The 115,343-nt window shown below is 49.0% G+C and carries 118 protein-coding genes, 3 rRNA genes, 1 pseudogene and 2 riboswitches (2 of these 124 running past the window's edge); of the genes and pseudogenes, 75 read left to right on the forward strand and 47 right to left on the reverse strand.

What is annotated here, in order from left to right; genetic code table 11:
• From IJ22_RS24665 to IJ22_RS24695, 7 genes are all read right to left on the reverse strand, one after another.
• A protein-coding gene (locus IJ22_RS24665; RefSeq protein ID WP_062410677.1) for an HAD family hydrolase crosses the window boundary here: on the reverse strand, window positions 1-608 show its 5' portion. 145 nt of this gene lie to the left of the window's left edge; the window shows 608 of its 753 coding nt (coding positions 1-608); it begins with the start codon at window positions 606-608; its stop codon lies beyond the left edge, outside the window.
• 36 nt (window positions 609-644) lie between these two features.
• On the reverse strand, window positions 645-1,049 hold the full coding sequence (locus IJ22_RS24670; protein WP_062410678.1) for a bactofilin family protein: 405 nt from the start codon (window positions 1,047-1,049) through the stop codon (window positions 645-647).
• Window positions 1,050-1,067: 18 nt separating this feature from the next.
• Entirely contained in the window at window positions 1,068-2,060 is a 993-nt protein-coding gene (locus tag IJ22_RS24675) for a M23 family metallopeptidase (RefSeq protein WP_062410679.1), read from the reverse strand.
• Window positions 2,061-2,165: 105 nt separating this feature from the next.
• A complete protein-coding gene (locus IJ22_RS24680; RefSeq protein WP_062410680.1) occupies window positions 2,166-3,581 on the reverse strand; it encodes a GerAB/ArcD/ProY family transporter in 1,416 nt (471 codons plus the stop codon).
• A 24-nt stretch (window positions 3,582-3,605) separates the two neighbouring features.
• A complete protein-coding gene (locus IJ22_RS24685) occupies window positions 3,606-3,839 on the reverse strand; it encodes a hypothetical protein (RefSeq protein WP_054819618.1) in 234 nt (77 codons plus the stop codon).
• A complete protein-coding gene (locus IJ22_RS24690; RefSeq protein ID WP_062410681.1) occupies window positions 3,836-5,008 on the reverse strand; it encodes a Ger(x)C family spore germination protein in 1,173 nt (390 codons plus the stop codon). The genes IJ22_RS24685 and IJ22_RS24690 overlap by 4 nt, the downstream gene beginning before the upstream one ends.
• The gene (locus IJ22_RS24695; RefSeq protein WP_062410682.1) at window positions 5,005-6,621 is read right to left on the reverse strand and encodes a spore germination protein; all 1,617 of its coding nucleotides are present in this window, start codon (window positions 6,619-6,621) and stop codon (window positions 5,005-5,007) included. The genes IJ22_RS24690 and IJ22_RS24695 overlap by 4 nt, the downstream gene beginning before the upstream one ends.
• 180 nt (window positions 6,622-6,801) lie before the next feature.
• Between IJ22_RS24695 and cls the strand changes: the two genes are divergently transcribed.
• Window positions 6,802-8,232: a cardiolipin synthase gene (cls, locus tag IJ22_RS24700; protein WP_054819619.1), complete on the forward strand. Its 1,431-nt coding sequence runs from the start codon at window positions 6,802-6,804 to the stop codon at window positions 8,230-8,232.
• Between the two features lie 117 nt (window positions 8,233-8,349).
• Here cls and ligD read toward each other — a convergent pair whose 3' ends face one another.
• Complete coding sequence (ligD, locus tag IJ22_RS24705; protein ID WP_062410683.1) at window positions 8,350-9,258, reverse strand: non-homologous end-joining DNA ligase; 909 nt, start codon at window positions 9,256-9,258, stop codon at window positions 8,350-8,352.
• A 101-nt stretch (window positions 9,259-9,359) separates the two neighbouring features.
• Here ligD and IJ22_RS24710 point away from each other — a divergent pair, with 101 nt between their 5' ends.
• Entirely contained in the window at window positions 9,360-10,310 is a 951-nt protein-coding gene (locus tag IJ22_RS24710; RefSeq protein WP_062411139.1) for an ATP-dependent DNA ligase, read from the forward strand.
• Window positions 10,311-10,422: 112 nt separating this feature from the next.
• Here IJ22_RS24710 and ku read toward each other — a convergent pair whose 3' ends face one another.
• Window positions 10,423-11,289, reverse strand: coding sequence for a non-homologous end joining protein Ku (gene ku, locus IJ22_RS24715; protein WP_062410684.1), 867 nt, complete (start codon window positions 11,287-11,289; stop codon window positions 10,423-10,425).
• A 187-nt stretch (window positions 11,290-11,476) separates the two neighbouring features.
• On the opposite strand from ku, the gene IJ22_RS26895 reads away from it, so the two are divergent.
• The 11 genes from IJ22_RS26895 (at window position 11,477) to IJ22_RS24770 (ending at window position 22,013) form a co-directional block, all read left to right on the forward strand.
• On the forward strand, window positions 11,477-11,683 hold the full coding sequence (locus IJ22_RS26895) for a hypothetical protein (protein ID WP_054819625.1): 207 nt from the start codon (window positions 11,477-11,479) through the stop codon (window positions 11,681-11,683).
• Entirely contained in the window at window positions 11,680-11,862 is a 183-nt protein-coding gene (locus IJ22_RS24725; RefSeq protein ID WP_062410685.1) for an H-type small acid-soluble spore protein, read from the forward strand. The genes IJ22_RS26895 and IJ22_RS24725 overlap by 4 nt, the downstream gene beginning before the upstream one ends.
• 133 nt (window positions 11,863-11,995) lie before the next feature.
• On the forward strand, window positions 11,996-13,033 hold the full coding sequence (gene thiL, locus IJ22_RS24730; protein WP_062410686.1) for a thiamine-phosphate kinase: 1,038 nt from the start codon (window positions 11,996-11,998) through the stop codon (window positions 13,031-13,033).
• Window positions 13,034-13,053: 20 nt separating this feature from the next.
• Window positions 13,054-13,527, forward strand: coding sequence for a tRNA (adenosine(37)-N6)-threonylcarbamoyltransferase complex ATPase subunit type 1 TsaE (tsaE, locus tag IJ22_RS24735; protein ID WP_054819623.1), 474 nt, complete (start codon window positions 13,054-13,056; stop codon window positions 13,525-13,527).
• Window positions 13,524-14,387, forward strand: a complete 864-nt coding sequence (gene tsaB, locus IJ22_RS24740) for a tRNA (adenosine(37)-N6)-threonylcarbamoyltransferase complex dimerization subunit type 1 TsaB (RefSeq protein WP_062410687.1) — start codon at window positions 13,524-13,526, stop codon at window positions 14,385-14,387. The genes tsaE and tsaB overlap by 4 nt, the downstream gene beginning before the upstream one ends.
• A gap of 16 nt (window positions 14,388-14,403) precedes the next feature.
• The gene (gene rimI, locus IJ22_RS24745) at window positions 14,404-14,898 is read left to right on the forward strand and encodes a ribosomal protein S18-alanine N-acetyltransferase (RefSeq protein WP_062410688.1); all 495 of its coding nucleotides are present in this window, start codon (window positions 14,404-14,406) and stop codon (window positions 14,896-14,898) included.
• Window positions 14,899-15,090: 192 nt separating this feature from the next.
• A complete protein-coding gene (gene tsaD / locus IJ22_RS24750) occupies window positions 15,091-16,152 on the forward strand; it encodes a tRNA (adenosine(37)-N6)-threonylcarbamoyltransferase complex transferase subunit TsaD (protein ID WP_082660948.1) in 1,062 nt (353 codons plus the stop codon).
• Between the two features lie 358 nt (window positions 16,153-16,510).
• A 16S ribosomal RNA gene (locus tag IJ22_RS24755) occupies window positions 16,511-18,060 on the forward strand.
• 303 nt (window positions 18,061-18,363) lie between these two features.
• Window positions 18,364-21,282 (forward strand): 23S ribosomal RNA (locus IJ22_RS24760).
• 73 nt (window positions 21,283-21,355) lie between these two features.
• Window positions 21,356-21,472: ribosomal RNA gene (gene rrf / locus IJ22_RS24765) — 5S ribosomal RNA — on the forward strand.
• The 16S, 23S and 5S rRNA genes sit together here, the layout of an rRNA operon.
• A 343-nt stretch (window positions 21,473-21,815) precedes the next feature.
• Window positions 21,816-22,013, forward strand: coding sequence for a hypothetical protein (locus tag IJ22_RS24770; protein WP_062410689.1), 198 nt, complete (start codon window positions 21,816-21,818; stop codon window positions 22,011-22,013).
• Window positions 22,014-22,101: 88 nt separating this feature from the next.
• Here the strand turns inward: IJ22_RS24770 and IJ22_RS24775 are convergent, their stop codons facing one another.
• The 4 genes from IJ22_RS24775 to IJ22_RS24790 all read right to left on the reverse strand — a co-directional run bounded on the left by IJ22_RS24775 (window position 22,102) and on the right by IJ22_RS24790 (window position 25,249).
• Window positions 22,102-22,866, reverse strand: coding sequence for an AAA family ATPase (locus tag IJ22_RS24775; RefSeq protein WP_062410690.1), 765 nt, complete (start codon window positions 22,864-22,866; stop codon window positions 22,102-22,104).
• 135 nt (window positions 22,867-23,001) lie between these two features.
• The gene (locus IJ22_RS24780; RefSeq protein ID WP_062410691.1) at window positions 23,002-23,472 is read right to left on the reverse strand and encodes a hypothetical protein; all 471 of its coding nucleotides are present in this window, start codon (window positions 23,470-23,472) and stop codon (window positions 23,002-23,004) included.
• Between the two features lie 94 nt (window positions 23,473-23,566).
• Window positions 23,567-24,256 carry a polysaccharide deacetylase family protein gene (locus IJ22_RS24785; RefSeq protein WP_062410692.1) on the reverse strand — a complete coding sequence of 230 codons (690 nt, stop codon included), beginning with the start codon at window positions 24,254-24,256 and terminating at the stop codon, window positions 23,567-23,569.
• Between the two features lie 144 nt (window positions 24,257-24,400).
• Complete coding sequence (locus IJ22_RS24790; RefSeq protein ID WP_054819439.1) at window positions 24,401-25,249, reverse strand: stalk domain-containing protein; 849 nt, start codon at window positions 25,247-25,249, stop codon at window positions 24,401-24,403.
• Window positions 25,250-25,254: 5 nt separating this feature from the next.
• Window positions 25,255-25,406, reverse strand: a riboswitch (cyclic di-AMP (ydaO/yuaA leader).
• Between the two features lie 146 nt (window positions 25,407-25,552).
• On the opposite strand from IJ22_RS24790, the gene IJ22_RS24795 reads away from it, so the two are divergent.
• The 15 genes from IJ22_RS24795 (at window position 25,553) to IJ22_RS26435 (ending at window position 41,073) form a co-directional block, all read left to right on the forward strand.
• Window positions 25,553-26,269: a DUF6483 family protein gene (locus tag IJ22_RS24795; RefSeq protein WP_062410693.1), complete on the forward strand. Its 717-nt coding sequence runs from the start codon at window positions 25,553-25,555 to the stop codon at window positions 26,267-26,269.
• A gap of 116 nt (window positions 26,270-26,385) precedes the next feature.
• Window positions 26,386-26,487, forward strand: a riboswitch (purine riboswitch).
• A gap of 152 nt (window positions 26,488-26,639) precedes the next feature.
• Window positions 26,640-27,125 (forward strand): 5-(carboxyamino)imidazole ribonucleotide mutase, encoded by a 486-nt coding sequence (gene purE, locus IJ22_RS24800; protein ID WP_054819442.1) that lies wholly within the window; start codon window positions 26,640-26,642, stop codon window positions 27,123-27,125.
• Window positions 27,122-28,324, forward strand: coding sequence for a 5-(carboxyamino)imidazole ribonucleotide synthase (gene purK / locus IJ22_RS24805; protein ID WP_062410694.1), 1,203 nt, complete (start codon window positions 27,122-27,124; stop codon window positions 28,322-28,324). Before purE ends, purK begins: the two co-directional genes overlap by 4 nt.
• An 18-nt stretch (window positions 28,325-28,342) precedes the next feature.
• A complete protein-coding gene (purB, locus tag IJ22_RS24810) occupies window positions 28,343-29,638 on the forward strand; it encodes an adenylosuccinate lyase (RefSeq protein ID WP_062410695.1) in 1,296 nt (431 codons plus the stop codon).
• A 22-nt stretch (window positions 29,639-29,660) separates the two neighbouring features.
• A complete protein-coding gene (locus IJ22_RS24815) occupies window positions 29,661-30,551 on the forward strand; it encodes a phosphoribosylaminoimidazolesuccinocarboxamide synthase (RefSeq protein ID WP_062410696.1) in 891 nt (296 codons plus the stop codon).
• Between the two features lie 55 nt (window positions 30,552-30,606).
• Complete coding sequence (purS, locus tag IJ22_RS24820; protein ID WP_054819443.1) at window positions 30,607-30,855, forward strand: phosphoribosylformylglycinamidine synthase subunit PurS; 249 nt, start codon at window positions 30,607-30,609, stop codon at window positions 30,853-30,855.
• Between the two features lie 20 nt (window positions 30,856-30,875).
• Window positions 30,876-31,571, forward strand: coding sequence for a phosphoribosylformylglycinamidine synthase subunit PurQ (gene purQ / locus IJ22_RS24825; protein ID WP_062410697.1), 696 nt, complete (start codon window positions 30,876-30,878; stop codon window positions 31,569-31,571).
• Entirely contained in the window at window positions 31,549-33,792 is a 2,244-nt protein-coding gene (gene purL / locus IJ22_RS24830) for a phosphoribosylformylglycinamidine synthase subunit PurL (RefSeq protein WP_062410698.1), read from the forward strand. Before purQ ends, purL begins: the two co-directional genes overlap by 23 nt.
• On the forward strand, window positions 33,777-35,318 hold the full coding sequence (gene purF, locus IJ22_RS24835) for an amidophosphoribosyltransferase (protein ID WP_082660949.1): 1,542 nt from the start codon (window positions 33,777-33,779) through the stop codon (window positions 35,316-35,318). The genes purL and purF overlap by 16 nt, the downstream gene beginning before the upstream one ends.
• Window positions 35,319-35,553: 235 nt before the next feature.
• Window positions 35,554-36,594, forward strand: a complete 1,041-nt coding sequence (purM, locus tag IJ22_RS24840; RefSeq protein ID WP_062410699.1) for a phosphoribosylformylglycinamidine cyclo-ligase — start codon at window positions 35,554-35,556, stop codon at window positions 36,592-36,594.
• Window positions 36,591-37,223 carry a phosphoribosylglycinamide formyltransferase gene (gene purN, locus IJ22_RS24845; RefSeq protein WP_054819445.1) on the forward strand — a complete coding sequence of 211 codons (633 nt, stop codon included), beginning with the start codon at window positions 36,591-36,593 and terminating at the stop codon, window positions 37,221-37,223. The genes purM and purN overlap by 4 nt, the downstream gene beginning before the upstream one ends.
• On the forward strand, window positions 37,220-38,407 hold the full coding sequence (locus IJ22_RS24850; protein WP_062410700.1) for a phosphoribosylaminoimidazolecarboxamide formyltransferase: 1,188 nt from the start codon (window positions 37,220-37,222) through the stop codon (window positions 38,405-38,407). The genes purN and IJ22_RS24850 overlap by 4 nt, the downstream gene beginning before the upstream one ends.
• Before the next feature lie 30 nt (window positions 38,408-38,437).
• Entirely contained in the window at window positions 38,438-39,169 is a 732-nt protein-coding gene (locus tag IJ22_RS24855; protein ID WP_054819446.1) for an IMP cyclohydrolase, read from the forward strand.
• A 13-nt stretch (window positions 39,170-39,182) separates the two neighbouring features.
• The gene (purD, locus tag IJ22_RS24860) at window positions 39,183-40,442 is read left to right on the forward strand and encodes a phosphoribosylamine--glycine ligase (protein ID WP_062410701.1); all 1,260 of its coding nucleotides are present in this window, start codon (window positions 39,183-39,185) and stop codon (window positions 40,440-40,442) included.
• Between the two features lie 463 nt (window positions 40,443-40,905).
• A complete protein-coding gene (locus IJ22_RS26435; protein ID WP_160327410.1) occupies window positions 40,906-41,073 on the forward strand; it encodes a hypothetical protein in 168 nt (55 codons plus the stop codon).
• A gap of 43 nt (window positions 41,074-41,116) precedes the next feature.
• Here the strand turns inward: IJ22_RS26435 and IJ22_RS26440 are convergent, their stop codons facing one another.
• The 4 genes from IJ22_RS26440 to IJ22_RS24880 form a co-directional block, all read right to left on the reverse strand.
• Window positions 41,117-41,260 carry a hypothetical protein gene (locus IJ22_RS26440; protein WP_160327411.1) on the reverse strand — a complete coding sequence of 48 codons (144 nt, stop codon included), beginning with the start codon at window positions 41,258-41,260 and terminating at the stop codon, window positions 41,117-41,119.
• A gap of 107 nt (window positions 41,261-41,367) precedes the next feature.
• Window positions 41,368-42,210, reverse strand: a complete 843-nt coding sequence (locus tag IJ22_RS24870) for an ABC transporter ATP-binding protein (protein WP_054819448.1) — start codon at window positions 42,208-42,210, stop codon at window positions 41,368-41,370.
• A 52-nt stretch (window positions 42,211-42,262) separates the two neighbouring features.
• On the reverse strand, window positions 42,263-43,318 hold the full coding sequence (locus IJ22_RS24875) for a FecCD family ABC transporter permease (RefSeq protein WP_062410703.1): 1,056 nt from the start codon (window positions 43,316-43,318) through the stop codon (window positions 42,263-42,265).
• The gene (locus IJ22_RS24880) at window positions 43,315-44,328 is read right to left on the reverse strand and encodes a FecCD family ABC transporter permease (RefSeq protein ID WP_062410704.1); all 1,014 of its coding nucleotides are present in this window, start codon (window positions 44,326-44,328) and stop codon (window positions 43,315-43,317) included. Before IJ22_RS24880 ends, IJ22_RS24875 begins: the two co-directional genes overlap by 4 nt.
• A gap of 223 nt (window positions 44,329-44,551) precedes the next feature.
• On the opposite strand from IJ22_RS24880, the gene IJ22_RS24885 reads away from it, so the two are divergent.
• The 6 genes from IJ22_RS24885 (at window position 44,552) to IJ22_RS24910 (ending at window position 48,802) form a co-directional block, all read left to right on the forward strand.
• Window positions 44,552-45,553 (forward strand): ABC transporter substrate-binding protein, encoded by a 1,002-nt coding sequence (locus tag IJ22_RS24885; RefSeq protein WP_062410705.1) that lies wholly within the window; start codon window positions 44,552-44,554, stop codon window positions 45,551-45,553.
• Window positions 45,554-45,695: 142 nt separating this feature from the next.
• Window positions 45,696-46,019: a hypothetical protein gene (locus tag IJ22_RS24890; RefSeq protein ID WP_062410706.1), complete on the forward strand. Its 324-nt coding sequence runs from the start codon at window positions 45,696-45,698 to the stop codon at window positions 46,017-46,019.
• Window positions 46,020-46,158: 139 nt separating this feature from the next.
• Window positions 46,159-46,590, forward strand: coding sequence for an RrF2 family transcriptional regulator (locus tag IJ22_RS24895; RefSeq protein WP_062410707.1), 432 nt, complete (start codon window positions 46,159-46,161; stop codon window positions 46,588-46,590).
• A 65-nt stretch (window positions 46,591-46,655) separates the two neighbouring features.
• Window positions 46,656-47,045, forward strand: a complete 390-nt coding sequence (locus tag IJ22_RS24900; protein ID WP_062410708.1) for a hypothetical protein — start codon at window positions 46,656-46,658, stop codon at window positions 47,043-47,045.
• Between the two features lie 73 nt (window positions 47,046-47,118).
• Entirely contained in the window at window positions 47,119-47,433 is a 315-nt protein-coding gene (gene trxA, locus IJ22_RS24905) for a thioredoxin (RefSeq protein WP_062410709.1), read from the forward strand.
• A gap of 256 nt (window positions 47,434-47,689) precedes the next feature.
• A complete protein-coding gene (locus IJ22_RS24910; RefSeq protein WP_235594217.1) occupies window positions 47,690-48,802 on the forward strand; it encodes a DUF3048 domain-containing protein in 1,113 nt (370 codons plus the stop codon).
• Window positions 48,803-48,822: 20 nt separating this feature from the next.
• Here the strand turns inward: IJ22_RS24910 and IJ22_RS24915 are convergent, their stop codons facing one another.
• Together IJ22_RS24915 and IJ22_RS24920 are read right to left on the reverse strand one after the other, a co-directional pair.
• Window positions 48,823-50,109, reverse strand: a complete 1,287-nt coding sequence (locus IJ22_RS24915) for a hypothetical protein (RefSeq protein WP_062410710.1) — start codon at window positions 50,107-50,109, stop codon at window positions 48,823-48,825.
• Window positions 50,090-50,665, reverse strand: coding sequence for an RNA polymerase sigma factor (locus tag IJ22_RS24920; RefSeq protein ID WP_054819461.1), 576 nt, complete (start codon window positions 50,663-50,665; stop codon window positions 50,090-50,092). The genes IJ22_RS24915 and IJ22_RS24920 overlap by 20 nt, the downstream gene beginning before the upstream one ends.
• A 228-nt stretch (window positions 50,666-50,893) precedes the next feature.
• On the opposite strand from IJ22_RS24920, the gene IJ22_RS24925 reads away from it, so the two are divergent.
• Window positions 50,894-51,574, forward strand: a complete 681-nt coding sequence (locus tag IJ22_RS24925; RefSeq protein ID WP_062410711.1) for a FadR/GntR family transcriptional regulator — start codon at window positions 50,894-50,896, stop codon at window positions 51,572-51,574.
• Between the two features lie 42 nt (window positions 51,575-51,616).
• On the forward strand, window positions 51,617-52,765 hold the full coding sequence (gene dgoD, locus IJ22_RS24930) for a galactonate dehydratase (RefSeq protein WP_062410712.1): 1,149 nt from the start codon (window positions 51,617-51,619) through the stop codon (window positions 52,763-52,765).
• Window positions 52,766-53,010: 245 nt separating this feature from the next.
• Here the strand turns inward: dgoD and IJ22_RS24935 are convergent, their stop codons facing one another.
• Complete coding sequence (locus tag IJ22_RS24935) at window positions 53,011-54,114, reverse strand: ParM/StbA family protein (RefSeq protein ID WP_235594218.1); 1,104 nt, start codon at window positions 54,112-54,114, stop codon at window positions 53,011-53,013.
• Between the two features lie 208 nt (window positions 54,115-54,322).
• On the opposite strand from IJ22_RS24935, the gene IJ22_RS24940 reads away from it, so the two are divergent.
• Genes IJ22_RS24940 through IJ22_RS26445 form a run of 3 tightly spaced genes read left to right on the forward strand, consistent with a single transcriptional unit; the run spans window position 54,323 to window position 55,969 of the window.
• Window positions 54,323-55,321: a M23 family metallopeptidase gene (locus tag IJ22_RS24940; protein WP_062410713.1), complete on the forward strand. Its 999-nt coding sequence runs from the start codon at window positions 54,323-54,325 to the stop codon at window positions 55,319-55,321.
• Between the two features lie 31 nt (window positions 55,322-55,352).
• Window positions 55,353-55,814, forward strand: coding sequence for a bactofilin family protein (locus IJ22_RS24945; RefSeq protein ID WP_054819458.1), 462 nt, complete (start codon window positions 55,353-55,355; stop codon window positions 55,812-55,814).
• 8 nt (window positions 55,815-55,822) lie between these two features.
• A complete protein-coding gene (locus IJ22_RS26445; RefSeq protein WP_160327412.1) occupies window positions 55,823-55,969 on the forward strand; it encodes a hypothetical protein in 147 nt (48 codons plus the stop codon).
• A 400-nt stretch (window positions 55,970-56,369) separates the two neighbouring features.
• Here the strand turns inward: IJ22_RS26445 and IJ22_RS24950 are convergent, their stop codons facing one another.
• Window positions 56,370-57,338 (reverse strand): helix-turn-helix domain-containing protein, encoded by a 969-nt coding sequence (locus tag IJ22_RS24950; protein ID WP_062410714.1) that lies wholly within the window; start codon window positions 57,336-57,338, stop codon window positions 56,370-56,372.
• 219 nt (window positions 57,339-57,557) lie between these two features.
• On the opposite strand from IJ22_RS24950, the gene IJ22_RS24955 reads away from it, so the two are divergent.
• The 3 genes from IJ22_RS24955 to IJ22_RS26170 all read left to right on the forward strand — a co-directional run bounded on the left by IJ22_RS24955 (window position 57,558) and on the right by IJ22_RS26170 (window position 59,986).
• Window positions 57,558-58,295, forward strand: a complete 738-nt coding sequence (locus IJ22_RS24955; protein WP_062410715.1) for a ThuA domain-containing protein — start codon at window positions 57,558-57,560, stop codon at window positions 58,293-58,295.
• A 465-nt stretch (window positions 58,296-58,760) separates the two neighbouring features.
• Entirely contained in the window at window positions 58,761-59,807 is a 1,047-nt protein-coding gene (gap, locus tag IJ22_RS24960) for a type I glyceraldehyde-3-phosphate dehydrogenase (RefSeq protein WP_062410716.1), read from the forward strand.
• The gene (locus IJ22_RS26170) at window positions 59,786-59,986 is read left to right on the forward strand and encodes a GapA-binding peptide SR1P (protein WP_074729797.1); all 201 of its coding nucleotides are present in this window, start codon (window positions 59,786-59,788) and stop codon (window positions 59,984-59,986) included. The genes gap and IJ22_RS26170 overlap by 22 nt, the downstream gene beginning before the upstream one ends.
• 182 nt (window positions 59,987-60,168) lie before the next feature.
• Here the strand turns inward: IJ22_RS26170 and IJ22_RS24965 are convergent, their stop codons facing one another.
• On the reverse strand, window positions 60,169-60,690 hold the full coding sequence (locus IJ22_RS24965) for a hypothetical protein (protein WP_062410717.1): 522 nt from the start codon (window positions 60,688-60,690) through the stop codon (window positions 60,169-60,171).
• 280 nt (window positions 60,691-60,970) lie between these two features.
• On the opposite strand from IJ22_RS24965, the gene IJ22_RS24970 reads away from it, so the two are divergent.
• From IJ22_RS24970 to rlmD, 4 genes are all read left to right on the forward strand, one after another.
• Window positions 60,971-61,261: a YerC/YecD family TrpR-related protein gene (locus IJ22_RS24970; RefSeq protein WP_062410718.1), complete on the forward strand. Its 291-nt coding sequence runs from the start codon at window positions 60,971-60,973 to the stop codon at window positions 61,259-61,261.
• A 255-nt stretch (window positions 61,262-61,516) separates the two neighbouring features.
• Complete coding sequence (locus IJ22_RS24975) at window positions 61,517-62,326, forward strand: sirohydrochlorin chelatase (protein WP_054820254.1); 810 nt, start codon at window positions 61,517-61,519, stop codon at window positions 62,324-62,326.
• Window positions 62,327-62,333: 7 nt separating this feature from the next.
• Complete coding sequence (locus IJ22_RS24980) at window positions 62,334-63,329, forward strand: diacylglycerol kinase (protein WP_054820255.1); 996 nt, start codon at window positions 62,334-62,336, stop codon at window positions 63,327-63,329.
• Window positions 63,330-63,442: 113 nt separating this feature from the next.
• Window positions 63,443-64,897 carry a 23S rRNA (uracil(1939)-C(5))-methyltransferase RlmD gene (gene rlmD, locus IJ22_RS24985; protein WP_082660950.1) on the forward strand — a complete coding sequence of 485 codons (1,455 nt, stop codon included), beginning with the start codon at window positions 63,443-63,445 and terminating at the stop codon, window positions 64,895-64,897.
• Between the two features lie 35 nt (window positions 64,898-64,932).
• On the opposite strand, the gene IJ22_RS24990 is transcribed toward rlmD, so the two are convergent.
• Window positions 64,933-66,135: a site-specific integrase gene (locus IJ22_RS24990; protein ID WP_062410719.1), complete on the reverse strand. Its 1,203-nt coding sequence runs from the start codon at window positions 66,133-66,135 to the stop codon at window positions 64,933-64,935.
• Window positions 66,136-66,552, reverse strand: coding sequence for a helix-turn-helix domain-containing protein (locus tag IJ22_RS24995; protein WP_062410720.1), 417 nt, complete (start codon window positions 66,550-66,552; stop codon window positions 66,136-66,138).
• Between the two features lie 119 nt (window positions 66,553-66,671).
• Between IJ22_RS24995 and IJ22_RS25000 the strand changes: the two genes are divergently transcribed.
• Genes IJ22_RS25000 through IJ22_RS25015 form a run of 4 tightly spaced genes read left to right on the forward strand, consistent with a single transcriptional unit; the run spans window position 66,672 to window position 70,673 of the window.
• Complete coding sequence (locus IJ22_RS25000) at window positions 66,672-66,860, forward strand: helix-turn-helix domain-containing protein (protein WP_062410721.1); 189 nt, start codon at window positions 66,672-66,674, stop codon at window positions 66,858-66,860.
• Window positions 66,861-66,911: 51 nt separating this feature from the next.
• Entirely contained in the window at window positions 66,912-68,093 is a 1,182-nt protein-coding gene (locus IJ22_RS25005) for a hypothetical protein (protein WP_062410722.1), read from the forward strand.
• Window positions 68,090-70,210 carry a DUF927 domain-containing protein gene (locus tag IJ22_RS25010; protein ID WP_062410723.1) on the forward strand — a complete coding sequence of 707 codons (2,121 nt, stop codon included), beginning with the start codon at window positions 68,090-68,092 and terminating at the stop codon, window positions 70,208-70,210. Before IJ22_RS25005 ends, IJ22_RS25010 begins: the two co-directional genes overlap by 4 nt.
• Window positions 70,211-70,250: 40 nt before the next feature.
• Window positions 70,251-70,673: a hypothetical protein gene (locus IJ22_RS25015; protein WP_062410724.1), complete on the forward strand. Its 423-nt coding sequence runs from the start codon at window positions 70,251-70,253 to the stop codon at window positions 70,671-70,673.
• A gap of 29 nt (window positions 70,674-70,702) precedes the next feature.
• Here the strand turns inward: IJ22_RS25015 and IJ22_RS25020 are convergent, their stop codons facing one another.
• From IJ22_RS25020 to IJ22_RS26900, 6 genes are all read right to left on the reverse strand, one after another.
• Window positions 70,703-71,542, reverse strand: a complete 840-nt coding sequence (locus IJ22_RS25020; protein WP_062410725.1) for a tyrosine-type recombinase/integrase — start codon at window positions 71,540-71,542, stop codon at window positions 70,703-70,705.
• 81 nt (window positions 71,543-71,623) lie between these two features.
• Window positions 71,624-72,037, reverse strand: coding sequence for a hypothetical protein (locus IJ22_RS25025; protein ID WP_062410726.1), 414 nt, complete (start codon window positions 72,035-72,037; stop codon window positions 71,624-71,626).
• A 15-nt stretch (window positions 72,038-72,052) separates the two neighbouring features.
• Window positions 72,053-73,939 carry an FtsK/SpoIIIE domain-containing protein gene (locus IJ22_RS25030; protein ID WP_062410727.1) on the reverse strand — a complete coding sequence of 629 codons (1,887 nt, stop codon included), beginning with the start codon at window positions 73,937-73,939 and terminating at the stop codon, window positions 72,053-72,055.
• Window positions 73,914-74,078 carry a hypothetical protein gene (locus IJ22_RS26450; protein WP_160327413.1) on the reverse strand — a complete coding sequence of 55 codons (165 nt, stop codon included), beginning with the start codon at window positions 74,076-74,078 and terminating at the stop codon, window positions 73,914-73,916. Before IJ22_RS26450 ends, IJ22_RS25030 begins: the two co-directional genes overlap by 26 nt.
• Window positions 74,079-74,142: 64 nt before the next feature.
• Window positions 74,143-74,574 carry a hypothetical protein gene (locus IJ22_RS25035; RefSeq protein WP_062410728.1) on the reverse strand — a complete coding sequence of 144 codons (432 nt, stop codon included), beginning with the start codon at window positions 74,572-74,574 and terminating at the stop codon, window positions 74,143-74,145.
• Between the two features lie 661 nt (window positions 74,575-75,235).
• Entirely contained in the window at window positions 75,236-75,742 is a 507-nt protein-coding gene (locus tag IJ22_RS26900) for a hypothetical protein (protein ID WP_235594219.1), read from the reverse strand.
• Window positions 75,743-75,970: 228 nt separating this feature from the next.
• On the opposite strand from IJ22_RS26900, the gene IJ22_RS25045 reads away from it, so the two are divergent.
• Window positions 75,971-77,329, forward strand: coding sequence for an IS4 family transposase (locus IJ22_RS25045; protein WP_062410730.1), 1,359 nt, complete (start codon window positions 75,971-75,973; stop codon window positions 77,327-77,329).
• A gap of 87 nt (window positions 77,330-77,416) precedes the next feature.
• On the opposite strand, the gene IJ22_RS25050 is transcribed toward IJ22_RS25045, so the two are convergent.
• Both IJ22_RS25050 and IJ22_RS25055 read right to left on the reverse strand, forming a co-directional pair.
• Complete coding sequence (locus tag IJ22_RS25050) at window positions 77,417-78,646, reverse strand: S-layer homology domain-containing protein (RefSeq protein WP_062410731.1); 1,230 nt, start codon at window positions 78,644-78,646, stop codon at window positions 77,417-77,419.
• A 182-nt stretch (window positions 78,647-78,828) separates the two neighbouring features.
• Complete coding sequence (locus IJ22_RS25055; RefSeq protein ID WP_062410732.1) at window positions 78,829-79,749, reverse strand: stalk domain-containing protein; 921 nt, start codon at window positions 79,747-79,749, stop codon at window positions 78,829-78,831.
• 130 nt (window positions 79,750-79,879) lie between these two features.
• On the opposite strand from IJ22_RS25055, the gene IJ22_RS25060 reads away from it, so the two are divergent.
• Together IJ22_RS25060 and IJ22_RS25065 are read left to right on the forward strand one after the other, a co-directional pair.
• Window positions 79,880-80,071, forward strand: a complete 192-nt coding sequence (locus tag IJ22_RS25060) for a helix-turn-helix transcriptional regulator (protein WP_062410733.1) — start codon at window positions 79,880-79,882, stop codon at window positions 80,069-80,071.
• A gap of 57 nt (window positions 80,072-80,128) precedes the next feature.
• Window positions 80,129-80,947: a helix-turn-helix domain-containing protein gene (locus IJ22_RS25065; RefSeq protein ID WP_082660953.1), complete on the forward strand. Its 819-nt coding sequence runs from the start codon at window positions 80,129-80,131 to the stop codon at window positions 80,945-80,947.
• 67 nt (window positions 80,948-81,014) lie between these two features.
• Here the strand turns inward: IJ22_RS25065 and IJ22_RS25070 are convergent, their stop codons facing one another.
• The 3 genes from IJ22_RS25070 to IJ22_RS26455 all read right to left on the reverse strand — a co-directional run bounded on the left by IJ22_RS25070 (window position 81,015) and on the right by IJ22_RS26455 (window position 82,455).
• A complete protein-coding gene (locus IJ22_RS25070; RefSeq protein ID WP_062410735.1) occupies window positions 81,015-81,338 on the reverse strand; it encodes a hypothetical protein in 324 nt (107 codons plus the stop codon).
• A 402-nt stretch (window positions 81,339-81,740) separates the two neighbouring features.
• Window positions 81,741-82,346, reverse strand: coding sequence for a hypothetical protein (locus tag IJ22_RS25075; RefSeq protein ID WP_062410736.1), 606 nt, complete (start codon window positions 82,344-82,346; stop codon window positions 81,741-81,743).
• Window positions 82,318-82,455: a hypothetical protein gene (locus IJ22_RS26455; RefSeq protein WP_160327414.1), complete on the reverse strand. Its 138-nt coding sequence runs from the start codon at window positions 82,453-82,455 to the stop codon at window positions 82,318-82,320. Before IJ22_RS26455 ends, IJ22_RS25075 begins: the two co-directional genes overlap by 29 nt.
• Before the next feature lie 557 nt (window positions 82,456-83,012).
• Here IJ22_RS26455 and IJ22_RS25080 point away from each other — a divergent pair.
• From IJ22_RS25080 to IJ22_RS25090, 3 genes are all read left to right on the forward strand, one after another.
• On the forward strand, window positions 83,013-86,954 hold the full coding sequence (locus IJ22_RS25080; protein ID WP_062410737.1) for a DEAD/DEAH box helicase family protein: 3,942 nt from the start codon (window positions 83,013-83,015) through the stop codon (window positions 86,952-86,954).
• A 267-nt stretch (window positions 86,955-87,221) separates the two neighbouring features.
• Entirely contained in the window at window positions 87,222-87,776 is a 555-nt protein-coding gene (locus IJ22_RS25085; RefSeq protein WP_062410738.1) for a TIR domain-containing protein, read from the forward strand.
• A gap of 75 nt (window positions 87,777-87,851) precedes the next feature.
• On the forward strand, window positions 87,852-88,682 hold the full coding sequence (locus IJ22_RS25090) for a macro domain-containing protein (RefSeq protein WP_062410739.1): 831 nt from the start codon (window positions 87,852-87,854) through the stop codon (window positions 88,680-88,682).
• A gap of 205 nt (window positions 88,683-88,887) precedes the next feature.
• Here IJ22_RS25090 and IJ22_RS26950 read toward each other — a convergent pair whose 3' ends face one another.
• The 8 genes from IJ22_RS26950 to istA form a co-directional block, all read right to left on the reverse strand.
• The gene (locus tag IJ22_RS26950; protein ID WP_335338495.1) at window positions 88,888-89,112 is read right to left on the reverse strand and encodes a tyrosine-type recombinase/integrase; all 225 of its coding nucleotides are present in this window, start codon (window positions 89,110-89,112) and stop codon (window positions 88,888-88,890) included.
• Window positions 89,046-89,690 (reverse strand): site-specific integrase, encoded by a 645-nt coding sequence (locus tag IJ22_RS26955; RefSeq protein ID WP_250635741.1) that lies wholly within the window; start codon window positions 89,688-89,690, stop codon window positions 89,046-89,048. Before IJ22_RS26955 ends, IJ22_RS26950 begins: the two co-directional genes overlap by 67 nt.
• Entirely contained in the window at window positions 89,608-90,063 is a 456-nt protein-coding gene (locus IJ22_RS26910; protein ID WP_235594221.1) for a tyrosine-type recombinase/integrase, read from the reverse strand. The genes IJ22_RS26955 and IJ22_RS26910 overlap by 83 nt, the downstream gene beginning before the upstream one ends.
• Before the next feature lie 327 nt (window positions 90,064-90,390).
• On the reverse strand, window positions 90,391-91,011 hold the full coding sequence (locus IJ22_RS25100; RefSeq protein ID WP_062410740.1) for a tyrosine-type recombinase/integrase: 621 nt from the start codon (window positions 91,009-91,011) through the stop codon (window positions 90,391-90,393).
• Between the two features lies 1 nt (window position 91,012).
• Entirely contained in the window at window positions 91,013-91,327 is a 315-nt protein-coding gene (locus IJ22_RS25105; protein WP_062410741.1) for a hypothetical protein, read from the reverse strand.
• A complete protein-coding gene (locus tag IJ22_RS25110; RefSeq protein WP_335338496.1) occupies window positions 91,320-92,111 on the reverse strand; it encodes a tyrosine-type recombinase/integrase in 792 nt (263 codons plus the stop codon). The genes IJ22_RS25105 and IJ22_RS25110 overlap by 8 nt, the downstream gene beginning before the upstream one ends.
• Window positions 92,112-92,120: 9 nt before the next feature.
• On the reverse strand, window positions 92,121-92,870 hold the full coding sequence (gene istB, locus IJ22_RS25115) for an IS21-like element helper ATPase IstB (protein WP_062410743.1): 750 nt from the start codon (window positions 92,868-92,870) through the stop codon (window positions 92,121-92,123).
• Entirely contained in the window at window positions 92,867-94,429 is a 1,563-nt protein-coding gene (gene istA, locus IJ22_RS25120; RefSeq protein ID WP_145862571.1) for an IS21 family transposase, read from the reverse strand. Before istA ends, istB begins: the two co-directional genes overlap by 4 nt.
• A gap of 1,267 nt (window positions 94,430-95,696) precedes the next feature.
• Here istA and IJ22_RS27250 point away from each other — a divergent pair.
• The 8 genes and pseudogenes from IJ22_RS27250 to IJ22_RS25150 form a co-directional block, all read left to right on the forward strand.
• A pseudogene (locus IJ22_RS27250) lies at window positions 95,697-95,774 on the forward strand (hypothetical protein); the annotation flags it as partial.
• Between the two features lie 93 nt (window positions 95,775-95,867).
• A complete protein-coding gene (locus IJ22_RS25125) occupies window positions 95,868-96,398 on the forward strand; it encodes an effector binding domain-containing protein (RefSeq protein WP_062410745.1) in 531 nt (176 codons plus the stop codon).
• Window positions 96,395-96,643, forward strand: coding sequence for a DUF6508 domain-containing protein (locus IJ22_RS27255; RefSeq protein WP_418007068.1), 249 nt, complete (start codon window positions 96,395-96,397; stop codon window positions 96,641-96,643). Before IJ22_RS25125 ends, IJ22_RS27255 begins: the two co-directional genes overlap by 4 nt.
• Window positions 96,644-97,243: 600 nt before the next feature.
• Window positions 97,244-98,329, forward strand: coding sequence for a sugar ABC transporter substrate-binding protein (locus IJ22_RS25130; RefSeq protein ID WP_054820077.1), 1,086 nt, complete (start codon window positions 97,244-97,246; stop codon window positions 98,327-98,329).
• A gap of 11 nt (window positions 98,330-98,340) precedes the next feature.
• Window positions 98,341-99,447 carry a sugar ABC transporter substrate-binding protein gene (locus IJ22_RS25135; RefSeq protein WP_062410746.1) on the forward strand — a complete coding sequence of 369 codons (1,107 nt, stop codon included), beginning with the start codon at window positions 98,341-98,343 and terminating at the stop codon, window positions 99,445-99,447.
• 78 nt (window positions 99,448-99,525) lie between these two features.
• A complete protein-coding gene (locus IJ22_RS25140; RefSeq protein ID WP_062410747.1) occupies window positions 99,526-101,028 on the forward strand; it encodes a sugar ABC transporter ATP-binding protein in 1,503 nt (500 codons plus the stop codon).
• A complete protein-coding gene (locus IJ22_RS25145; protein WP_062410748.1) occupies window positions 101,029-102,036 on the forward strand; it encodes an ABC transporter permease in 1,008 nt (335 codons plus the stop codon).
• Window positions 102,029-103,033 (forward strand): ABC transporter permease, encoded by a 1,005-nt coding sequence (locus IJ22_RS25150; RefSeq protein ID WP_062410749.1) that lies wholly within the window; start codon window positions 102,029-102,031, stop codon window positions 103,031-103,033. Before IJ22_RS25145 ends, IJ22_RS25150 begins: the two co-directional genes overlap by 8 nt.
• 201 nt (window positions 103,034-103,234) lie before the next feature.
• Here IJ22_RS25150 and IJ22_RS26460 read toward each other — a convergent pair whose 3' ends face one another.
• Window positions 103,235-103,390, reverse strand: a complete 156-nt coding sequence (locus IJ22_RS26460) for a hypothetical protein (protein ID WP_160327415.1) — start codon at window positions 103,388-103,390, stop codon at window positions 103,235-103,237.
• Window positions 103,391-103,689: 299 nt separating this feature from the next.
• Between IJ22_RS26460 and IJ22_RS26465 the strand changes: the two genes are divergently transcribed.
• Both IJ22_RS26465 and IJ22_RS25160 read left to right on the forward strand, forming a co-directional pair.
• Window positions 103,690-103,941, forward strand: coding sequence for a hypothetical protein (locus IJ22_RS26465; protein ID WP_160327416.1), 252 nt, complete (start codon window positions 103,690-103,692; stop codon window positions 103,939-103,941).
• The gene (locus IJ22_RS25160; protein ID WP_062410751.1) at window positions 103,938-104,378 is read left to right on the forward strand and encodes an NAD-binding protein; all 441 of its coding nucleotides are present in this window, start codon (window positions 103,938-103,940) and stop codon (window positions 104,376-104,378) included. Before IJ22_RS26465 ends, IJ22_RS25160 begins: the two co-directional genes overlap by 4 nt.
• Window positions 104,379-104,419: 41 nt before the next feature.
• Here the strand turns inward: IJ22_RS25160 and IJ22_RS25165 are convergent, their stop codons facing one another.
• Window positions 104,420-105,100 (reverse strand): LrgB family protein, encoded by a 681-nt coding sequence (locus IJ22_RS25165; RefSeq protein WP_062410752.1) that lies wholly within the window; start codon window positions 105,098-105,100, stop codon window positions 104,420-104,422.
• Window positions 105,097-105,468, reverse strand: a complete 372-nt coding sequence (locus IJ22_RS25170) for a CidA/LrgA family protein (protein WP_062410753.1) — start codon at window positions 105,466-105,468, stop codon at window positions 105,097-105,099. The genes IJ22_RS25165 and IJ22_RS25170 overlap by 4 nt, the downstream gene beginning before the upstream one ends.
• A 120-nt stretch (window positions 105,469-105,588) precedes the next feature.
• On the opposite strand from IJ22_RS25170, the gene IJ22_RS25175 reads away from it, so the two are divergent.
• The 9 genes from IJ22_RS25175 (at window position 105,589) to IJ22_RS25215 (ending at window position 114,691) form a co-directional block, all read left to right on the forward strand.
• Window positions 105,589-106,476: a LysR family transcriptional regulator gene (locus IJ22_RS25175; protein ID WP_062410754.1), complete on the forward strand. Its 888-nt coding sequence runs from the start codon at window positions 105,589-105,591 to the stop codon at window positions 106,474-106,476.
• A 48-nt stretch (window positions 106,477-106,524) separates the two neighbouring features.
• Window positions 106,525-107,529, forward strand: a complete 1,005-nt coding sequence (locus tag IJ22_RS25180; RefSeq protein WP_062410755.1) for a zinc-binding dehydrogenase — start codon at window positions 106,525-106,527, stop codon at window positions 107,527-107,529.
• 185 nt (window positions 107,530-107,714) lie between these two features.
• Window positions 107,715-107,906: a hypothetical protein gene (locus IJ22_RS26915; protein WP_054818421.1), complete on the forward strand. Its 192-nt coding sequence runs from the start codon at window positions 107,715-107,717 to the stop codon at window positions 107,904-107,906.
• A gap of 64 nt (window positions 107,907-107,970) precedes the next feature.
• Window positions 107,971-108,687 carry an iron-sulfur cluster assembly protein gene (locus tag IJ22_RS25190; protein ID WP_235594222.1) on the forward strand — a complete coding sequence of 239 codons (717 nt, stop codon included), beginning with the start codon at window positions 107,971-107,973 and terminating at the stop codon, window positions 108,685-108,687.
• An 85-nt stretch (window positions 108,688-108,772) separates the two neighbouring features.
• Entirely contained in the window at window positions 108,773-109,345 is a 573-nt protein-coding gene (locus IJ22_RS25195; protein WP_062411149.1) for a DJ-1/PfpI family protein, read from the forward strand.
• 109 nt (window positions 109,346-109,454) lie between these two features.
• Window positions 109,455-110,609 (forward strand): CdaR family transcriptional regulator, encoded by a 1,155-nt coding sequence (locus IJ22_RS25200; RefSeq protein ID WP_235594223.1) that lies wholly within the window; start codon window positions 109,455-109,457, stop codon window positions 110,607-110,609.
• A gap of 54 nt (window positions 110,610-110,663) precedes the next feature.
• Window positions 110,664-112,103 (forward strand): glycolate oxidase subunit GlcD, encoded by a 1,440-nt coding sequence (glcD, locus tag IJ22_RS25205; protein WP_306274613.1) that lies wholly within the window; start codon window positions 110,664-110,666, stop codon window positions 112,101-112,103.
• A complete protein-coding gene (locus IJ22_RS25210; protein WP_062410757.1) occupies window positions 112,100-113,431 on the forward strand; it encodes a (Fe-S)-binding protein in 1,332 nt (443 codons plus the stop codon). Before glcD ends, IJ22_RS25210 begins: the two co-directional genes overlap by 4 nt.
• Window positions 113,432-113,650: 219 nt before the next feature.
• Complete coding sequence (locus tag IJ22_RS25215) at window positions 113,651-114,691, forward strand: amidohydrolase family protein (protein ID WP_062410758.1); 1,041 nt, start codon at window positions 113,651-113,653, stop codon at window positions 114,689-114,691.
• Window positions 114,692-114,911: 220 nt separating this feature from the next.
• Here IJ22_RS25215 and IJ22_RS25220 read toward each other — a convergent pair whose 3' ends face one another.
• Window positions 114,912-115,343, reverse strand: the 3' portion of a protein-coding gene (locus tag IJ22_RS25220) for an IclR family transcriptional regulator (protein ID WP_062410759.1). 348 nt of this gene lie beyond the right edge of the window; the window shows 432 of its 780 coding nt (coding positions 349-780); its start codon lies off the right edge, out of view; it ends in the stop codon at window positions 114,912-114,914.

The raw sequence follows: 115,343 nt of genomic DNA on the forward strand, positions 1-115,343 counted from the left end.
AATATGGCGTGAATCCCATTCTTCAGTGCAGGCAGAATATCGGTGCGCAAGGAATTGCCGATCATCCAAGTGTTCCTGCGGTCCAATCCGTATCCCCGGATCAATCCGTTCAGAAATTCGGCATTCTTGTGCCGGGTAATATGAATCCGGTCGCCAAAATAACGGTCAAGACCGGCCTCCGTCACTTTGCGCATCTGAATCGCCGGATCGCCCCCCGTGTACAGGTGGAGAGTGTGCCCGTTTTCCTGGAGCTCATTCAGCGTTTCTTCCATATGGGCGTAGGGCTCAATGCTGTGACTGTAAACGGAAGAGCCAAGTGCAAGTAAACGCCCGATTTCCTCCTGGCTCTTGGGGCGTCCCGTCAACTCCGAGTAATATTCGTAAGTATCCACGAACGACTGGGGAAAATGGTCCGGCGAAAATCCGTTTAACATTACCCGCTCCAGATCGATTTGAGCCTGTTTCCTCTTCAATTCCTCCACGGATAACGGATATCCTTGAAACCAGGTCTTCATCTGATCAGCAAACCGGTCGATCACCGAATCGAAAAATTTATTGCAATAAATGAGCGTATCGTCCATATCAAACAGTATCGTCTGTTTACTCATAAGCTACTCCTACTCTCTCTATTAGCTTTCTAATCATTATAGCATGGCGATAGCGATCGTCACATCCTCCTGCATGGACTCGCACATTTCGCTGTGGCCTTGGAAAACAGCGCCCTGTTCGATAATCAGCGAGGCCGCCTGCACCGTGCCGAGGAGGCGGCCGGTAGAGGTGATGCGAACAATGCCGGCCGCCTGCACCTGACCCTCCAAATGCCCGGCGACAACTACATCGCGGGCCCGAAGCGCGGTGGAGCGGACTTTGCCCTTCTCTCCGACGGCGACTTCTCCTGTCGTTTGAAGCACTCCTTTGAATTCCCCTTCAATACGAATATCCGCCTCTGAGTACCAAACGCCTTCGAATACGCTTTCCTCTCCGATTAACGAAACTTCACCGCCCGATTTGCGGGAAGAGCCGCCTTTACTGAATAAACGAATCCGCATAAACGCTTCTCCTTTCTATCATGAAGAGGGCAGGTAAGGCAGCGGGTCGGCGCTCTTATCCCCCATCAGCACCTCATAGTGCAAATGGGGGCCTGTACTGCGTCCTGTCGTCCCCAGCTTGCCAATGGTTTGGCCTTTATCGACAGCCACCCCCTTGCGCACATCGGCGCTGTTTAAATGCATATACCAGGTACGAAGCCCTTGGGTATGCTCTACGATAATATTGTGGCCGTGCAGCTTGTCGTAACCCACGGAATCCACGATACCTTCGGCCGCGGCATATACGGGATCGCCCAGTTGGCCGGCGATATCGATTCCGCGGTGAAAGCTGAGCTTCTTCGTGAACGGGTCTTTCCTGTACCCGTATGGCGAGGTCACAATTCTCGAAAGCGTAGGCCATATGTCGGGCGTGCGCCTCTGGTATTCCAGCTTTGCCTGCAGCAGCTGCTTCGAATGGGAAAAACGGGTATGCAGCTTATCCATCTCCGTTTGCAGCGCTGAATAGGCAGCTCCGGTGGCGCTTGCAAGCTTCCTGATTTCAGCGGTAGATACGGGCCATTCCGGCCCCCCTAGTCCATGGTAGGCGGCAGAGGAATCCGCCCCCGGCTCTGCTGAGGTAACGACCGCTCCGCCGTTTCCGGCCGCATCGGCCGCGAGCTTTTGCAAATCCTGCTCAAGGCGCTTCATTTCTTCCATTTTGTGATGGATTTCCGCGGCCTGCTTGGAGAGGGCGAAAATGTCATTGTGCAGCTGCTCGATGGCTGCGTTTTTATTCTGCAAATCCTGCTCAAGTGCTATTGTTTTGCCGTGCAGCGCAGCTTTTTGCATATACATGGAAGCGGCGGTGTGCAAATGGTGCAAGTAGATCCAACTGGCCGTGACAACCAGGAGCACTACAGCTGCGGTAGTACCCCATAGAGTACCGCGGGACAGCTTGACCCGAATTACGCTTTCATTCGCTTCGGGTATCATAACGAACGTCAGCTTGTTTTGAAACCACTTGAAATTCATAAAGACTCCTTTCAGTTTTTGCTCTTGTCATTGTTTCATACCGTCCGGAGGAATGTAACGGAACGGGCGGCCTTGCATCGGCATGGGGATGGTATCTGGATGACTTTAAGAATCGGGTGCCTCCTTTGCCGAGTATTTAGAAACATAGTTCATCTCCATATGCGAGGTCAGAACCATCCCGATTAAACAGATCCAATAGCCGGTCGCGCAGATCATGCCTGCGAAAGAGTAATCCCGGCTGACGGAAAGACCTAAGATAACAAATCCGAAACAAAGAAAAATCAACAGGTTTCCTATCCGTACCCAGGATTGAAGGGGGATATGAGCCAACCGGTTCTGCATATGCTTGCCCGGGGGGCGATCCCGCTTGTCCTGAGGCTGTCCGGACTTTTGCTGCGTGCTGTCCTTATCCGGGCCGTGACGGTTCTTTTCTGTGCTGCGTATGGGAAAACGTCTCATCCGCAACCAGAGGGCGATCAACAGCACAGGCTGGTAGGCCAGCACAAGGACGGGTGAGCAGTAATTGCCAAAGCTGAACACCTCGGTCGTATTTTTGAAGGCGAGAAGTGTCGTCATGAGCAGAACGAGACTTAGCGGCGAGTTCAGAAGCGTATAATCTCTCTTCTTCAGCAGGCTGGTCACCCCGGTTAAAAAGGCCAGATAAATCAGGATCACCTTGCAGGCCGTCACCGGAAACCAGATGCTTAAGATAAACAAGTCGACCCTGTCGAGAAAGTCCGTAATATGAATTTGCTGCACCAGGCTGTAGCTCGGATAAATCATGTTGCCGGGAAGGTTCGGTCCAAAAACGATCACTTGCAGAAATTGGAAGATCGTCAGCAGCAGAACGGCCATCAGGGTCCCATGTCGAATACTGGACCGGAATTGCTTGATGCTCCACATCGTGTGCATAAAAGCGCCGATGACAAAGACATCGCCGAACCAACCGATGCCCAGAATATTGGAGTACCATAAACGGATCGCTGGAACCGTCAAAATGGGTTGCAGCAATTCCAGGTCCAGCTCGTTGGACAGCATGAACGGCAGCAGAAGCACCAACAGGAAAAAAATCGGGAAAAACAAATCGTTCACTCTTGCGATCACTTCCACGCTGGTGCGTCCGTAGAACATCAGCAAAATCATAAACAGCAAGACGATAATTTCTTCCGGGGTTTGGGGAAGCAAGATCGTCCCTATAAATTTGCCGGATGACAGCAAATCCCGCATGAGGATCACCCAGAGGTGCACGACAAGCAGCAGGTTAACGACGGTGCCGATGATCCTGCCGAACAGCGCGAAAATGATCTCGAACAAATGCATATTGGGAAACCTCATGCTAAGCTGCACCAATACGTACCCAAACACCAGAACATACAGTGCAGGGAACAAATACGTAAACCAGGCGTCCATATGCGAGGTCCGGATCAGCTCATGCTGAAGGCTGAGCAGACCGCCTCCGGTTAATAATGATCCGAGCAACCAAGCTGCTTGACGTCCATTAATGATTTGTATAGATTTCATTGTCCGGTTCCTTCCTTTGGTTCATCACTGCGGATGAATAATTGAGAAGATCCAAGGCGATACCTTCTCAACCAAATAATGTGTCGGCATCGGCGGTTTGTAGCCCAGCGTTATGGAAACGAAGAGACCCAACGCAACGGCGTAGAGTAAAATATACAACCGCTTCACATCATTGGGCTGCTGCGCCCAGTGTTTGATGTCAAGGAAGATATGGAGAAGCATCAGCAGCGCAAACCCGATCAAAAATTGCGTATTCAATATCCGTTCCCCGCCTTCGTCACATTCTCATAAATCAAACCGGTCTCCGAAAGCGTGTTTTCTATGTGAACATTGAAATCGGCGTCTTTGAACCCTTGCGGCCAGGCTTTCTCGTAGGTTTCTTTCCATAACCGGGGATAAGCGATCCACAAGCGTGTCCCCAAGCTGATGGAGTCCGTTTCTTTATTCGCCATTTTTTTTAACGTTTCTTCAACAGAGCTTTTCATATAGGAGCCAATCCTTTGCTCCAGCTGCTTGATTTTGTTTATTTGACTAAGATCGTAGTAATCGCTGCTTTCAATAACCTTGGATTTCGAGTCAATGTATATGTCATAAGCGAGCTTGCCGCCTGCCAGCTTGGGCTGGATTTTGCTGCGGGGCTCATAGATGCTTGCGGTAATGAGCTTGTTCTTTTCTATAGGAACCGTGATTTTCAATGTAACCGGTTCGTTCTTCAGGAGCGCCAGTCCCAGAGCGGTGCGGCCTTCAAAGATCCCGACCATCTTGTCTTTCCGGAATTGGGCGTAGCCGAGAACCTCGATTTCCTTCGATGGCTTGGGGCCTTTCTCGGATTCTTTTACTCCGACATATACAACCACCGGATCGCTGCCGATGGTACTGAGAGATAAAGCAATATCCTTGATGTTTATATTCATCACCGTTCTTGCTTTCACAAGCTCCCGGATCGCCTCGGATGGAAATCTTTCAAACTGCGGGTTCGCTTGCAGAAGGTCATATGCCTTCCCTTTAGAGACGATTAAAAAAGTGGACATCCGGCTTTCCGCCGTACGTGCCGTAGCGTCAAAAATCTCCCGGATCCCTTTCTTGGCATATTCTTCTCCCACCACCAGCGTTCTGCGATGAGCAAGGAACATCCGTCTGGACATTCTTTTCTGCAGCTTCGCTTGTGCGCTTCTGATTGTATCTCCGACCGCCGAATCGATGTAGTACGTTGTATTGCCGGCCGTACCTCCTCCTCCCCCGGTAGGACCGCCCATAGATCCGGGGAGCGGCAGAAGCACGCTGTAACGAATCGAGCCGTCTTCTTCTAGATCCACCGCCGTGGTGAGGATAAAAGCCAGGTCGTTGATTTCCGTCCGATCCCAGCAGCCCGTAAGGGAGACCAGGATGAGCAGAAGGAGCGGCAGGCGGGTTAGCGCGGGTCTCATTCCTTTTTCACCTCTGAAGACTCATGTTTGATTTTTTTTCCTTTCTGACCTGATTGTTCCATGATTTCCTGTGACAGCGATTCTCCCATTCTTTTTTCATCCTGCAGAGGGATATAAGTCGGCCGTGTCCTCATCAGCCACCAAGGGGATCGGATGATCACGTCCTTCAGGTCGCTCGATGACAACGGGCCAAAGGGTGACAAGTAAGGAATTCCGAAGGATCGCAAGCTTGCCATGTGCCCGATGATGAGCAGGATCGATATCAAGATGCCGTACATTCCGAGCAGCGCGGCGGCAACAATGATCGGAAACCGCAGCATCCGGATGGCGATCGCTCCGTTAAACCGCGGGATCGTGAAAGAGGCGATGCCCGTAAGGGAAACGACGATAACCATTGGAGCGGAAACGATTCCCGCTTCCACTGCGGCTTGACCGACAACCAACGCGCCCAAAATGCTGACGGCAGAGCCGACCGCCTTCGGCAAACGGATGCCCGCTTCCCGCAAAGCCTCGAAGGTGACCTCCATGATGAAGGCTTCAACTACAGCCGGGAAAGGAATCGATTCGCGGGCAGCGGCTACCGAAAGCAGCAGCGTCGTCGGCAGCAAGTCTTGATGGAAAGTGGTGATGGCGACGTATAGGCCAGGGGTGAGCAGGGAGAGCACCATGAAAAAATAGCGCAGCCATCTGATTAGCGTGGCGATCTGAAACCTTTCGTAGTAGTCCTCGCTGGCCTGCATAATTTCCGTGAACACAAAGGGAACGATAAGAACAAACGGTGTGCCGTCCACCATGATGCCTATCCGGCCTTGGAGCAGAGCCGCCGCTACCATGTCCGGCCTTTCCGTGTACTGCACCTGCGGAAACGGAGAATAGGCCGAGTCCTGAATAAACTCCTCGAGATAACCCGTCTCCAGGACGGCGTCAATATTGATTTTCTCCAATCGTCCGATGACCTCTTCTACGATTTTGGGATCTGCAAGGTCTTCTAAATAAGTGATGATTACGCTGGTGTTGCTTTCGCGGCCGATGGTCAAGGGCTTCATTTTGAGGTGCGGCGTTTTCAGCTTGCGGCGAATCATGGAGGTGTTGGTTCGTATATTTTCAACGAAGCCTTCCCTTGGTCCCCGGATAACGGTCTCCGTATCCGGTTCATTGATCGAACGCTTTTCCATGCCTCGAATCCCAAGCATTAAAGCTTTGTTGTTTCGATCGACGATCAGTCCCGTATCCCCGCCCAGCACCGAGAGCAGGAGATCCGCATAATTGTTCGCTTTCTGGATTTGCGAAACGGGGAGCACCGATTCCGATATGTTATCGATAAGCTGCTCTCCGCCCTCCAGAATCATAAGCGTCTTCATCGCTTCATTGACGAGCTCCGTATTGGTTAATCCATCAACAAAGAACAGGATGGCATCCTGGCTTTGCTCCAGCCTAAATTCGCGAATGACAAAATCGGAGCTGTCCTTGAACAGCTCTTTCAAATAATTTTTATTCTCCTCCAGACTAAGGAAAACCGGTACCGAACGGAGCTCGTCGATAAAGCGGTAATTCCGTTTTTGCAGCAGGCTTTCTTCATCTTCCTTTTGTTTCTTGCGGTTGATTCCCGTCATGATCCTGACGACCTCCTTCGCCCACTAGGTCAAATCCAAGCTTTGCCGGAGCATGTTCGGTATATTTTTCTCCAATTGCGAAAAATTATGACAATCTTGATTCATCTTGTTACAATCAGGGGGAATAGGTCCTTGCGCATATGTAAATGATAGACACCAGTTAAAGGGGGAAGGCTAGCGGTGCTGTGGCTCGTTATTGCGTTGTTATTATTCATTCTGCAGATATTGACCATTCTCATCGGAGAGTTCCGGCATCCGCCCAAAGCCATGGCCTGGCTTTTTATTCTGTTTATTATTCCGGTCGTCGGTTGTGTTATGTACTATTTTCTGGCCAAAGAATACAACCGCAGAAGAAAGGTGCGGCGCAGAGGGCTGTCTGCAAGAAGCGATATTCGTCTTGTGGGGTCAAAACTAAAGGCATCGGATCCCGAGTGGGATGACAATCAATTCAAAAACTGGCGGCACGAACAGCGGCTATTCGCCCTGCTCAACAATATTCCCGGTTCACAAGTTACCTACCGCAATGAGATCGAAGTGCTAACGAATGCCAGTGAGGCATACCCTGCCATGCTCGAGGCGATGGAGCAGGCGAAGGATCACATCCATTTTGAATTTTATACGATCCGCGATGACGGAGTGGGGAAGCAATTTCAAGATGTATTGATCCGTAAGGCGCGGGAAGGCGTGAAGGTTCGTTGTATTTTTGACGGGATCGGCAGCTATCAATTGAGCAGCAAGTTTACAGATGAGCTGAAGCAGGCCGGTTGTGAAGTCTATTTTTTTCTGCCCATCATGATCGCTTTTTTCAATCAGCGGATCAATTACCGGAATCATCGTAAAATCGTGGTGGTGGACGGGCTAAAGGGGTTTGTCGGCGGCATCAACATCGGAGATGAATATTTGGGCGGGAATCCGAAGCTCGGTTTTTGGCGGGATACGCATTTGAAGCTGGAGGGCGACGTGGTGTATTCCCTGCAGCATACGTTTTTGGTCGATTGGCTGTTTGTCAGCGGTAACCGCCTTACGGACACCAGCCTGTTTCCCGAACATGAGTGCCGCGGCCGGAAGCCGGCGCAGATCATAGACAGCGGACCTGATGCGCACTGGGATGCAATCCTGGAAATGTACTTCGGAGCCATTACGGCGGCAAAGAAACGACTCTATATAACAACGCCTTATTTTATCCCGGACGCCAGCATCTGCATGGGACTCAAAACGGCGGCAATCAGCGGTGTCGATGTGCGTATTATTTTCCCGCAGAAGTCGGATTCAAGCATTGTAAATTATGCATCCATGTCTTACTTTGAGGAATTGCTGCAGGCGGGAGTCCGGTTTTATGCCTACCAAAAAGGCTTTATTCACGCCAAGGTGATGCTGATCGACAATCTGCTGGGGACCGTTGGAACGGCGAATGTGGACATGCGCAGCTTTTACAGCAATTTTGAACTGAACGCCGTAGTGTACGATAGGGAGACGCTGCATCGGTTGGAAAGTGATTTCCTGCATGATTTGAAGGATTGCCGCGAGATCAAGCTGGAAGCGTTCGAAAAACGGTCCCGATGGCAGAAAATCAAGGAGGTTATGGGGCGCATTTTATCTCCGCTGTATTAAAAAGCCTCCTGCAGGATATGGATGGTATCCCCCTTACGAACACGATTCCCCTCGCTCCGCTGCACGTCATTCAGGAGTTAACGCGCAAGGTCCGAGGCGGAACCTGTATCCTGAATGTTATTTCCTGATGAACGACAGTACATGATCGAGATTTTGCGGGGGGAGCTGAGCAATCAGGTCTCCTTTTTGCTGCAGGCGTTCAATGATGTTGAGCAGGTGAAAGTCGCGCGGATCGCAGCGCAAAGACACTTCCTCCCAGGTCAGCGGCGTCGACACCGTGGCATCCTTGCGGGCACGGGGCGTATAGGGAGCGGAGAGCGTTTTGCCGTACCAATGCTGCAAATAGTCGATATAAATTAAAGTGCCGCGGTCTTTCTTCAGCCGCTCCACCGTAAACAGCTTCGGGTGCTTTTGTACCGCATAGGAGGCGACGAACTGCCCGATACCACGCAGCTCTTCGAAGGTATACCCGCGGTCAGCCGGAATCGGAACATAAATTTGTACGCCGGTTGCACCGGATGTCTTGGGCACGGACTTGATCTTCATGCCCTCAAGGATCTCTCCGATGATTTCCGCAGCCTCCATGATGCGCGGCTCCGGGTCGACACTCGGGTCGATGTCGATCAACCATTCGACCGGAAGCGTCTCCCCGATCCGATGGAAGGAGGGATGAAACTCCAGACAGGCCAAATTTCCCAACCACAGCAGCGTAGGCAGAGAGTCGAGGTGAACGTAATTAATCGACTCAAGCACAGCTGTTTTCACAAAATCGGGCGTGGGCTCCGGCGCATTTTTCTGGTAAAACGATTTATCGTTCCAGCCATGAGGAAACCGGATCGTCGTCAAATAACGGTTTTTGCAGTAAGTCAGCAAGTAGGGTGAAAGCTGGGCCAGCTTCTCCAAATACATCGCTTTGGTGATCCCCTTCTCAGGCCATAACGGCTTATCGGGATTCGTGATCGTCAGTTCATGACCATCAACCCTCAAGGCGCCCTTCGTTTTCTTATGTTTAGCGGTCACAGCCATTGGAGCGCTTCACTTCCTTTTCTAAGTGCTATTCATAGCTTTTCGCCGAATGGGGAATCGTATCCCTTGAAGAAAGGCAGGCGGTGACCGGAATGTGTCCGATGAAGCCCGTCATTCCCTTCGAACCGGTGTCCGAAAGCTTAGTGCCTTCAGAGGACCGTTGGATTCACCAGGTCAAATGGGATGGCGTCCGTATGTTGACTTATTACGACGGCCGGCAGTGCCGTTTATTTAACCGCAAATTGAATGAAAGAACGTTCCAATACCCTGAGCTTACGGAAGTACAAAAGTATTGCCGGGCCGATTCCGTTATTCTTGACGGCGAAATTATAGCGCTGGGCAAGGACGGGAAGCCCTCGTTTCATGAGGTCATGAAGCGGGACGGCATCCGCAAGCTGGACAGGGTTCCACAGGCGATGAGGCAGGTGCCCGTTGCTTACATGCTCTTCGATCTGCTGTATTATGACGGCCAATGGGTATTGAACAAGCCGCTCAGCGCCCGGTTGGAGCTGCTGAACCAAACGATTATTCCGGGCCCTGTCATTCAGATTGTTCCTTCGTATGATGACGGAGCAGCTTTATTTCAAATGACGCGGCAGCAGGGCCTGGAGGGAATCGTCAGCAAGGAGCTTCACAGTACGTACAGCATTAACGGGAAAGACAGGCGATGGGTTAAAGTCAAAAATTACGGGGATATCGCAGCGGTCGTCGGGGGCTATACGCTAAACGGAGGCATTGTGAATGCGGTACTTGTCGGAGTCTATACCGCGGAAGGAAAGTTATGGTATATCGGCCATGTCGGAACCGGCAAGCTGAAAAAATCCGAATGGGTCGAGTTAACGGCCAAGCTGAAACCGGCGACCATCCGAGACAAGCCCTTCGACAATGAGCATCCGGAAATGAAAGGGGCTTATTGGGTCGAGCCCAAGCTTGTGGTCAAGCTTCAGTATACGGAATGGCGATGGCAGGAGGGGCGCACCTTGCGGCAGCCTTCCATTCAGGCTTTTATCGATGTGCCTCCTCGGGAATGTGTGTTTGACGGAGTGTTATGACGGCATAGTATTGCCGCTTCGCCCGTTCATGAAGGGGATCAAGCCAATTTGTGCATCAAAAAGGTTACCCGCCGCGTTTGGATTCCGACAGGTAACCTGTATGAATGACCGATCAGGAGCCGACCGTTTCCTTCGCCTTCGTCTTTGCTTTTCCTTTTTTGCCTGCTGCTTTGGGCTTATCCGCCGCTGCAGCCGCAGGATCGGGCGTTACCGGCTTCACTGCTTCCAAGCTGGCCTGAAGCGCCGCCATCAGGTCGATAACGTTGGTTTTACGCTGTTCCGGCGCCACACGGATCTGTTGTCCGGAAATTTTTTGTTCGATGGCCTGCATTACGGCAGTACGATAATCATCCTTATACTTTTCAGGCTCGAATTCCGTCGAGAGCTGGTTTATCAGCATCTTGGCCATTTCGAGCTCTTTGTCGTTCACGTTGACTTGCTCCGGCAGCCCCGGCACCTGATCGACAGAGCGGATTTCATCGGGGTAAAAAATCGTCTCCATCGCAATACAGCGGTCAATAATGCGGATGGCGGCGAGGCTGCTCTTGGAACGAATCGACACCTTGGCGATGCCAATTTTACCCGTTTGTTTCATGGCTTCCAGCAGCAGATTATAGGCCCCGGCGCCGGTTTCATTAGGTGAAAGATAATACGTCTTCTGAAAATAAATAGGGTCAATGTCGGAGAGATCGACAAAATCCAGAATTTTAATTTCCTTCGTCGCTTCGCCGGCTAAACTTTCGAGCTCGTCCTTGTCAAAAAGCACGAAGGAACCAGGCTCATATTCATAGCCTCTGACAATCTCAGACCACTCGACCTCACGCTCGCAATGCTGGCATTTGCGCACGAAGTTGAGCGGGGTGCTGCATTCCTTATGAATCATCCGCATAGAGATATCCTTGTCTTCGGTGGCGGAAAACATTTTTACCGGTACGTGGACCAAGCCGAAGCTGATGGCGCCTTTCCAGACTGTATGCATGACGGGTTACCTCCCAGGGCTTACAAAAGCCCTCCTTTTTCCGTTAGTATGCACATCGGAAGCGGGATTCATGAAGTTTTATTCCTCGTTGTATGGAGTTCCGTGCGGTTGGGACATCCTAACAGGAGACGGCGGCGTTCAGGGAAAATGGAGCCGGTCTCATCTTCAGATCAAGGAGGGAACAACGTTGACGGAAGCCAATACGTCAGGCGGGAACAATACTGCGGATACGTCGAATGAAGGCCGGGATACCAGCTTTATGGATATCGACCGCATGATAAACGAAGGCTTGGGAGGCGGTACGGTCAGTATACATAACGGACTGATCGAGGAGAGTACGACCGATACGATGGATTATCCGGAGTCGGTGCTAAACGGCGGTGATGAACAATGAATCTGGCCCGCGCGCAGCAGATTTTGAATGCAGATGAGAAAATCGACGTGGAGCTGAACGGCGTATCCGTATGGATCGATAGCATCGATGCGGAGGAGAAAACCGCCAAGGTTCACGCGGAGCACCAACCGGCCGATACTCGTGTGGTTCCGGTTGAGGAACTTGAGGAAGTAAAGTAAAGCAAAGCAAGAGCTTTCCCTGAGCGTCTGCCGCCATTTCGAGGGCAGGAAGGCAAAGGGGAAGCTTTTTTGTTGCTACAAAAAGGCGGTAGGGCTATAATAATGGTCAAAACATTAGCGGAGGCGGATAGCATTGAGCTCGATCGAGGAATTTGCCTTGATTCGGCTGCTGACCGGCGGCAAGCAATCGACTGCTTTTCAAAAGGCAAAGGGCGTGGAAACGGGAATCGGAGACGATGCGGCCGTTGTGCATGTCCCGCATGGAAGCCGTTTGATACTGACTTGCGATACGATGACGGAAGAAATCCATTTTAAGCGTGTGACCATGCGGGATACGGACGTCGGATATAAGGCTATGGCATCGTCCGTAAGCGATATTGCCGCCATGGGCGGGACGCCGCGGTTTGCGCTGGTCGCACTCAGCCTTCCGAAGGATGCGCCGGTAGAGCGGGTTCGCGCGATGTACGAGGGATTGTATGACTGCGCCTCCCGCTATGGCGTTGCGATCGTAGGCGGCGATACGACGGCAAGCGCCGGAGGCATTACCTTGACGGTTACGGTTATCGGTGAAACCGAAGCGGACAAAGCGCTGCTGCGTTCTGCGGCGCGGTCGGGCGACGTTGTCTTTGCCACCGGGCTATTGGGCCGCTCCGCGGCGGGATTGGAATACCTGCTCGGGCTTGCGCAGCCATCGGATGTTTGGGATACTGTACCCGAGATGGAAATGTACCGGCCGCTGATACAAGCGCACTGCCGGCCAGAGCCCCAGGTGCAAGCCGGAGAGCTGCTTCGTCAGTCGGGGTTTCGTCATGCGCTGAATGACGTGAGCGACGGGCTTGCCAGCGAAGCCTGGGAGATTGCCGAAGCTTCCGGGGTCGGTATCGATCTGAATGAGGATCAAATCCCAGTGGCGGAGGAGCTGCTTTCGTATGCCGCGCGGGTAAACAGGGATCCGTTAGATTATATCCTGTACGGCGGAGAAGACTATCAATTGGTTGGAACGGTGCCTGCCGAGCATGCCATGGAGCTGCAGGCCGCTTTTAAGACGGCGGGGCTCCCGCTTTATCTGATTGGCTGTGTGAATGCCGAGCATCAAGGCGTTCGGCTTGTGCGAAGCAGCGGCGGTGCGCTGCCCCTCGGCAAGCGGGGTTACAATCATTTTGGCAGTTAAAAAGACGGAGGAATGGAAGAATGCCCTTATATGAATACAGGTCACGCAGTGTGGGGGACACGTCTCGGCTGGCAGAACGCTTAGCCTCGTTGTTTATTCCCGGCACCGTGCTGACGCTGGACGGGGAACTGGGCGCCGGTAAAACCACGTTCTCCCAGTCGGTTGCGAAGGCGATCGGGGTGAAGGAGATCGTAAACAGCCCTACCTTTACGATCATCAAAGAATATGAAGGAGAACGGTTTCCTTTTTACCATATGGATGTGTACCGCTTATCTGCCGAAGAGGCGGACGAACTTGGATTGGACGAATATTTTTACGGTCAGGGCGTGACTTTGATTGAATGGGCGTCCATTATCGAGGACCTGCTGCCGCCCGAGCGGCTGGCTGTGCGGATCGAGCATGATGGTGAGCAAGGACGGCGCTTCCAATTGATTCCCTATGGCGAACCTTACGAAGAATGGTGCCTGAAACTGAAGGAGAACGGATACTTATGATAACTGGAACGGGAACGGATCAAACCGGCCGGCACGGCGGCCTGATGCTTTCCGTGGATACGTCAACGGCATCCATGACGATTGCGCTCACCCGGGAAGACAAGCTGCTGGGAGAGATGACGTCGAAAGCGGAAAGAAACCATTCGCTGCACCTGATTCCCGCGATGAAGCGTCTTATGACGGAGGTGGACGTCAAGCCGGCGGAGCTTAACGGGTTTGCCATAGGCGTCGGCCCCGGATCGTATACGGGAGTACGTATAGGAGTAACGGCAGCAAAGACGTTTGCATGGACGCATAAACTGTCGCTGTTTGGCGTATCCACATTGGAAGCCATGGCGCTCGGAGGGGCGGAAACGGCTGTGACCGGAGCATCGTTTGGTATGACCGGGGAAATGTCGGAAGTCCGTGACGGTGAATTAGGCGCACTGGACCGCGTTCTGAAAGAGACGGAGAGAGCTCGCGAAACAGTATGGCTCATTCCTCTCATTGATGCGCGCAGGGGTCAGGCATTCACGGCTTTATACGAGGCAGGTGCCTCCGGCTGGAAGTGTGCCGTCCCGGACGGCATCCGGCTTATGGCCGCCTGGACGGAGGAATTGGCATTGCATGCCGCTAAACACCAACCGGACCGGATCGTCTTTACCGGTGAGCTTGAGCAGCATTCGGAGCCGATTCGATCCTTTGCATCCCGCTGTGCCGGGCGTGTGGAGGAAATGGTTCACGGCGTGAGGGCCCGCCATGTCGCAGAGCTCGGCCGTATTCGATGGAAGCGGGGGGAAACCGAGGATGTTCACGGGTTGGTTCCGAATTATACGCAGCTGGCGGAGGCCGAAGCCAAGCTTCTCGCTCAACGATCATAGAGGAGGACGGTCCGCTATGGAACGTAAACAGGAAACGGAAGCGATTCCTGACAGTGATGTGCAATTCAGAGCGATGCGACGAGAGGACATACCTGTCATCTGTGAGATCGAGCGGGAGTCGTTTACTACGCCCTGGACCGCCGGGGCTTTTGAGAATGAGCTGTCAAACAATCAGTTCGCCCAATATATTGTGATTGAGCATGACGGCGAGATCGCCGGTTACGGCGGAATGTGGCTTATTTTGGAAGAAGCGCATGTCACCAATATAGCGATCCGGGCAAAATACCGGGGTCGCAAGCTGGGAGAACGATTGCTGACGGAAATGCAGCGCACCGCCAGCTTTTATGGGGCGGTACGGATGACGCTTGAGGTGCGCCCATCCAACAAGATTGCCCAGCGGCTGTACGAGAAAAAGGGATTTCGGTCTGTAGGCGTTCGCCGGGGATATTATACGGATAATAAAGAAGATGCCATCATCATGTGGGCAGATCTTCCAAAACGAACCGTATAAGCAAATAACGGCAGAGCAATTTCGCTTCTGCGAAGCCAATGAAGTAAAGAAGTATGAGAATTGCGATCCTGAGATTTTAACATTCAGGAACACTGAGCAATTTCTTTTCTGCAAAACCAATGAAGTTAAGGAAGTATGAGAATTGCGATCCTGAGATTTTAACATTCAGGAACAGGAAGCAGGTTTGCATATATGAATAGAGATCATATGAAAAGCCATGGGAATGAAGGCGATTCGGCGCCCGTTTATATTCTTGCGGTGGAGACGAGCTGCGACGAAACGTCTGCAGCGGTAGTCCGTGACGGACGGGAAATTCTTTCTAACGTGGTTTCAAGTCAGGTGGAGACTCATAAAAGATTCGGCGGTGTTGTTCCGGAGGTAGCTTCACGGAAGCATGTGGAATCGATCACGTGGATTCTGGAAGAGGCGCTGACGCAGGCCGGGGTGCAGCCGCAGCAGTTGGCGGCCGTTGCCGTTACCCAGGGCCCGGGCTTGGTCGGTTCGCTGCTGGTTGGCGTGGTGGCCGCAAAAGCATTCGCTTGTGCCCTCGACCTGCCTCTTATTGGCGTACACCACATTGCCGGCCATATTTATGCCAACGAGCTGGTGCACAAGTTGGAATATCCTTTTATGGCTCTTGTGGTGTCGGGAGGACATACGGAGCTGGTGCATGTGGAATCCGAGGGGAGCTTCCGCATCATCGGTCAAACCAGAGACGATGCCGTTGGTGAAGCCTATGACAAAGTCGGACGGGCACTCAAGCTGCCGTATCCCGGCGGTCCTCATATTGATCGTCTGGCGCATGAGGCGACGGAAGCGGTGACGCTTCCCCGCGCATGGCTTGAGCCGGATTCTTACGACTTCAGCTTCAGCGGGCTGAAGTCGGCTGTGTTGGCTGTGTTGAATCAGGCCAACATGAAAGGGCAGCCTTTGGCCCCGGAGGCCGTGGCGCGAGGATTCCAGGACTCAGTCATCGACGTCCTGGTGGAAAAGGCCATTCGCGCCGTAAGGAAGTTTGGCGCAAAGCAGCTGCTGCTTGCGGGCGGGGTAGCCGCCAACAAGGGTCTGAGAACGGCGCTCGAAACGCGCTGTAGGCATGAAGGCGTACCTTTGCTCGCGCCGCCGCTTAGCTTGTGCACCGACAATGCGGCGATGATCGGCGCCGCCGCGTTCTTGAAATACCGCCGCGGCCAGTTTGCGGCGCTTGATATGAAAGCTGAACCGCAGTTAAAACTCGAGGGATGGTCGGTATAGACTGGAATAATCATGGAGCAGGTTGAATCGGACTGCTCCATGGAAAATTTTCAACAAATAAAACAGTTGCTTTCTATTTTCATTTTTGATATATTACTCTTTGTCGCTTCTGAGGCAGGCATTGAAACAGATTCAACTTGAAACTTGAATATGAAGGTTGGAAAAAATGCTTGCATGCTGAGGAGAAATGTGATAATATATAAGAGTTGTTTCCGGAGGTCAATTGAGATTGATCGGCTTTATCGGAAACTTTTAAGAGAATGAAATTGCCCTTTGAAAACTGAACAACGAGTGAGTGTAAAGATAGAGAATCGAAAGATTCTCGCCAGTAGTAGATGATGAGCTAATCAGCTTTTCTTTATTGGAGAGTTTGATCCTGGCTCAGGACGAACGCTGGCGGCGTGCCTAATACATGCAAGTCGAGCGCTAGGGGTGCTCCCTTAGGGGAGCCCCCTGGAGCGGCGGACGGGTGAGTAACACGTAGGCAACCTGCCTGTAAGACCGGGATAACTACCGGAAACGGTAGCTAAGACCGGATAGGTGGTTTCTCCGCATGGAGGGATCAAGAAACACGGTGCAAGCTGTGGCTTACAGATGGGCCTGCGGCGCATTAGCTAGTTGGTGGGGTAACGGCTCACCAAGGCGACGATGCGTAGCCGACCTGAGAGGGTGATCGGCCACACTGGGACTGAGACACGGCCCAGACTCCTACGGGAGGCAGCAGTAGGGAATCTTCCGCAATGGACGCAAGTCTGACGGAGCAACGCCGCGTGAGTGAAGAAGGTTTTCGGATCGTAAAGCTCTGTTGCCAAGGAAGAACGCCTTGGGGAGTCACTGCCCTGAGGGTGACGGTACTTGAGAAGAAAGCCCCGGCTAACTACGTGCCAGCAGCCGCGGTAATACGTAGGGGGCAAGCGTTGTCCGGAATTATTGGGCGTAAAGCGCGCGCAGGCGGCCGCTTAAGTTTGGTGTATAAGCCCGGGGCTCAACCCCGGATCGCACCGAAAACTGGGTGGCTTGAGTGCAGGAGAGGAAAGCGGAATTCCACGTGTAGCGGTGAAATGCGTAGAGATGTGGAGGAACACCAGTGGCGAAGGCGGCTTTCTGGACTGTAACTGACGCTGAGGCGCGAAAGCGTGGGGAGCAAACAGGATTAGATACCCTGGTAGTCCACGCCGTAAACGATGAGTGCTAGGTGTTAGGGGTTTCGATACCCTTGGTGCCGAAGTCAACACAATAAGCACTCCGCCTGGGGAGTACGCTCGCAAGAGTGAAACTCAAAGGAATTGACGGGGACCCGCACAAGCAGTGGAGTATGTGGTTTAATTCGAAGCAACGCGAAGAACCTTACCAGGTCTTGACATCCCTCTGACCGGTACAGAGATGTACCTTTCCTTCGGGACAGAGGAGACAGGTGGTGCATGGTTGTCGTCAGCTCGTGTCGTGAGATGTTGGGTTAAGTCCCGCAACGAGCGCAACCCTTGAGCTTAGTTGCCAGCATTAAGTTGGGCACTCTAAGTTGACTGCCGGTGACAAACCGGAGGAAGGTGGGGATGACGTCAAATCATCATGCCCCTTATGACCTGGGCTACACACGTACTACAATGGCCGGTACAACGGGAAGCGAAGGAGCGATCCGGAGCAAATCCTTATAAGCCGGTCTCAGTTCGGATTGCAGGCTGCAACTCGCCTGCATGAAGTCGGAATTGCTAGTAATCGCGGATCAGCATGCCGCGGTGAATACGTTCCCGGGTCTTGTACACACCGCCCGTCACACCACGAGAGTTTACAACACCCGAAGTCGGTGGGGTAACCGCAAGGAGCCAGCCGCCGAAGGTGGGGTAGATGATTGGGGTGAAGTCGTAACAAGGTAGCCGTATCGGAAGGTGCGGCTGGATCACCTCCTTTCTATGGAGTCCATGTTACCTGCGGGGTAACGGACAATAAGCAAGAAGCACTCACTCGTGTTCAGTTTTGAAAGGTGCAATGCCTTTCGAAGCTTAGCGTGTTCTTGGCAAAAGTTGATGGTTGCATCGGCAAGCCGGAGCATGGTAAGATACCTTTCCTGCCGGTAAAACGGCAGCGGAAATACGTTTGTTCCTTGAAAACTGGATATCGAAACGAAGCAAAATGCTGAATCATCCCGCTGCGATTTTTGTAAGAAAATCGTCAGCAGCCGATACGTAAGTGTCGGTACCGAATAACCAAATTGGTTAAGCTAATAAGAGCACACGGAGGATGCCTAGGCGCCAGGAGCCGATGAAGGACGTAGCGAACGACGAAATGCCTCGGGGAGCCGTAAGCAGGCTTTGATCCGGGGATGTCCGAATGGGGAAACCTGCGTATCGTAATAGATACGTACCATGCAGTGAATACATAGCTGCATTGGAGGCAGACGAGGGGAACTGAAACATCTAAGTACCCTCAGGAAAAGAAAACAAAAGTGATTCCGTCAGTAGCGGCGAGCGAAAGCGGATTAGCCCAAACCAGGGGGCTTGCCCCCTGGGGTTGTGGGACGTCAACGTGGGTTGAGCAGAGTAGGTGAAGCGGTCTGGAAAGGCCGGCCGGAGAAGGTAACAGCCCTGTAGCCGAAATTCTGCGAAAGCCCTAGACGGATCCCGAGTACCGCGAGACACGTGAAACCTCGTGGGAATCCGGCAGGACCATCTGCCAAGGCTAAATACTCCCTGGCGACCGATAGTGAAGCAGTACCGTGAGGGAAAGGTGAAAAGAACCGCGGGAGCGGAGTGAAAGAGAACCTGAAACCGTGTGCTTACAAGAAGTCAGAGCCCGTTAAAGGGTGATGGCGTGCCTTTTGTAGAATGAACCGGCGAGTTACGTTTGCAAGCAAGGTTAAGGTGAGAAGCCGAAGCCGCAGCGAAAGCGAGTCTGAATAGGGCGAATGAGTTTGCAGGCGTAGACCCGAAACCGTGTGATCTACCCCTGTCCAGGGTGAAGGTGCGGTAACACGCACTGGAGGCCCGAACCCACGAATGTTGAAAAATTCGGGGATGAGGTGGGGGTAGCGGAGAAATTCCAATCGAACTCGGAGATAGCTGGTTCTCCCCGAAATAGCTTTAGGGCTAGCCTCGGGAGATGCGTCGTGGAGGTAAAGCACTGATTGGGTGCGGGGCCCGCCAAGGGTTACCAAGTCCAGTCAAACTCTGAATGCCACAGACGTTAACCCGGGAGTCAGACAGTGAGTGCTAAGATCCATTGTCAAGAGGGAAACAGCCCAGATCATCAGCTAAGGTCCCCAAGTGTGTGTTAAGTGGGAAAGGATGTGGAGTTGCGCAGACAACCAGGATGTTGGCTTAGAAGCAGCCACCATTCAAAGAGTGCGTAATAGCTCACTGGTCGAGTGACTCTGCGCCGAAAATGTAACGGGGCTAAACACACCACCGAAGCTATGGCTAGATATGAAAATATCTGGGGTAGGGGAGCGTTGTAACAGCGTTGAAGGTTGATCGTGAGGACAGCTGGAGCGGTTACAAGTGAGAATGCCGGTATGAGTAACGAAAAGATCAGTGAGAATCTGATCCGCCGAAAGCCTAAGGGTTCCTGAGGAAGGTTCGTCCGCTCAGGGTAAGTCGGGACCTAAGGCGAGGCCGAAAGGCGTAGTCGAAGGACAACAGGTTGAAATTCCTGTACCACCGTGAACCGTTATGAGCGATGGGGTGACGCAGAAGGATAGTGACGCGAGCTGATGGATGCTCGTCCAAGCAGTGAGGCTGGTGTGCAGGCAAATCCGCACATCGAAAGGCTGGGCTGTGATGGGGAGGGAAAATTGGAGTACCGAAGGTCATGAGTTCAGGCTGCCAAGAAAAGCCTCTAGCCAGGGAGAAGGTGCCCGTACCGCAAACCGACACAGGTAGGCGAGCAGAGGATGCTAAGGCGCGCGGAAGAACTCTCGTTAAGGAACTCGGCAAAATGACCCCGTAACTTCGGGAGAAGGGGTGCCCCGGTAGGGTGAATAGCCCGAGGGGGCCGCAGTGAAAAGGCCCAAGCGACTGTTTAGCAAAAACACAGGTCTGTGCGAAGCCGCAAGGCGAAGTATACGGGCTGACGCCTGCCCGGTGCTGGAAGGTTAAGGGGAGCGGTTAGGGTAAGACCGAAGCTGTGAACCGAAGCCCCAGTAAACGGCGGCCGTAACTATAACGGTCCTAAGGTAGCGAAATTCCTTGTCAGGTAAATTCTGACCCGCACGAATGGCGTAACGACTTGGGCGCTGTCTCGACGAGAGATCCGGTAAAATTTTAATACCTGTGAAGATGCAGGTTACCCGCGACAAGACGGAAAGACCCCATGGAGCTTTACTGCAGCTTGATATTGGACTTTGGTACGATCTGTACAGGATAGGTGGGAGCCAGGGAAGCATGAGCGCCAGCTTGTGTGGAGGCGACGTTGGGATACCACCCTGATCGTATCGGAGTTCTAACCTGGTGCCCTAAGCGGGTATGGGGACAGTGTCAGGTGGGCAGTTTGACTGGGGCGGTCGCCTCCTAAAGCGTAACGGAGGCGCCCCAAGGTTCCCTCAGAATGGTTGGAAATCATTCGCAGAGTGCAAAGGCAAAAGGGAGCTTGACTGCGAGACAAACAGGTCGAGCAGGGACGAAAGTCGGGCTTAGTGATCCGGTGGTACCGAATGGAAGGGCCATCGCTCAACGGATAAAAGCTACCCTGGGGATAACAGGCTTATCTCCCCCAAGAGTCCACATCGACGGGGAGGTTTGGCACCTCGATGTCGGCTCATCGCATCCTGGGGCTGAAGTAGGTCCCAAGGGTTGGGCTGTTCGCCCATTAAAGCGGTACGCGAGCTGGGTTCAGAACGTCGTGAGACAGTTCGGTCCCTATCTGTCGCGGGCGCAGGAAATTTGAGAGGAGCTGTCCTTAGTACGAGAGGACCGGGATGGACGTACCGCTGGTGTACCAGTTGTCTCGCCAGAGGCACGGCTGGATAGCCAAGTACGGAAGGGATAAGCGCTGAAAGCATCTAAGCGTGAAGCCCCCCTCAAGATGAGATTTCCCAGTAAGTAAGACCCCTTGTAGACGACGAGGTAGATAGGTTCGGGGTGGAAGCACGGCAACGTGTGGAGCTGACGAATACTAATCGGTCGAGGGCTTATCCAAAAAGCACATGAAGATGATCAGCAGCTTGGTTTCGATCCAGTTTTCAGGGCGCAAGCCTTGAGAAATGAATACGTTTGGTGATGATGGCGGAAGGGAACCACGCGTACCCATACCGAACACGACCGTTAAGCCTTCCAGCGTCGATGGTACTTGGACCGCAGGGTCCTGGGAGAGTAGAACGTCGCCAAGCAAATGTATTCAAAAAGCCTGCAAGTCATTTAATATGACTTGCAGGCTTTTTGTACTTCAGGATAATATTACGCTTATACATGGAAGCCTCCCTCGATGTAAATTGGATTTTAACATACATAACATTCCGATATTCCCTTTATTGGTAAAGAGCGGTTGAATGAATCAGGGCAAACAGACTGCATACTAACTGAAGATTTGCAACTTTAGAGCTGTAATGATATCCAGCAAGAAAGCTGATATATGGAGATGACGGATCTAGATTCGAATACTCCAAAAAGCTCGGAAGCTACGTCGAAGGAAAGCGTAAATTCACAAACCACACCTCAAGGAGGAATGAGTTCATGAGCAAAGTGCAAAATAACAACGAAAATGAAGAACTGGCCGAATTAGGAACCCATGCCGCGGGAGCAACCGACCTGCATCATACGCGGACAACGAATGAGGCCGTACAAATCGATCCTCCTGTAGGTAATCAGCCGGGAGCCGTTGATAACCGAAGCGGGAAGTTTGATGTGAAGAAGAACGGAAAGCCAATCTGACCTCATGGATCGGTCACAGGCATTAGAGAAAGAGCAGGGATCCGGCGGAAGCACAAGGATGCCTGCTCTTGCTATTGGTCTTTTATGATTATTCCACATCTGCGAACAATTCCTTCAGCATCCGTTCCCGGTTTAGCAGGAACTGTTTCATAATGATATAATGATCGGTTTCTTCCAGAGTTATCTGTTCAATGCCCTTGTCCGTAAGATTGTACATCAGAGCGTCGGGATATCCCATTAAAATGGGAGAATGAGTAGAAATAATAAACTGGGAGTTTCGATTCACTAAAGCGTGAATACGGGCCAGCATGGACAGCTGCTTAAAAGGAGACAAGGCCGCCTCGGGCTCATCCAAAATGTAAAGGCCATTCCCTCCGAAACGGTGAAGGAAAGCCGCGAAGAACGATTCTCCATGGGATTGCTCGTGCAGTGATTTGTCGCCATATGACCGTATGATAGGGGGGGCCGAGGACTGCTCACGATCCATTTCATCAATGTTCGTTGCCAGGTTGTAATAGGTTTCGGCGCGGAAAAAGAAGCCGTCTTTCGGTTTACGGACTCCGCGTACCAAACGGATATAGCGGTGCAGCTCGGAATGCGATGAACGGGTAGAAAATGTAAAATGGAGACTGCCGCCCTCCGGATTAAATCCCCATGCGATAGCCGCCGCTTCAAGCAGTGTGGATTTTCCCATTCCGTTCTCGCCTATAATATAGGTTACTTTGGGGTGCAAAGGCAAAGAGGTGAGTTCGCGCAAGGAAGGAAGATTAAACGGGTATGCTGTAAATGAGGGAATCCGGTCCCTTAACAGCTCGATACTCCTCAAGTAAGCGTGTTGCTCTCTGAAAACCATACGGCGCCGCTCCTTTCCCATGATCCTGAACAAGTTTATGATACAAAAAAACAAAGGCAAAGGCACCCCATCCCAACCAAGAGTGAGGTGCCTTCATTTAAACACCAAGCGTGGTCCTGAAACTAAGCGATAAAGCTACATACGTGAAAATCCTTCATCGTGCAGATATTCGATCGCCTCAGCATAGGTGTCAAAAGCGGACTCCAGATGAAGTCCCGAGTACACATACCACATTTCGTCTTCTTCCAGCAGCACAAGCGTATGGTTATCCGGACCGATCCATCTTTCTTCTTTTGCATCTCCAATAATGGCCTGTTCCTCTGTTGTTCTCGGGGAGAGAGAGCGGATGGAGGCCTCTATGATCGCATGAAGCTGTTCCTTGGAGAAATCACGAATATTGACCAAGCCTTTGTCATCCTGATCGTAACCATACAGAAGACCGGCATAAACAAAACCGTTACCGTTCGGATGCAGATGATAAACCACAATCTTTTTGTCATGGGCGCTTTTTTCATAATGATAATTGATCCGGCCCAAGGATACATTTTTACGTTCCAACTCCGGGAACGATTCCACAACGGCACGTTTTTCTTCAAAAGAAAGCATGATATCCCTCATAACATAGCTTATTGAATTCCAATTGATTATATCATAGGACATCCCGACCGCACCATGATCACATCTTTTGAAGATAAACGGTTTATTTGCGTGTTTTGGCAATCAAATCTGATACGGTGACGAACTGATAACCCCGCCGCGTCAGCTCGGGTAAAATTTGTTTAAGAGCCTCTACGGTCTGGGTGCAGTCCCCTTGAAGATCGTGGAACAGCACAATATCGCCGTTGTGGGCATTGTCCAGAACCTGGCGGACAATTTTGTCTACGCCCGGCTTTTTCCAATCCTGCGTATCCTGATACCAAGACCACATCACGACCGTAAGTTGATCCTTTTTGACAGATTGAAGCAAGGCATCATTGTAAAAACCTCCAGGGGGACGGAAAACGTGCGGCATTTGTTCTGTGATATCGAATATAACCTCCTGGGTTTGGCGGATTTCTTCTACGAGACGTTCGGGGGGAAAGTTTTTCAAGTAATGATGATCGAACGTATGATTGGCGATTTCATGTCCCTCGTTTACCTCGCGGATGGCAATGGCAGGGTACATCTGCACGCGTTTGCCAATAACGAAAAAAGTGCCTTTAGCCCCGTATTGATTCAGCAAATCCAAAATCTGCGGCGTATACACCGGATTCGGCCCATCATCAAACGTAAGTGCGATCAGCTTCTGATCCGTCTCGACGTTCCATACGACCTCGCTGTTTGAGGGTGCGGCGCCGGTAAGAAACAGGACCACCAAAGCAATCATGAACCTACACATACGGCGATGCATAACGAATCGACCTCCGTTCTGACATGACCATCTTAGGTTTTGGACGTCAGAACAAAAGTATGCGGCAAGTCCGGCAGCCAAAAAAAAGCAGCCGCCTCGATGGAGAGACGGCCGCTTCGTGCTATGGATGAGAATCAAATAAGATCATGAACCGAGAATATATACTTTTACTTGTTGAATTCCGAACATTCTTGCTTTATTTTTGCTCTCAGGCAGGAAAATGTCTATGCGGTTGCCTTTCACCGCACCTCCTGTATCGGTTGCCGTGGCGTACATTCCGCCGGCAGGAAGACCATCATACGTATAACCCTCGACATACACTTTAGAGCCGAGCGGGATCACGGACGGATCTACGGCAATGGTGCCCAGACGCAGCGGGTTGCCCATATAGTCGAGTCCCGCATAACCGCCGTTCTCATCGGCAGAAGCAGTATAGGCCGTAGCCTTGGCTACGATCACTTTGGAATAATTCGGTACCTTGCTAACCTTGTTCACCGGGCGGTACCATGCGGGAGCATGATATTGGCCGTCCGTGCTGAGAATCGCGATCCGGTTGATCTTGTCCCATTGGGTTTTGATTCCGAAAGTATCGGAAATCAGCCGAAAAGGGACATACACGCGTCCGTCTACAAACTTGGCCGGGTCCGTAATTTGAGTCGGCTTTCCATTAACCGTCATGCTCCGGTCACCGGTCGACAGCGAAACGGTTTTGTCGCTGCTCTGTATTGTAATGGTGAATCGGGAACCGTCTTGTTCCCACTGAAGCTTGTACCCGAGCTTGTCCGTAACCGCTCTCGCGGGGACCTGAAGTTTGTGATTCTCATCCACAAAAGGCTGTGCATCCGGAAATGCCACGAGCTTTTTGTTTACCTGTACCTTGACGTCATCAGCCAGGCGTACAGGTTCCTGCGCATGTGCGGGTATAGATGCCGTTAAAACTGAAGGCACGGCAAATACACATGCCAGGAGCATGTTTTTGAAACGAAAATTCATGATGCGTTCCCTCCTGTTTTTGCCTCCGAGGTTAGTTGTCGGGTTCGGGAAGAGGTTGTTCCCTAGCGCAGCCGTGCAGCCTGCAAGCATTCACCCCAAGTGCTTAGTCCCCCGTACGTACACATAATTAAGCTGTACGATTCGGCTTTTAAAAGCCTAACATAGGATAATGTTCCGGTTCAATGCACAAAATCATCCAATCATTCCCTCATAATGGAATTGCTTCTAGCGCCGGTTTTCCTCATGCTGCATAATCCTGTACAATAAAAAGAACGACACGGCCAGAATTGAAGGGAAGAGATCATGTACAGACGCGATTATCTCATGCGGTTGATTGAGCAGACGACGGAAGTGCTGCATAAAGTAATGTTCGCAAGGAAAAATCAAAGTTTGCAGGAAGCCCTTGAACTGTTGAATCAGGCCATGCGTCAATTGTTAGGGCTGAATTCCAGGCTGATTCACGCTTTATCTACCAAGGATTTGCTCGCACTGCTTTCCAAGGACGGACATGTCGATCAAGGAAAAGTGCTGGCTTTAGGAGATATGCTGAACGCGCGGGGCGCTGCACAGAAAGAGAGCGGTCACGCGGCTGCTGCAATTAAGGACGGCTTAAAGGCGCTGGACTTGCTGCTCACCGCCAGGGAGATGGATCCCCGGGATGAATTGGGCGGGATGTTCAAAGAGCGGATCGATGCGGCGCTGGCTCTCGCGAACCGTGCGTCTATGCCGACGGATACCATGCATAAGCTTGTTTTTTATTATGAGGATTGCGGACAATATGCCAAAAGCGAGGATGTTTTATTTCATTTATTGGACGAGCTAAACGAGGATGAACATCTCCGTGAGGAGTGGATAACGGTGCTGGATGAAGGGATACGCATGTACGAACGCTGGCGTTCTGTCGAAGAAGAGCGGCTGGCTGCAGGCAATTTATCCAAGACAGAAGTCGAAGACGGCCTCGAGGAACTGAAGAATATAAAAATAAAACATGCCACTATCAGGAAAAATCTGAATGAATAGGGTACGAAATGCGAACTATTATTTATGTCTTTTTAGTTAATGTTCGTCTTTTGTAGTTGACATCCAGTGTTAAAGCCTGTTAAACTGAAAACGTATCAGCGAATGGATAATCATTCGGAAAAAGTCGAATAATCTCTCGTATATCATCGGGAATAAGGCCCGAAAGTTTCTACCCGAAAACCTTAAATTTTTGGACTACGAGTGAGCGATAGTATAGAAGGTCTGCACTGCGGTGCAATGGCCTTAGCTTTCGCTTGTGGATATTTCTTGTCGTCCTGCCGATAGACTGTGCATTAGCGGTCCAGCGTCTATCAAAAGGACGTTTTTGTTTTTATATCAGCCAGATGATAAACGACATGGAGGTTTACGGATGTCAGTTCTTGTAGGAGTCATTATGGGCAGTCAATCGGACTGGGAGACGATGAAGCATGCATGCGGCGTGCTGGAGGAACTGGGTGTGCCCTATGAAAAAAAAGTCGTTTCAGCACACAGAACGCCTGACCTGATGTTCGAATATGCAGCGTCGGCACAAGAGCGGGGGCTGAAGGTGATTATTGCGGGCGCGGGCGGAGCCGCGCATCTGCCGGGTATGGTAGCCTCCAAGACAGTGCTGCCTGTGATCGGCGTTCCGGTCAAAACGTCCACGTTGAACGGTCTGGATTCTCTGCTGTCCATCGTACAGATGCCAGGCGGCGTTCCCGTCGCTACGGTGGCCATCGGACATGCCGGGGCGACGAATGCCGGTCTTCTCGCAGCGCAGATGCTTGGGGCATTCGATCCGGAGCTGCAGCGGAAAATAACGCAACGGCGCGAGCGCATCGCAAAGACGGTAGTGGAAAAGAGCGTGCTGGAATGACGCAAGAGAATATGGCAAGCAAGGCGTACAATCCTGATCGGGTGCATGCACCGGGGGCAACCATAGGCATCCTTGGAGGCGGGCAGCTTGGCCGGATGCTGGCTTTGGCCGGACGCGCGATGGGCTACCGCTTTGTTACGTTGGATCCGATGCCGGATGCGCCCTGCGGACAGGTGGCCGATCGCCAGATCGTTGCAGAATATTACGATGCGGCGGCGGCAAGGCAGTTAGCGGAACAGTCGGATGTCATTACGTATGAATTCGAGAACGTGGATGCGGGAGTGACTTCCCTGTTGATGGCCGAATCGTATGTGCCGCAGGGCAGCCGATTGCTTTACACCACGCAGCATCGGCTGCGCGAGAAACGGGCGATTGAAGCTGCCGGAGTCAAGGTAGCACCTTATGCGGAGATCAAAAATGAAGAGGAGCTGCGTGAAGCGGTACGGCGGTTTGGAACCCCCTGCGTGCTCAAAACGGCAACGGGCGGCTATGACGGCAAGGGCCAATGGATCATCCGTTCGCTGGAAGAAGTGCAGGAGGCTTATGACGCTTTGAGCAAGGCCAAAACGGAGCTGGTACTTGAGCAGTTTATCCGGTTTGAGAAAGAAATATCCGTGATTGCGGCCAGAAGCCCGCGGGGGGAAGTCAAGGTGTTTCCGCCGGCCGAGAACGTGCATGTGAACAATATTTTGCATCTGTCCATTGTTCCGGCTCGTGCGCCGGAAGCCGTGTTGAAGAAGGCGGAAGCGATGGCGCGGCAAATTGCCGAAGAGCTCGATGTGATCGGTCTGATTGCAGTAGAGATGTTTCTGACGGCCGATGGAGAGCTGTACGTCAACGAGCTTGCGCCGCGTCCGCATAACTCCGGTCATTATACGATGGAAGCGTGCCGGACATCGCAATTCGAGCAGCATATCCGGGCGATATGCAACCTTCCGCTGGGCGATACGGCGCTGCTCTCTTCTGTAGTGATGGTTAACGTATTGGGCGAGCACGTACAGCCGTTGCTGGATTGGATCGTGAATCCGGAATCGGAGCGGGTTGTGCCCGGCGTGACGGCGAAGCTCCACTTGTACGGCAAGCATGAAGCCAAAACAGGAAGGAAAATGGGACACGTCAATCTGCTGTCCGAAACGGTGGAAGCGGCATTTCATTGGATAGAGGCTTCACATATTTGGGAATCTATAGAAAAGAATTAAACGAAGGATGGGGAACCAATGATCAATCGCTATACAAGACCCGAAATGGGCGCTATTTGGACGGAAGAAAACAAATTCAAGGCTTGGCTGGAAGTGGAGCTGCTTTCTTGTGAAGCCTGGTCCGAGTTGGGCGTCATTCCGAAGGAAGATGTTGTCGAGCTGCGCAAAAAGGCAAGCTTTGATATTGAGCGCATCTACGAAATTGAACAGGAAACCCGCCACGACGTCATTGCGTTCACCCGTGCGGTATCCGAAACGTTGGGACCTGAACGCAAATGGGTGCATTACGGTCTGACCTCGACGGACGTGGTGGATACGGCTCTCGGTTATTTGCTCAAGCAAGCCAACGAAATTCTGGAACGGGACATCATAAACTTCATCGATATTGTTCGTGACAAAGCCATCGCTTATAAACATACGCCGATGATGGGACGGACGCATGGCGTACATGCCGAGCCTACGACCTTCGGCTTGAAAATGGCGCTCTGGTATGAGGAAATGAAACGCAATCTGGAGCGGTTCCGCTTTGCTGCCGACGGCGTACAGTACGGTAAAATCTCCGGCGCCGTAGGCACATACGCCAACATCGACCCGTTCGTAGAGGAATACGTCTGCGGCAAGCTCGGCACGAAGCCCGCGCTGATCTCGACGCAGACGCTGCAGCGCGACCGCCACGCGGAGTATATGGCTACGCTCGCTTTGATCGCGACTTCGCTGGACAAATTTGCGACGGAAATCCGCGCGCTGCAAAAGAGCGAGTTCCGCGAGGTGGAGGAGCCGTTCGCCAAGGGACAGAAGGGCTCGTCGGCTATGCCGCACAAACGCAATCCGATCGGCTGCGAAAGCATCTCCGGTTTGGCGCGTGTGATCCGCGGTCATATGGTGTCCGCATACGAGAACGTTACGCTGTGGCATGAGAGAGATATTTCCCATTCGTCCGTGGAACGTATTATTTTACCGGATGCGACGATTTTGCTTAACTATATGCTGAACCGTTTGGGCAGCATCGTGAAAAACTTGACGGTGTTCCCGGAAAATATGAAGCGCAACATGCAAAGCACATACGGCGTACCTTTCTCCGGTCGCGTAATGACAAAGCTGATCGACAAGGGCTTCAGCCGCGAGCAGGCATACGATACGGTTCAGCCGCGAGCGATGCAGGCGTGGGAAGAGCAGCGCTCGTTCCGCGAAATTATTGAGAATACGCCGGCGGTACGGGAAGTTTTGAGCTTGGAAGAGATCGAGGATGCATTTGATCCGAGTTGGCATTTAAAGCATGTGGATACGATTTTCAAGCGTTTGGGCTTGAGCTGATAAAGGGGAGGCCAGAAGGACGATGAGCGCTGCGACAACGGCCATTTCAAGCGCGGAAGCCTATGTGAAGGCTCCGCTGCTGTATAAGGGCAAGGTGCGGGAACTGTACGATCTCGGCGAACACTATCTGATTGCGGTCACCGACCGGATCTCGGCATTCGACTGGGTGCTCAGCCCGGCCGTGCCGGACAAGGGCAACGTACTGAACAGCTTGAGCAAGTTCTGGTTCGAGCGGACGGCTTCGATACAGCCGAATCATATGGTTCATGGGGATGTGGATAAGCTCGGCGATCTGATTACGGACCGCGAGGTGATGAAGGACCGCTTTATGGTTACGCGCAAAGCAGAGCGGATCGATATCGAATGCGTGGTCCGCGGGTATATTACGGGCGGCGGTTGGCGCCAGTATCAGCAGACAGGCGAGGTAAACGGACATAAGCTTCCGGCAGGAATGCGGAAAAACGAGCGGTTTCCCCAACCGATTTTCACCCCTGCTGCAAAGAACGATGTCGGACATGACGAAGACATTTCCATCGAGCGGATGAAAGAGCTGGTTGGAGCGGAGCTCACGGAACAGCTGCAGGAAAAGAGCATCCGGCTGTACGAGTTTGCTCATGCGATTTGTGCCGAGCGCGGCATCATTTTGGCGGATACGAAATTTGAGTTTGGACTTATTGACGGCGAAATTATATTAATTGATGAAATTTTTACTCCCGACTCCTCCCGATTCTGGGCGCAGGAAAAGTACGAGCTCGATATTGAGATCGACGGTATGGATAAGGAGCCGGTACGTACGTATTTGGCAGGCACAGGCTGGGACAAGAACAGCGAGCCGGATCCTTTGCCGCTGCATGTAGTGGAAGAAACATCCAAGCGTTACCGCGATATTTATAACCGTTTGGTGCAAGGGTAATTGCCGCTCTGCGGTAGATCGAACGAACAAACATTTTGCAGGAGGTACTTATCCGATGTTTAAAGCGACCGTGTATGTAACGATCAAGCAAAGCGTACTAGATGTTCAGGGAACCGCCGTTCAAGGCGCGCTCCATTCAATGGGTTTTGACGAGGTGGAGAAAGTAAGAATCGGCAAGTATCTGGAAGTGGAATTGAACACCGATGACCGCGCGGCTGCGGAAGAGCGTTTAAAGGCCATGTGTGAAAAGTTGTTGGCCAACACGGTGATCGAGGACTACCGTTTCGAGCTGGTACAGGCCTAATAAAAGGAGGAGCACGAACAATGAATTTTGCGGTACTGGTATTTCCGGGCTCCAACTGCGATATCGACTGCTATAAAGCGGTGGAGGATACGATCGGACAGCCTGTGGATTATGTATGGCATACAGAGACGGATTTGTCAAAATATGACTGCATCATCCTTCCCGGGGGCTTTTCCTATGGCGATTATTTGCGTACAGGCGCTATCGCACGGTTTGCTCCTGTGATGAACGCTTTGGTTCAAGCCGCGGCGCTAGGCAAATATATACTCGGCATTTGCAACGGATTCCAAATCTTGCTCGAATCGGGGCTGCTTCCAGGCGCGATGCTACGCAACCGGTCCTTGAAGTTCCGCTGTCACGCGGCACTTCTGCAAGTGGAAAACACGGATACCCCCTTCACCAAAGAATACAATAAGGGCGAACTGATCAACATTCCGATCGCTCACGGCGAAGGCAATTACTACTGCGACGAGGCGACGCTGGCTGAGCTGAAGGCCAATAACCAGATCGTTTTCCGATATGAAGCAGGCAGCAATCCGAACGGTTCGGTGGACGATATTGCAGGGATTTGCAACCGTGAGGGCAACGTGCTTGGCATGATGCCTCACCCGGAGCGTGCGGTGCATGAGATCTTGGGCTCGGCGGACGGACGGAGGATGTTTACATCGATATTGAGCACTTGGAGGGAGAAGCATGGCGCAGCAGCTATCGGCTAAGGAACCAACAGCGGAACAAATTGCAGAGCAGCAGATTTACAGGCAGTTCGGCGTTACGGACTCGGAGTATGAACAGATTTGCGGGTTCCTCGGACGGAAACCGAATTACGTAGAGATCGGCGTATTCAGCGTCATGTGGTCGGAGCACTGCTCCTACAAAAACTCCAAGGTGGTATTGAAAAAATTCCCGACCAGTGGACCAAAAGTCCTGATGGGACCTGGTGAAGGGGCCGGTATCGTGGATATCGGAGACAACCAGGCGGTGGTGTTTAAGATCGAAAGCCACAACCACCCGTCGGCCGTTGAGCCGTATCAAGGCGCGGCTACCGGCGTGGGCGGCATTATCCGCGATATTTTCTCAATGGGCGCGCGTCCGGTTGCTTTATTGAACAGCCTGCGTTTCGGCAAGCTGACCAACGATCGCGTGAAATATTTATTTGAGAACGTCGTATCGGGCATTGCGGGGTACGGTAACTGTATCGGAATTCCGACGGTGGGCGGCGAAGTGATGTTCGACGAGAGCTATGAGGGCAATCCGCTCGTCAACGCGATGTGTGTCGGTATCATTGAGCATGACAAAATTCAAAAAGGCGTGGCCAAAGGCGTCGGCAACCCGGTATTCTACGTGGGTCCGGCAACAGGACGCGACGGCATTCACGGGGCGACATTCGCTTCCGAGGATTTGTCTGAAAAGTCGGAATCCAAGCGCTCGGCCGTTCAAGTCGGCGATCCGTTCATGGAGAAGCTGGTGCTCGAAGCCTGCCTTGAGCTGATCAACTCGGGAATCGTTGTCGGTATTCAAGATATGGGCGCCGCCGGGCTTACCTGTTCCAGCTCCGAGATGGCCAGCAAAGCGGGCAACGGCATGGAGCTTTATCTCGATGAGGTGCCGCAGCGCGAAGAAGGCATGACGCCTTACGAGATGATGCTGTCAGAATCCCAGGAACGGATGCTGTTCGTGGTGAAGCCTGAGCATGAAGCGCAGGCGAAAGCGATTTTTGAACGTTGGGGCTTACCTTGTCATAAGGTCGGTAAGGTGACGGACGACGGCAACCTGAAGCTTTACCATAAGGGCGAGCTGGTCGGCAATATGCCGGTTAAAGCGCTTGTGGACGATGTTCCGATGTACCATAAGCCTTCGGCTGTGCCTGCTTATTATGAGGAAAACGGCCGTATCGACACCCTTCGCTACCCTGAGGTTACCGATCTGAACGATGCGCTCATGAAGGTATTGGCATCGCCTACGGTAGCCAGCAAGGAATGGATATACAACCAATATGATTATATGGTGCGGACTTCGACCGCGGTTCAACCGGGCTCGGATGCGGCGGTGATCACGATTCGCGGCTCCCGTAAGGCGCTGTCAATGTCGACGGACTGCAACGGACGTTTTGTTTACCTGGATCCTGAGGTTGGCGGACGCATCGCCGTAGCTGAAGCGGCTCGGAACAACGTGTGCTCGGGAGCGGAGCCACTGGCCATTACGGATAACCTGAACTTCGGCAGTCCGGAGAAGCCGGAAATTTTCTGGCAGCTGGAGAAAGCGGTCGACGGGATGGCGGAAGCATGCCGCAAGCTGAATACGCCGGTAATCGGAGGAAATGTCAGCTTGTACAACGAGAACGCCAAAGGTGCGATTTACCCGACTCCGGTTGTCGGTATGGTCGGTCTGGTTCATGATATCGACCATATTACGACACAGAGCTTTAAACGCGAAGGCGATATCGTTCTCTTGCTTGGCGAGACGAAAGCGGAACTTGGCGGCAGCGAGTTCCAATACGTTTTGCACGGCGTAACGGAAGGCCGTCCGCCGCAGATCGACCTCGATGTGGAGCAAACGCTGCTGAATGCCGTGCTGCGTGCGATTCAAAGCGGACTTGTAGCCTCCGCTCACGACTTGTCGGAAGGCGGTCTGGCCGTGGCATTGGCAGAGAGCTGTATTAGCGGGAAGATCGGTGCAAAGGTGAACTTTGTCAGCGAACTGCGCAATGACGTAGCGCTGTTTAGCGAAAGCCAGTCGCGCATTCTGCTCAGCGCCGCGCCGGACAAGGCGGAAGAACTGCAGAAGCTGCTGTCGGAAGCGGGCGTACCTGTGCAGGTATTGGGTACGGTTGGCGGACAGGAATTGAACGTTCAAGTCAATGGAAAATCGGTTATTGATGCATCTGTAACACAACTAGAAAAGGTTTGGAAGGATGCGATTCCATGTCTGATGAACTGAGAGTCGGCGGACAAGGACTAGGCAATATCAAGGGCAAAGGGGCGAGTTCCGTCAAGGTGCCGAAGCTGTGGACCGGAGATTATTATAATGAAGGGGTCGGCAGCAGCCATGACGGACTGTTCGATAAGCTGAGAGAAGAGTGCGGTGTCTTCGGAGTGTTCGGCCACTCCGAAGCAGCCTCGCTTTCCTACTACGGCTTGCATGCTCTCCAGCATCGCGGCCAGGAGAGTGCGGGAATCTGCGTAACCGGAGGAGATTCGTTCAACTATCATCGCGGCATGGGTCTCGTGAAGGAAGTGTTCAATAACGAAAACCTTGGAACGTTGGTTGGCTCCAACGCGATCGCCCACGTGCGTTACTCTACGTCGGGCGAAAGCAAGCTGGCCAATGCGCAGCCGCTCGTATTCAAGTATCGGGAAGGGGATCTGGCGATTGCAACGAACGGCAACCTGACCAATGCCCCGGCCATCAAGCGCCAGTTGGAGAAGGAAGGCTCCATCTTCCAAACAACGAGCGATACGGAAGTCGTTGCGCACTTGATTGCGCGTTCCAAGCACGACGATATTGTCAGCGCCGTGAAAGAAACGCTCCTGAAGGTAGAGGGCGCCTATGCGTTCCTTTTCATGACCAAGGATAAGCTCATTGCCGCAAGGGACCCATATGGGCTGCGTCCCTTTGTCATGGGCCGTCTTGGAACCGCGAAGCTGTTCGCATCCGAGTCGTGCGCATTCGATACGGTCGGCGGCCAGTACTATCGGGACATTGAACCCGGCGAACTGTTGGTCATGGACCTCAAGACCGGCACATTGACGGAAGACCGTTTCTCACCGATTAAACAGCGCGCCATTTGCGCGATGGAATACATTTATTTTGCCCGGCCGGACAGCGACATCGATTCGACGAACATTCACTCCGCGCGCAAACGCATGGGGCGCCAGCTGGCGATCGAATCGTTCGTCGATGCGGATGTCGTCACCGGTGTGCCGGACTCCAGCATCTCTGCCGCTATCGGTTACGCCGAGCAGACAGGCATCCCCTATGAGCTGGGGCTGATCAAAAACCGCTATACCGGCCGGACGTTCATCCAGCCGAGCCAAGAGCTGCGCGAGCAGGGCGTGAAAATGAAGCTGTCTGCGGTACGCAGCATTGTGGAAGGCAAGCGCGTCGTCATGATCGACGACTCGATCGTGCGCGGGACGACGTCCTTGCGCATCGTGAATCTGCTCCGCGAAGCGGGTGCTTCGGAGGTGCACGTGCGGATCAGTTCGCCGCCGTTCCAAAACCCGTGCTTCTACGGCATTGATACGCCCAGCCGCAAGGAGCTTATTGCCGCGGTGAAGTCGGTGGAAGAGATTCGCCAGGCGATCAACGCGGATTCTCTTCACTTCCTGAGCAAGGAAGGCTTGCTCACGGCCATTGGCCGTCCCGGCGGCGAATACAACCGCGGGCATTGCACCGCTTGCTTCGACAACCATTATCCGACGCCGGTCCCAGACGAAGCCGCGCTCAGCTGTGGCTGCGATTGAGGCGGATCGTGCTTGAAAAGTGACGGGGCAGGGACCGTGCAGCGGCCCTCAGTCTCGAAGCTGTAAGGGTGAAAAACAGCGCAGCAATCCGCGCGGCTAGCCTCGATTGGCGTTCAGATGGCTAGTAAAAACCACAAGGCGGCCAACTACTGCATTGCGCGGGCGGTGTAACGATGATTTAGGCGTCGCACAGCGGCGAAATTAGGGTCATATCGATTTGGGGAGGAAATACCAAGTGTCCGATGCATATAAAAAGGCCGGTGTTGACATCGCAGCCGGTAACGAAGCGGTGGAACGTATGAAGAAGCACGTCAAGACGACGTTCCGACCGGAAGTATTGACGGAGCTCGGCGGTTTCGGCGGACTGTTCGGCTTGAACAAAGATAAATATGAAGAGCCGGTGCTTGTCTCTGGAACCGACGGAGTCGGCACGAAGCTCAAAATCGCGTTCGCGATGGATAAACACGATACGATCGGCATCGATGCCGTGGCGATGTGTGTGAACGACATCGTGGTACAGGGAGCGGAGCCGCTCTTTTTCCTCGATTATCTCGCTTGCGACAAGGTCATTCCCGAGAAAATCGAAGCGATCGTCAAGGGCATCAGCGATGGCTGCGTGCAATCGGGATGTGCTTTGATCGGCGGCGAAACGGCGGAGATGCCGGGCATGTACAGCGAAGGCGAATACGATATCGCCGGCTTTACCGTCGGTGTCGTAGACAAAAAGAAGATCATCGACGGCAAGACGATTCGTCCGGGAGATGTTGTGCTTGGCCTGGCTTCAAGCGGCGTGCACAGCAACGGCTTCTCGCTTGTCCGCAAGCTTCTGCTGGAGGAGAAGGGTTACAGCCTGCACGATCACGTAGAGGCATTGGGCGGGAGTCTCGGCGATACGCTCCTGGCGCCGACGAAGATTTATGTCAAACCGGTGCTTGCCGTTCTGGAGCAGGTAGAGATCAAGGGCATGGCGCACATTACCGGTGGAGGCTTCCTGGAGAATATTCCGCGCGTGCTGCCTGAAGGCGTGAACGTGGAGATTGATTATGGTTCATGGCCGATTCTTCCGATTTTTGAACTGATGCAGCAAGAAGGCGAAATCAGCAATAACGATATGTTCCGTACGTTCAACATGGGGATCGGGATGGTCGTTATCGTAGCCGAAGACCAAGCGGCGAAAGCGGCGGAGCTATTCGAGCGTCACGGTGAAAAGGCCTATACGCTTGGACGTGTAACGGCAGGGGAGCGCATTGTCACATTTAACGGGGCAGCCGTATGAGAAGGGCTCCTCTCGGCATTGCCGTGTTCGCATCGGGGAACGGAAGCAATTTTCAAGCGATTGCGGATGCGGTGAAGGAAGGACGGCTCGATGCACGCATCGAGCTTTTGGTTTGTGACCGCCCTAAGGCCAAGGTAGTGGAGAGGGCGGAAGCGGCCGGTATCCCTGTATTTGCGTTTAACCCGAAAGAGTATGCCTCCCGAGAAGCGTATGAGCGTGAAATTTTACAACAGCTGCAGCTAAGGAACGTCGATCTTGTCGTTCTTGCGGGATATATGCGAATTATTACCAAGGTATTGGTGGATGCGTATTGGGGACGTATGATCAATATCCATCCCTCGCTGCTGCCGTCTTTTCCGGGGCTTGACGCGGTGGGACAAGCGCTCCGTCACGGCGTGAAGGTCACCGGAGTGACGGTGCATCTGGTCGATGGAGGGCTCGATAGCGGGCCTATCCTGGCTCAACGCGCGATCGACGTTCAGCCCGGCGATACGGAGGCGTCGATCACCGAACGCATACACCAAATAGAGCACCGGCTGTATCCGGAAGTGATACAAGGCATTTGCGACGGCAGCATCCACCTGGAACAAGCTGCTGATCATAAACCAAAGGATGGGATAACACCATGAGCCAAACGACAAGCTCTAAGAACGTGTTGAATCTGCGGTACGGAATGAATCCGCATCAAAAACAAGCGAAGCTCATTAGTGAAGGAGCACTGCCGGTTAAGGTTCTGAACGGCGATCCCGGCTTCATCAATTTGCTGGATGCCCTCAACGGGTTTCAGCTGGCCCGCGAATTGCGCCGTGCTACCGGACTCCCTGCGGCCGCATCCTTCAAGCATGTAAGCCCGGCAGGGGCTGCCGTTGCCGCTCCGCTGTCACCCGAACTGAAGAAGGCTTACTTCGTTGAAGGCCTGGAGCTTTCTCCTCTGGCGACGGCCTATGCGCGTGCCCGCGGCGCCGACCGTATGTCCTCATTCGGCGACGCCGCCGCACTTAGCGATATCGTGGATGCTTCGACGGCTCAATTGTTGAAGCGGGAGGTATCCGATCTTGTTGTGGCGCCCGGCTACACGGACGAGGCGCTGGAAATACTCAAGGCTAAAAAGAACGGAGGCTATCTGATTCTTCAGATTGATCCTGACTATGTGCCGAATCCGATCGAAACCCGCACCCTGTTCGGTCTTACACTGCAGCAGGAACGCAACGACGCGGTCATTGATGAATCGGCTCTGGAAAAAATCGTTACGAAGAACAAAGAGCTGCCGGAACATGCGAAGCGGGATCTTTTAGTTGCCCTTGTCACCCTCAAATATACGCAATCCAATTCTATTTGCTATACGCTGGACGGCCAAACCATCGGCATCGGAGCCGGGCAGCAGTCGCGGATTCACTGTACGAGGCTGGCGGGAGACAAAGCTGACCGTTGGTTTCTTCGCCAGCATCCAACGGCCCTGAACATGAAATTCCGTCAAGGCTTATCCCGTGCAGAGCAGAACAATGCGATCGACCTTTGGCTTGAAGAGGAGTTGACCTCGGTGGAGCAAGCCGCTTGGGAAGCTTGCTTCGAAGAGGTGCCGGCGCGCTTGTCGCGTGAAGAGAAGCGGGAGTGGCTGAACAAGCTGCAGGGCGTTTCTTACGGTTCGGATGCTTTCCTTCCGTTCCGCGATAATCTGGATCGCGCCAGCCGCAGCGGCGTGAAATACGTCGTACAGGCGGGAAGCTCGATGCGGGACGAGGAAGTCGTGCAGGCGGCCAACGATTACGGAATGGTCATGATGTATTCCGGCGTTCGTCTGTTCCACCACTAAGCAATCCATTAAACCGGGGAGGAAAACAACGTGTCGACGAATAGAGCCGCAAAAGCGGATCAATATCTAAATGGTTTGAAAGAGAATGCTTATCCCGGCCGCGGGATCGTGATCGGTTTAACGCCGGACGGCACGCGTCTGGTACAGGTTTACTGGATTATGGGACGCAGCGAAAACAGCCGTAACCGCGTGTTTGTTCAAGAAGAGAACGGGTTTGTCCGCACGGAAGCGAAAGATCCGGCGAAGCTGACGGATCCTTCATTGATTATCTATTACCCGGTCAAGCATGTGAACGGGGCGCATATTGTGACCAACGGCGACCAGACCAACACGATTCATGAAGCGCTGCAGGCGGGCGGATCTTTCGAGATTGCGCTGGCTACCCGGACGTATGAACCGGATGCGCCGAATTTCACTCCCCGCATCAGCGGTCTCGTAGATCTGAAGGACGGTCAGTTTGCCTACAAGCTGTCAATTTTGAAGTCCGGCGACAATACGGAAGAACAGACGCTTCGGCATACCTATACTTATGAGAAGGCACTTCCCGGCTTCGGTCACTGCATCCATACGTATGCGGGCGACGGAAACCCGCTGCCTTCCTTCCAAGGCGAGCCGGCGCTCGTTCCGCTTCAAAATGATGCGAAGCAAATCGCGGACACCTACTGGCACGTTTTGAACGACGAAAATAAAATTTCACTGCTGGTCAAAACGATTCGCCTCGGAAGCGGAGAGACCGAGCTGCTGATCGTAAACAAAGATTAAGGGGGAGCCAAACGTGCGGATATTGGTAGTGGGCGGCGGCGGCCGCGAGCATGCGATTTGTTGGGCGCTCAAAAAAAGTCCGAAAGTGCAGGAGTTGTTCTGTGCGCCGGGCAACGGAGGCATCGCCGGTGTGGCTGAATGTGTGCCTATCCAGGTGAATCAATTTGAAGAGATCGCCCAATTTGCGATCGACCGTTCGATCGACCTCGTCGTGATCGGACCGGATGACCCGTTGTACGAGGGCATTGTCGACCATCTGGAGGCCAAGCAAATTCCGGTTTTCGGTCCCCGAAAGAATGCGGCGATCATTGAAGGAAGCAAAGTGTTTACCAAGCAGCTGCTGAAAAAATACAACATTCCGACGGCGGCTTATGAATCCTTTGACAACTATGAGGATGCCGCGGCCTATCTTCGTAAGCAAAAGGCGCCGATAGTCATTAAGGCAGACGGTCTGGCCGCGGGCAAAGGCGTTGTGGTGGCTCAGACGCTGGAAGAAGCGGAGAAGGCGCTGCACGACATCATGGTTGCCAAAGTATTCGGCGAGTCCGGCAACCAGGTGGTGATCGAGGAATTTCTGACCGGACAAGAAATGTCCATCCTGTCGTTCGTAGACGGGGAAACGGTACGTCCGATGGTTCCGGCACAGGACCATAAGCCGGTTTTCGATAATGATAAAGGACCGAATACGGGCGGTATGGGCACGTATACACCGCTGCCGCACATTCCGCAGTCGATTATCGATGAGGCGATTGAAACGATCATCAAGCCTACGGCCAAGGCCATGGTAGCCGAAGGCCGACCGTTCTGCGGCGTGTTGTTCGCGGGACTGATGCTTACGCCGAATGGACCGAAGACGATTGAATTCAACGCACGCTTCGGCGACCCGGAGACACAGGTCGTGCTGCCTCGGTTGAAGACCGATCTGCTGGACATTTTCCTTGCTGCGATCAACGGATGTCTCGACCGGATGAACATCGAGTGGAGCGACGAAGCTGCGGTATGCGTCATTCTCGCTTCCGAGGGCTATCCGGGATCGTACTCGAAAGGGCTGCCGATCGAAGGGTTGGACGAGGTTCAAGATGCGCTCGTGTTTCATGCCGGGACCGCTGTGAAGGATGGAAGCATCGTCACCAGCGGCGGCAGGGTGCTTGGCGTAACCGCACTGGGCCGCGATATCGCGGAAGCTCGTGCCAAAGCCTATGCGGAAGCCGACCGCATCCGTTTCCAGGGAAAACACTATCGGACGGATATTGCAAAGAAAGCTTTAGTATAAAACAAATAACGCCGGATTTGAGGGCATAGCCTTCAAATCCGGCGTTTTTTAGTATGGTCTAAGGCATATCGAAAACAGCATGGCAAAAATATTACTAGAAAACTAGCATAAGGGGGAACCGCTGCGAGTATATATTTTAATAGATCCATTTCAGTGAAGATAAGGAAGTTGATACCGTATGCATGGATTCCGTAATAAAGAGGTACTTCATGATGTCATAAAGCTGATTTTATTTCAAGTGTATCTTTTTCTCTTTCATATGACAATGACGTATGATGCAGTTTCCAGAATGATGGTATATGCAGGCTGTTTACTTTTTTTAGGCCTGTTTTTCTTTTCTATTTCCTCTTTGAACAGGCAAAAAGAAAAGGCTCGAGGCATTTTCAATCAGTTATTTATTTCTCTGATCTGTTTCCATTTGCTAATCAGCTTCATCAGCGGTTCAAAGCAAAGAGAAAGCATTATGTTATTTGCATTGACGGCGATTTTTGTGCTGACCATGAACGGATATATGTCGGTGGAGGACAGGACGGATAGGCTCATGGTCAAGCTGTTCTACTGCCTGCTGATCGGATGTATTGCCGCGGCCGCCGTACATAAATTAGTTACCGGTGTGACTTCATTCGGATAAAGGGCTTATGGCCGGGGGCTATAAGCCCGGGAACTCCGGCGGCTCATTTTCTGCCGCTGCCCTTAATGACGATATGATCCCAGTATTTATACACGAACACGGCGGCAAGGACAATCCCGGTGATCAGCACAACCGATAGCCAGTGGTGCTGCATGAAATACATGAACGAATGCATTGCTTGGGACACGCTCCTTTCAAGATCTCCTTTTATTTTTCCCAACTGTGTCCAAGGTCATCAAGGATACGCAAAATAAAAAACGCTGAGACTCATCGCAGAGCTCAGCGTTTGAATTGTTATACCACTAATGCGGCAGGCGTCTCCGTATCTGAAGCGCCATGAAGCTGTCCAGGCTGTTTGCCGCTGCCGTAAGGAACCACCATCGGGGTGCCGAACAACGGATCTTCGATAATACGGCATTCCAGATCGAACACACTGTTAATCAGTTCTTCGGTGATCACGTCCTGCGGCTGTCCTTCCGCCCATACCTTCCGGTCCTTGATGGCCACAATATTATCCGCATACCGGCAAGCCAGATTGATATCGTGCAGTACCATGACAATGGTGCGCCGCTCCCGTACGTTCAGATCGAACAGCAGGTCGAGTACCTCAATCTGGTGAGCAAGGTCAAGGTACGTTGTTGGTTCGTCGAGTAAAATGGTCGGAGTCCCTTGAGCCAGTGTCATGGCGATCCATGCGCGCTGTCTTTGACCGCCGGACAGAGAGTCGACGGAACGTTCGGCAAGGTGCTTCATGTTGGTGAGCTCCAGCGCCCGTTGAACCATCGATTCGTCTTCTTTCGACCACTGCTGCAGCCAATTCTGATACGGATACCGTCCTTGCTTGACGAGCTGAAGCACAGTTAGTCCTTCCGGAGCCGACGGACCTTGCGGGAGCATAGCCATTCGCCGTGCGACTTCCTTCGTCTTCAAAGTAGCGATATCGCTGCCGTCCAGTACCACCTGGCCGCTTTTCGGCGTCAACAGCCGGGCGAGCGAACGCAACAGCGTCGATTTGCCGCAGCCGTTGCTGCCGATAAATACGGTAATTTTTCCTTTGGGCAGGCAGATGTTCAGGTCCTGGAAGATACAAGTTTCACCGTAGCTGAGACACAGGTCGTTCGATTGAATGGCGGTCATAGGAATCTTCTCCTTCATTCGCTTTTTTGGCAAAGAGATTGTGGATATTCAATTATCCGCGATTGCGGCTGTGATATAACAAATAAATAAAGAAAGGTGCACCGATGCAGGCGGTGAACACTCCGGCAGGAATGTCCAGCGGCGTAAATAGCGAACGTCCTGCAAGATCAGCCAGCAGCAGGATGAGCGCTCCGATCAGCGCCGACACCGGCAGCAAAGCGCCAAAAGCCGGTCCCACCAGTTTGCGTGCCATATGCGGCGCCATCAATCCGATGAAGCCGATGGCCCCGCCGAATGCAACGGCCGCACCGGCCAGCGCGACGCTGAGCAAAATCAGCAGCATACGCTGCCGCTGCACAGAACTGCCGACGCTGCGCGCCACATCCTCGCCGAGCTCTTGAATATTGACGTGCCGGGAGTAAATGAATACCGCCGGCAGCAGAATCGTTACCCAAGGCAGAAGCGGAAGCACGTCTCCGTCCCAAGAAACCCCGTAAATGCTCCCGGTCATGAACGTAAGTGATTGATTCGCCATCACGATGGGGGCGGAAATCATCAGCATGTAAGATAAGGAACTCATGGCCGCCGTGAACCCGATTCCGATGAGCACAAGGCGAAGCGGGGTGACTCCGCCGTTTTTCCACGAGAGTAAGTACACGACGACCGTTGCCAGAAACGCTCCGATGATCGCGGTTAAAGGAAGCCATTGAATACTTGCTCTCTCGGATAAAAAGAAAAAAAACGAAACGGCTCCGAACGTAGCTCCGCCGGTGATGCTGATCGTATCGGGGGAAGCCAGCGGATTGCGTACCACCCCTTGGAGGATAGCGCCCGATACTGCAAGCGAGGCCCCGATCAGGACGGCAATGACGACGCGAGGCAAACGCAAGGAGCGAATGATGGTGTCGTTAGTATCCGCTCCGATTCCGAGAACAGAACGGACGACATCCGCCGGCGTGACATATACGCTTCCGATGCCTGTGCTGAGAATCATCACCAAGATCGTAACGAGGAACAAGACCGATGTTACGAGCAGCGCTTTTTTGCTGACCAGAAAAGAATACGCCTTACTGCGTACGGAAATGTATTTGCTTTTGGTTTCGCTCATCTCCATTGACCTCCTTTGCGTGCAATATACACAAAGAAGGGAACGCCGATCAATGCAGTGGTTACCCCGACGTGTACTTCCTTCGGCATGACGATAAACCTCGCGCCGATATCCGCGCCGACCAGCAGCAAAGCCCCCAGCACCGCGCAATAAGGAAGGACCCAGCGGTAATCGATGCCAACGAGATAGCGGACGATATGCGGCACGATGATGCCGACAAACACAACAGGACCCGCTACCGCGACGGAACCACCGGCAAGCAAAACGATGACGACGGCCGCCGAGGCTTTGATGATCAGGGTATGCTGCCCCAAGCCTTTGGCGACGTCTTCGCCCATTGTCAGAACATTGATATGGGGAGACAGCAGCAGTGCGCCGACCAATGCGATGAGCATATAAGGAAGCACCGAAAGCAGCATTTCCATCGTCCGTCCGGCGACAGAGCCTACGAGCCAGAAGAGTACCTGATCGAATGCTTTGCCGTCCGCCAGCAGGATTCCCTGCGTAAGCGAGGAGAACAAAGCCGTAATGGCTGACCCGGCAAGCGTGATTTTGATCGGCGTCAAGCCATCCCTGCCTACGGAACCTAACAAATAAACGGCGCATGAACTGACGGCGGCCCCGAGAAAGGCGATCCAAGCAAATTGCGATAAGCCGGACACATCAAAAAAAGCGACCGATAGTACGATAGCAAAAGCGGCACCGGCATTCACGCCGAAGATGCTTGGAGAAGCGAGAGGATTGCGCGTGATCGCTTGCATAAGGGCTCCGGCCACCGCAAGACTCCCCCCGACGATGGCGGCAATCAGCGCCCGCGGAATCCTGGACGTTTGGATGATGAGATGATCATTCGAACCGTCAGGCTGCGTATAAGACGCTACGATGGTGTCCCATGAATAATGGTTCACGCCGAACATGACGCTTGCCAGCATAAATGCAACGAGCAGCAGCAGGGCTGCAGCCAAACCGCCGATTTTGAAGGAAAGGTTAGTATGAAGTTTTTTGCGCATGAAAAATTAGCCTGCTCTCTGTTGTAAGGTTACCTTTTGATCCGTTTAGGAATGATGCAAGAATAATGAACTAAACTCATTGTATGAGAATCATTATCAGCTGTCAATGATTCTGAGAATCATTATCAAAAAAAAGATTGACAATATTTGAATACCCCATTATGATTTACTTTGTTATTGATAATCATTATCATCATTGTTCAATTTCCGGGAGGTCCAGTCAATGTTTAGTACACGCAAATCATTTCAATGGAAAACGGCGATATTTCTCGCTGCAATGCTGCTCATGACCGTATGGTTAACCGCTTGCGGGGCGAAGCAGTCGGCCGAGCCCAAGCCTTCTGCGGATCAGGCGGGGACACAGGCGGGGACAACAGAAGGATCGCGTAAAATCAAGCATGCGATGGGCGAAACCGAGGTGCCGGCAAACCCGAAGAAGATCGTCATTCTCACAAATGAAGGAACCGAAGCTCTGCTGGCATTGGGAATCAAGCCGGTAGGCGCGGTGAAGTCTTTCACCGGAAAACCTTGGTATGATCATATTAAAGCCGACATGGAAGGCGTTCAAGTGGTCGGTGATGAAAGCCAGCCGAATCTGGAGATGATCGCCGCGCTTAAACCGGATCTGATCATCGGCAATAAAATGCGTCAGGAGAAAGTCTACGAACAGCTGAAAGCGATCGCTCCGACGGTATTCTCTGAAACGCTGCGCGGCGAATGGAAAAACAATTTCAAGCTGTATGCTGAAACCGTGGGCAAGAAGGAAGAAGGCGATAAAATCATCGCAGCCTTCGACAAACGGATCGAAGACTTTAAATCGAAAGCCGGAGATAAGCTGAAGGAGAAAGTGTCTGTCGTTCGTTTTATGGCGGGGAAAACCAGAATTTACCTGAACGATACGTTTACGGGAATCATTTTCTCGCAGATTGGCATTGCACGTACTGAATTTAAGGATAAAGAAACGTTCGCAATTGAAATTAACAAAGAGCGTCTGCCGGAAGTGGACGCCGATCGATTGTTCTATTTCACTTATGAGACCGGAGACGGAAAGGGAAGCAACCAGGAACAGGAATGGACCAACGATCCGTTATGGAAAAATTTGAACGTAGTGAAGAACGGCAAAGCGTTTAAAGTAAACGACGTGACCTGGAACACCGCCGGCGGGGTGAAGGCCGCGAACATTTTGCTGGACGATTTGTATAAATTCTACGATATTCAACCATAAGCCAATGAAACCGGACCGGCTCTTACCGACAGGGAAGGAGCCGGTTTTTTTCTTTAGGCCTGCATAACCTTCGGGCGGTTAAAGCACAATAGGATGGGAATTTACAACAGCCCACTTTATAACCCAAGGAGGATGCAAAGATATGCACAATGTCATTAACCAATTGAACCAATGCCAGCACATCATCGGGCAGCTGATCCAGCAAACAGAACAAGCGAGCATGAATTACCAAAGACTGCTGCAGCAGGAGCAGCAGAACGCGCAGCAGCTGGAAATGCTTGCCCAGCGGGAGCGTCAGGCGGCTCAGCTGATTCAAACGGCGCTGCAGGGTCACCAAACGGCGGTTCAACAAATGCAGCAGATCTCGCAAATGTGTCATCAAGCAGAGCAATCGATCGCACAAATGAGCACAGTGAGCCTGCAGCCTCAGCAATCCAGCTTTGCCCGCGGCAGCATGTATCAATAAGCCGCTTTTCTGCCAAAGCCGTTTCCGCATCAAGCGGGAACGGCTATTTTCACGTTTGTTAAGCAGGGGAGGAGCCTGCTTGACAGGTTAATCTGTAATAATTATAATAACAGTAAGACGAAAGAGGAGGAGACCAGACGTGAACAGTGAATTTACGATTGCGGTACACAGTCTGGTGCTGCTTGCTTATCGGCTGGATCATATGGCCACCAGCGATATGATTGCGGCGAATGTCTGCACTCATCCCGCCCGCGTGCGGAAGGTGATGAGCTGTTTGAAGAAGCAAGGCTATGTAGCTACGAAGGAAGGCACCGGAGGCGGATATGCCTTAAACTGCAACCCGGCTGAGGTCACTTTGGCGCAAATCTATCGTGCTACTTCGATCGGTTCCCTCAAGCCTTCCTGGTGCTCGGGGAACGAGGAGGAGGATTGCATGATTGCATGCAATATGGCCGACGTGATGGACCAAATATTCTCTGAGGCTGAGGAGCAGATGCTGGCCTTTCTGTCCCGCGTTACGATCCATGATGTGCTGAACCGGATTCGGGAAGTGCAGAGCGGGAAAACGTAAGCGCGGCTTTATGTACAAACTGTTACTTAATTTGTAGCAGATTATCGATCATAGGAGGGATTGGCATGGCTTCAATCTATGATGTGAAAGTGAACGAAGGCGATTGGGTGAGCGGTACGACGCTGGAGGACGAACGCTTTATCGGGTATGTGGAGTCGGTGGAAGGTAATGGCCTGGTCAAGGTTCGGATCACTCAATGCGACCGTCCGGAAATCATCGGAGATTGGGCCGAGGCCAAGCTTTCCAAGGTCGCCAAGATGTCCGAGTACGAGCCGTCCGGCGAGGCTGCCCTGCGCTCGCTGATCGAAATCGCATTGATGACCAGGGATCGGGAATGGTTCGCGGAGCTGAGCGGCAAGCTCACCGCAACCGCCGCCGTTGAGGCGGAGAACCGGTCGGGACAGAACCGTATGGATACGGACTTTCTTTTGCAGCGCCCGTCCCGTTTGAATTAACAGCGAGTTGGGGAATAAATGCTCTATAACTACGTTATTTATTTTCAAAATTATAGAATAGGAGTGGATTCTCATGGCTATTGTTAATGTGAATGACGTACAATTTAAAGACACCATAAAAGAAGGCGTAGTATTGGTTGATTTCTGGGCGCCTTGGTGCGGACCCTGCAAAATGATCGCGCCGGTGCTTGAGGAGCTTGACGGAAAGCTTGGAGATGCGGTTACGATCGCCAAAGTGAATGTCGATGACAATCCTCAAACGGCCGGAAACTACGGAGTCATGAGCATTCCGACCTTGAAGCTGTTCAAAGACGGCGTCGAGGTTGGAACGAACATAGGCTTCAGACCGTTGGCCGAGCTGGAGGCTTGGGTACGGGAGCAGCTGTAAGAGGTTCAGCGGATGGACAACAAACCCGGCATTTCCATGTCATCATGGGAATGCCGGGTTTTTTCGTGGGAGCGGGGACCGGGTTACGTTAAGAACCGGCTTCATAAAAGAAAAAATATAGGAAACCAAGAGCCACATCATCCGATATGGAATATAAGGAAGATGTGGTTTTTGTCTTAATTTGAAAAAAAGGATTCTAAAAACAGGTTTAATAGAATATAGTTTACTAGAGGACAAGCAGATGAGGTGACGTTAATTGAAACCAAAGCAATGCAAACAAAAATGGAGCCGCATGGGACGGAAAGGAGGAATGGCGCTGCTGGCGGGCTGGTTGGCCTTGACAGCGGCGGGCTGCCAGACCTCCGGGAATCCGCCGGCAGAAACCGTCAAGCCAGTCGTCGTGGAGCCGAAAGTGCCGCCTCCAAAAGCGGAACCTGCCTTCCAGGCGCCTTTGACGGGGCTGCCGAGCGACAGGAAAATTGAGGACAGACCGATCATGGTCATGATCAACAACGCCCCTCAGGCGAGGCCTCAAAGCGGTCTGACGCAAGCGGATATGCTGCTTGAGGTGCTGGCCGAAGGGGAAATTACCCGGATCGTCGGCATTTTCCAAAGCAGCAGGTCTAAGGATCCCGTCGGACCGGTGCGAAGCATCCGTCCTTATTTTATCGAGATCGGAAAATCATTCGGAGCGATTCAAGTCCATGCGGGCGGAAGCCCTGACGGTTATTCAAAGCTGAAGAAAGAGCGCATCCACGCGCTGGATGAAATTACGAACGCAGGTGCCGCATTTTGGAGGGAGCGTTCCCGAAAGGCCCCACATAATCTGTATACGGACCTGGAGAAAATACGGGAGACTGCTCAGGAACGAGGCTTTACCGCTAATGCCCTCGTCCAACCGGCGTACAGCTTTGTGAAGAAGGATGCGGATGCCGTCCCGGCCATGGCCAATGATGCGCAGGATGCGCCAAAGGTAGACATTACGTTTCTGATGCAAAGCTATAAGGTGACCTATGAATTTGACCAGACAAGCGGTTTGTACAAACGGTCGATCAACGGCAAGCAGCATATCGATCTGAACAACGAAGAACAATTGTCCGCGGCCAATGTGGTTGTCATGGGGACAAGACACCGGACACTGGACAGCGAGGGAAGACTCGACGTCAAACTGATCGGGACTGGCCCTGCGCTTCTGTTTGAACGGGGCAAGGTGAAGAAGGTGGAGTGGAAACGGGATAAAGAAAGCGACCCGATCCGTTTCTTGGATCTAGGCCGCGAGGCGGTTTTGCAGCAGGGACAGACGCATATCATGATCGTGCCCGATACGCCATCGTTTGAAAGTCATGTGAATTACGGGCAGCAGCCGTAGCCGCTGCCCTTTTGATTACGTTACGGCTCTAAAAAGGCTTTCACCTGCTGTTTCCAGGACTCGACATACCGGTCCGTCGCCCACTGCGCCATAACGACCGATTCATTCGGCTGGAGCGGGATCGTCATCAGCTGCGACGGAATCAGCTGGTCGATATAAGGGTATATAATGATGTTTCTGTCCGTGACTACTGCCACAAAATCGTGCTTTGGCGAAGTAAAGACGTCGACAGCCGAAGGCTGCAGCCGCTTGATTTCACTCCACGATACCGCCAGCTCGTCATGAGAGACGACAGATGCAGGCAGTTCCATCGGCACATCTTTCAAACGGTATCCGATCTTACCATCAAGATTCTCCGCCGAACCGTAATCGGCCAGCTGCGCGATCCACCGCCCTTGCTTGCGGACGATAGTCCAGCTTTCCCCCGAGAGATCCACGGCTCCGGCAGCTCTGCCGGATTCCCCTGGCTGAACGGGAAGCCTCGGCTTCAGCTCCTGAATGATCGGCTCGGCATAGGCGGCCAGCAGCCCGCGCAGCGACACGTGGGGCTCTTCCAGCGGAGTAAGCGATATTTCCTTCCTCGTAGGCGCGATTTGCAGCAGCTCCTTGACCCAAACGTATTCATACTGGACGGCCTTCCCGGAGGCAGGATCCCGGGATTGCACGGTTTGAGCTACGGTAATATACCGGTTCCCGGCAAAAAGGAGCTTCTCCGACAGCTTAACCGGTTTGGCGGAAACCAATGCGGAAACCTGCTCATCCTCGAATGCCGGATTGGCCGCCGCTTTGGATGCGGTAATGGTCCAGGCCTCTTTCTCCTCGTTGGCTATCCGCTGGCCCCCTATTTTCCAGAAGTCCATTTTGTAAGGCATAAGAATGCCTGCGCCTTCTGCGGTTTTTTGCAGCCGATTGTGCTCCGGGGCGATGAGTACGGTACGGTAAGTGCTGTATTCCCCCTGGCTCCCGGCCGCGGGAAGGTCCGTACGCAAACCGAGCAGCAGAGCGGAACGGATGGAAGCTTCCCAGCTTTCCTTAACGGGCGCTGCGGCATGCTGCGAATGCTCATCGTACGTCGATTGGTTTATGCGCAGCAGAGAGGACAGCCGTTCTCCGTCGACGAACAGGAGCATAACCGTGACCGCAAGCAGGGCACAGGCGGCGACGAACCCAGTCTTCCGCGGCTTCGGTCTGCTGCCTTCCTCTTCTATGCGTGCTTCGATACGCTGTCTTAAGCCGTCGGTAAAGCCCTCCCTCCCGAGCGGTCCCTCAGCCAGTTTTATCTTAAGCTCATTGTCCATCGGATCCAAGATTCCAATCCTCCTTCATCCGGGAAATTTTATTTCGTGCATGGAAAAGCCTCGATTTGACCGTTCCTTCACTGACGCCCAGCACCTCCGCTATTTCCTTCATGGACAGCTGATGATGGGCATAAAGAATCAGCACTTCTCTGTATTTGACGGGCAGCTTCAGCACCATTTCCCACATCTCGTTAATGGCCATACGCTCTACGACCTCTTTTTCCGGCTGAGAATCGGCTGCCTGTTCGCCGAAAGAAGTGAGGAAATCGACCAAAGTGACTTTACGGTAAAAGGCCGATCTCAGGTAATCGAGCGTCATATTGCGTGTAATGGCAAGCAGCCATGTTTTGACGGAGGATTCGCAGCGGAATGTGTAAAGATTGCGGTATACCTTAATAAACACCTCTTGGGTGATATCGTCTGCCTGGTCCCGCTTTCGGGTCATGCTGTAAGCATAGTTCCATACGTCTTTGCCGTAAGCCGTCATCAACTCATGCAGAATCGCCTTCGGATCCGAGCTTTCCGACAAATGCTTCAAATATTCAAAATTTGCTTTCGAATCCAAAGCTGCCACCTCAAATGTTTGACGATCTTCCGGCGGTACCGGTTCAACAACGCATTCCAAAGACGTCGAGAGAGTACATCGGATTGCCTCTGTCTTTCCAGTTTACTTTGAACGACAGGGTTTATAAAGAGGAAGCAGGTTTTTGCTGCGAAAAAAATTGATCATCAGATGTTTTGGTAATATAATGATAAACATCAGATGAATATTGGAGGGATAAGGAATTGGGTTATGTCAAAAAAACTAACTTATGAAACCGTTTACGACGAAATTAAACGAAAAATTAAGAGCGGCGTCTGGAAGCCTGGACAGCAAATTCCACCGCTGGAGCAGTTGTCAGTAGAGCTCGGCGTCGGAGTCTCGTCTGTTCGGGAGGCCGTGCGGATTCTCGGTAAGCAGAAAATTTTACGAGTAGAGCAGGGGCGGGGCACTTACGTTGAGAATGATGTGACCGGGGCCGAAGGCGGAAGGACGCTAGATTTCCTGGAGAAGGCGACGATGCTGCAGCTGACGGAGGCCAGGTTGATCATTGAGCCGGAGCTTGCTGCGCTGGCCGCAGAGAAGGCGACGGATACCGAGGCGGACGAGATCGTGCGGACGGCCGAAACGATGCGGCAGAAAATACGCAAGAAGCAGGATTTTTTTAAAGAGGATTTGCTGTTTCACGAGCTGATTGCCAGAGCCTCACATAATGAAATCATGTTTCACATGCTCGAGCTGATCGGCGACCTGCTGACGGACAGCCGCCGGCGTTCGATGAAATGGGAGGGGATGGACGAGAAGGCGGCCTCCTATCACCATTTGATCGCGCAGGCTATTGCGCAGCGCAATACTACCCAGGCGAGAACGCTGATGAAAAGCCATTTGGAAGATATGCTGACAGGGTTTCGCCAGGACGTTTGGACCGGATGACCGAATGCTGGACATTTTATGAACAGGGGAGAGGAGCTTTTTATGATCATCAAATCCATGGAGCTGTTTCAAGTACCGCCGAGATGGTTGTTTCTGAAGGTAACGACGGATGACGGAATTGTCGGATGGGGAGAGCCTATCGTGGAAGGGAAGGCCGATACGGTGCGCGCCGCAGTGGAGGAAATGAGCGATTATCTGATCGGCAAAGATCCGGGACATATCGAGGATCTGTGGCAGGTGCTGTACCGGGGCGGCTTTTACCGGGGAGGTCCGATTCTGACCAGTGCCATCTCCGGTATTGAACAGGCGCTGTGGGATATTAAGGGCAAACGGCTGGGTGTGCCGGTGTACGAGCTGCTTGGCGGTCCGGTCCGGGATAAAATGCGTGTCTATGCCTGGATCGGAGGCGATAAGCCTTCCGATGTGGCGGAGGAGGCCAGAAAGAAGATGGCCGAAGGGTATACCGCGGTCAAGATGAACGGTACGGCGGAGATGGAGTGGATCGATTCGCCGCTGAAGGTGCAGGAGGCAGTGGAACGGCTGGCCGCTGTACGTGAAGCCATCGGCTGGGACAAAGGCATCGGCGTCGATTTCCACGGCCGCGTACACAAAACGATGGCCAAAGTGCTGATCAAGGAAATGGAGCCTTTGAAGCCGATGTTCATCGAAGAGCCGGTGCTCCCCGAGAACAATGAGGTGATTCCCGAAATAACCAAGGGCGTCAGCATACCGATTGCAACAGGCGAGCGCATGTATACACGCTGGGATTTCAAACGGCTGCTCATGCAGGGAGGCGTCGATATCATCCAGCCGGATCTCAGTCATGCCGGCGGGATATGGGAGGTGCGCAAAATCGCGGCGATGGCGGAGGCCTTCGACGTTGCCGTTGCGCCGCACTGCCCGCTTGGTCCGATTGCGCTGGCTGCATCGCTGCAGTTGGATTTTTGCACGCCGAATGCGTTTATCCAGGAGCAGAGCTTGGGCATCCATTACAATCAAGGCTCCGACCTGCTGGATTATTTAACAGATCCGGCCGTGTTCCACTATCAGGACGGCTTCGTCCGACGGCTTGCCGCCCCCGGACTCGGTGTGGAGATTAACGAATCGAAGGTGCGTGAGATGGCGGCTGCCGGTCATCGTTGGCGCAATCCGGTTTGGAGGAACGAGGACGGCACAGTCACAGAATGGTAGGCGTGCTGCGGTATTAAACAGCTTTGGCAAGACTCGCGAGGCGTTGTGCCACGTTATTCAAAGAAATGCCGGAGGCTCCTTTGAACTGGAAGGTACGACGCTGCCGTTGCAGGCGGGCCGTTAAGAGAAGCGCTTGGCGGCCCTGCTGGAGCATGATCGAGCCTGGAACGGGAGAACGGTCCGGAGGTTGAAAAAGGTGCGTCGTATGCCGGGACAATCCCGGAAATGCAGCACCTTTTCAGATTTTACTGTGCAGTATCGGTGGTCAGGGACTGATTCACACGGTTTTTGGCCACCTTTAGATAACCATACACATTTTGCAGCTCGCTGTCCTGCACAAAACGCAGCTTGATCGGTCCCGCGGCATCGATCAGATAGGGCTTGAGCGCGGCCGCACCGCCTCCAATGACATAGAAGCATTGAATATCAGGGCACTTTTTCCATCGTTTCTTGATTAAATCCACGATACGTTGGGCCGCACGGCTAAAATAAGTATCCACAATGGGTTTAATGCTGCTCTGCCCTTCCCCGATACGTTGAATGACATAATTCTGCTGCTTGATGCGTTGGGACAGCTTGGCGCGGCTCGGAAACGTATAGCCGAACTGGTCCTCGACCTCCCGGATGATCAGATCCAAATAACCCGCTAATCCCATCTGCTCCCCGTAGCTGAAATGGTTGTCGATGTTCATGCGCCGGATCACGGGCAAATCGGTGGTCAAGGCTCCTATTTCACATACCCCTATAACCCCGTTATAAATTTCTTCGTTCTGGATCTGGAGGTTTTCCTGAGTAGCCAGATTGAATAGCGCAGCCGCTCCTTCGATCGATATCACTGCTTTGCGTATGCGGATTTTCACCTTACGGCCCCGAAGCTGCGGAGTAGACATAAACATGACTTCGTGTTCTCCGACAAGCCGCTGCTCGAATTGCTCGCGAAACCTGGTGTATGTACGGACAGGCAGACCTGTGCCGATGACGTATTCCAGCTCATCCGTCTGCGAAAAGGAAGAGGTTTGGTAGGATGAATGGGTAATGCCGGTGAAAGCCAATGCGGTCAGAGCGACCACGAGCGATTGGTCGGACAACGCTTTGTTGTCCATATCCTCAAGCTCGATATTGTCCTCCAATTCCGAGGCCAGCAAACCAACGAACCAGCGGCGGTTGTTATGGGTCAGGGAAGGACTGTAGACGGTGACGTCCAACGCTTTTAACGGCGAATCCTCCTCCTGCAAAATATGTCTTTCGTACCCCGGTGTCACAATGTTCGGCACGATTACTGGTTCACGAGAACCATCATGAACGACTTTTATACTGTCATTGCCCAAATCAATTCCGGCTATCTTCACGGATCGAATTCCCCCCTTTAAAAATACTTTCACATGATTACTACTTCCATATACCTACTAAATTTCGAGTTAAATCAATGAATTCCTCTGCAACTTTTTACCTATTTTTCGGATTTTCGACAAAAAATGAAGGTTTTTTACACCCGTTTGGAGAATAATTGCAGTAGTGCTTTCGATGGAAAATAAACCCAAAGACTGAGAGGCTACTATGAAATTCAAGTGGGGTATGAAAAAACTGACATTCGTTATTATTCCGGAAAACGCCCAACGCGCTGTCGTTAAGCTGCGTTTCACCCATGCGGTGCTCTATGCTGCCGCACTGCTGTTGATAGGCTTGATTGGCTGGACTCTGGCGATGCAAAGCCTGCATCTGCGGTCTGAACTGGTTAATGAGCGGCTGAAAGCGGATTTAAACGATAAAATGCAGCATTACGACCAGATCGTGGCCGACAAAAACGAAATGATTGAGAAGCTGCAGAATGAAGTCGTACTTTTGTCCGAACAGGCCAAAGAAGTGAAGACACAGATGGAAGAAGTCATGAAGCTCGAAAAGGACCTGCGATCGATCACGGGCGGTGCTTCCGCACCAGTAAAGGAACCGGTTGCAGCAAAGGGGACGGACGATCAGGAAAGCGCTGTTGTTCAAGGGGAAACAGGGTTAGGAGGCATCATGATTCCTGTAGAGGCAACCGAGATTCTCAAGCTTTCAGATGATACTTCGGCCGAATTCGAAGGCTTATCGGAACAGGCCGGCGAACTGAAAAATCATCTTGCTGCCGCACGTGAGGAACTGCAGCGGAAGCAGCGGCTGTGGAGAATAACGCCAAACATATGGCCGGTGGAATCCCGAAATGTGACGTCGTCCTTCGGCTACCGCAAGGACCCGTTTAATAACCGGTTAAGCTTTCATTCGGGAATGGACATTGCCGCTCCCGTGAATACAGAGGTCGTGGTTACCGCGGACGGTACCGTGGTATCGGCCGGATATGACAGCGGCAAAGGCAATTTTATTATCGTCGACCATACCGGCGGTATCCGTACTTCATATATGCATTTGAATCAAATTCTGGTAAGCGAGGGTGACAAGGTGGCCAAGGGCGATCGGATCGGAAAGGTCGGTTCCACCGGTCGAAGCACGGGAGCCCACCTGCATTATGAAGTGATCAAGCAAGGCCAAAGCATAGATCCCCGGCCGTATTTGAAATAAATGGTATACACTTTTGAGAGGAGATCGTCAGATGTTTAAAGCAAAGAAGCAATCGCTTAATCCGGATACGATGGATACGCTTATCGGTGAGGGAACGATATTTGAAGGGAAGATTACTTCGGCCGCAGGCGTTCGAATCGAAGGCCAGCTAACGGGCGATATTTTGTCCGAGGGCGACGTCACGATAGGGGAAAAGGCGACTGTGAAATCGTCCATCTCCTCAAGAGATATTACGATTGCAGGGATCGTTCACGGGAATATAAAAGCAAAAGGAAAAATTACGATTACTTCAAAGGGAGAGCTGTACGGCAATATAAGCGCCCCTTCTTTTATCATTGAGGAAGGGGGAATATTCGAGGGCAACAGCATGATGAAGGAGCAAAACGGCAAGGCGGAGAATCAGACGGAGTCCAACGTGAAGCCGATTCAAGAGAAGTCCTCCGGATCTCCCGCAGCATCGGCAAGCATGGGGGGAAATCCATTCGCGTTGTAAGTGACCCCTTGAAGCCGGCGGCGTTTCAGGAATCGTTCTACCAGCTGGCTGTTCGGCAGACCAAGGCCGTGCTGGGCGGTAGGATTACGCTGGATGAAGCGCTGAAGCAGCTGCAGGAAGTGGGGCAGCGCGCATTGATCCAAGCCGGGGAATGAAGCGCCGCCCCTGCAGTTGGCAAGCAGCGTATTTCAGATCAGGCATAAAATCGGATTTTCCGGATACTGGTTCCAAGTATTCCTGCCTAATCAAGGGCTGTGCTGGTTAGGCAAGAGGAATATAGGGATCTGCGGAAGGACTTGCTGGAGAGAAAGCTTAAGAAGATGCAAAAGCAAGCCGCAGAGCTTCCATGGATGATCTATTCAGCATGATTGAAAAGCAAGCCAGGGAAAATGCAGGCAGGGTCAAAAAACGAAAATGGCCCGGTCCAGTTTGTTATTGCCATTTTTCGATCCAAATCAAGCAATACATATTTTTTGAACAAGGGACTTGCATGTTTTCATAGGTGAGAGGACGGGGGTTAGCCGCCCTCTCCTACTCGATTATCAAACAACTGGGCTACGCCCGAGCGGGCACGGCGGTGCCGCCGAGGCCGGCGCCGCCGCGCATGCGCTGCCTGAACTCCTTCGGGGAGCAGTTGTTGTGGCGCTTGAACAGCTTGTAGAACTGCGCCATGTTCGGGATCCCGACCTCAAAGGCGACCTCCATGATGCTGAGATCGCGGGTAAGCAGCAGGCGCTCGGCTTTTTTGACGCGCTTGTAGTTGACGTAATCGACGAACGAAAGTCCCATCGCTTTTTTGAAATATTTAATGAAATAATGGTAGCTCAAATTCAGCAGACTGCACACATCTTCAACGGCAATCCTCTCGCCGAGATGGCGGTCGACATAATCGAGCGCAGGCCGCAGACGCATCAGCCCGCTTTCATCGGAGCCGCGCAGCACGCCGCGGGTATCGCTGCGCATCATCAGGAGCATCAGCCGCTTAATGGCCGAGCTGATGGCCATCTCGTAGCCGCGCTGCCGGGTTTGGGATTCGCCGAAGATATCGGTAATTAAGGCGAACGCCTCTTGACGGGCCGCCGCATTCTCCCGGAAGATATAATTGAGCGTCCCCAGCGGCTGCGTCAGTTCCGAGAAGCAGTGTAAATAAGGCATCGTGCTTTGATCGAAATGCTGGGACAAATCGACCTGGAATACGACATAACGAAGCCCTTCGGAGCTGTTCTTATGGGTGCGATGAAGCTGCGAAGAGCCGAGCAGCAGCACGTCTCCGGGGCCGAGAAGATAATAGTCGTGCTTGGTTTGAATGCCGAGATGCCCCTCCGTTACCGCAAGAAACTCCACCTCTTTATGATAGTGCCATGGCCACGTTTCCGGGATGCCGAAATAGGGGGAGCCGACTTGAATCTCCCATATTTTTAAGAACAGCAGGGGATTCTGGTATACGACTTCCTCGTTAATCGCATCGATGTTCATGGCTTCTCCATTTATGATTTCCTTGCTCAGTCCGACGGCAGTTTCCATAGTACGAATGTGCACCCCGCTTTTTTCCATTCATTGGATAAACCATTTTTGGATAGGCATAGATTTATACCTTTAAGCCTTATCAGCATCTAGTATACCACGAATCAAGTTGTGATGACACTTTTGCATAACGATGAAACAAGATTGAGCATATCTTTTGAGCGGTTGATTCACTATACTGAATAGTAATGAAACCTATTATGCTTGGGGGGAACCACGATGAGTCAAAAGCTTAGAGTTACCGTTTGGAACGAATTCCGTCATGAATTGGAGAACGAAAAAGTCCGGGCGGTCTATCCGCAAGGTATTCATAAGGCGATCGGCGAAGGCCTGGGAACCGATTTTGAAGTCGCTTACGCGACGCTGGATGAGCCGGAGCACGGCTTGACCGAGGAGAAGCTGAACAATACCGATGTCCTGATTTGGTGGGGGCACAAAGCGCACGACGAGGTTCAAGACGCCATTGTCGACCGCGTTCATCAGCGGGTGCTGCACGGCATGGGGCTGATCGTTCTGCACTCCGGCCATTTCTCGAAAGTGTTCAAAAAGCTGATGGGCACTTCCTGCGACCTGAAGTGGCGCGAAGCCGGCGAGAAGGAGCGCATTTGGGTCGTTTCTCCGGGACACCCGATCGCAGAAGGCATCGGAGAATATTTTGAGCTGCCGCAGGAGGAAATGTACGGCGAACACTTCGACATACCGCAGCCTGACGAGCTGATCTTGGTGAGCTGGTTCGAGGGCGGCGAGGTATTCCGCAGCGGCTGCACGTATTCCCGCGGCCAAGGTAAAATTTTCTACTTCCGTCCGGGGCACGAAACGTATCCGACCTACTTCAACGAGCAGGTACGCCGAGTCATCCGCAACGGTGTGCAGTGGGCCGCGCCAACGACCCGGGAATATCCGAAATACGGCAACCACAAGCCTTTGGAAGCGATCAAAGAGAAATCCCCGGTTTAATATATCTCACTGGAGAGTACCTTACAGAGCTGCTTGGTGTTGTTATTGCGGATCGTTGAGGAACAAGTGCAGCCTCAATGATCCGCAGTATCAATATGGATCTGCATTAATATAAATCACACTAAGTCCATTCCTTTAATTGTCCAATCCTATCACTTCACCATTGGAGATCATTATAAAAACATTAGTTTTTGAATCGTACACTTTCTCTAACGGATGATTTGAAACCGTTAAACCATATACTGTGATTTCTTTAAGGAAACAAAGGGTACGAAAGATAAATGAAACATACTGATCTGTTAATTCGTGTATCAGTATGTTTTTTTTTGCTGATCAAAATGGGCAGGTGCAAGGATTTCATTGCGTCATATACTCTTGGTTAATTTATATATTGTGTCTTATTTAATTATATGATATATATTATATACAGGAGTAAAAAAGACAAATCGCACTGGAGGGAATGGCATGGCAGGGACGTTAGGCATTAGTGGGGTGGGACGTATCGGCAGGCTTTTAATCAGACGCGCTTTCGAGCGGAGTGAAGACGGCATGGGACTGAAAGCGATCAATTCCATATACCCGGCCGATACCATTGCTCACCTGTTAAAATATGACACAGTACATGGAACCTGGAAAGCGGAAGTGCGTGAGGAAGGCGATGAGCTGATCATCAACGGCCGCCGCATACGGATCGTGTCTGAACGCGACCCTGGCGCGATTCCTTGGAAAGAGCTCGGTGTAGACATTGCAATAGATGCAACGGGGAAGTTCAACGATAAAGAGGGTGCAACGAAGCATTTGAACGCAGGCGCCCGCAAGGTCATTATTACCGCACCGGGGAAACGGATGGACTTGACGGTCGTGATGGGCGTCAATGACGATAAATACGATGCCGAGAAGCATACGCTGCTGTCCGCCGCATCCTGCACGACCAACTGTGTGGCACCCGTGCTGCATGTGCTGGATTCGGCGTTTCAGGTGAAAAGCGGCTGGATGACAACGGTTCATTCATACACGAACGACCAGAGGCATATGGATAATCCACATAAAGATTTGCGCCGGGCCCGCGCCTGCACGCAATCGATCATTCCGACCAGCACGGGCGTCGGCAAAGCGCTTGTCGATGTGCTTCCGCATTTGGCTCCGCTAGTCAACGGCATTGCGGTCCGGGTTCCGACACCGGATGTATCGCTGGTCGATCTTACGGTGCAGGTTCAACGTCCGGTCGATGTCCAAGAGGTGCAAAAGGCCTTCATTGAAGCGGCCGAAGGGCCGATGGCGCCGTTTCTCGGATACAGCGACGAACCGCTTGTCTCTTCCGATTTTATCGGATGCGATAAGTCCGCCGTCATCGACGGAGGATCGATCATGACGGCATTTGATCAGATTAAAGTGCTCGCCTGGTATGACAATGAATGGGGCTATGCGAGCCGTGTCATGGATTTGGCTTCTACTGTTTCTGAATCTATGAATAAGGAGCGTGTCGAGTCGTGGAAAGAAGCGTTGGTGTAAACGAACTGCATCTGGGAACGATTCTGTGCAAGCATTGTCAACAAATCATAGGGACACAGGAAACGCGTAAAGTCACCGTATATTACAGCGAATGTCCATCCGGCGACTGTGTAGGCCGGGGAACGTCGTCAACCGATTCGCAGCCGATTTCTTCTTCAGTGAAAACAGTCATTATATAATCATTCACGGACCGATATCCGCGCCGGAAGGAAACGATTCTTCTCCGGCCCGGGTATCGGCCTTATTTGTATATGAGGACGTTATATCTGTAAAAGTTGGGGGGAGGCAGGCCGATATTCTTGCTGTCACAGCAAGAAGACCGGATGGCCCTGCAGGCCTGGTGAACATCCGGTCTTCTTGTTTACCTGCGGTTACGCTGCCTGCGGTCTCGGCGGTTACGCCGTCTTCTGCGTCTTGGCTTAACTCTGCCGCTGCTTGTATCGTTCGACTTTTTCTTTTTAAAGGCGCCCATCAGCAGCTTGATCATGGGTGACATCTGATTGAGGCTTTCCACCATCTTTTGTATTTTGCCGAACGTATCCATAATGCCTTCAATGCCGCCCAGCCGATCCACTATATTTTTCAGCTGACCGAGGTTAAAGCCGCTGCCGGTACCCAAAGCGCTGCCGCTTCCTCCGCCAAACAATGAAGCAAGGCCGCCCCCGGAGGACGGTTCGGGTACGGCAGCCGGCGCTTGCACGGGAAGCGAGCTTCCGCCCCCCAATCCCGGGTAACCCGAAAACCCTGTATAATTGGAATAGGCGCCTGGTAACTCGGAGCCCTGAGTAACGCTCCGTGTGCGTACAGGATAGGAGGGGCGACGCAGCGGATGCGCATAGTGGCTTACACCCCGGTTTCCAATCCCTTGTCTTTGATAACTCATGGCTTCACAACCCTTTTGTTCATAGTAATGTCGCATTATTCATCAGGCCGGACTTTTACCTATCAACGTTTTCCTAGTATACTGTATGTTATAGGCGAATGGATGGATTGGACTCCTGTCACGCTGCCGATGATTTTTGCCTAACTTCAGTTTAGTCCACTACCGCATAAAAATAGTAACGTTTTGCTAATCTAAAGGGAGGATTTCGCTCCCCGCGCGTCGAATATATAGATATGCGTCCATACGAATAGAAGCAGACCATCAAGGGGTTGAAAATGCCATGCAATTAAAAAAATTAAACGATAAAGCGATTGATCAACTGTTCGAGGCGATTTTGACACTTAAGGATATAGAAGAATGCTATGTGTTTTTTGACGATTTGTGCACGGTCAATGAGATACAATCCTTGTCCCAGCGGCTTGAAGTGGCGCGGATGCTGCGCAAAGGCAACACCTATAATCAGATTGAAGCCGAAACCGGGGCCAGCACGGCGACGATCTCCCGGGTTAAGCGATGCCTTAACTATGGCAATGACGGCTACAAAATGGCGCTGGAGCGTCTGGGGCGCTAATCGCTCACCGGGAGGAAGCCTTTTATCCGCTCCGTGTACGCTTTGTCGGTGAAGAAAGGGTTCCATCAAGCTGGAAATTTGAACTGCCGTAACGGAGATGCTGGCTCCGAGTTAAACGAATGAGCGCACGAATCCTTCTCGCCCGACGGGCCGAGCAGGATTTTTCTTGTTATTGAAAAGATGCGCATAAGCAGATAATCTTGTTAGTGCGAAGACCGTATGTGCGCAGCTTTTTTTGGCAAGGAGGGATAGGTTTTGGTAAAATACGGGATATTAGTCATTAGTCACGGGTCCCGGAGCGAGGACTGGGTTCGGCTTGTGGATGAAGCGGTTGAGGCGGTTCACGTGCCTGAAGACATACCGGTGTACTCTTCCTTTCTGGAAATTGTGGAAGGGCGGCTCATCCAGGACGGAATCACGCACCTGGAAGCGCTCGGCGTTACGGATATTATCACGGTCCCGCTGTTTGTATCCTCCGGCAGTACGCATATCGATGAAATCAGCTACGCGCTCGGGGTGAAAGACAAGCCGCTGCTGCCGACGGATATGAGGCCGTTTGCGGTGAAGGCGCGAATCCACTTTACATCGCCCATTGATGACGATCCGATCATTGCCGATGTCCTTTATTCCAAGATCAAAGCATTATCGTCCGATCCGCAAAAGGAGATTCTGCTGCTCGTCGGACACGGAAGCATCGAGGAAGGGTTCCATCTTCAGTGGCAAAGAGGGCTGGAAAAGCTGGCCATGCGGCTTCAGGCGCTCGGCGGCTTTGACGAGGCGGATGTTGCGATGCTGCTCCCGGATCAAATTCCGCATAAAATGAACCGGTGGTTGAGGAGTAAACCGCAGCATACGGTTATCGTAGCGCCGCTTTTTCTAAGCGAGGGCTATTTTACCGGGGAGGTTATTCCCGAACGGTTGAATGGTTATGAATACAGGTACAACGGGAAAGCGCTGCTTCCGCATTCGGGGATCTCGAGGTGGATCGAGCGGCAGGCAGAGCCTTTTATACAAGGCAGGGCAGCAGGAGACTCTGTTCGGTTTGATTCTGAAGCAAACAGGTGAGAGAGAAATGGCAGGACAGACCAAAAGAGCAAGACTGATCTATAATCCATCGTCGGGCCGTGAGGAAATCAAGAAGCGGCTTCCGGACATTTTGCAGCGGCTGGAGCGGGGCGGGCTGGAGACCAGCACCCATGCGACGACTGGCGAAGGCGATGCCACGCTGGCGGCGGCCGATGCGGTAAAAAGAGGCTTCGACATCGTCATCGCGGCGGGCGGCGACGGTACGCTATACGAGGTGATCAACGGAATAGCGGAGAAAGAGTACCGACCTCAGCTGGGGATTTTGCCGCTGGGGACGACGAACGATTTTGCCCGGGCGCTGAACATTCCGCGCAGCTGGGAGGGTGCGGTGGACGTCATCCTGCGCCAGCATACGCGCGTGATCGACGTGGGCAAGGTGAATCAGCGCTATTTTATCAACATTGCCGGCGGCGGGTCGCTGACGGAGCTGACCTACGAGGTGCCAAGCAAGCTGAAGACGATGATCGGCCAGCTGGCCTATTATATGAAAGGGCTCGAGAAGCTGCCGCGGCTGCGGCCGATCGAGCTGTACATCAAGACCGCGGAGGTCGAACTGCACGAGGAAGTGATGCTGTTCCTTATCTCCAACAGCAACTCCGTCGGCGGGTTCGAGCGCCTGGCACCGGACGCGTCCCTAAGCGACGGCTTGTTCGACGTGCTGATCCTGCGCAAATGCAACCTTGCGGAGTTCATCCGTGTCGTCTCCTTGGCACTGCGCGGCGAGCATATCACCGATCCGAACGTGATTTATTTGCAGACGCGGCAAATTCAAGTCACCTCACCGGATTACGTGCAGTTGAACCTCGACGGAGAATTCGGCGGCACACTGCCGTGCGTATTTACCAATTTGCCGCAGCACCTGGACATCTTCGTCGATGAGACAGGCCAGTCCACCTATAAGACGCATACGCTGCAAATTAAGCTTCCGTGGAAGCAAAAGCCCGGAACAGATGGGCATAAAGAGGAAGAGCATGAATCTTGATCATCTCCCGGAAGCCGACGCTGGCTGGGACTGCGGTTAGAGCCGCTAGTTAGGGATGGTCAAGGTATTCAAGGTATGAACGCTAGAAGAAGAAATGAGCCTGTGAGGTTAACATGAGAAAGAAGAACAATCAACGCCGGGAACAACCTCCAGAGGGTGTGCCGGTGGAAAAGAACGGAGAATACATTGCCGACGTGGTCGGGTTCGGGCATGACGGGGAAGGGGTAGGCCGTGTGGACGGCTTTACCCTTTTTATTCATGGCGCCCTGCCGGGTGAGCGGGTACGGGTCAAGGTGCTGAAGGTCAAGAAGCAGTACGGCTACGCCAAGCTGCTCGAGATCCTGGAGGCCAGCCCTGACCGTGTCGACGCGCCGTGCCCGATCTACAAGCAGTGCGGCGGCTGTCAGCTGCAGCACCTGAGCTATGAGGCGCAGTTGCGCTGGAAGCGGCAGCTTGTCATCGATAACCTGACGCGGATCGGCAAGCTGCAGGTGGCCGGGGAGGAACAGGAAGAGGGTGTGGCGGTTCATCCCACCCTCGGCATGTCCGACCCGTGGCGCTACCGCAACAAAGCGCAGGTGCCCATCGGTTTGGGCAGTGAAGAGGGCGGTCTGGTCGGAGGCTTCTACGCCCAAGGCAGCCACCGCATCATCGACATGAAGGCATGCCTCATCCAGCATGAGAACAATGATACGGTAGTCGCCGCCGTCAAACGCATCGCCCGCGAGCTCGGCATCCGTCCCTATGACGAGGAGAGCGGCAAAGGCCTGCTGCGCCACGTCATCGCCCGCTGCGGCTTCAATACGGGCGAGATCATGGTCGTCCTGGTGACGAACGGCAAGGATATCAGCCGCGCGGACGAGCTCGTCGGCTTGATCCGTGAAGAGATCCCAGGCGTCCGCAGCATATGCCAAAATGTGAACATGGAGCGGACGAACGTCATTTTCGGCAGCGAGACGAAGGTGCTGTGGGGCAGCGATGTGATCTATGATACGATCGGAGACATCCGCTTCGCCATCTCCGCCCGCTCGTTCTATCAGGTCAACCCGGTGCAGACGGAAGTGCTGTACGGCAAAGCGCTGGAGTACGCGCAGCTGACCGGTGAGGAAATCGTAATCGATGCGTATTGCGGCATCGGCACGATTTCGCTTTTCCTGGCGCAGCGCGCAGGCAAGGTCTACGGCGTCGAGATCGTCCCCGAGGCGATCGAGGACGCGCGGCGCAATGCGCTGCTGAACGGCGTGCGCAACGCGGAGTTCGAGGTCGGCGCAGCAGAGGCCGTCATCCCCGCGTGGAAGCAGCAGGGCGTGACGCCCGACGTCATCGTCGTCGACCCGCCGCGCAAAGGCTGCGACGCCGCGCTGCTGGAGACGATCGTCGCGATGCGCCCCGAGCGCGTGGTGTACGTCTCGTGCAACCCGTCAACGCTGGCGCGCGACCTGCGCGTGCTGGAGGACGGGGGCTACCGCACGGTGGAGGTGCAGCCTGTGGATATGTTTCCGCATACGGCGCATGTGGAAGTTGTTTGTTCTTTGATTTATAAGGGATTTGACTCATTGAAGTGTTAGTTGGGGACGAAATGGGGACGAATGAACTGAGAGGTTTATTTTGCTTTGGTGATTGGTAAAATCGCGTCGAACTTGTTTGCCGCTTCTTGATCAGCGGAGCGAAGAACGTGACCGTAGATGTTCATTGTCGTGCCAATATTAGAGTGTCCTAGTCGTTCAGAAATGATTTTTGCATGGACACCTTGGTTTAGAAGCAGTGTGGCCGAAGTGTGCCGTAAACTGTGGAAAGTAATATACGGGAGCTTGTGTTTAAGCAATAGATTTCTGAAATGAAGGTAAGGCGTTTCTGGATAGAACGGCTTGCCTTCTTCATTGAAAAATACAAAAAAGTGTTCATCCCGTTTCCAGACGGTTTTCATTTTCATGCGCTCCTTACGGCAGTGAAGATAGTAATCATTCAGTTCTGCCGTAACGGATGCGGGAAGGGCAATTTTACGAATACTATGCTTTGTCTTTGGTTGTTTGATAATAGGTTCGCCATCTTTAAACGTTGTAATATTCTGTTGAACGTCGATAATGCCATTCTTTAAATCAACGTGCTTCCACTCTAATCCGACCAATTCACCCCGGCGCATCCCCGTTGTAAGAGCCAACGTAATCATCATGCGCCAGTGGTACGGCTCATGTTGCAATACTTCAAATAACTTATGGACTTCTTCCTCCGAGTAAACCCGTGATTCCTTGTACTTTACACGTGGACGAGCAACATCAGCTACAGGGTTACTCTTGATCAGTTTCCATTCAACGGCGCGGCAAAAAATGTTTTTCAAAATTCGATACATCATGAATACGCTGCCGGAGGATAATTTGCCTTGTTTACCGTCCAAACGGCTTCCTTCCTGTTCGAGTGAATCAATATAGTTCAGGATGTGAATTGGTTTCACTTGGTCAAGCCGAAGATGGCCGAATACAGGTAAAATGCGTTTATTCAGACAGCGTTTATAAGTATTCAGTGTACTGGCTTCGAGGTGTTTAACCGCGTATTTTGTTTCCCACTCCTCAACAAAGCTGGAAAATTTCATTTTTTCAGGAGCGATATATTCACCGGCTTCAACCTCGATTTTAAACTTAGTCAACTCCTCATTTAAATAATCGTTAAGTCTTTTTTTAGTCCGCAATAATGCCTCATCTTCGACTTTGATGGTTTTTGATTTCTTAAGTCTGTGCCCATGTGCGTCAGTACCTAATTCAACAACAAGCCGCCACGAGTTTTTTCCGCGTTTTTCAATGCTGGCCATCTATTTTCCCTCGCTTCTTTTAAATAACAAGTACCTTACATAATTTAGAATTTCCTTTTTTTCTTTTGAACTAAGTACCTCCCCATCTAAGGTAATGTCAGGAAGTTCAAAGTAGGTATTTAACTCTCTATAATTTACTTTTTGCGCTCCTAGTGACCTAGTAATTAAATCTGAAATGTCTTCATCTTGTAATTCTGATGAAAGTCCAGCGAAATACATAAGTTCTGACAATGAAACATCCAATGGTATGGCAAGTTTAGTAAGCGCATTGATTGATGGTATTTTTTGATCATTTTCGATTTGAGAAAGATAAGGCTGTGATACTTGAGACAGCTTGGACAATGCTGACATAGATAAGTTTTTAGCTTTTCGTATTCTTTTTAAGTAAGTACCGAATGAATGCTTTTGATTATTCATTTTTTCACCTCCGTTCTTGATTGAATTATAACACATAAATATTGATTAGGAAATAAATATTTTTATTGACAAAGTAATAATTATTGGTGTATCTTGGATTCAGAAAGGAGGGGAAGGACATGGAACCTGCAACTATGACAATAGCTGATTTTGCCCGATATTTAGGTATTTCAAAAGATACAGCGTATCGAATTATTAAAAGCGGAAAAATCCCATATTTTCGTGCAGGTCTTGGTAGAGGAAGAATATTGCTGAACCGAGAAACGGTTGAGCAATACCGTTTCGCCAGTGAACAAAAGTCCACTTGACAGAAGGGATAGAGCTATGAATCAATGTTAAACTTTCAGAGGTGAAAATCCATGATTGACAAAAACAAAGAAGCCGGTTCTGTTGGCGCAGAAACGGCTTCGGATGAAAATGCTCTAATCAATCTTAGTTTAGCACTTCAAGAACAGGAAAATCAAACAGGAAAAACAGCCTTGTTTTTCAAGACTGTTTTCCTTCCTGAATCAATTCCTAAGGAAGCAAGTTACGTTATATGCTACACCCTACCCACCAAATCGAGTATGAAACCTAAAATGATTAGTCGTTTTTTCACACAATCACAGTTCGATGCAATGCTTCGCTTGAACGAATCACTAAACGGAAAAGCGAACATTTATTTCTCGACAACTTTACAGGACGCGGAAGCAGCGCTGAAAAAAAATCCACGTTCACGGGGGACAAGCGAAACAGCAGTTTATCTAAGTTTTCTACACGTCGATATCGACGTGGATGCTCCGGGGTTTCATAAGTCAGCGGGAAAACGTTTGTTCCCGCATAATGAGGCGGCTTTATTGTTTATAGAGAACGGCATCCCGCTAACCCCGTCCATTATCGTCAATACTGGCGGAGGCTGGCATGTGTACTGGCTCCTAGATCAGCCGATGATTCTGCAAACCGAAGCCGACCGAAAACGTGCGGGAACACTCTTAGCCCGTTTCCAACAGTGGATTAGGAGCCTTGCAGGGGAGTATAAGGCAAGCATAGATACTACGGCTGACCTTAGCCGCTTGCTCCGCGTCGCTTTCACTTACAACGTCAAAACAGCGGAGAGAAGGCTTGCCGAGATTATTGAGGTGACAAATCGCCGATACTCTTTGGAGGAAATTGAAGCGCAGCTTCCAACACAAGAACTCAAAAAGAAGGCTGCAAGGCGGCTACCCTTCACTAAGCGGCGGCAGCGATTTCCGAACATTGAATCTATCTATAAAAATTGCCGTTTTATGGAACATTGTCGATCAAGACCTAACGAAGTATCTTATAACGAATGGTTCGCAGCCCTATCAATTGCCGTTCACTGCAAAAACGGTATTGAAGAAGCACATAAGCTTTCTCGCGGATACGACCGGTATTCCGAGGATGAAACTGAATTTAAGATCGCTGAAGCCTTGAAAGGAAAGCCTAACACTTGCTCCCACATTGCAATTACATTAGGTTCTAAAGGGTGCCACGGTTGTCCTAAACTTGACGGACTGCGAAACGAGGGTTACGTCTTATGAGAAGCCCAATCGCTTTTGGCTATGAGCGCGAGGATATGGACAAGGAGGCGCTGCTTGAGCGCCTCTCTACAACTTTATCAAATGCCGAACAGAATAAGGAGCAAGCGATTCAACTTCTTTTCAGGGCTGAATTCTTGGAAGCTTTGGCGTGGTTGCAAATTGTTTCTTATCCTGACTTTGTAGCGTTAAAAAAGCAAGCCGAAAAATTAATTCCCAGTTCGGAATTTAGAAAGGCACTTGCTCAAAAACTCCAAGTCATAAATCGGGAAGCGCAAGCTTTTACAAACAAAGATATCCCGACTTTAGGTGAAGCCTTGGAAGACTACCCGCAGGAGATTGCACATCTTCAATTCCCTTTTGGCTGGTGGATATCCAAGGATGGCGTTTTCAGGAGTCATACCGACCGAATGGGCAATGTAGAGTATGTGAAGTTATGTAGCTGGCCTTTGATTGTCAGCGGCGTGTATAGAGGCTATCAGGACGGTGAAATGAAGCTTGAACTCATGTTTCACCGGTGGGAGGATTGGCAAAAAATCGTATTAAATCGTTCTGATGCCCTAAATTATAAGAAGCTGCAAGAAATAGCAGCGGCAAAAGGCGCTCCAATCGACTCGTCGAATAGTAAGGACGTTGTTCGTTATTTGTCGGCTTTCGAAGCTGCAAATGATGGTAAATACCCTCTGAAACGAACCGTTGACAAGATCGGCTGGATTCCTGAAAGAAAGTTACTTATCACTTCAAATGGTATTTATTCGGTTAATGGAGAACATCTTAACGATTCCGATATTATCTATCAACCGGGGAAAGAACTGATTCAATTCAGCATTAAGCAATGCGATAACTGGCAGGAGACAGCTAAAGCAGTTTTTCCGCAATTGCTCAATTTGAATCATTTTAATGTGACTCTGCCGGTCATCGGTTGGTTTTTTGCCTCTGCGGTTGCACCGTTTATCAGAGCAAAACGCGACAATCAGTACCCGATACTGGTGTGTTGGGGCAAATCCGGCTCAGGCAAAACGACCTTAATTGAGATTATGTTGAAGATAACCGGGAATCCGAATGAACCGCAGAAAATCTCTACACCTTACGCGCTTACGGTTCAATTATCTTCGAACAATACTTTGCCCGTTGTGTTTGACGAATACAAACCATCCGAAATGGCCGAACGGACACTAAGCGACTTTCTTAACAAGCTCAAGCTCTGTTACAGAGCGGATTCGGATAGCAGAGGAAAGCCCGGAGGCGTTCAGACTTACACTCTCAGTTGCCCGGTAGTATTTATCGGAGAAGATTATCCAAAAGATAATCAAGCGATTGTCGAACGTTCGATCGTCGTTCAATTGGAACGCAACTGGATTGAGCAAAACAAGGTAATGGCAGATTCGGTATTCAAAAACGTAATGAGTAATGATCTTGAAGCGGCCAGCAGTGGATTTTGGAATTTTATTTTCCACTATTTGGAGCAGGGTTTTTGGGATGAGGATATCGAAGAAGCCAGCCAGTTAGCCGAAACGTTTGAAAACATTCATTTCCGGGTGCGCTGGAATACGACCGTCCTTCTTACCGGGATGCGGATGTATCAGCGAATACTTGAATTTTTGAACTGTGAGATTGCTTTTGGTGTTGAAGAGATGAAACGAGCGGCAGTTTACACATTGTCAGCAGCAATGGAAGATCAGGAGAGCATGCTTGACCGTATTTTACTTGCTTTTAACTATGACCACCGACAATTTTCAGAGTCCGATATTTGGCTCGATCAGGAAAACCACTTGCTTTACGTCACTGCCAGCAAATTCAAAGCATACGTCACGATGAATAACCAGTTTAAGTGTTCAGCAGCCCAATTGAAATATGAAATGGAATATTGTTGTCATAGTGGTGGGTATGTTGGAAATGGCAAGCGAGAGTATTATGTGCAGAAAAAGATTCGAGGGCGAAACGGTTGGCGCTATGTTTTCAATACGTTAAAGTTGGAGGAAGCAACCGGAATTTCAGAGGAAGCATGGCTTCCAAACGAATCCGAACCGCCTGATGAAGTAACCCCGCCACCTGAACGGCGTGTACATCCTGAGCGCTCTGCAAGACTGAAATCATTAAGCAGGAAAACGCCTTCTTGAGCGGCGTTTCTGTAAAAATCAAAAGATGGAGTGATTTGTTATGATTATTTTTAATGAAAAAGAAAAGAACTGCCTGCGAACAGTGATTGAATGGGGAGAAGCAAGAGAGAAACATTACAACAAATACAGTCACATCATCTCTAAAAAAGGAAAAATCAAGGAACTGAATAAGGAAGAATCCTTGATTATTAAGCAACATGAAGCAAATACCTGTAAGCTTGAAAGGTTTTTAAACGAACTTGATGAGGAAAGTATTTTACTGTTACTTACAGTAGCACTGATCGGAAGTCAACCTGATGACTTTCCGGAAATGATTTACAGGGAGCGATTTGAAGCAGCGCAACGCTTGGTAAAATCCATTGGATACAAAAGAGAACACGCTATTGATACATTGAAGCGACCACAGGTGGCAGAAAATCTTCTTAAAGGTGTTCAACATCTTGGAAATACGTTTGAATACTAATGAAAAAGGAGCCGTTGCAGGCTCCTTTTTCAAATAAAAGCTCTATCAATAGCTTCAGCCAATTCAACAGAGGAAGGCATAGAATAACGTTTCGTCATATTAATATCAGAATGGCCGGTAAGAGCCGCCACTGTGCTTATATCAGTTCCGGCAGCAACCAGCCGCCGCGCAAACGTATGCCGCAAGGCGTGGGGGTGCGTCCCAAACTTGGCTAACATATGCTGGATTGTCCGGGGTGAAATTCGTTTTTTATGATTGCTCAAAAATAGCGCCGGTTCGGTATCGCTTCGCGTTGCAAGATACTGCATTAGGTGATAACGAACTTCACGGGATAGCGGAATCGTTCTGGACTTGCCGCCTTTGCCGTTCCGAACGATCATTTCACCGCTCCGTTCGTTAATCGTCACGTCTTGACGGTTCAAGGAGCAAAGTTCGGATACCCGAACGCCGGTTTCCAGCAGCATATACCCGATAGCGATATCCCGCTTATTTCCGGTTTTCTCAATCTCCCGTTTGAGCCGCTTAACCGCTAACTCCTCTAACGATTTTGGAGCCGTCTGCCTTTTGTTTTGCGGCTTGATACGCTTAATGTGTTCAACAATATCGGGACGCTGGATGAAACGGCTGTAGACGCTCAAGCAAGCAACTATTTTATCAACGGTTGCCGCGTTTTTGCCTTCCTGTTCCAATGTCTTCACGTAGGCTTGCACATCATACCTTGTAGGCTCGGTTAAATCCCCGCCGTTTCGATCAAGCCAGCGGCCAAACGCCTCCAAGATTCGCCGGTAAGTCTTGAGCGTATTTTCGGCTTTACCTTGTGCCTCCTGATCGGAAAGAAAACGTTGAACTTCTGCGACAAAATTTTTCATCGTTAATCCCCCCGATAATCATACTTCCGCGCCATTTCCCGTTAAGGTTTTGGCGCGGAAGCCAGCTTCTCTGCAACATTATCATTCCGAATCTTTGATTATTTTACCTCCAAAGATTGCTGCAATTTCCTCCGATGTAATTTCACGAATATGTTTCTTTTTCCACTCTTCAATTGTTTTTCGTTGTTGTTCTTCTTTAGCTTTTTCTCTCTCGACCTGGAGTTTCCTAATGTTTCTTCTCTTCTCAATAAGTTCGAGAGGTTCACAGTAATCACCATTAAAGAGAATACGAGCTTCACGAAGCAATTCAGGCATAAGACCAATTTTTTCAATATAATCTAATTTTACTTTATAATCCTTTAATGAATCCGTTCGATATCTACGGTATTTTTTGAAGAAGCGTTTGAACAGTTTGTTATAGTTTTCTTTGTAATTTTCTTTATTGCAACTTTTACTTCTTACTATGGTATTGATTTCATCTCTCGCACTTTTCAAAGAAACCATTCCCTTCTAAAAAATATCGTTATAATCACAACTTTTTAGTTTCAACATGGCTCTATGACCTAGCTTGTAACCTTCATGCGGATTTCGGTACTCCAAGAATAACCGCCTAAAATCCATGTCATTGATAAACGGAACTTTAATCAAACTATCCATAGGGGCATCCGTTCCTCTGACAATGAAAAGCCCGGCATAATCGGTGGAGGGCAAGCGTTCAAAAGCAGCGCCATTGCCAAGGGCGATTTGACTGGACGCTTGTGAATCCATCCGGCCTATGCAGCGAAAGGAAATGTTACTCCGAAAATCGGTTGAGCCAAGGCTTTCCTGACTAGGCCGCTGTGTAGCGATCAGCAAATGAACGCCGTTGCTCCTGCCTTTCGCCGCAATCGCCTTCAGGCAGGACATGCCTTCCTCAAGTCCCTGCCATTTATCCGTAAACTGTGCAAACTCATCAAATACCACAAAGAGTTCCGGCAAATTTGCACCGGTCATTTCGTTGTAAACGGCGATATCGGGCGACACACCCCATTCTTTCAAAAGTTGTTCGCGCCGTTCGACTTCCTGCGCCGCGCTTTTTACCAGTTCCAAAGCGGCTTCTTTCGTCGTTGCTATCGGGTATCCGGCATCTTCCACGAACCCGAAGCTGACCCCACCTTTTAGATCGATGAACATGGGCAGATGATTTTGCCGTTGAAACTGCAAGATGATCGAATAAAGAGCGGTTGATTTACCGGCTCCCGTTGTCCCGGCGACAATTCCATGCGGGATTTTCCGGTAATTCCATGTAACCATGCCTTTGCTATTCACACCCACAATGACGCTTTCCGGCATTTGGGCGACAGCATGAAGGTTAATCACGTTCTGGAAATGGATTTCCTTTGGCAGCGGCTGCTTGGCGATTTCAACCCCAACCGTTCCGATTCCGTCATAATCCCGGTGGATGAAGAATACCGGCTTTTTCAAATAGGCTTCGATGCGGGTAATGTTTTCCTCCCAACGTGTAAAGGCAACGGAAGGGATATCCCATATAAAGACTTCTGTTTGGCCTAAATCATGGTGTATAGGGGAGACGGTTGAAACGTCTTTCAAGTGCAGCACTTCGGTTAAAAACCGCTCCCACGCCTGTTTCATGGGGTAGTAGTGATGGTTTAAAGTCTGGTTCTGGGACTTGAAATCAGGGACAGGTTTGCTTTCTTTCGTAACCGTATTATTGGTTGATTCTTGCATACTTCCCCTTTGCAGCTTCTGATAGCTGATCGCGTGTAAAGCGGTATTGATTTGAGGTACCTTTTTCAAATTTCTACTATGAAGCAGCGCGTTCGCTTGCTGAAAAATCTGTGACAAGTTCGCGTGAAAGAGATGTTCACAAGCCGTATGATCAGCGGTAAGTGAACGGATGAAAGGAAACAGCTTGTAACCTGTATAAAGGCAGACGATATAAAAAAACAAGCCTGTTAAAATTGCAATAGGGAACCAGTGAAATAAAGGGAAATCAGTAAATAACCCAAGTATAAATGTGGTTATGACGGCAAAAGCAAACCCGCTCAGGAGCCACAATAACCGCCTTCTTAGAGCCGGAGCTTGCATCCCCAACCTCAAAGCCAATCGGCGATCTAGCGGCGTATATGGGCGTTTTACAGCCTCATAACGGGCAATTAATCGTACAACCCAATCAATCGTACCTTGCGGTATGTCAACTTCATAGAATGGCTTGTTGGCGATATCATTGAGCAGATGATGAGCACGCAGAAGCTCTTCTTGTGCTGACCGTATCCAAATTTCAATAACCTTATTCCGTAAGCGCTCTTGATCGTCATAGCGCCACCAAGCAAGGAAACGCTTGATTGGCGGAAAAAGCGAAGAAAGCTGCTTACGAACTTTTTGAATGATACTCATGGTTTTCACCCGCCTGTGACAAGAACGTCCGCGCCATTCGTTCAAAAAGATCAGGCAGCTTCATGTCATGATCAAGTGCAAAGCGCTTCAATTCCTTCAAAAGATGATTGTCAATAAGTAAGGTATATCGTTTGCGCATTCGCTTTTCCTCCTGAGATACAAGAGGGCTTGCAGTGTGAGTTAATATACAAGCCCTTCTGGTTTTAACGAAATAAATTGTTTTTCAGCAGTTCTTCAAGGCATGGAGTATCCTTTAAATCAATGGAATTGCCATCAAACTTTAATAAACCTTCCGAAGCGGCTGCTCTAGCTAAATAACACAGATCGTCCTTCTCAAAAGCGGATTTCCCCAAAAATTCAGAGATACTTAACCTATTGCGCTTGGAGTGGAAATTTTCATTGCGAAGGAAGAGAAACAGAGCAGCACCAAACTCCGGCCATTTTCCTTTTTCCACCTGTTCAGAAGCCATAGACCAACCGCCTTCAATGCACTCCACCAACCGTTCCAGCAAAACATTGCCGCTGTCAACAAGCTTTATCGCCGCTGGCACAGAAGGGCGGTTTTTCTGATTCCCGCCTGAGAAAAAAATCCACCAAAGCAACAGCGCCATGATGATATAGCCTAAAAATGGCATAAGCAAACCTCCTGATCATCTTTGATTCTCCTACCTGCGACAAATAGTAATTACATGCGCTCCACCCCTTTTTAACATAACCATTACTTTTCACGCCTCCCCGCCGACAACACCGTTGAAACATCGGAGTAAAAATGCACAAAAATCTTTTTTATAGATTCTGCACTTTTGTAGAGAAGCGATTGAGAAGATGTGAAAATCGTAGAATTGACCAAATACATAATTTAACGAACCTTTTTATACTCTCATTTTGGAAAGGTAGCACTCTGATAAAGTTAGAAAAATGAAAAAAGAATGCGCGTCATAATAAAGCGTGACACTGCATTCTTCGTAAAGTGAATATTAGTTTTTCTTAAAATGAGGCCGTTTTCGTTACTTTTGACCAGCGATTTGTTACCGCATATTACCGTCAAAATAGCTGAAAACCCTTGATTTATCTATATTTTTTATTTTTATTGATAATAAGGTAACAAAGTAACAGGATTTGCGAGGGGATATACACAATCGGTGCGGCAAGCAATGAAGCCGTGGGATGAGATTGCATCAAATCCTTGTATAGAAGCATAGGTGTATGAAAAAAACTTGTTACCTTGTTACCGAACCTGAAAACCCTTGTGGTTCTAAGGATGAGCCGGTAACAGGCTATCTTCCCGGTAACAATTTATAGCTGGTCAATATACCGGGGAGAGCTTTCGCGTTCTCGGATATAAGCCAATTCCCTCTTGTGTCGCAGATCGTGTCCGGCTGATTTCAGCAAATACGGAATGGCCGCTTTAACGAGGGCATCCATCGAGCCGAAGCGCTTGCCGGTAAACGGGCATTCATATTGTGTTTTGGTTTTGACTTGGGCGGTTTCGGCTCCTTGAGGAAACAGGATATTATAAAACGATTGCTGCGCTGCTTCTACAACTTCGGTTGCATACTGCTGCTCATTGTTCATTAAATAATTCTGCCAACGTTCCTCCGCATGGCGGCGCGGGTAGCCGCTTGGTTTGGCTGCTGGCGCTTCCGTCTGCCCGTGCATAAGGCGTTTTAAGAAAGCCGCAACCGTCAAGCCGGATTCCTTAATCTGCGCCCATTCCACCTCTGTGAGGGTTAAAGATACTTTACGTGTTACACCTTGGGCTTTCCGTCCCGCGCCTACCCGTTTTCCGCCTCTTGACATCATAACCACCCCGTTAGAAAAAGGTTACTTTTATCATAACAAAAAGCATGTATATTTTGAAATAGGTTACTTAACTCAACTTTCGCAGAGCGAAAATCGGTTTAATTGCATGATGTGACTAGACAAACAGCAGATTCAATACGGATGTTGTAAAAATAGAAAAACACCGCTTCGTTTGGTAAAGTGAGAGTGTCGAATCAAACACTACCATACAGAAGAGGTGTCCTCTACATGATAGAGCAAAACGTACAACAGAATCAACTTCCAAATGAAATCAAATCAGCCTTCAAAGAACTGAAAGTGTTGCAACACTTAAGAACAGCGGGCTTCAAAAAGAAATTCGGATATACTTGCTCGTTTCTATTCCAACTTGTCTTTGTGCTCTTGTTTCATCACAAGAACTGGTTTCGTTTGTTGGAAAGCCACAAGGGTGAATCATTTCCTGGCAAGGATGCGGTCTATCGCTTCCTAAATCACAGCGGCTATGCATGGCGCAGATTTCTAACATTGCTTAGTTCCTCCACCATTGGTAAGATTCAGCCGCTGACAGGAGAAAATCGCGTATCCGTATTTGTTGTTGACGACTCCATGTTTGAGCGAAATCGCAGCAAGGCGGTTGAACTGCTTTCCCGATTTAAGGATCATGCGACGGGTTGCTACTACAAAGGATTCCGGATGCTCACGCTAGGCTGGTCGGACGGCCATACGTTTATTCCGGTTGACTTCTCTTTGCTCGCTTCAATCAAGTCGCAAGTGAACGGCATCATGCAGGGGATCGACAAGAGAACGTCCGGCTACAAACGGCGGGTCGAAGCTTTGCTGCCTGCTCCTGAAGTCATTCCAGCGATGATTGATCGTGCGCTTTCGGCGGGCATGCAAGCCTCGTACGTCCTCATGGACAGTTGGTTCACACATGCCCCATTAATCCAAGCGATCCTTGATTGCGGTCTGGATGTGATCGGCATGGTCAAAGCGGACAAGAAACGTTATCTTGTTCGCGGTCGCCGTTTATCCTTGCAAGAGCTTTACTTTGAAGCCATCCCCGTTCAAGGGAAGAACAATGGAATCCTGCGTTCCATTCGTACCGAGTTGTCCCCAGGGATTCCGGTCACAATGGTTTTCGTGCGCCACCGCTCAAAGAAGAAAGAATGGCTTGCGATTCTATGCACTGACCTCTCCATCCCCGAAGAAGAAATAATCCGGATCTACGGAATTCGCTGGGATATTGAAGTGTTCTTCAAGTGCGCCAAATCCTTGCTGCGTCTACAAAAAGAGTTTCAGGGGCGCTCGTATGACTTGCTCATCAGTCATACTACGATTGTCTTTTCCCGTTACATATTGCTGGCGTGGCAACACCGACAAAGCACTGACAACCGCACGCTAGGCGGCTTGTTTCATTTGCTATGCGATGAAGTAAGTCAATTAGATTGGGCAGTAGCCTTAAAGCAACTTATTGAATTGCTCGAGGAAGTCGCTAAGAAAGCCAGTAAGAAGATCACAACACTTATCCAAACACAACTTCAGCATTGGATCGCCGGTTTGCCCAATTACATCAAGGCTTACCTACCGAATTTAAGCTGCGAAAGTTGAGTTACTTAAATCTTAAAAAAGAATGGCAACCATTAAACTGGCCGCCAGAGCTAATAATTTTCTGTTCATTAAATCACCCTCAAGGGATTATTTTAACGTAGAGCTATAAATCTGTTTGACGCCTTCATTTCTTAAATTTCCAGAAAACTTAATAACAAATTCTTTGCTAGATACATTAGGCTGCTTAGGAATCAGCTGACCACTAGTATATGTGATAGTTCCACTTTTAATGTCAGTGCGGATACCGTACATGAGCTTGTTATACTCGGGATCCCAAGGGAAAAATGCGTAATCTCTATTAAGATTACTTGTATCTGTTGCGTTAAGTTTAGCGTCCTTCCAATTAGAATTATAAATAGTAGTACTACAAGGTGTTACAAAGTTAGTACCGTGATTTTCAGAGAATTTAATATCAACAGTTGTGAATACTGCGTAGCTACCAGAAGCACCCTTTAATTTGTAAATTTGATTATTACTGTACCAGCGGAAATCATCAGATGTCACAAGACCTCGGTTTGGGTCATTAGGGTCGTCAAGATCGACAGCAACAAGTTTAGTTACTGAGCAAGCAATCTTACCATTATCGGAAACAGATTGCATAAGATCGTCCCTGAACTCAATGTATTCGTTATTTGCTTTCCTCATAGGATTCCCAAAATACTGCGGCAACATCGTCAAGATGTTCGTCTTATGCCACAAGATTTCAGCCGCACCGACAGCGTATTTGTCACTCGGCAAGGTTTCGCCACGTTTAACTGCCAGTACCCTTTCAATTACGACAACTGCCTGAGCCCTAGTCGTAGTACCGTCAGGGTCAATATTTCCGGGAGACGTACCCATAATCAACCCGGCCTTGGCTCCTTCATAGAGGTTCCGGTTCATATCATAATCTTGCTTGTAACCGGTGATGCCTGCCCGTACCGAGAGAAGCATCATTTCCTTACGGGGCATTTTCGTATCCCAAGTGCCGGACTTGAAATCGCCAGCGTAAATTCCGGCTTCCGTAGCGGCATTTACGGCTTCTTGATACCATGCCCCAGAAGCACCAGACACACTTTTCAGCCCCAACGCTGTAGTCAACATTTTTGTAAATTCCGCCCGCGAGACTTCTTGGTCAGGCTTGAACGTTCCATCCGGGTAGCCGCCAACATAACCGGCTTTCACCGCTTTGTTGATAGCGGCTTCAGCCCAATGCCCGGAAATATCCGTGAAAGAAATAATTTTCGATTCGGTGGTTTGCGTTTCAGCATACGCAACGCCCAGCAAAGAAACAGACAATAGTACTGCAAGGAAAAAGCTGACTACAGATTTTTTCAAGTAAAACACCACCATATTTGTATTTGAATTAAGTTTCCCTTATTATCTTGAATCCTATTTAACTATAAGAAGACTATCCCCAGATGCTGCAACAGCAAATGAAGGAACCATGCTTACTAAAAGGCTACCAACTAAAAGAGATGAGACTAAACGTTTCTTGATTCTCATAGTCGTAACCCCCGTTATTTACTAATACCAAGAGCTTTATATACAGCATTTAGAGACACATTATTTTTGTATTGATCCTTAACTACAATGTCAGTAGATGGTACTCCATCTGCCCAACCATGTTTTTTTGCCAACGAGTATGAAAAAATTGTGTACTCGTCAACTGTCTCTGTGTAAGTTTCATCAGCAAAAATGGTAATATCCAGTTTAAATTCGTCAGGAAGGTTTTTAAATGTGTAAACTTTGCCTAGGACAATCTTTTCTTTTTTATTACCGTACTGAATACCTACAAGTGGATTCTTACCTGGCATTTTAGGAATACTAAAACTCAATGTACGAGTTTCATTATCCCAAGTGAGAGGCTTAAATATCTGATTACCGTAAACCTTTTGTTCTTCAGTAGGCTTCCAAACTGTAGTATCCCCCTCAACCGTACCCGGAGGAATTGGTGTCTCCCAAGGAGTGTTAATTTCAACTACGTTATTTTCTCCATTACTTCCGGGCACCCATTTTACTTCAGCGCCAAGTCCCTCAGAGATAACGCGGAGAGGTACCATTGTACGTCCGTTCTGTAAAACAGGAGCACCTTCAATAGTTGAGACTTTACCATTTTTCTCGACCTTCTTGCTATTAAGCAAGACTTTAACTTCATTATGTTCAGGTTCATCAATTGTTGCAGTAATAGGTTGGTCATTTGCAACCCAACCTACCTCTGCCCCCAGCGCTTCAGAGACAAACCGCAGGGGAACATAAGTCAAATTGCTATCAGTATCAATATAAGCCGGAGCTTCGTGCATTACGATAGCATAACCGTTAACTTTTACAGTTACAGAAGTCTCCTGTGCTGCATGAATTGAAACGGGAATAAGTAATAAAGAACCAAACAAACTTAAGCAACAAACTCGTTTCAATTTCATATTTAGTGTTTTTTTCATTGTTTAATGTGCCTCCTAAATTTGTCTAGAGAAAGAGTCTTTTTACGACATATATTACACGATATATATATCGTTATAAAGCTTGAATTTATTGGATAACATAGGGGTAAAAGCGTTAGGAGCATTCCCCTTGAAATTAAGTGAAGCCAGAAACAATAAAAATATCGTTCAAGAGGATTTGGCTCACATGATCGACGTATCATTAAGGTACTACCAGCGGTTAGAGAGCGGAAAATCCATTCCAACTATTAAGATAGCTTTACGCATATGTAGAATATTGGACGTAAGCCCGTTTGAAATCGATGAATGGCAAGATGATTGAAACCGTCAAGCATTAGCTGGCGGTTGTTTTTATGTCATCCAACAAAATTATATTGAGATGAGTTTTTTTATTTCAACGGACTTTAAGTCACATTCGTTTAAATTCAGACAAAAATATACAACCAAAGTCATAATTAACCGATATATCAATTATGAATATTGTTGGATAGCGTGGGTGTTGATTGTGGATATACGGTCAGAATTCGGCCTAAGGGTAAGGGAGCTTCGAGCGCGAAGCGGTATGTCACAAGAACTGTTAGCAGATCGTTCAGGATTGGATAGAACTTATATTAGCGGCGTCGAGCGTGGAGAGCGGAATATAAGCTTGGTGAATATCGAAAAAATTGCCGCCGCGCTAAATGTATCTATTGAATATCTGTTTTCGAGTGAGCGGTTTTCAGCGAATCTAGCTTACCAGCAAAAGGACTTTAAGGTTCCCTTTTTGGAGCGTTTCAAATTCCATTTGGACACTGACAGGAAAATTCTGGCCTTTCAGGTGAACGGATTATTAACGGGAGAAAATGTGGATTATATGTCTCGTACTTTGTTAGGCATTACGTCTGCCTTTTCACAAGGTGAATTGAATATTTTCGTAGATCACCGCGAGATGAAAGCATCGGATGGTGAACCCGTCGTATATTCACCTGAGGTAGCGGAGCGAGCGGTTCAATTCCAGCAAAAAGTAATCTCATGGGGTAAACAAGCGGTGGTGCTGTGCAATTCGGAATTTATGGTTCATCAAATGAACCACGTAACGACAATTAGCGGAATACGTGACAAAGCGGTTCATCTGTATGGAAAAGATAAAGAGATGATCGGCAGGGCATATGAATTGCTGGATATTAACGGAAATGAACTGATAAAACCTATGAAATAAACCGATACGGTCACAAAAAAGAAGCCGTAATAAACGGCTTCTCCAATCGATGTAGCTTCGCTAATTTTTAATATTCTTCTGGGAGCAAGATGGTAACCACGAGACCTTCTTTCGAGTTTGGCCCGTAATCGTCAACGATAAGCCATACATCCTCATAAATGCCGGGATAAAGAAAAGCAGATTCGGTCGCGATCAATTCTCCATTACCGTTTGTAATATCGAAACTATCTCCTTCGGCTGCATGTGCTACTGTGAAATAGTCATAAGAGTCTGCCACATAACGGTCGAGAGCGATTCTAAAGAGCATGTCTGTTGTGACTTCTGGCAGTTCCATTGCTGCGACGCCTCTTGTTTGAAGTAATGTTACATTGCGATTTGTTGGAAAATTCATTGGCATTGCTCCTTTGATAGTATTTGAGATTCGCACCATTGTTGTGCGACATGCTTAGTAATTAAAATTCCTGTGTGTAGTTCCAATGCAAGAAACTTCGAAGTTGAAGAGAACCGAATTTTTCCTAAGCTATTTTGTAGATTTTAAGCGTGAAATAGTATCCGTGAATTCAAGGTTTGTTCACGGATTTGTTAGTGGCGGATTAACTGCTTGGTGATGATTAAGTGTGGATAAAATGTGGATGTGGTATTGAATTTACGGTTTTTGGAAACGGCATGTATTGTCAGTTTATTGGGGTATTATCGAATTGGATAAATGAGGAATCAGAGGAATTTGATCATTATTGGTGAATTCAAGTGGAAATGTCGGGTTAGAGGGTACGGGGTATAGGAGAAATATAGGTTAAGTATCGATTGGCAGGAGCAGGACGGAGAAGCTATAACTATTGCTGTTCACGTAGCGTTGAAGCTCCGCGGCGCGGTTTTCCGTCAAGGCGATTATGTCCAGTGGCGCACTTGATGAGGCGGTTTTCGCAAAGTCATCAAGCCGTTGAAACGTATTGGCGATGTGATAGTGTGGGTTATCGACAATCAATGCTTTAGGCGTTTCTCCTTTGATTACGGCATCCAGCATTTTAACTGTAGGTTGCGCCTCAAGACCAAGCGTTTCAATGAATCCTGTTTGTTCCATAGCCCACTGTACCCGCGCTAAATCAATTTGCAGTAAACTTCGTCCGCGAAGCGTTACGCCGCGCATATTTAATTCATTAACACCATGTTGCGAGAGCCTGAAGATTTTGTTTTTTCGCTTGTCTATCACGGCCTCAATATATCCCCATTCCGTAAGCGCTCTTGTACGTTGATAAATTGTATTTTTTGGGCGCTTATCGGACATGAGTTTAACAAGTCCGGAAACAGTGATATGGCCATATTTTCCGGTTGTCTGCATGATCGAATGGTCAAGCGTCAGAAGTTGGCGTTTAAATGTTTTTGCAGGTTCGTTTGGCATGTTTGGAGCCTCCTTGATTGGTTTGGTATTCTGCCAGCAGTTCAGCCGCTTTAGCCATGAATAAGGCACATTCGCGCTGCTGATTTTCAAGCTTTTCTTTTGATTTCATCGGTTACTCCCCCTAATTATTATACTTGATTTACGGTTGAACAACGAACGATTTCACGGGACATGTAGGAGTAAAAACAGTGTCATATCAAGGTTTTGTAATTGAAATGTTGGGGACGAATTGGGGACGAAATTCAGCATAAACTATCATTTTTGAGCCTAAGCTAACCAATCGGCCAATTTGAAGAATGCCGTAATATCAAGGGTTTTCGGCTTTTAGCGTAAAACACCGTAGCGGGTTATATACCCGCATACGGTGCATGTGGAATCGGTCGCGTTGTTGGTGCAGGATGAAACAGATGGTGGGAAGCGTTGATATGTAAGGGTTTCGGCTATTGATACAGCATGGCGATATTGTTGGTACAGACGTTGAAAAATGGCGTTGATGTAAAATTGATGTAAAAATGAATCCATAACCAGCGAAAAGAACCCCAAAATTCCTCGCGGCCTGTATAGTTGGGTGAATTTTCGCTGGCTTGTGTTAAGAACATAATGTTTCAGCTTGCCCGGAGTTACTCTAAGTTAATAGTAACTTAATAACTAAAGGGAGGTCCTAAGTTGGATATAACTTTAAAATCTGAGTTAGGTACTCGCGCTGCTTGGAAAGGCTTTTCATCCCAAACAGTATATATTGCTTATCGATTAATGATTTTGAATGATGAATCTGACTTTTTCCCAGAGCAAGTTGAAGATTTGATGGTTAAGAAGAACGGTAAGATTTCCGAAATTGTACAGATAAAAAATTTGTCTGTAGATTTAGCCTTATCACATCTATCTCCAAAAGAAAATGATTCTTTTTTTCGAAGATGCTTACAGCTAAAAAAGAGTTCAAACAAAGAGGTTGTTTTGCGTATCGTTTCTTTTGGAACTATTGGAGAAGAAATCAAAGTATTTTGCGAAAGTGAATATTCTCCAAAATTGACGGTGGCAACAAAGTTGCTGTCATATGGGTACAGTAATGAAGATGTATTATGGATACATAGCCATTTAAGAGTGGAACATGTAGACGAAAAGGGATTGTTATTTGATATCTATCAGATGCTTGAAAGTCGGGTTCATACAATGGCAGCTCCCAATGTAGCATTCGACGTACTTATTAATTATATATCAAATTTGTCGAGGGCAGGAACCTTTACATCAAAACAAATTTGGGAACAGAAATTGGATAGAATCGCAATTGATTTTGCTGCTGCCTCTGGAATGGAAAGGCAGTTTGGTCAAACTATTTTTCCAATATACGAATATAAAGATGTATACGATTATGAAGTATTACAAGCTGAATATAATGCAGGCATTAATGCATTGCCGCAACATATACGTGCCAATTTAGATTTTCCTCGAAAGAGATGGATTAAAATAATAGAAGATGCACTAAAAACCTCCAATATTGTTGTTATACGAGGAGCATCTGGACAAGGGAAATCGACAATAGCGTATCGATATTTATTAGATCATTATTTAGAACGTGACATTTTATGTATTGAAAAAGTCCTTTCTGAAAAACAGGCCGTTGATATCTGTGCGGCGCTGCAAGGTGTGGCAAGAGAGCGGCAATCTACACTTGCTGTGTGCTTGGATGTTGAACCGTATGATGTTTCTTGGCTATGGGTTTGTGAGCAAGTTCAAGCGCATGGTACTGATTTAAAACTGATAGTTACTATACGAGAAGAAGATTTCCGAAGAGCACCTATTGATTATTCAAAACATCGTTTTGTTGAGGTTGAACTGAACTTGTGTAGAGAGGAAGCGCAAGAAATTTTTAATCGGTATCCATCTGCCAACTTTTTGTCATTTGATGAAGCGTGGACATCTTTTGGAGAAGATGGACCTTTCATGGAATTTGCCTATATGTTACATCAACAAGGGACTATTAGAGACAAATTGAAAGCGCAAATTTATAGAATTATTCAGCAAGAAGTATATGCCGATGATTGGTTGCAAATTCTCGAAGTAGTCTCCTATGTTGGTAAGTATAATTTAAAAGTTAGTACTACAATATTATTCGAGAAATTTCCATGCCCACAACGCCTGAAAATGTTAGCCATTTTCGAAAAAGAATACTTGTTACGAGTATCAAAAGATAAACAATATTTGGAAAGTTTGCATGCCTTGAGAGCTACCATATTATTTGACATTCTTAGAGAAACTAGTCTGAGATCTGAATTTGACAATTTAAAATTGTCGCTCCAAATAATCGAAGATGTTCCTTTAATGTTGGTGGTAGAGTTTTTTTATAGGAATGGAATATCATCTAATGTAATCAAAGCCCTTGCCACTTTAAAATATAACTCTTGGAGCGTTTACGCAGGAGTCCTAAAAGCTGTGTTGTGGGGAGAAGTATATTCATATTATTGGAAAAACAAAGTTATAATTGATAAAGGAAATGAATTAGTCAATAATTTCATAATGTTTGGAATTACTGATGTTACAGGATATCTTAAAGATATTGATTTTTCAGCTATATGGGATATCTATAAAAAGTCCAACCCCTCAAAATTCCAAGCATTCAAGGACCTAATGTCAACATTAGAATCCAAAACTTTATCTTATGATTTTTTAGATTTGTTTATTGCTAAGTCTTCTTCGACACTCCCTTTTGATACAACTGTGAGAGCAGAAGATCTAACTGCAATGGGATATAGTCTTTTTTGGTTCGCGATGAGGAAGCGCTTTCTCCCTGAACAGACCCTCGAACGTCTTCTCCCACCTATGTGCGTAACAAACCTTGAAGACTATTTGAATCTTTTGGTGGGATTAAGTCACCAGAACTGGTCGAGTAACTATAATAGGTTAAGGACATTAGCAGAACCAATTCTATTCACACAATTGGGTATTGTTTACTGTGATGTATCAAATGAAGTTACGATATACTCCATTTACAATATTTTTGATAGCGGAAATGCGGACTTTAATGGTCCAATCTTAAAAATTGTAGATGTAGTTCGAAAGTTATATCCGCAGAAACAAAGATATAATGTCGAGATAATAGGTCAAGATATAATAGATAATATCAATTTTCCGGATACACAAAAACATATTCCGGTTGAAAACTTACCGTTTGTATGGATTACCCAACTTAACCGATGGTTACAAAGCATCGATGAATATATAAAGGCTCCGGTTTCATGGGATAATGTTCATGAAGAAATTATGCAGATTAAGGTTGATATAATATCCTCTGTTGATTTTATCTTAAGAGGAGTGGATTACCTCTATAACAAAAAATCTACTAAACGGTTACTTGAAACTAAGACATTAGGATCAATTAAAAGAGCTAAAGAAAAATTAACAGGGTATACATTTCCAACTCCGCAATGTGCGTTAGATCAATATGGTATAAAATTGAATAATGCTATTGTAGATAGAACTAACGGAGATATGCAATTAGTATCGATTCCCCCTAAAAACAAAATGCAATTTAAATCGTTATGGAGCAGTTTTTGCAATAGTTACTTAACTTTCTTGAATCAAATGGACGCATTGCTTGTCGCAAAAATAAAGAGAGGGGAAGTTTCAAATGAAGGACGCTTATCGCTAATTAATTTAATTACTGCATATCAGGAAATAAATGATTTAGAAGTACGGTTTAAGGCGGAAATGAGCAAATATGGTAGTGATTTCTTTACAATTGAAGAAAGAAATCGCATATTATTACTTGTTGCTGTATGGTCGCATGTATACAATCACCCATTACAGAAGATCAACTCACTTTCTTATGATTGCAATTTATTGTTAAGTAAATATCGAAGAAGGTTTGAAGAGTTCTTTTACAACGATATTTTCAAACATGAAAGTGTTATTAGCGGAGATAAGAACGGAAAAACAGTCCGAATTCTGGTATATGCTGAACAAGTAGAACTCTTATGTAGAGAACTGTTTTTAAGGTTTAGGAAAAGATTTACGGGGGTGTCTACACTTACATTAGAAGAATCTATTTTAAATGATTATGTACAAAGTGTAGAGATAATAGTTTCTTTCAATGGACAACCTTTACCGGGAGGATATTTAATAGAAACTCGAAATTTAGTCATTTACGATGAGGTAGACAAGTTTATTTCTATGCTTGTCCCCTCATCTAATACACATGGAATAGTATTAGATGATTCTCCCAAAACAGCCGCATTAAAGCTATTTGCAGATTTACGTGCTCTGCCAATGTTATTCAGGCATAGTGCTCAAATTCACTCCAGGGTCTCAACATTTAATACAAGTGAATCTTATATCGAGTCAGTATATGAGAGCTGGTTGTCTCATACAGCGAATTATCTTGTGAAAATATTTGAAGAAATGGAATCATGCATAGAGGTTATTAGGAAAATGTCGGACAATCTTGATATTGAGGAGTATGAAAATGTCATTTTGAAAGTGTTAAACGAATTAAAAAGAAATGCAAGTGAATTGCTAATAGCTGAAGAAAATGAAGTTCATAATTTAGTAATGACACTCCAAGATACAATGGTTAAGCTGATAGATTTATATCCGGTGGAGTATTTTCAATAACAAATGATAAATTTAGACGTAAAAAACAAACTAGTTGGTTGGGGAATATCCGGAAACATTGATGTTTGCGTAAAACTCGGCGCATATTACGATTCATTTGGACACAGTAGACTAGCATATGTAGAAGATTGTAGAGGAATACACGAACCATTAATTTTTATAGTATACAGGTTTTTGTGTTAAATATATAAGGCTAAATTTGCAGGTTCAGTTAAAAAAGGGAATACAGTAAAATAGAGTTTCAGAAATAGTAAGGGAGGATATCTAATGGCAAACAGGACAGGAACCTATGTAGCCTTTGATGGTTTAGGAGAAACCGATCCTACAAAGTCTGAATTCAAATATTATGCGACCATTCAAGCATGGGGTGCAAATAAAAATATTGCATTTTCGCTAACCAATAGCCACGAAAAAACAGATGCTGTGCGCGATACAAGCAAACGGGCAACATTATATGCTCGCATTCAAGAACGGATTAGGGCATCAAAAAATATGCTTGTCATTCTTACGAAAAACACTCGCTATAATGGAAGTGTCCTATCATATGAGATTGAAAAAGCCATAGACACTTACAAGATTCCACTGATTATCGCTTACCCTGAATACTCATCAATATTAAATGTGAACAGCCACAGCGATATTTGGCCAAAAGCCCTTGCCGACCGCATTAATGATGATAAAACAGCGGCAATCCATATCGCATTTGCAAAAGATTGCATTTTGGATGCTATCACACGCTTTCATGTGAATGGTGAGTCCCTTAAAGGCGGTAAGAACTATTATAGCCGTGAAGCATATGTCCAATGGGGGCTGATTAAATAATTGATCGTCATCTTATGTTGGTAAATTCAACCATACAAATGGTGTTTATAAGTATCTTGAGATATGAGGTTATGTATGAAGGTACAGTTTTTGGACAAAAGGATACTACATAAATTTTATGGCGCTTTGAGCGTAATAAGTGTCATAACATCTATTGTATTTCTGTTTATAGATATTGACACGAAGTACAAAACGGCCATAGGCTTAGCAGCCTTATCTTTTCTTATTGTTCTATACATTGGCATCTGGGTTCATTCTAATTTTCGCCAGAACATCAAGTTGAAAATTAACACCTCGCAAATCGAGGTGAAATTTGGTGATATTTTTTCAGAGCAAGCTGATCTGAAAGTGATTGCCTTCAATGAGTATTTCGACACTTTGGTGGACGATAAGATCATCGCTAAAAGCTCTCTGAATGGAATATTTGTCGATAAGTTTTTCAAAAACAAGGTCGATGAACTGGACGGAATTATTTCCTCCGAAACTCAATTAACGGAAGCGAGTGTCGGAGAAAACCCGAGCCGTCCTTCTGGTAAAAAAATAAAATATAAACTTGGAACAATATGTGTTGTAAACGATTATCTCATTACAGCCCTTACGCACTTTGATGACAACAACAAAGCGTATCTCGAGATAAATGACTACATTAACTGTCTACTAAACTTTTGGAATGAGGTAGACAGAGTTTATGCAGGCAGAACCGTGGCATTGCCTGTTTTGGGTTCAGGAATAACTCGCTTTAAGGGTTACGAAAACATTTCAGACCAAGAGCTACTCGAATTAATCATTTGGACATTCAAGGTTAGCCGCATAAAATTCACGTATCCGTCCAAGGTGAAGATTGTAGTTTATAAGAACAAGTGCGAAAAGATAGATCTGCTGGCACTGAAAGACCTGGAAACCTAATTAATGCAGAATATCGACTTGTTCCCGAGAAGGGATAGATGGAACAAGTTATGATAAGCATTGATATGAAAGGGCTCTGCCGATTAATACAACATGGTGAAATTGGTATGCGACGGTGAAAAACAGCATTGTAAAAATTGACCGGAAATCAACCCATAAGAACATAAAATGACGCCAGGAGTATTGATCCTGAGCGTCATTGCAGTTATCCGGATGCTTTTTTTGTTAATAATAACGACTCGAACTTATCAGCAGCAGCCTTATCGGCTGACCGAAGAGCGTGACCATATATGTTCATTGTTGTGGTAATGCTTCCGTGACCTAGTCGTTCCGATATGATCTTCGCGTGGACTCCCTGGTTAATCAAAATTGTAGCCGAGGTGTGCCGCAGGTCATGAAACCGGATATACCTAAATCCATTTTTCTTGATGAATTGCCGAAACCAAAGATAGGCCCCTCATGATGGAAAGGTTGCCCATCGGGATGGGAGAAGATGAAGAACCATTCACCGCCTCGCCATTTGTCACCCATTTCATTACGTTCACTTAGGCGATAAGCGTAGTATTGTTTCAACTCTTCAAGCATTGAATTTGGTAAAGCAACTTTCCGATTAGAATTTTTTGTTTTGGGCTGCTTTACGATTATATCTCCTTTTAAGGCGTGAATCATACTTTGTGAGACTTCAATTACTCCGTTGTCCCAATCGACATGCTTCCATTCAAGTCCAAGCAATTCACTGCGACGTAGACCGGTAGTAAGTGCCAAAGTAATCATGACTCTCCAGTGATACGGTTCTTTCTCAAGAGCTTGAAGCATCTGCTCAACTTCCGTTTCGTCATAAGGGATGACTTCTTTGTAGACGACCTTTGGTTTTTGCACATCCGCAGCAGGATTACGCTTAATTACTCGCCATTCAACGGCACGATTAAAGATGTTTTTTAGTATGCGATGCTGATATTGAATGGTTCCCGAAGCTAATGCACCTCTTTTTTTTATCGCCGCGGGCACCTTCTTTCTCAAGTTTGCTTAGAAAGTCAACGATATGAAGTGGCTTGATATCCTCTAAACGAAGATTCTTAAAGGCAGGGAGGATTCGGTTCTTCAGATTCGATTCGTATGTATACAATGTCTTATGCCCTAGATGTTTAACAGCATATTTTTCGCGCCATTCTTCAACAAAGGCACCGAAAGTCATTTTTTGAGGTGCGATATATTCGCCGGCTTCAACTTCTTGGCGAAACTTTGCATATTCGCTCTCAGCTTCGCGTTTGGTTCGACAGTGGATTGTTTTGGTGCGCCTGATATATTTTCCATCATGGCCTTTACCGATATTCACAGTTAAGAACCAAGAGTTTTCACCACGTTTTTGGATGTTAGCCATGTTTGCAATTTACTCCTTTACTAGGATTTATATCGTCCATAACAGGATTGAATTGGTTTAAATTTCTGACTACATTTTCCCATTAAGTTCATACATAAAACCTCAGTAAGCGTGTCCGATTACGGACAAGAAAAAAAGCCCATGTCGTTTTGACGTGGGACTACAATCAATTCAATTGTAGGATTTGAGTCGATCGAAAAAACAAGCGATCACTCGAGGATTTCGAGGATCGCTTGTTTTCAGTGATCACGCTTAGTCACTTGATTATTTTACCCAAAAACAACGGTGTTAAACACCAGGATTGAGATCAGAGGCAAATTTGCTGCCTTATTCTAACTCTACACTTACAAGTATCTCTGCTAATTCCTTGAGAGGAGGAGTATATCGCAGCGTCGTTGCTAGTATTTTATGGCCTAACTGTTTTTGTACTTCGATGATGTGCATGCCTCCGGTTTGTATTAAGTAAGCAGCTGTACGCCTTAAATCATGGGGGGTAACCGTTCTTGTGATACCAGCATTTTTGCAAAGGTTTCGTATGACCTTCCCCAAAGAATTTGCCGAATGTGCTTTGCCTTGATTGCTAAATAAAAACTCATTTCCGTTATTTTCAGTCGTGAGGTATATCGGATGCTGTGTGAAACGTTGTATTTCTTCCGCTAGAGCAGGAGTAAGGTAGGCGACCCGGCTTGCATTTTTTTGTCCTTCATTAACGAGAATTCTCTTGGAATCGAGGTTGATTTTCGATCTGCGTAACATCCTGACTTCAGAATTACGTAAACCGGTTACGATCATGAACCAGAACAAGAGGAATTCATATCGGTAGAAGGGATCCTTTTTTAAGGCGAAATACAGCACCTCCATACACTCGTCTTTTGTTAGTGCGGTATTTTTCACGGGACGGTAATAGTATGGATTAGGATAATCCTGCATGGGGTGAGAGCGGATCATTTCAGCTCCATAAAGGAACCCAAAAAAAACTTTTTAACGAAACAATCGCATTGTAAAGCACATACGTGGATGCACCGCAATCATCCCGTAAGTAACCGATAAACTTATCAATGACGATTTCTCGAATGGGGAGGAACTTTCCGGGTTCTTTGCGACTCCCGTGAAACTCGTCAAAATTCAGTTTACCTTCGTAACCTTGAAGCTCCAAAAAGGTTTCGAATTTTCGCAGAACGCGAATCACGTTTCCCTTATGTGTAATGGGAACATGCTCAACCCAAAATGAAAAGTAGTTGGAATCCATGATTAAGTTAGCCATACAAAGCAACTCCAAAAATTTCGCTTGGTTTTAATTGTCCTAACGGATGCTTATCAATTGCTTCTACCAACATATGGTCGAACATATCTAAATACACTTCGGTGGAACTTAACCACTGATGTCTCATCAGTCCGTTGATTTTATAAATGTTAACTCCAGACTCTAGTAAATAGAGTGCGAAGGAATGGCGAAGTGAGTGAACAGATAACCGGTAGGTTGCTTTGTCTGCATCACTGATAGTTTTTGCCTCAGCAATTAGATTTGTCATCATTTTTTGAATTGTGTTATCGTGCAGGGGAGTCACTCCTTTGTCATCGGAGAAAATGTACAATGCTTTATAGCAAGGTTTATCTGCTAATGCAGAATACCTGAATTGTACATAAAAACGAAGAATTTCTAGCGCAGACTTAGTGATCTTAGTTGGTTGTTTAAAATCCTTATTTCCTTTGCCGCGAACTAAAAGTTCTTGTCTTTCTGGATTAATGTCTCCAATCTGTAACCTATACAATTCGTTTAAACGGATCCCCGTTCCAAGAAACGTCCATAGAATGGTGAAATTACGGTGCGCTTCACGCCCCAGCTTCACGAGCATAAGCAATTCATCAATTTGGTGCTTCTCAAAAGCCCTAGGATGGTTTCGATTTTTATCTGGTTTAACCTTTAATGCCGGCTTCAGTCTATCAATCCCATCCTCGAAGAAGTGGCCAAGCGTTTCCTTTAGGAAACTGCGAAGAAAGGCAGTGTAACCGTCAAGTCCATTTGAACATTTTTCGATAAATAAGATTGAACACTTTTAGCTGAAAATCGTTTGCCGATGTTTAAGACGATAACTGTCACCTTGCAGTTGAATAATTTCACTCTTGTGTAGGATGCGGTCTAGGATTGCCGTTGTAATTGCTGGATCACCAAGCAGCTCTGCCCATTCCTCGGGCCCCTTGTTCGACGTAAGGATGATGGAGGTTTGGCCGTAGAGCTTGTTGACGAATTGAAAGAATAAGTTTGCTTCGATCCGATCCATTGCCATAAACATAAGATCATCCATGATCACAAGGTCAGATCGGTAAATCCGCTTCATTTTGTATTGGGAGGCCCTTGAAATGGCCTCCGTTTTTAGCACTTGAACCAGTGCGTCCATGGTCACAAAGCTAACCTTATAACCCTTCTTTAGGGCCTCCACGGCAAGGCCAATCGCAAGATGTGTCTTCCCGACGCCTGGTGGACCAAGGAAGATGAGGTTGTAGTTTTGTTCCAACCAGAGTAATTCTCGCAGTTGGCTGAGTTGCCGTTTGCTAAGCGACTGCTGTTCTTCGAGTCGGAACTCCTCCAACGTTTTGATCTCCGGCAAAAGTGCCCATCGGTATCGCTTGGCAAGTTGTTTCTCCTCGCGGCGGTTCAGTTCGTGCCGTAGAAGCTGCCCGAGAAACTGACGACATGTCCACTCCTTGGATTCTGCGTCCATCAGGGTCTGTTCAATGACTTGCGCGGCCTCGGTTAAGTTTAGATTGCGTAAGGCCTGTCTAAGCTCAAACGTTGCTTCACTCATCGCTGTCCTCCTGAAAGAATTGCCTTGTAGGCGGAAAAATCCCGAACTCGAGGCTTTACCTGCCGCTTCTTCGTATCGGTGTCCATAAGCGGTTTGACAGGGGGCTGGGAAACGGATGTCTGCTGCTGTGGCCGCTTGTAGTGTTCTACGGCATCTGCAAAATCCGTCGCCCGGTATAACCGATGCTTCACGCAGTAATGAAGTGCCTTCTCCATCGCTTTGGAATCCGCCCCTTCCAATGCCCGCCCAATGAGCTGCAGTTGGTCACGGATATACCTTGGCTTTCGTTTGTAGATCTCATGGAGAAAGGGCACGGCCGTCTCTGGAACAGGGAATGCTTCGGCTACCGTCTGGATGTAAGCGGCTATTCTCTTGGTTCGATCCCGTTTGTGGTTCGTGTTTTGAATCAGTTTTCCACTGCCGGACCCAAGCGGATGTTCCGCCAGAACCTGGCCAGTCTCCACGTCGTAAATTTTCAATTGGCTAGCTTCGGTTACCTGAATGCCCACTCGTTTATCTGTACCGTCATAGGTTCCCAAAGGGACGGAGTAGCGGTTTCCTTCATACCAAATGGTGTTGTCCTTCCGAACGGTCCTTGTTATACTTGATGGTAACGGGTTTATTTTTGTGTGGACCGGGCGGAGGTGCTCCCTTTCAAGAGCAAACACTTCGGCCGGTATTTTTTTCGTTGTATAATGCATCGAGGCATTTCCTGTGCGATGAAGCCAGGCAACACAGTCTTCGTTCAATTTATCTACGTGGCTGAACAGGCGATGACGTGCGAAATTTCTTTTTACATACTTCACGACATTTTCAATCCGGCCCTTACTTTCAGGATCTTGCTTCCGGCACATCCGGATTTGGAAACCTCGCTCCTTCACATACCCCGCAAATTCATGAGTGAGCAGGAGATCTCCATGATTTTCACTGGTCAAAAGCAAATGATCCTGATCATAGACAAGTTCCTTCGGAAATCCACCGAAGAAGGAAAACGCATCTTCGTGCATCTGAATGACGTCCTTCGTGGTGAACGGGCGGTCCTGCCACTGAACATATTTATATCTCGAATGAGACAACACAAAGGCGATGAACCAAAGTCGAACCAGATTTCCTTGCGGGTTGCGAAGCTTCGTCTCTCCAAAGTCTACCTGAGTTTGGTGGCCCATAGGAGGATCTTCTACCGCTTCGTACTGCCTGATCTGCATCGTTTTCGGAATGCCATGCTTGCTCCGAAGCTCTCGCACATAATTCCTTACCGTACCTTCAGAGATATTTCCCACCTGATACCGTTCTTTAAGCCAATCTTGTACTTGTGCAGCAGAGAGATCGGGGTACTCCCGCAACCACTCTACAATGGTTTTTTCATAACCATCCAGCTTCTTTTTCCTGCTCTCTAGCTGTTCCAGATACTCACTGAACTGATCGGGATTCATCTCGATAAACTTGTACACCGTATTTCTGGATAGCTCCAATCTTCTGGCAATTTGGGTAATCTTTAATCCTTCTTGCTTCATCCGTTGAATGGAGAAGTACATATGCCACCTCTCTAAACGTCTCATACTCTTCCTCACCATTGATGTTTTATCTACCAAAATGATACGAGGTCGAGTATGGGGGGTAAAGAGTGTTCATTCTTATTTGTCGTTTTCTGTTGATTTTATTTTACCGGTTACAATTGTTGTTTTTCTGCTTACTATGATCCTATTATCTGGGTTAATCTCACTGCTAATTCATTGGACAAAGAAACATACCTTCTCTTTACATTTGGATCGCGCTCACTTGCTTTTTCTTGGTGTTCATATGTTTTATAGGTCCTTGGGAATTAATGTTTATTGTCTCTATATCAATTGTTGTTTCCTTCTATTTCATTGGGATGATGATTTGTCGCCTGTTGAAAGGTCAATATCGTCAGTCAAGTAAGTTATCAAAGATAATGACATTAGTGCTGTCATCTTTATCATTAGCCTGTATTCTTTTTGGTGGTTATTGGTTATTTAATAGTGGTGATAGCGAATTGCCAATATTATATAGACTGAAGACTATGAAAACAACGGAACAGTATTCTCTTCCATTGGCTAATCCGTCTGTACCGGGTTCTTATCAAGTCAAGACATTAACGTACGGAAGTGCCAACAGCTATCGAAAGGAATTCAATGCTGAAAATTCACTGATTACGAAGCCAGTGGATGGCTCGTCATTTGTGGAAAATTGGTCCTCAATCCGCACTAAAACATTTGGATTCGGGTCGGATCAAATGCCGCTTAACGGGACAGTATGGTATCCCGATGGAAAAGGAACGTTCCCCTTAGTCATCGTTGTTCATGGTAATCATCTAGCCACAGACTACTCACATCCGGATATGCTTATTTAGGTGAATTGCTAGCCAGCAAAGGTTATATTTTTATATCGATTGATGAAAACTTTCTGAATACTTCGCCGTATGATGACTTATTCATGTTGAAAGTATTAAAAATGAAAATCCAGCCCGCGGTTGGCTTATTTTAGAGCACTTAAAGGTATGGGAGGAATGGAATAACACAAGGGACAATCTATTTTTTAACCTCATCACCTGAAAATGGCAATATCAAATTCAATTATAACTTTGGCATTCGCTCCATATTTCTATTGCAGGCACTAGGTAGAAGATACCCGCGGCAACATAAGTGGGGATGAAATTGATTATGAAGAAATTACAAAAATTGTGTCTGCACCCGTCGCTTTATTCCAAAGAATATTTGTTTTTGTTTCAGGAGTTACCATTTCAGAATATGTAAGAAAACGTAGATTAACACTAGCAGGGTTTGATTTAAAAAAGGTGAGGATTCTATTATTGATATAGCGTTTAAGTATGGTTTTCATTCGCACTCTGTTTTTTCGCGAGCATTCAAAGAACATCATGGGATCACACCTTCGGAAGCAAAACTAATCAATTCAAAACTCAATGAGTATCACCCAATGAATTATCTTGAAATGAGATTTACAGGAGGCGAAAGAATCATGGCAAAATTAAAGAAAATCGTGTATAAGGAATTCGACGAACGTCTAATGGTTGGAGTTCATTATAACACTTCATTTTTTGAGTCTGGAAACACATGGAAATCATTTTTTGAAAGCGATAAGATTGACTATTTAAAAAATTTATCTGAATTTACTTATTGTGAGGATATTGATGAAAATGATGGTATCGGAATGATGTTTAATTTTCAAGATACAAATGCTTTCGAATTAATATTAGGAGATTTTATGAGGGTAAATACACCGGTTCCCCATGAGCTGTACAAAAAACATATTCCAAGCGGAACGGTGGCTTGTATCCAAATTGAGGGAAATAACATCGCAGAAATTGTTGACTCGGCCTTCTTGTTGATTACAGAAGCCATTGAAAAAACTGATCAAGAAATTGATTTTGAACAGTTTTATTGGTGTGAGATATATACAAAAGAACGATATTCCATTCCACTAAGTCATGGTGAAAAGGTAGTTATTGATTATATTTTGCCAGTAAAATCGGAATTATTCGCCATGTGAAGCGACCTTTGCGGCTAGTTATAAACCTTCGAAGCGATGTCGGTTCAAACTTTCAACCAGATCCATTGTGTTCATTCTGTAATCCCCAGACAGTTATCGATGAAGCTGATTTGGATACGATTAGAAAGCTTTTCACTACGATCATCAGAGCAGATCGATTTAATGCCGGAACGTATGCATTGATGATTGATAACGCAACCCTGAATTTATTTGGGAAGAAATGCTTAAGGATTACCACTGGATGATGAGTGGGATGCCTTTTATCGCGACGAACTAAAAATGACTAAAGAGGAAAACTGGGAGCGGATTTTTGATTATCAATTGTTGAAACAATCGCCTTGGTGAAATGACGAGCCGCAAGAGGTTACAAAGGAAGACAACATGATTTAATATTTTGTTGGAGGTTAGAAAATTTTGATATTGACATTCTTTGAAATATAAAGGGATATTTGCTCTACAATTGTTAAGGTTGAGTAGTTTAAATTCTAAATAGACAACAAAATGAGGATTCAGGTTGCATAACCATCATTTTTGTGAAAATCGCTTGTTGTTTTAAAGAAGTTACTAGTTATAATAATAAATAATTCACATAATAAATAAATTGGAATATTTGAAAATAATTGGGTGAGCAGTAGATTGATAACGTTTCGAATTGCCAGCGACCGGAGAACTGGAGCTATTTTCATTGGGAGCCATTACGATTTTGGCGAGCAAAGGATGGCTCTTTTCTTTTCATTACGCAGTAAGGGATGTGATGCAAGGATGAAGTAGGGTAAGCCGCGCCTTTAAACTCACTAAATCTATATTAATAGTATGAATTATAAAGAAGAAAGCGGTGGATTCACATGAAAAGCAAGAAAATACTGGTTATATTTTCATTGATTTTAATGATTTTGCTTAGTTCCGCGTGCTCGGTAGATAATTCGGCCGCCGGCACCGAGACATCTACGCCATCGGGCCAAAACGACCAGGAAAATACTGCGAAGGATGCGCAAACGACCTCATTCAAGGATTCAGGCTTAAAGGGCGTTGTTGATGGGCTGCCTGTGCCGTCGCTTGAAGGGAAAAAGATCGGTATTGCCGTTGTTGGAACGGACCATAACTTCGATCGGCAAGCTTACCAGGGTCAAATTGACCGTGTTAAGGAGCTTGGGGGAACCCCGATTGCAGTAGATGGGGAACGCAACGATCAGAAAGCGATTGCGGATATTGAAAATCTGATTATCCAGAAGCCCGATGCGATAATCAAGCAGCTCGGGGATACGAAAGTATTTGCCCCGACGCTAAAAAAGGTCGTGGATGCGAAAATCCCTTTATTTACGGTTGACCATCCCAGCGAGTACAGCATTACCAACCATCTGTCGGATAATTATTATATCGGCGAGGTGTTGGCGCGTACTATTTTTGAAAATATGGGCGGCGAAGGAAAAGTTGCTGTGTTTAACGGATTCTACGGGGTTCGGGTTGTAGCCATTCGTTATGATATGTTGAAATATGTCGCCAGAGATTACCCGAAGATTGAGTTTATAGAACCGGAATTGCAGGATGTTATCCCTGGCACGATAGAGGATGCCCGTAAGAAAGTTCAGGATCTTCTTGTCAAATATCCTGAAAAGAGCGGGCTGAAGGCCATTTGGGCCGGCTGGGACATCCCGAGCATTGGCGCTTCCCAGGCGGTAGATGCGGCGGGCCGCAAGGATATCAAGGTTTATGGCGTAGATGGAGATCCGGCTGCCATCGATCTGCTTGCCGATCCTAACACTTCCTTTGCGGCTGATGTAGCTCAGGAGCCTTATAAGATCGGACAGTCCGCCGTCGATTCCGCAGCGCGCTATTTGGCCGGACTGCAGGTGCCTAAGTCGGTATATGTGGAACCGCTTCTGGTTACGAAAGAAAACGCTGAACAAGCCAAGAAGATTCTGTTCAAATAGGTGGTGTTAACATGAAAAACAAGAAGACACTGGTTATATTTTCGTTGATTTTCTTGATTTTGTTTGGTTCCGCGTGCACGGTAAATGATTCAACCGTCGGCAACGCGACATCTGATCCATCCAACCCTACCGAACAGGACCAAGCCGCCCATAGCGATGATTCGCAGAAGCCCGCAGATGCAATCCAGATTAAGGACTCCGGCTTAAAGGGCGTTGTGGATGGTCTGCCTGTGCCGTCGCTGGAAGGCAAAACCATTGGCATATCGGTTATAGGAACGCAGGACAACAACGACAGACAAGCTTTTCAGGGGCAGATTGACCGTGTTAAGGAGCTTGGGGGAACCCCCATTGCGGTAGACGGGGAACGTAATGACCAGAAAACCATTGCTGATATCGAAAATTTGATTACGCAAAAGCCGGATGCGATTATCAAGTACCTTGGAGATACGAAAGTGTTCACTAATGTGCTGAAAAAGGTAAAGGATGCCAAAATCCCTTTGTTTACGATTGACCATCCGAGTGAATATAGTAACACAAACCATATGTCGGATAATTATTATATGGGTGAAGCCTTGGCCCGTCAATTATTCGAAGACATCGGCGGAGAAGGAAAAGTGGCTGTTTTTAACGGTTTTTATGGGGTGCAGGCTTGCCGGATCCGCTACGATCTGTTGAAATATGTCGCTCAAGATTATCCGAAGGTCCAGTTTATTGAACCTGAATTACAGGACGTTATCCCTGGAACCATTGAAGATGCCCGCAAGAAGATTCAGGATCTGCTGCTCAAGTATCCGCAGAAGGGCGATCTGAGGGCGGTCTGGGCATGCTGGGACATTCCGGGAATTGGCGCTGCACAGGCCATCGATGCGGCAGGCCGTAAGGACATCAAGGTGTATGGCGCAGATGGGGAACCGGCTGCACTGGATCTGGTCGCTGACCCGAGCAGCTCTTTTACAGCCATTGCGGCGCAGGAGCCATACAAGGTCGGTCAAGCGGCTGTTGATACGGCGGCCCGTTTTTTGGCGGGACAGGCTGTACCGAAAACGGTATATCTGGATGCTTTCATAGTTACCAAAGAGAATGTGGCAGAGGCGAGAAAGAAGCTGGAGCCTAAGTAACCAGCCTTATTCCAAAGGGCAGGGGAATTTGCTGTCCTTTGAATGATTCCCATGCGTAAAGGAGCGAGAAACAGGTCTATGAGTGAAGCATACATCTTACAGATGCTGGGCATTCAAAAAGAGTTTCCTGGAGTTAAAGCGCTCCAGCATGTTGATTTTGAGCTTCGTCATGGTGAAATTCATGGCCTTGTTGGAGAGAACGGAGCGGGGAAGTCCACATTGATGAAAATATTGGCCGGGATTTACAGTCAAGACAGAGGAGAGATCCGGTTTCAAGGGCAACCGTTGGAACGGCTGACGCCGAAGCTGGTAGAGAGGCTGGGCATCCACTTTATTCATCAAGAGCGGTATATTGTCCCTTATCTCACGGTGGCGGAATCTTTATTTCTGGGTATCGAGCCTTCCATCACGCCAATAAAATGGATGAAACGGCGATCGCTTGAGAAAGAGGCCGAAGCTCATCTGAAAGAGAAGGTGGGCTTATCGATTGCTGGCCATCGGCTGATCGGCGAACTGACGGTAGGCGAGCAGCAGTTGATTCAGGTTTGCCGTGCCCTGCTTCATCAACCGAAAATTATTGTGTTTGACGAGCCTACAGCGGTGCTGGCGAAACGCGAGGCCGATCGATTGTTTGAAATGATCCGCGATCTGAAGGAAAGAGGCATCGGGATTATTTATATCTCGCACTATTTGGGTGAAATTGTTCAAATTTGCGACCGGATCACGGTTTTTCGAAATGGAGCCAAAATCAATACGGTGGATACGAAGGGACTATCTATCGAGGATATTGTTTATATGATGGTGGGTCGGCGTTTAGAGGAGCAGTTTCCCGAGAAACACTTGGTCTCGGGCCATACCTTGTTGAATGTGAAAGGCTTAACTCACGAAACACAATTTCGCAATATCGATTTGCAAGTCCGCAGCGGTGAAGTTGTCGGCGTCACGGGATTAATGGGATCGGGGCATTCCAGCCTCGGACAGGCTCTATTCGATGGCGTCGGCCTGGTGGGCGGCCATATTGAAATTGAAGGCCGCCACATGGCCGGCATCAATCCGGAGCGGGCGGTATCTGCAGGCATCGGGTATTTGCCTGAAGATCGGCGCAGACAGGGGATTGTGCAAAATATGTCGGTTCGAGAAAATATCACACTCGCAAGTCTCAAAAAAATAAGTAAAGCGGGCGTCATTCGATTAAAACAGGAGTTTCGGAAAGCTGCCGAGCTCATCGAGCGGCTGGAAATTCGCACGCCGAATCAGGAAGCATCCGTGAATTATTTAAGCGGCGGCAATCAGCAGAAGGTCGTGCTGTCCAAATGGCTGAGCAGCGGGGCTAAATTGTACATTATGAACCAGCCTACGGCTGCGGTAGATGTAGGCGCCAAGGTGGAGATTTACTCGTTGATCAGCAGCTTGGTCAAGCAAGGGGCCGGCGTGCTTTTGGTCACTCAGGATTTGCAGGAACTGATAGGCCTGAGCAACAGAATTCTGGTCATGTACCGCGGAGAAATCATTCGTGAGCTGGATGGAAGTGACGTGACATCGGATGAGTTGATGCTCAGCTTGATGGGAGGAGGAACCTGAATGATTCCGGTAATCCGAAGGAGTAGCGGTACGAGTACGATTTCTTCAATTTCTTCATTTGTATTTAGGTATAGCGGTTATTTTACCTTTGTTCTTGTGGCCTTGTATTTTTCCGTTCGCTCCCCTGCTTTTTTGACGTTGAAGAATGTGCTGAATATTTTGCTTCAATCCAGTGCTTTGGGGATTATTGCCTGCGGCATGACAGCCGTTATTATCGGCGGCGGCAACCATGTCATTCGAGGGGGCATTGATTTATCACTGGGGAATAATCTCGCTCTCAATGCTGCCATTACAGCAGCGTTAATTAGTCACGGGTATTCGTTATGGGCGGCCGCCGGAGCAGCGCTTTTATCCAGTGTGGTTGTAGGGGTTATCAATGCGTTTGCGATAGTCAAACTGAAATTTATCCCGCTGTTGGGCACTCTTTCGGTTATGTATATATTACAAGGCGTGCAGCTGCTTATTACGAATAATAAAGTGATCAGCATATCCGAACCAACGTTGAATTTGATAGCGAACGGCGCCTTCCTGCACATACCGGTGCCGGTATGGATGTTTCTGATCGTAGGGGCGATGGCGTATGTGCTGTTCAATCATACCGTGTTCGGCAACTGGGTATACGCCGTCGGAGGAAATCCGGAAGCTGCCAGAGCGGCTGGTGTCCATGTCAATCTGACATTGGCTTTAACTTATATTATAGCCTCCATCACGGCGTTCATCGCCAGCTTAATTATTGTGGCCCGCTTATCGGGTACCGTAACCGGTATTGGAGATATCATGCTGTTGGATATCCTGCTGGCCGGGTTAATGAGCGCTGTCTTCAGCAAATTATCTGTGCCTAATATGACAGGCGCGGTTCTTAGCGCGCTGTTTGTGGGGATGTTGTCCAACGGATTTACATTAATCAATGTTCCCACGTACTGGGTATTTGCGATTAAAGGCGCATTAATACTTGTGGCTGTTGCGATTACCACAACACAGCAAAGGAGGGTGAAGCCGCATGTCTAGGACGGCAGACAGAGATTTTATGCGGTATAGCACACTAGTGGCTTTACTTGCGGTCATCGTCACATTTTCAATCAATTCTCCGTCGTTTCTATCCTTCAGCAATCTTTCCAATATTTTAAGCCAGTCTGCCGTGCTTGCTTTAGTTGCCGTAGGCTTATGCTTTGTGATTGCTTCCGGGGGGATTGATTTATCGATTGCCGTTTCATTTGATATCGGAGCGATGGTTGCTGTCATGCTGCTGAAAGCGGGCTTTGGTTGGCTGCCTGCCATAACGATCGCGTTAGCTGCGGGAGTCCTGGTAGGCTTGTTTAACAGCTTGTTGATTGTCAGAGTAAGATTGTCGCCTTTTCTGGTCACCTTGGGAACGTTATTCATCGGTGAAAGCATAGAGAAAATTTTTACCCGAGGCGGGGAACCCGTCTATTTCCCGGGAATGAGCGAAGTGGTCAAGTTTTTGGGACGCGGCAGCGTATTTGTGTTTACCGGAGAGGATGGCGGGCGAATCGATATTAAGTTTTCAATCATCATCGCCATTGCTGCTGCGATTGGGGCTCATTTCCTGCTTAACAGAACGGTCTTCGGCCGTCATCTCTATGCGCTGGGAGACCAGAAGGAGGCTGCCGTACTCTCCGGCGTGCCTGTAAACAAGTATACCGTTTACGCTTTTGTATTGAGCGGTGTGATCTGCTCCTTTGCCGGTATCATCGGTTCTTCCGTGTTAACGTCATTCGTTCCCTTGAGCGGCCGATATTACTTATTGGATGCGATAGGTGCAGTATTTATAGGCAGTGCACTAAACCGTCAGGGCCATGCCAACATCCCGGGGACATTGATCGGCGTGCTGTTTTTTGGCGTGGTATCCAATGGACTTAATTTATCGGGCATTAATTTTTACTGGCAAAGCGTAGCACGCGGCGTTCTAATCTTCCTTATCTTGTCTTGGGATTCTTTGGCTAAGAAGAGAAGGATAAGTTCTAGCAAGAGCAGATACGCATGATTTTAGGGGCGAGCCTAATGAAAGGCTGCGCCCCTTGTTTTAGTGGAGTTTGGAAGTTGTTGTAACTGATTTCGATTCTAAATATTTTGATTTACAAAAAAATATTATGGAAGTTTGAGTACACCTTTTTTCATTTAATGCCTAAATTAGAAGTTATCCTTCGATAAAATACGCGCAGTTTTCTCTATATTTATGATATCATTATTTGCCAAGACCATTGCCTACACCATGATCCATCACATTTCTGGATATGTTCTGGAACGATTGGAGTCGCATTTGCAGCATTGCTCTCAAACAATGGACGAGACTGTCACGAAGCCGTTTGCGGAATTGATCGAGATGGTCCGCTCCTGGCATTGGGAATTCTCTTCCTCTCTCCCCCACGACTGCTCACTGAACGGACTTTGGTTTGACGGGGGCTCGACGATGTATGTACCATTACTTCGGCCTGGCCTCGAACATGAAGTCACCACTGAATAAGAAGGATTTGATCCCGAAACGAGTATAACAAGGGCTATGATTTCTATAAGGGCCTCTACCCCAATTTCAATATGGATTATTATAAATTTTATCGAATTATGGATGCGAAAATAACCCGTAAAGACGGTGTATTCGAGCCCCCCTCCCGGCTAATGGCGACATTCTTGGAGGACTGGGTGAACGGGAGAATTACCCCTTCACCATGCAATACTCCCGCCGTGACGTTAAGGGAGGAGTCGTACTACGGGCTTACCGTGAAAATACGATGGCCCGGCTACAGATTCGTCCGTCAATTCGTTCCAGGCAAGCAGCCGAATTTCGGCGAAATGGGCTTCTGCCATTACGTAACAGACTACGAATATACATACTATTTCTACAAAACAGCCGACGTCTTCTACGCGGCCAATGGGCGATTCCCTTCGGTGTGAGTGAGCTCATCATTGCCTTCCTCAACTACCGGGGAGGCTTCTTATTCCAGTTCGATCCGGCTGGGGATACGATCGCTTTTCCTTCCCCCCGAAGCTGGGGCTTCGCAGATACGTTCCTGAAATTGCATGCGAATGCGGTGCAGGACGCCTATCCGCTCATCGCAAGCGCCATCGGGGAAGCGGCTGCCGCAGAGCTTCGCGCTTTTGCCAAGTTGCTCGAAGCGAAAGCGGCCAAATTGCTGGAGGAGGATTTCAGTACGCAATTTTCCGTGGGTTTAATGAACAAGGACTTGGCTTTATCCAGGCAATTGGCTGCTGAATTGAAGGTCCCGGCCTTGATGCTGGCGCAGGCAAAGGAGTTGTTTGTAATGGGGATGAACCGGGGATATCAAGATGAGGATGTTTCCGCGATGCTGAAACTGTACAGCCATTTTTAATTTGGCGGGTACCTTGGGCTCACGACCATAGGCCCCGTCCTTTACCGAAGCCACCAAATGATCCATGGCGCGACGCATAACGTGATGAATGCGGTCAGTATCATCGACACGACCGCGATGGAGCCGGAGACGGGACTATACTCTATCGCTTGCCGGATGCCGGCCGAGTGAGCGCTGGTTCCCAGGAGGATGCCGCGGGAGACGGGACTTTGAACATGGAACCACTTGATGATCAACGGACCGACGAGGATGCCAAGCAATCCGGTCATCAAGGTAGCAAGCGCGGTGACGGACGGAATGCCTCCGGTCATGCGGGTGACGGCAAGGGCGATGGGTGTCGTGGCGGAGTGCGGCGCAAGGCTGGAGACGAGCTCCGCATGTAAGCCGAACAGATGGGCGAGCCCGGCCGATGTTACGACGGCGGCGACGGAGCCGCAGCTGACGCTTGCGACGATGACATAAGCATGGTTTCGGAGCACGTCGAGATGCTTGTATAAGATGACGGCGAGCGCGATAGTAGCGGGCTCCATCATGCCGGTGAGCCATGCGCCTCCTTTGTTGTAGCTTTCAAAGGGCACGCCTGCGGCTTCAACGAGCGCGATGACGACGACCGGCGTAACCAGCAGTGGAGTCAAATACACCTTGGGAAACAGGATATACATGCGTTTGGACACCCAGTAAACCGCAACGGTGCAGCACAGCCAAAAGATCGCTCCCATCATTGGACCTGTCTCTCTTTCCGGGCGGACAGCCGCTGACCGACGAGGGCGCTGCAAAACATGACGGCGAGCACGCTAAGGATGATGATGCCGACGATGGCGATACCGTGATCCGCAAGCAAGCTTTTATAATTGATGATGCCTACGAAGGCGGGAATAAAAAACAGCAGCATTTCGGCAAGCAGCCATCTGGAGCCCAATTCGATCCACTCCAGGCGAATGACCCTGCTTTTCAGAAGCGCAAACAACAGCACGATCCCTACAATACTGCCCGGCACCGGGAAGCCGGACCATTGTACGATGGCGTCCGCTATTTTGGCAATCAGAACAAAAAACAATACCTGTACACCTGTAAGCAACCATGACTTCATGGACCGCACCCCTTCCGTCGTTGTTTAAAGTGAGTATACAAAGCGGGGTTCCATATGTAAAATGAATTTATAGAATTCAATTCATTCCATTTATTTATGGTTGTATGAGGGGGAATGCCGATGGAGCTGCGCCACTTGCAGTACATCGCAGAAATCGTGCGGTGCAGCAGCTTTACCAAAGCCGCGGAAAATCTAAATGTGACACAACCGACCATAAGCAAAATGATCCAAAATCTGGAGAATGAATTGAACGCAGACATTTTTGTCCGGAACGGAAGACAAATCCAATTGACGGATGTAGGCGAAGCGATCTTGAAATATTCCGGACCGATTCTGCAGATGTTCGAAAATTTAAAAACGGAAATCAATGACCTGACCTTCCTGAACAAAGGCAGCATTCGCATCGGTTTGCCGCCCATGGCGGGATCGAGCTTCTTCCCGGACGTGATTAAAAAATTTCAGGACCGTTATCCGGGGATCACGATGAAGATGGTGGAGGATGGCGCAAGAAAAATCGAGGAAAGCATCGAAGAAGGCTTGCTGGACGCAGGAATTTTGCTGCTGCCGGTCAATCAGGCGGTGTTCGATTGGTTTCCGATTTTTAATGATTGGCTCAAGGTCGTGATGCATCCCGCACATCCGTTAGCGGATCGGGAGCAAATCGAACTGGCCGAACTGGAGCAGGAACGGTTTATATTATTTAACAGCAATTTTACCCTGCATGATCGGATCAAGAATGCATGCCGTTCGGCGGGCTTCGTCCCCCGCATCGTATCCGAAAGCTCCCAATGGGATTTAATTCGGGAGATGGTAAGAGCCGATCTGGGCATTGCGTTTCTGCCGGACACCATCTGCCGCTTGTTGGATCCGGATAAAGTAAAAGCGATCCCGTTGGTACCTGAAATTCCGTGGCAGCCCGTGATGGCCTGGAGACGGAAGGGATATCAATCGTTGGCCGCAAGAGAATGGATCGCTTTCACAAAACAAATTTTTTCCGATTCTACTTGATTTTGCCAACTATTTTTGTAAATATAAGATTCATAAAGGAGTGATAGAATGAAGGCGATTGTACATGCAGGGAAGAGCGGATTGGACGGCTTATCCGTTCAGGAGATGGAAGAGCCGCAGCCTGGGGCGGGAGAGGTAAGGGTCAAATTAAGAACGGCGGGAATGAATCACCGGGATCTTTTTGTCCTCGAACGCCATAAGCCGACGGATCCGCCTGTCATTATGGGTTCGGACGGGGCCGGTGTCATCGATGCCGTCGGCGAAGGCGTAACGCACGTCCAAGTAGGAGACGAGGTGATTATTAATCCAAGTCTTGGATGGAAGGAGAACAGCGAAGCGCCTCCCGCGGGTTATGAAATTCTGGGGTTTCCCAAACACGGCACTTTTGCGGAAAAGGTCATTGTGCCTGGCGATAATGCCATCCTTAAACCCCGTTATTTAACTTGGGAGGAAGCCGGCGTGCTGTCTTTGGCGGCGCTCACAGCGTATCGCGCATTGTTTACGAGGGCTCGCATCCGGCCCGGCATGAAGGTGCTGATCCCGGGCATCGGCGGCGGTGCCGCTACGTTTCTTCTTCAGTTTGCCAAAGCGGCGGGTGCTACCGTATATGTAACCTCCCGATCGAAGGAGAAATGCAGGAAAGCCCTGGAATACGGCGCCGACCGCGCGATCGACAGTCATGACGATTGGGGCACGGCGCTTGACGGAGCAAAGGTGGATGTCGCCATTGAAAGCGTCGGCGCGGCTACATTTCATAAGTCGCTTGAACGGCTGCGTCCGGGAGGCACCATAGTCACGTTCGGCGCTTCCACGGGAGATGTCGTTCCATTCAATTTGCGCGACTTCTTCTATGGCCAGTATAATTTGTTGGGGACGACGATGGGAAGCGGGGAAGAGTATCTGGAGATGCTCCAATTTATTGAAACCCATCAAATCAAACCCGTGCTGGACCAAATGATGCCGTTGGAGCAATATGCGCAGGCGTTCGAACGGATGGAGCGCGCGGCACAGCTGGGCAAAATCGGGTTTTATGTCGGCTCCGGCGGCCATTAGATCGGGGCGGCCCCGATCTTTTTTTGTATGAACATACAAAAAATATAGCCCGTTATGCGGAATGTTGTTATATAAAAAACCATTTCTTTCTTCGCATCGAGACGGTATACTTCAAATCACAGTCATTTTTGTAAGCGTTTCCCTTTGTCGAATTCACTCTTTTTGAAAATCAAGGAGGAATGACCATGTACCGCTTACCGAACGGAGAGGAAATTTTCATCATTGACGGGCATATTGCCTTGTGGGACGGCAGCAAAGAGAACCGGTTGAACATTCAAGGAGAGCAGTTCAGTGAAGAAGAAAAACCTTGGGGAAAAATGCGGCAAGATTGTACAATATCGACATTGAAAGCCGCCACTGCGAACTGGCGATGGTGATCGCCGATGCCAATAAAATCGCGTACGCTTCTTTACGGCAGAACGTTGACAGGAGGTGCATGGGATGTTGCTGGCCAAGGAACAGCAGGTATACAAGCAGCTCGATCAGGTATATGACCCGGAGCTTGATCAACCCTTAACGGAATTGGGGTTTATCGATCATACGAAAATCGACGGTAATCAAGTGCAGGTCGTATTCCGTTTACCGACCTATTGGTGCTCGCCAAACTTCGCATTCATTATGGCGGAGGATATCCGGACCTCTATTTCCCAATTGGAATGGGTCCGGGAGGTCAAAGTGAATTTGATCGACCACTGTGCTTCCGATGAAATCAATCAAGGGGTTTCGAAGGGGAAGCGCTTCAGCGAATCGACCAGCCGGTTTGGAGCGTCCGACGGGGAGCTTGACGAGCTGCGGAGAACGTTTCAAATCAAAGCGTTCTATGCCCGGGAGGAAAAGCTGATCAAGCATTTATTGGCTCAGGGTTTGTCGAAAGAAGCGATCATTGCCATGACCTTGGAGCAGCTGCATCAGCTCCCGCTCACAGAAGAGGGGCAGAACATGCGATCCAGATATGTAGAGAAGAAGGCGCAGCTCAACCACGCCGGGTTTTGGGCCTTTACCACTCCCGAAGGAGAGGCTTTAACGCCGGAAGGGTTTGCGGATTACCTGCTGGGCGCCAAAAGAACAAGATTGAGCATGGAGTTTAACGGCCATTATTGCCGCGGTCTGTTAGAGGCCCGCTACGATTTGGAGGCCACGGTCACGGAAGGGACATAAGCAGCGCAGCTCCCATTGCTGTCGGGAATGTTCATAACATTCTTGATCATATATTAAACAAACTCAAAAAGGATCGGTGATGAAGATGAGTAAAAAGGTGCTTATCCTGACTGGTGATGCTGTAGATTGTCTGGAAGTTTTCTATCCTTACTATCGCTGTCTGGAGGAGCAAATCGATGTGACAATTGCTTCGCCTACGAAAAAGAAGCTTCAAACGGTTTGTCACGATTTCCTTCCGCAGATGGAAACCTTCACCGAGTTGACCGCATATAGAATCGATTCGCATGCTTCTGTCGACGATATTAACCCGGCGGATTTCGACGCGCTGATTATCCCCGGCGGACGCGCCCCGGAATATATCCGCATGAACCCAAAAGTGCAGGAAATTACGGCCCACTTCCTCCAGGAAAACAAGCCGATGGGCGTCATATGCCACGGTCAGCTGGTGTTGACGACCGTGCGCGAGCATATCCAGGGCCGTTCGATGACCGCTTACACTTGCTGCCGTCCTGAAGTGGAAGCGGCGGGAGCCCATTATGTCGAGAAGATGCTTGTCGTTGACGGCAACCTGGTAACGGGGCATGCATGGCCGGATCTGCCGGGCTTTATGAGAGAATTCTTCCATCTGTTGAATGCGGATAAGAAAGTAGCGGTGTAATCGGTGTTCGGGCAGCTGGTTACACGTAGTTGATGCCTTGGAACCAGTGCGCTCCGGCTTAATACCGGAGCGCGCTGGTTTTTCCTGTTTATCACTTTTAGAAAGCTTGGTGATTCGTCTGCAATTACTACCGGAATTAGCCAAAAAAATCATCCATGAAGTGGAATCGGCCATGACCGAGCATCTGATCGTTGTCAACGGTCAGGGGATCATTATCGCCTCGACGGACAAAAACCGGATCGGTTCATTTCATGAGGGTGCGACGCTTGTCATGAAGTCCGGACATAGGCTGCATATTACCGAAAGGGATGCCAAGCGGCTAAAAGGAGTGAAGCCGGGAATCAATCTGCCGATTTACTACAACAAGAAGGTGATTGGCGTCATTGGTATCACAGGTACTCCCTCGGTTGTTGAACCCTACGCGGAGCTGCTGCGAAGAATGACGGAGCTCATTATTAGAGAAGCCCTGCAGAAAGAGAAGGAAGAGCGGGAAACAAGGGGGCTCGAATCCTTTTTTTACGAGTGGATTCATATCCAGGACGTGGATCAGGAGTTTATCAATCGCGGCCAAATCCTGGGGGTTTCCGTTGAGATTCCGTACATTTGCGTCCTTTTCCAGGTGGATGTCAACCACCGCGACGAGGTGCTTCGGGAAGCGCAATCGCTGATGGCCGACTTTTTTCTAAGAAATTTTGAACGCGATCCGACCGATTTTTTCATTCGCTGGGGCAACGGAAAATTCATTCTGATTAAAGATGCCAAAAATCAAAATGCGCCCAAAATGCTTTCCCGGGAATTGACCAAATGGCATCAATATTTTAAAAAGCATTACGGGATTAATTTGGCCGTCGGCGTGGGCAAGACCATCGAACCCTTCAAAATGAACCATACGTACAACGAAGCGAAGAAGGCGTTGAAGGTGGCGCAAAAGCATCATGAGATCGTTTATTACGAGGATTTGCTGCTGGATATCGTGTTGGAGGAGATCAGCGTAAAAACAAAGCATGAGTTCATCAACCGGATTTTATCGGAAATCCAATCGGATCAAGAGCTTCTGGAGACAATCCGCGTTTATTATAAAAAGCAATTGTCCATTAAAGATAGCGCGGATGCGCTTCATATTCACATTAATACGCTGCACTACCGGCTCAACCAGATCAAGGAGCTTACAGGCATCAACCCCAAATGCCCGGAAGGCATTACGTTATTTTTAATTGCGCTCTCCTTATTGAAATTAGATAATCATCCAATAAATGAGGATTGATATTAAGGATCTTTGTATTTTCGCACATGGTTATTTAAAAGGGCTCTTCCTATAATGGTGATAACGAAAGGAGGACTTCTTGTGATTCCACCAGCAATAAGAAGCCAGCTTATAGAAATTGTCGGAAGCGCCCGGTATCATGACTCGAATGAAGCGAGATTGTCCTATTCGTATGATGCGACGCCGAACTTTCAGGCGCTTCCCGACGCCGTCATCATGCCCAAGAGCAAAGAAGAAATCCAGGCGGTTTTAAAAATATGCAATGAGCATGGAATCCCGATTGTACCCAGAGGCTCCGGCACCAATTTAAGCGCCGGTACATGCCCGACCCAGGGCGGCATTGTTCTTGTGTTCAATCATATGAACCGGATTTTGGAAATTGACGAAGAGAATTTAACCGTTACGGTGCAGCCGGGCGTCATTACGAAGCAATTAATTGAAGCCGTGGAGGCCAGGGGGTTGTTTTATCCCCCGGACCCCAGCTCGATGAAAATCTCAACCATCGGCGGCAACATTAATGAATGCTCGGGAGGGCTTCGGGGTTTAAAATACGGTGTCACCAAGGACTATGTCCTTGGGCTGGAAATCGTTCTGCCGAATGGAGATTGCATTCGAACGGGCGGGAAATCGCCCAAGGATGTGGCGGGATACGATCTAACAAAGCTGTTTGTCGGCTCCGAGGGGACGCTGGGCGTCATAACGGAAGCCACGCTAAAGCTCATTCCCATCCCGGAAACGAAAAAAACGATGCTGGCGCTTTTCGAAGATCTCGACGCAGCGGCCAGAACGGTATCGGCGATTATTTCAAACCGGATTATCCCGGCCACGCTCGAATTTCTGGATCAGCCTACGTGTAAAGTCGTTGAGGATTTCGCAAAGGTCGGTTTACCGACCGATGTGAATGCGGTGCTGCTCATTGAGCAGGATGGGCCGTTGGAGGTCGTGGAACGGGACATGGAACAAATCGCCCGAATTTGCAAGGAAGGGCATGCGGTATCCGTGAAAATCGCCCAATCGAAGGCGGAAGCCGAAGCATTAAGCACGGCCAGGCGATCCGCGTTATCTGCGCTCGCGCGGTTGAGGCCTACGACGATTCTGGAGGATGCGACGGTCCCTCGGTCGAAAATTAGCGAAATGGTGCGTGCCATTAATCAGATTGCAGAAAAGTACAATGTAACGATTTGTACCTTCGGTCATGCCGGTGACGGAAACCTGCACCCCACCTGTTTGACGGATGGAAGAAACAAGGAAGAGATGCACCTCGTTGAAAAAGCGTTCGAAGAAATTTTCCGGAAGGCGATCGAGCTAGGAGGTACCATTACCGGAGAGCACGGCGTTGGCGAGATGAAGCGGCCTTATTTATCGTTAAAGGTTGGAGAGGAAGGCGTAGCGGCGATGAAAGCCGTCAAACAAGCCTTTGATCCGAACGGAATCATGAATCCCGGCAAAATGTTCGCAAAAGACGCCCGCAAAAGAGTGGTGATGACCAGATGAACCGGCAGGTGCAGAGTGAGATTCGACAGGGCTTCAAAGAACAGCTGGATTACAACGAGCTAATGAATTGCATGAGATGCGGCTTCTGCCTTCCGACCTGTCCGACTTATGGCCAAACCGATCAATATGAAGCGGCGTCTCCGCGCGGCCGGATCGCTCTCATGAAGGGGGTCGTCGACGGGGTCATTGAACCGGACGAAGATGTGGAGAAGCAGCTGAATCTTTGCCTCGGCTGCCGGGCTTGTGAGCCGGTTTGTCCGTCCGGCGTGAAATACGGCCATCTGCTTGAGGAAGCTCGGGATGTGATTCAGCAAAAGAAAAAGCATAAAATGCACGCGAAGGTGATGATGGGGCTTGTGTTTAAACAATTGTTTCCGCACAAAGACCGGATCAAGCGACTGCATTATTTCCTTAGGTTCTATCAAAAGAGCGGTCTGCAGCGCATCGTTCAAAAAAGCAAATTGCTGCATATCCTGCCCGGGAACATTGCGGAGCTTGAGCGAACGATACCGCCCATCGCAAGCGCCGGCGCGTTGAACAACCGTCCTGCCTATCTTCCTGCCGAAGGGCAAGCAAAGAAGAAGGTCGCTTTTTTCTCAGGTTGTCTTATGGATACGATGTTCATGGAAACCAACGATGCCACGATGAAGCTGCTTCAAAAGGCAGGCTGCGACATTGTGATTCCTTCCGGCCAGGGATGCTGCGGCGCCTTGCACGCACACGGCGGAGAGAAAGAGATGGCCAAGCGGTTAGCCAAGGCCAACATCGAGGCCTTCGAATCGCTGGACGCGGACTATATCGTCCTGAATGCAGGCGGATGCGGTGCCTTATTGGTTGAATACGATCACTTGCTGAGGGATGAAGAGGAATGGAGAGAGCGAGCCAAAGCATTCGCCGGCAAAGTAAGGGATTTCTCCGAAATTCTTGTTGAGCTTCAATTTGCCGAAAGGGAACTTTCGCTGCCGGAACAAGTGATTACGTATCAGGATTCCTGCCATCTGCGGAATGTCATGGGTACAGCCAGTGCCCCGCGGACATTGCTGGCCTCGATTAAAGGCGTTCAATATCGTGAGATGGAAGAGGCCGATCATTGCTGCGGATCTGCGGGGGTCTACAATATTACGGAGAAAGAAATGTCGATGCAAATCTTGGACTATAAAATGGAAAAGGTGAACAAAGTACGTGCGCAAACGATCGTGACGGCCAATCCGGGCTGCCTGCTGCAGATGCGGCTGGGCATTATTCGGGAGGGTGCGGAGGAGAGAATGAGAGCCGTGCATCTGGCCGACCTGCTGCTGGAAGCGGTGAACGGCCAAGGCGTTTCCTGATGGTTCTTCCTACAGAAATGATCCGACGTTTGGTATCGTTTTTTATATAGATATACATTTTATTCGGTTCCGGCAATGACTATACTTGAAGTAAGCATTGGGAACGGAACATCATGCGCTCCATGAGTTTTAGTGGGAGGACGGTTGGGGGCATGATGTCTTCGATCTATGTTGTAAGCGTTTCCCTGTGCTTGTGATACCTTTCAAGGAGGAATGACCATGTACCGCTTACCGAACGGAGAGGAAATTTTCATCATTGACGGGCATATTGCATTGTGGGACGGCAGCAAAGAGAACCAGTTGAACGTTCAAGGAGAGCAGTTCATCCATTGCTTTTACGATTATCACAAAAAAATGACCCCGAAGGAGTATTTGTGGCCGAAGGACAAATTCCTGAAATACGATGCCGGCACGCTGATCGATGATGTGTTTGTCAAAGGCTACAGCGACATGGCCATCTTTCAGCCGGTCTATTTGAAGGAGTTTTACAAGAACGGCTTCGGCGATCCGGACATCAACGATGCGCTTGCGCGGCAGTATCCGGGCCGGTTCATCTGTAACGGAACGTTCGATCCGCGCCATGGAGCGCGCGGCCTGGAGCAGCTCGAGAAGGATCATGAGAAATACCGGTGGCCCGGTGTCAAGCTGTACACGGCCGACTGGTATAAGGGCTCGAAAGGATATAAATTAACGGACGACTGGTCTTATCGCTACCTGGAGAAATGCGTCGAGCTCGGGATCAAGAACATTCACGTACACAAAGGGCCGACGATCATTCCGCTGAACCGCGATGCGTTCGACGTTGCCGATATCGACGATGTGGCCAGCGCGTTCCAGGATTTGAATTTCATCGTCGAGCACGTCGGGCTTCCGCGGCTGGAGGATTTCTGCTGGATTGCGACGCAGGAGAAGAACGTATACGGCGGCTTGGCGATTGTCATGCCTTTCATCCATACGCGTCCCCGCTATTTTGCGGAAATCATCAGCGAGCTGCTGTACTGGATCGGCGAAGACCGGATCCTGTTCGGAAGCGACTATGCGATATGGGAGCCGGGCTGGATGATCGAGAAGTTCATCGCGATGGAGCTGCCGGAAGATATTCAGAAGGAAACCGGCGTAACGCTCGATTTGAATGTGAAGAAGAAAATCCTCGGAGAAAATGCGGCAAATTTGTACAACATCGACATCGAGAGCCAGAAGGAAAAACTGCGCCACTGCGAACTGGCGAAGGTGATAGCCGACGCCAATAAAATCGCGTAAGCCTTTTGGTTTCACGGATGATATGCCGGCTTGATCGGGAACGGCCGCAGTATGGGCAGGCATGTGGATTGGCTTGGGCATCATGTGGGGTTTGGGGACAATATATGGCTGGAAACTGCAATAAGGGATGCTGCCGCGGGCAGCATCCCTTATCTTTTTCAGTAATTCATACTATTAAAATGTAAAAAAATGTAATATTATAAGACTTTTCGGCCGCTGGTCATGGCGGTTTAAGCTGTTGAAAGCGCAGGGAGATTTCTTTGGCTGCCTGTAATACGAGCTTTGTCAAGAGCGGGAGGGCGTCTTTGGATATGCGCTGGACGGGGCCCGGAATGCTCACGGTGGCGATGACTTGTCCCCGCGAATTGCGAATCGGGGCGGCTACTGAAGCGATGCCCTCATGCAATTCCTCTACACTCACCGAGAAACCCTGCTCCCGGACTTTGTCCAGTAATGCGTGCATTTGCTTTACGTCCGTGATCGTTTTACGGGTGTAAGCCTTCAACCCCTTGCTGAACAAAAGGTTCACGGTTTCCTTCGGTTGATAAGCCAAAAACACCTGACCTGAACTCGTACAATGGGCCGGCACCCGGCTTCCTATCATCGAGAGAGAAGCATGGGTGTTTATGCCATCAATGCGATTGAGAAAAAT

The sequence above is a fragment of the Paenibacillus naphthalenovorans genome (assembly GCF_001465255.1).
In the GTDB taxonomy this organism is placed as follows: domain Bacteria; phylum Bacillota; class Bacilli; order Paenibacillales; family NBRC-103111; genus Paenibacillus_G; species Paenibacillus_G naphthalenovorans.

Coding starts and splice junctions, on each gene's coding strand:
- IJ22_RS25140 (WP_062410747.1), top strand. CDS start 99,526: ATGAGTGAAGCATACATCTTACAGATGCTGGGCATTCAAAAAGAGTTT.
- IJ22_RS25075 (WP_062410736.1), bottom strand. CDS start 82,346: ATGCCAAACGAACCTGCAAAAACATTTAAACGCCAACTTCTGACGCTT.
- purN (WP_054819445.1), top strand. CDS start 36,591: ATGAGAAGGGCTCCTCTCGGCATTGCCGTGTTCGCATCGGGGAACGGA.
- IJ22_RS24795 (WP_062410693.1), top strand. CDS start 25,553: ATGTACAGACGCGATTATCTCATGCGGTTGATTGAGCAGACGACGGAA.
- gap (WP_062410716.1), top strand. CDS start 58,761: ATGGCAGGGACGTTAGGCATTAGTGGGGTGGGACGTATCGGCAGGCTT.
- IJ22_RS24690 (WP_062410681.1), bottom strand. CDS start 5,008: ATGAGACCCGCGCTAACCCGCCTGCCGCTCCTTCTGCTCATCCTGGTC.
- IJ22_RS24880 (WP_062410704.1), bottom strand. CDS start 44,328: ATGCGCAAAAAACTTCATACTAACCTTTCCTTCAAAATCGGCGGTTTG.
- IJ22_RS24995 (WP_062410720.1), bottom strand. CDS start 66,552: ATGAATAATCAAAAGCATTCATTCGGTACTTACTTAAAAAGAATACGA.
- IJ22_RS25005 (WP_062410722.1), top strand. CDS start 66,912: ATGATTGACAAAAACAAAGAAGCCGGTTCTGTTGGCGCAGAAACGGCT.
- IJ22_RS24990 (WP_062410719.1), bottom strand. CDS start 66,135: ATGGCCAGCATTGAAAAACGCGGAAAAAACTCGTGGCGGCTTGTTGTT.
- IJ22_RS25135 (WP_062410746.1), top strand. CDS start 98,341: ATGAAAAACAAGAAGACACTGGTTATATTTTCGTTGATTTTCTTGATT.
- IJ22_RS24670 (WP_062410678.1), bottom strand. CDS start 1,049: ATGCGGATTCGTTTATTCAGTAAAGGCGGCTCTTCCCGCAAATCGGGC.
- IJ22_RS25100 (WP_062410740.1), bottom strand. CDS start 91,011: ATGATCCGCTCTCACCCCATGCAGGATTATCCTAATCCATACTATTAC.
- IJ22_RS24945 (WP_054819458.1), top strand. CDS start 55,353: ATGTTTAAAGCAAAGAAGCAATCGCTTAATCCGGATACGATGGATACG.
- IJ22_RS25150 (WP_062410749.1), top strand. CDS start 102,029: ATGTCTAGGACGGCAGACAGAGATTTTATGCGGTATAGCACACTAGTG.
- ligD (WP_062410683.1), bottom strand. CDS start 9,258: ATGGCTGTGACCGCTAAACATAAGAAAACGAAGGGCGCCTTGAGGGTT.
- tsaE (WP_054819623.1), top strand. CDS start 13,054: ATGCCCTTATATGAATACAGGTCACGCAGTGTGGGGGACACGTCTCGG.
- IJ22_RS24965 (WP_062410717.1), bottom strand. CDS start 60,690: ATGAGTTATCAAAGACAAGGGATTGGAAACCGGGGTGTAAGCCACTAT.
- IJ22_RS24900 (WP_062410708.1), top strand. CDS start 46,656: ATGGCTTCAATCTATGATGTGAAAGTGAACGAAGGCGATTGGGTGAGC.
- IJ22_RS25070 (WP_062410735.1), bottom strand. CDS start 81,338: ATGAATTTTCCAACAAATCGCAATGTAACATTACTTCAAACAAGAGGC.
- IJ22_RS25085 (WP_062410738.1), top strand. CDS start 87,222: ATGGCAAACAGGACAGGAACCTATGTAGCCTTTGATGGTTTAGGAGAA.
- IJ22_RS24710 (WP_062411139.1), top strand. CDS start 9,360: ATGAAGCCCGTCATTCCCTTCGAACCGGTGTCCGAAAGCTTAGTGCCT.
- IJ22_RS24890 (WP_062410706.1), top strand. CDS start 45,696: ATGCACAATGTCATTAACCAATTGAACCAATGCCAGCACATCATCGGG.
- IJ22_RS24675 (WP_062410679.1), bottom strand. CDS start 2,060: ATGAATTTCAAGTGGTTTCAAAACAAGCTGACGTTCGTTATGATACCC.
- IJ22_RS24980 (WP_054820255.1), top strand. CDS start 62,334: ATGGCAGGACAGACCAAAAGAGCAAGACTGATCTATAATCCATCGTCG.
- IJ22_RS24950 (WP_062410714.1), bottom strand. CDS start 57,338: ATGGAAACTGCCGTCGGACTGAGCAAGGAAATCATAAATGGAGAAGCC.
- IJ22_RS24850 (WP_062410700.1), top strand. CDS start 37,220: ATGAGCCAAACGACAAGCTCTAAGAACGTGTTGAATCTGCGGTACGGA.
- IJ22_RS26900 (WP_235594219.1), bottom strand. CDS start 75,742: ATGATGTCAAGAGGCGGAAAACGGGTAGGCGCGGGACGGAAAGCCCAA.
- purE (WP_054819442.1), top strand. CDS start 26,640: ATGTCAGTTCTTGTAGGAGTCATTATGGGCAGTCAATCGGACTGGGAG.
- IJ22_RS24885 (WP_062410705.1), top strand. CDS start 44,552: ATGTTTAGTACACGCAAATCATTTCAATGGAAAACGGCGATATTTCTC.
- IJ22_RS25180 (WP_062410755.1), top strand. CDS start 106,525: ATGAAGGCGATTGTACATGCAGGGAAGAGCGGATTGGACGGCTTATCC.
- rlmD (WP_082660950.1), top strand. CDS start 63,443: ATGAGAAAGAAGAACAATCAACGCCGGGAACAACCTCCAGAGGGTGTG.
- IJ22_RS25045 (WP_062410730.1), top strand. CDS start 75,971: ATGATAGAGCAAAACGTACAACAGAATCAACTTCCAAATGAAATCAAA.
- IJ22_RS26450 (WP_160327413.1), bottom strand. CDS start 74,078: ATGCGCAAACGATATACCTTACTTATTGACAATCATCTTTTGAAGGAA.
- IJ22_RS24970 (WP_062410718.1), top strand. CDS start 60,971: ATGCAATTAAAAAAATTAAACGATAAAGCGATTGATCAACTGTTCGAG.
- IJ22_RS25210 (WP_062410757.1), top strand. CDS start 112,100: ATGAACCGGCAGGTGCAGAGTGAGATTCGACAGGGCTTCAAAGAACAG.
- purQ (WP_062410697.1), top strand. CDS start 30,876: ATGAATTTTGCGGTACTGGTATTTCCGGGCTCCAACTGCGATATCGAC.
- purB (WP_062410695.1), top strand. CDS start 28,343: ATGATCAATCGCTATACAAGACCCGAAATGGGCGCTATTTGGACGGAA.
- IJ22_RS25165 (WP_062410752.1), bottom strand. CDS start 105,100: ATGATGGGAGCGATCTTTTGGCTGTGCTGCACCGTTGCGGTTTACTGG.
- IJ22_RS24775 (WP_062410690.1), bottom strand. CDS start 22,866: ATGGTTTTCAGAGAGCAACACGCTTACTTGAGGAGTATCGAGCTGTTA.
- IJ22_RS24725 (WP_062410685.1), top strand. CDS start 11,680: ATGAATCTGGCCCGCGCGCAGCAGATTTTGAATGCAGATGAGAAAATC.
- IJ22_RS24940 (WP_062410713.1), top strand. CDS start 54,323: ATGAAATTCAAGTGGGGTATGAAAAAACTGACATTCGTTATTATTCCG.
- IJ22_RS25020 (WP_062410725.1), bottom strand. CDS start 71,542: ATGAAAAATTTTGTCGCAGAAGTTCAACGTTTTCTTTCCGATCAGGAG.
- IJ22_RS25035 (WP_062410728.1), bottom strand. CDS start 74,574: ATGCCATTTTTAGGCTATATCATCATGGCGCTGTTGCTTTGGTGGATT.
- IJ22_RS24780 (WP_062410691.1), bottom strand. CDS start 23,472: ATGCTTTCTTTTGAAGAAAAACGTGCCGTTGTGGAATCGTTCCCGGAG.
- IJ22_RS24875 (WP_062410703.1), bottom strand. CDS start 43,318: ATGAGCGAAACCAAAAGCAAATACATTTCCGTACGCAGTAAGGCGTAT.
- tsaD (WP_082660948.1), top strand. CDS start 15,091: ATGAATAGAGATCATATGAAAAGCCATGGGAATGAAGGCGATTCGGCG.
- IJ22_RS25000 (WP_062410721.1), top strand. CDS start 66,672: ATGGAACCTGCAACTATGACAATAGCTGATTTTGCCCGATATTTAGGT.
- IJ22_RS25105 (WP_062410741.1), bottom strand. CDS start 91,327: ATGGCTAACTTAATCATGGATTCCAACTACTTTTCATTTTGGGTTGAG.
- IJ22_RS25010 (WP_062410723.1), top strand. CDS start 68,090: ATGAGAAGCCCAATCGCTTTTGGCTATGAGCGCGAGGATATGGACAAG.
- IJ22_RS25195 (WP_062411149.1), top strand. CDS start 108,773: ATGAGTAAAAAGGTGCTTATCCTGACTGGTGATGCTGTAGATTGTCTG.
- IJ22_RS26460 (WP_160327415.1), bottom strand. CDS start 103,390: ATGCCAGGAGCGGACCATCTCGATCAATTCCGCAAACGGCTTCGTGAC.
- rimI (WP_062410688.1), top strand. CDS start 14,404: ATGGAACGTAAACAGGAAACGGAAGCGATTCCTGACAGTGATGTGCAA.
- IJ22_RS24955 (WP_062410715.1), top strand. CDS start 57,558: ATGAGTCAAAAGCTTAGAGTTACCGTTTGGAACGAATTCCGTCATGAA.
- tsaB (WP_062410687.1), top strand. CDS start 13,524: ATGATAACTGGAACGGGAACGGATCAAACCGGCCGGCACGGCGGCCTG.
- IJ22_RS24785 (WP_062410692.1), bottom strand. CDS start 24,256: ATGCATCGCCGTATGTGTAGGTTCATGATTGCTTTGGTGGTCCTGTTT.
- trxA (WP_062410709.1), top strand. CDS start 47,119: ATGGCTATTGTTAATGTGAATGACGTACAATTTAAAGACACCATAAAA.
- IJ22_RS25130 (WP_054820077.1), top strand. CDS start 97,244: ATGAAAAGCAAGAAAATACTGGTTATATTTTCATTGATTTTAATGATT.
- IJ22_RS24770 (WP_062410689.1), top strand. CDS start 21,816: ATGAGCAAAGTGCAAAATAACAACGAAAATGAAGAACTGGCCGAATTA.
- IJ22_RS24790 (WP_054819439.1), bottom strand. CDS start 25,249: ATGAATTTTCGTTTCAAAAACATGCTCCTGGCATGTGTATTTGCCGTG.
- ku (WP_062410684.1), bottom strand. CDS start 11,289: ATGCATACAGTCTGGAAAGGCGCCATCAGCTTCGGCTTGGTCCACGTA.
- IJ22_RS25175 (WP_062410754.1), top strand. CDS start 105,589: ATGGAGCTGCGCCACTTGCAGTACATCGCAGAAATCGTGCGGTGCAGC.
- purK (WP_062410694.1), top strand. CDS start 27,122: ATGACGCAAGAGAATATGGCAAGCAAGGCGTACAATCCTGATCGGGTG.
- IJ22_RS25090 (WP_062410739.1), top strand. CDS start 87,852: ATGAAGGTACAGTTTTTGGACAAAAGGATACTACATAAATTTTATGGC.
- IJ22_RS25055 (WP_062410732.1), bottom strand. CDS start 79,749: ATGAAAAAAACACTAAATATGAAATTGAAACGAGTTTGTTGCTTAAGT.
- IJ22_RS25215 (WP_062410758.1), top strand. CDS start 113,651: ATGTACCGCTTACCGAACGGAGAGGAAATTTTCATCATTGACGGGCAT.
- istB (WP_062410743.1), bottom strand. CDS start 92,870: ATGAGTGAAGCAACGTTTGAGCTTAGACAGGCCTTACGCAATCTAAAC.
- IJ22_RS24695 (WP_062410682.1), bottom strand. CDS start 6,621: ATGACGGGAATCAACCGCAAGAAACAAAAGGAAGATGAAGAAAGCCTG.
- IJ22_RS26455 (WP_160327414.1), bottom strand. CDS start 82,455: ATGAAATCAAAAGAAAAGCTTGAAAATCAGCAGCGCGAATGTGCCTTA.
- IJ22_RS24680 (WP_062410680.1), bottom strand. CDS start 3,581: ATGAAATCTATACAAATCATTAATGGACGTCAAGCAGCTTGGTTGCTC.
- IJ22_RS24925 (WP_062410711.1), top strand. CDS start 50,894: ATGTCAAAAAAACTAACTTATGAAACCGTTTACGACGAAATTAAACGA.
- IJ22_RS25145 (WP_062410748.1), top strand. CDS start 101,029: ATGATTCCGGTAATCCGAAGGAGTAGCGGTACGAGTACGATTTCTTCA.
- IJ22_RS26915 (WP_054818421.1), top strand. CDS start 107,715: ATGTACCGCTTACCGAACGGAGAGGAAATTTTCATCATTGACGGGCAT.
- IJ22_RS25190 (WP_235594222.1), top strand. CDS start 107,971: ATGTTGCTGGCCAAGGAACAGCAGGTATACAAGCAGCTCGATCAGGTA.
- glcD (WP_306274613.1), top strand. CDS start 110,664: ATGGTGATAACGAAAGGAGGACTTCTTGTGATTCCACCAGCAATAAGA.
- IJ22_RS24870 (WP_054819448.1), bottom strand. CDS start 42,210: ATGACCGCCATTCAATCGAACGACCTGTGTCTCAGCTACGGTGAAACT.
- purL (WP_062410698.1), top strand. CDS start 31,549: ATGGCGCAGCAGCTATCGGCTAAGGAACCAACAGCGGAACAAATTGCA.
- istA (WP_145862571.1), bottom strand. CDS start 94,429: ATGAGACGTTTAGAGAGGTGGCATATGTACTTCTCCATTCAACGGATG.
- IJ22_RS25015 (WP_062410724.1), top strand. CDS start 70,251: ATGATTATTTTTAATGAAAAAGAAAAGAACTGCCTGCGAACAGTGATT.
- IJ22_RS25030 (WP_062410727.1), bottom strand. CDS start 73,939: ATGAGTATCATTCAAAAAGTTCGTAAGCAGCTTTCTTCGCTTTTTCCG.
- IJ22_RS26435 (WP_160327410.1), top strand. CDS start 40,906: ATGTTATTTGCATTGACGGCGATTTTTGTGCTGACCATGAACGGATAT.
- purS (WP_054819443.1), top strand. CDS start 30,607: ATGTTTAAAGCGACCGTGTATGTAACGATCAAGCAAAGCGTACTAGAT.
- dgoD (WP_062410712.1), top strand. CDS start 51,617: ATGATCATCAAATCCATGGAGCTGTTTCAAGTACCGCCGAGATGGTTG.
- IJ22_RS25065 (WP_082660953.1), top strand. CDS start 80,129: ATGAGTTTTTTTATTTCAACGGACTTTAAGTCACATTCGTTTAAATTC.
- purF (WP_082660949.1), top strand. CDS start 33,777: ATGTCTGATGAACTGAGAGTCGGCGGACAAGGACTAGGCAATATCAAG.
- IJ22_RS24815 (WP_062410696.1), top strand. CDS start 29,661: ATGAGCGCTGCGACAACGGCCATTTCAAGCGCGGAAGCCTATGTGAAG.
- IJ22_RS25170 (WP_062410753.1), bottom strand. CDS start 105,468: ATGAAGTCATGGTTGCTTACAGGTGTACAGGTATTGTTTTTTGTTCTG.
- IJ22_RS25125 (WP_062410745.1), top strand. CDS start 95,868: ATGGCAAAATTAAAGAAAATCGTGTATAAGGAATTCGACGAACGTCTA.
- IJ22_RS26910 (WP_235594221.1), bottom strand. CDS start 90,063: ATGGCTAACATCCAAAAACGTGGTGAAAACTCTTGGTTCTTAACTGTG.